Source organism: Pseudomonas sp. zfem005, assembly GCF_032621735.1.
Classification (GTDB): domain Bacteria; phylum Pseudomonadota; class Gammaproteobacteria; order Pseudomonadales; family Pseudomonadaceae; genus Metapseudomonas; species Metapseudomonas solani.
This window is the reverse complement of the sequence record NZ_JAVYJE010000004.1, coordinates 515,898-625,908: the sequence shown is the minus strand read 5'-3', so window position 1 is coordinate 625,908 and position 110,011 is coordinate 515,898. Positions and strand designations below refer to the sequence as shown.

Below are 110,011 nucleotides of genomic sequence, written 5' to 3'. Positions count from 1 at the left end.
GAAGCCGTCGATATCTATAACCGGGAGCGGCCTCACCTGGCTCTAAAATACAAAACGCCCGATGCGGTGCATCGGGCGCTTTGAGGTATGGAGCTTGGCCTGAAAGGTGTAAACCTATTTCAGGACTAGACACAGCGACGGGATCAGCGCAGAGCCGGCCCCTGGAACCCCATCCACAGCGCCAGCTGCTCGGCGACACTGGCCCCCAGCTTCTTGGCGAAACGGTCGAAAGGTGTCTCCTGCTTGGTGTAGTCGACGATCTCCTTCTCGCCAATGACCTCGCGCGCCACGTAGCTGGTGCTGCCGAGCTTATCTACCAGCCCCAGCTCCAGGGCCTGCTCGCCCGACCACACCAGGCCACTGAACAGCTCGGGATGCCCCTCGACCTTCAAACGGTCGCCACGCCCCTTCTTCACGCTGTCGATGAACTGCTTGTGAGTGGTATCCAGCACGCCCTGCCAGAACGCAGTCTCATCAGGCTTCTGCGCCTGGAAGGGGTCGAGGAAGGCCTTGTGCTCGCCCGAGGTGTAGACACGACGCTCCACACCCAGCTTGCCCATCAGCTCGACGAAGCCGAAGCTCGCTGCCGTAACACCGATGGAACCCACCAGGCTGGCCTTGTCGGCATAGATCTCATCGGCCGCACTGGCGATGTAGTACGCGCCCGAAGCACCGAGATCAGTGATCACTGCATAGACCTTGATATCCGCATGCTCGCCACGCAGACGACGGATCTCGTCATAGATGTAGCCGGACTGGACCGGGCTGCCGCCCGGGCTGTTGATACGCAGAACGATGCCCTTGGTCTTCGTATCCTCGAAGGCCGCACGCAGGCTGCCGACGATATTGTCGGCGCTGGCAGCCTCGCCATCGGCGATCATGCCCTTCACCTCGACCAGCGCTGTGTGGCTTTCGCCGCGAGCCGCCGTCTTCTGCAGATCGAAAAGCGGAGAGAAGAGTGCCAGAGCCACGAACAGATAAAGGAAGGTCAGCACCTTGAAGAAAATGCCCCAGCGACGGGACCGACGCTGCTCCTGAACCCCAGCCAACACCGCCTTCTCGAGCAACTTCCAGCTCTTGTCATCGCCACTGCCCGCAGGCGTCGATGCCTTCCATTCATCCGACATGCAGATCCACCTTCATAGAGTGTGTGTTCGCACCACCGGCGAGCCAGTGGCGCAATTCATCGAAACATTCGACCGCCAGCTTCGGCGATTCACGACGCAAGGTATCGAGGGACTGAGCACCGTAGCCGACCGCTACCGAATCCATACCGGCGCGATGAGCCATCTGCAGGTCGAAGGGTGAATCCCCCACCATCAACGCCCGCCCAGCCTCCACGCCGCAATGCGCAAGGATCTCATGCAGCATGCGTGGATCGGGCTTGCTGGCCGTCTCGTCGGCGCAACGGGTGATATCGAAGTAATCCAGCCAACCACGCCCCGCGAGGACGTGATCGAGCCCTCGTCGACTCTTGCCGGTGGCGACCGCCAGCAGGTAGCCCTCATTGCGGAAACCCTCCAGGGCCTCCAGCACACCAGGGAACAGCGCCGACGGCTGCACCTCCAGCCGGTTGTAATGAGCTCCGTAAGCCGCACGGTAGCGTTCGACCGAAGACGGATCGACGAGTTCTGGATAGAGGACACGGATCGCCTCGGGCAGACCGAGGCCGATGATGCCCTTCAGCGCCGACTCATCCAGCTGCGGCAGCCCGCAGATCTCAGCGGCCACCCGCAGGGACTCGACTATGCGCGAGATAGAGTCCGCCAGGGTGCCATCCCAATCGAACACCAATAGACGGTAGTCAGACACCGAGGCGCTCCAGGGTCTTCTCCCACATATCATCCACCGGCGCCTCGACCCGCAGCGGCGTGCCGTCAGGCAACACCAGGGACAGCGCATAGGCATGCAGGAACAGGCGCTTGCCGCCCAGCTCCCGGATTTCGCGGGAGAACTCTTCGTCACCGTACTTGGGATCGCCCGCGATAGCGTGCCCGGCATGGCGGGTATGCACGCGAATCTGGTGGGTGCGCCCGGTAATGGGGCTGGCCTCGACCAGGGTGGCGAACTCGCCGAAACGACGCAGGACGCGGAACTCGGTCAGCGCCTCCTTGCCCTCGTCATTGACCTCGACCATGCGCTCACCGGAACGCAGGTTGTTCTTCAGCAGCGGCGCACTGACCTTCTTCTTCGAGGTCGGCCAATTGCCACGCACCAGCGCCATGTAGCGCTTGTCCACCCCATCGCCGCGAAGGGCTTCGTGGAGGTGGCGCAGCATGCTGCGCTTCTTCGCGATCATCAGCAGGCCCGAGGTGTCGCGATCCAGCCGGTGCACCAATTCCAGCTCCTTGGCGTCCGGCCGCAGCTGACGGAACGCCTCGATCACACCGAAGCTGAGCCCGCTACCCCCATGCACGGCAATGCCGGCCGGCTTATTGAGGACGATCAGGCCCTTGTCCTCGTAGACGATGGCGGCCTCGAGCCGCTCCAGCAGCCCCTGGGCGACGGGCGCAGCCTCATCACGTTCGGCAAGGCGCAGCGGCGGAACGCGCACCACATCCCCAGCCTGGAGCTTGTACTCGGGCTTGATCCGTCCCTTGTTCACCCGCACCTCGCCCTTGCGCAGAATGCGATAGATCAAGGTCTTGGGCACGCCTTTGAGCTGGGTACGGAGGAAGTTGTCGATGCGCTGGCCGGCATATTCCGGCGCAACCTCAAGCAGCTGGACGCCGGAGGTTGGAGAAGAGGGAGTAGTCATGGCGGGCATCATAGCAATTTTTGATGAATTTGAAGCACTTAATAATTGCTGCTATAGTCGCGAACGCCGCCAAAAGCGGCCGTGCTCCGGATGATCGCCAAAACTGCCATCCCAGACACGTGCAACCCATTCAGGACGTCAGGCCGTCCGTCAGGATATTTCGCCGCACAGTGCGCGGATATCCGGAGAAAAACGCCTTGAGCCATGACGCGCGGCCAACCCCTCAGGGGCGGTCACGTAAAATGCAACCCGCTACGGATTCTGCGAGCGGCACCCGATTTTCAAGGGACAAGTGTAGGGTGGAGATGCACAACCGTCGGACTGCGTAGCAAACGCTTCAATCAAGACGCTTTATCTCGTCCGCTACCGATGGCTGATTCCTCCTCCTGACAACGTGCTTCTGTTACGACAACAGCAAGCAGGAGACGTCGTCGCGACCCCGGCCCTACTGGCCTGATGTCGCTGGACACGGGGGTGGCATGCCACCCCTGACGCGCACCTGACACCGACCGCGAGAGTCGTGTGTGCTGATCGCCGTTTCCGGCAGCCCCGGAAACCGACGGTACTACATGAAAAGAATGCTGATTAACGCAACTCAGCCCGAAGAGTTGCGTGTTGCCCTGGTCGACGGCCAACGCCTGTACGACCTGGATATCGAGTCGGGCGCCCGTGAACAGAAAAAGGCCAACATCTACAAAGGCCGCATCACTCGCATCGAGCCCAGCCTCGAAGCCGCATTCGTCGACTTCGGTGCAGATCGCCACGGCTTCCTGCCGCTGAAAGAAATCTCCCGCGAATACTTCAAGAAGTCCCCCGAAGGGCGCGTCAACATCAAGGACGTGCTCAACGAAGGCCAGGAAGTCATCGTCCAGGTCGAGAAAGAAGAACGTGGCAACAAGGGCGCAGCCCTGACCACCTTCATCAGCCTCGCCGGCCGTTATCTGGTACTGATGCCGAACAACCCCCGCGCGGGCGGCATCTCCCGTCGCATCGAAGGCGAAGAGCGCAACGAGCTTCGTGAGGCGCTGAACGGCCTGAACGCACCGGCCGACATGGGCCTGATCGTTCGCACTGCCGGCCTGGGTCGTTCCAGCGAAGAGCTGCAGTGGGACCTCGACTACCTGCTGCAACTCTGGAGCGCCATCAAGGAAGCTTCCGGTGAGCGCGGCGCCCCCTTCCTGATCTATCAGGAAAGCAACGTCATCATTCGCGCCATCCGCGACTACCTGCGTCAGGACATCGGCGAAGTACTGGTCGACAGCGTCGAAGCCCAGGAAGAAGCCCTGAGCTTCATCCGTCAGGTGATGCCGCAGTACCAGAACAAGATCAAGCTCTACCAGGACAGCGTTCCGCTGTTCAATCGCTTCCAGATCGAGAGCCAGATCGAAACCGCCTTCCAGCGCGAAGTGAAACTGCCTTCCGGCGGTTCCATCGTCATCGACCCGACCGAAGCCCTGGTGTCCATCGACATCAACTCGGCGCGTGCGACCAAAGGCGGCGACATCGAAGAAACCGCCCTGCAGACCAACCTGGAAGCGGCCGAAGAGATCGCTCGCCAGCTGCGCCTGCGTGATATCGGCGGTCTGATCGTCATCGACTTCATCGACATGACCCCGGCCAAGAACCAGCGCGCCGTGGAAGAGAAAGTCCGCGAAGCCCTGGAAGCCGACCGCGCCCGCGTACAGGTCGGCCGCATCTCCCGCTTCGGCCTGCTGGAAATGTCCCGTCAGCGCCTGCGTCCGTCCCTGGGCGAGAGCAGCGGCATCGTCTGCCCGCGCTGCAACGGCCAAGGCATCATCCGCGACGTCGAGTCCCTGTCGCTGGCGATCCTGCGCCTGATCGAAGAAGAAGCCCTGAAGGACCGCACCGCCGAAGTCCGTGCCCAGGTACCGATTCCGGTTGCCGCCTTCCTGCTCAACGAGAAGCGCAACAGCATCACCAAGATCGAGCTGCGCACCCGCGCCCGCATCGTGATCCTGCCGAACGATCATCTGGAGACCCCGCACTTCGAAGTGCAGCGTCTGCGCGATGACAGCCCGGAAGTCATGCACGGCCAGTCCAGCTACGAGATGACCCCGACCGAAACCGAGGATCACCAGCCGGCCGCCGCCACTCGCACCCTGGTCCGCCAGGAAGCCGCCGTGAAAACCGTGGCCCCCGAGCGTCCCGCTCCGGCCCCGATGGCTCCGCCGACCGCTGCCGTCGCCGCTGCCGAGCCGAGCCTGTTCAAAGGCCTGGTGAAGTCGCTGGTAGGCCTGTTCGCCGGCAAGGAAGAAGCCCAGCCCGTCACTACCGAGCAGAGCGCCAGCGAGCGTCCGGCCCGCAGCAGCGACGAGCGCCGTAACGGTCGCCAGCAGAACCGCCGCCGTGACGGCAGCCGTGAAGGCCGCCGCGACGAAGAGCGCAAGCCGCGTGAAGAGCGTCAACCTCGCGAAGCCCGTGAGCCGCGCGAACCGCGTGAGCCTCGCGAAGGCCAGGAAAACCGCCGCGAACGTGGCGAGCGTCCGCCGCGCGAAGAGCGTCAGCCTCGTGAAGACCGCGCTCCGCGTGAAGCTCGTGAACCCCGCGAAGAGCGCGCACCGCGCGAGCCTCGTGAGGAGCGCCAGCCCCGCGAAGAGCGTCAACCCCGTGAGGAGCGTGCACCGCGCGAAGCCCGTGAGCCGCGCGAGCCGCGTGAACCTCGCGAAGGCCAGGAAAACCGCCGCGAACGTGGCGAGCGTCCGCCGCGCGAAGAGCGCCAGCCCCGTGAAGAGCGCGCCCCGCGCCCCGAGCAGGTTGCCGCCGAGGCCAGCGAAGAAGAACTGCTGAACAACGAAGAGCTTGATGTCGATGGCCAGGAAGGCGCCGAAGGCGACCGCCCCCGCCGCCGCTCCCGTGGCCAGCGTCGCCGCAGCAACCGCCGTGAGCGCCAGCGTGAAGTCGAAGGCGAAGAAGGCGAGGAAGGCAGCGAAGAGGCCAATGTCGATGGCAGCGTCCCCGCCGCCGTTGTCGTGACCGCCGTCGCCGCGGAAGTGATCGCCGAGCAGGTCGAAGGCCAAGCCAGCAGCGAGCCGACCCAGGTCGAAAGCGCCGCCAGCGAAGCCCCGGTCGCCGAAGCCGTCGCCCAGGAGCAGGAACCGGTCGAAGTGATCGAGACCAGCGCCCCTGCCGTGATCGAAAGCGAAGTGTCCGTCGTGGTCGTCGAGCCGGTTGCCGAAACCGTGGTCGAAGCCCCCGTCGAGACCGCCCAGGTCGCAGAAGTGGAAGCACCGGCTCCGGTCGTGGCCCCTGTTGTCGAAGCCGAACCGGCTCCTGCCCCCGCGGCAGCACCGGTAAGCGCCGGTGGCCGTGCACCGAACGATCCTCGCGAAGTACGTCGCCGTCAGCAGGAAGCCGAGCGTCTTGCACGTGAAGCCGCCGCAGCCCCCGTGGTAGAAGCCCCGGTGGTCGAGGAGGCTGCTCCGGTCGTGGTCGAAGTCGCCGCTGAGCCGGTGGTGGAAGCCCAGCCCGAGCCCGTTGCTGAAGCTGTCGTGGAAGCCCAGGAAGTTGCGGAAGAGCCCAAGGTCGAAGTGACCGAGGCCAGCACCGAAGCTGCCGAAGCAACCGTCGCTGACGAAGCGAAGGAAGAGGAAGAAGCCAAGGACGAGTCCAAACCGACCGTCTAAGGCCCTGCCTCAATGAACAAGGGATGCCTCGGCATCCCTTTTTCTTTGGCACGAGAAAAGTGCCCACCCCGCCCACCGTCCACCGCAACCTGCCTGCGCACCCTCCCCCCCTCACTGCACCGCAAATGAAAAAGGGACGCCTGAGCGTCCCTTTGTCTATTGCGTGCAAGCGATGTCAGAGCAGATTGGGCTCCATCTCCAGCACCACGCCAAAGCGTTCGGCGACATCGGCCTGAATGCGCTGCGCCAGGTCCAGCAGCTGCAGGCCGGTAGCCGCACCGTGGTTCACCAGCACCAGGGCCTGCAGGCGATGGACACCCGCATCGCCATCACGGTAGCCCTTCCAACCAGCACGCTCGATCAACCAGCCTGCGGCCAGCTTCACCTGGCCATCGGCCTGGGGATAGGCCACCAGATCCGCATGTTCGCCACGCAGGCGCTCGGCCAGCCCGGCCGGTACCAGCGGATTCTTGAAGAAGCTGCCAGCGTTGCCCAGTTGAGCCGGGTCCGGAAGCTTCTCGCTGCGGATGGAGCAAATGGCACGACTCACATCCGACGCCGTCGGCGCATCGACGCCCTGCTCCTGCAGCCGCTGGCGCACAGGCCCGTAGTCGAGGTGCAAGCTCAGCGCACGGCTCAACTTGAAACGAACCCTGAGGATCAGCCAGCGGCCGACCTCACGCTTGAACAGGCTGTCGCGATAGCCGAAGGCGCACTCTTCCAGGCTGAAGTCACGCAGCTCGCCACTCAGGCGGTCCATCGCGGTCAACCCGGCGAATACATCCTTGATCTCCACCCCGTAGGCGCCGATGTTCTGCATCGGTGCCGCCCCAACGGTGCCGGGAATCAGGCTGAGGTTCTCCAGCCCCGCCAGCCCCTGCTCCAGGGTCCAGAGCACGAACGGGTGCCAGGGCTCGCCAGCTTCGGCCTCCACCAGCACCAGCTCGCCATCATCGCCCAGCAGGCGCAGCCCACGGCTGGCCATGCGCAGCACCAGCGCGTCGACATCAGCGGTCAGCAGCAGGTTGCTGCCCCCGCCGATCACTTGCAGCGGAATACCGCGCGCGCTCGCCAGAGCAAGCGCCTCACGCACCTCGGCGTCGTCATGCGCCTCGGCAAACAGGCGCGCACGCACCTCCACACCAAAGGTGTTGAAGGGCTTCAGGGAAACGCTTTCGGAAACGACGAGGCTCACAGGCGCCCCCGAATCTCGGCAACCAGACCATCACAAGCCTGCTCGATCAGATCCAGCACCTCTTCGAAGCCTTCCTCGCCGCCGTAGTAAGGATCCGGGACCTCCTCCGGCACCAGGCCATAGCGACGCAGGAACAGGTCCGGCTCGCTGCCATTGCGGCGCAGCCCCTTGAGATCACGCAGGTTGCTGTGATCCATCGCCAACACCAGATCGAAACGCGAGAAGTCCTCCACGCTCACCTGGCGCGCCCGTAGCAGCGACAGGTCATAGCCACGTCGCAGCGCCGCCTGGCGGGTGCGCGTGTCGGGTGCCTTGCCAACGTGCCAGTCACCGGTACCGGCGGAGTCGACCTCGACCTGCTCCGCCAGCCCGGCCTCACGCAGCTTGTGGCGCAGTACACCCTCGGCGGTGGGCGAGCGGCAGATATTGCCCAGGCAGACGAACAGAACCTTCATCAGGCCCCCAGCAAGCGGCGCACCCGCTCCAGGTCTTCAGCGGTGTCCACACCGGCAGCCGGCGCCTCCAGGGCATCGGCTACGTGGATGCGCACGCCATGCCAGAGCGCACGCAGCTGCTCCAGGCATTCGGTGTCTTCCAGCCAGCAGGGGCCCCAGGCGACGAAGTCATGGAGGAACTGGGTACGGTACGCATAGATGCCGATATGGCGGCGGTAAGGCACGCCCTCGGGCAGCGCATCACGCCCACGGGCGAATGCATCGCGAGCCCAGGGCAGCGGTGCACGGCTGAAGGTCAGGGCCAGGCCCTGGGTGTCGGTCGACACCTTGACCACATTGGGGTTGAACAGCGCATCCACGTCATGGATCGGCTCGGCGAGGGTGGCGATGCCCGCCTCCGGGTGAGCCGCCAGGTTGGCTGCCACCTGGTCGATGATCGCCGGAGGGATCAGCGGCTCATCGCCCTGCACATTGACCACGATGGCGTCGCCGGCCAGCCCGAGCTGGGTGGCGACCTCGGCCAGGCGATCGGTGCCGGAATTGTGGTCGACCCGGGTCAGCACCACCTCGGCGCCAAAGCCCTTGCAGGCCTCGACGATACGCGCGTCGTCGGTGGCGACCACCACGCGCTCGGCGGAACTGCGCCGCGCCTGCTCCCAGACGTGCTGGACCATCGGCTTGCCGGCGATGTCCTGCAGCGGCTTGCCGGGCAGGCGCGTGGAGGCGTAGCGCGCCGGGATGACGACGGTGAATGCCTGGGCCATTACTTGTCCAGCCGCTCGTCGACGTTAAGGGTGCGGGCCTCGCTTTCCAGCATCACCGGGATGCCTTCGCGAACCGGGAAGGCCAGCGCATCGGCCTTGCAGACCAGTTCGCTCTTGTCTTCGGCGAGCTTGAGCGTGCCCTTGCACAGAGGACAGGCGAGGATATCGAGCAGTTTCGTGTCCATGGGTATCCTTGAACGCCACCCGAAGGGGCGGCTGGAATGAGTTAGGAGCGTTCGGCCGACAGGCGTGCCAGTCGCGCATCGAGCCATTCGATGAAGCCCAAGGTGGGCACCGCATCGACGGCCAGGTACCACCAGTCGGCAGCCGCGAAGTCACGGCACTTCACCGCATCCTTCTCGGTCATCACCAGGGGCAGTGCCGGGCTGAACTGCAGTTCGGCGGCACCGAAGCTGGCGTGGTCGGCGAAGGCATGGGGAACCGGGCGCCAGTTTAGCGCCTCGAGCGTGGTGAAGAAACGCTGCGGATTACCGATGCCGGCCACAGCATGGAGCGCCTGGCCAGGGGGGAAATGATCGAGTGCGACCCGCTCACCACTGTGCAGGTTGACCAGCGCGGTGGGCTGCAGGCGGAAGCCATGGGCACCGCCAGGGCCGGAGTCGGCACCGTTGTAAAGCACCGCATCGACGCTTTCCAGGCGCTGCGCCGGCTCGCGCAGGGGACCCGCCGGCAGGCAGCGGCCGTTGCCAAGGCCACGGGCGGCGTCGATCAGTACCAGTTCGATGTCCCGCGCCAGGCGGTAATGCTGCAGGCCGTCATCGCTGAGCACGAGATCGAGCGGCCCATCGGCCAGCAGCGCCTCGACCGCACGCCCGCGGTCCGGGTCGATGACCAGCGGCACACCGCTGCGCTGCACGATCAGCAGCGGTTCGTCACCGGCGACGTCGGCGCCCTGCTCCGCCCGTACCCGCCAGGGCAGGCTCGGCGGGTTGGCACCGTAGCCACGGCTGACCACGCCCACACGCAAGCCAAGGCTGCGGCAGTGCTCGATGAGCCAGAGAATCATGGGGGTCTTGCCGGTGCCGCCAACGGTGATGTTGCCCACCACCATCACCGGCACAGGGGCGCGATAGATAGGCCCTTCGCCGGCCAGGAAGGCGTCGCGCTTGCGCGTCACCACCAGACGGTAAAGCGCCTCCAGCGGGCGTAGCAGCACCAGGGCCGGGTGGCCCCGGTACCAGGCGTCCAACAGCCGATCGGAGAAGGCCATCAGGGCTTGTCCGAGGCCTCGACGGTGGTGATGCGCAACTTGCTGAAGCCCAGCTTGCCGGCCGCATCCATGGCGGTGATCACCGTTTGATGGGTGGTCTTGGCGTCGGCGCTGATAATCATCGGTAGGCTGTTGTCGCCACCGGACTCCTTGCTCAAGGCCGTCATCAGCGTCGCCAGGTCGTTCTTAACCAGTACCTGGCCATTGAGTGCGTACTGCCCGTCGGCACTGATAGACAGCTCCAGGGTCTTCACCTCGGTAGCCTGGGCCGGGGTACCGCTGACGGCCTCGGGCAGCTCGATCTTCAGTTCGCTGGGGCGGTTGAAGGTCGTGGTGACCACGAAGAACAACAGCAGCACGAAGATCACGTCGATGAACGAAGTCAGGTTGAGGAAGACCTCCTCACGCGCGACGTTGCCCGCACGGCGACGGAACTTCACGCTTTGCCTTCCTCTGCGAAGTCCACTTCACGATCACCCTGGGTCACTTCCACCAGCTTGATCGCCTCCTGTTCCATGGCCACCACCAGCTCGTCGACGCGACGCAGCAGGAAACGATGGAAGAACACCGCAGGGATAGCGACCACCAGGCCCGCTGCAGTGGTAATCAGAGCCTTGCCAATACCGCCAGCCAGTGCCGGGGCGTTGGCCATGCCATTGTCCATGAAGCCACTGAAGATCTCGATCATGCCGAACACGGTGCCCAACAGGCCCAACAGCGGGCCCATCGCGGCGATGGTGCCCAGGGTGTTGAGGTAGCGCTCCAGTTCGTGGATGACGCGGGAAGCGGCCTCCTCGATGCACTCCTTCATGATCTCGCGACCGTGCTTGGAGTTGGCCAGGCCCGCCGCGAGGATCTCACCCAGCGGGGAAGACGCACGCAGCTCCTTGAGCTTCTGGGCGTTGAGCTGCTTGTCCTTGACCATGCGCCACACCTGGCCGAGCAATTGCGGCGGTGCGATGCGATTGGCGCGAAGCGTCCACAGGCGCTCCACGATGATGGCGGTGGCTGCGATGGAACTCAGAATGATAGGCAGCATCATCCAGCCGCCTGCTTTGACCAGCTCCCACACGGTGGCAAATCCCCTTGAAAAAAGTGGCGCAACTCTAGCACAGGGTCAGGGCCCCGCCGACCGCCGCCGTTCTCATTTTTCCCGCCAGAAACGTGCCTGGGTCCGCAGTCCACGCACCTCGTCACGTTCACCGAGGCGGATCAGCAGCGCACCGGACTCCGCCGTGTCATGGATTGCAGCACCCGCTGCCCGGTAACGGGCGATCACGGTCGGATGCGGATGGCCGAAGGCGTTGTGGCTGCCCCGGGTGATCAGCGCACCACGGGGCGCTACCGCCTCGATAAGCGCCGCCGATGAAGAGCTGGCGCTGCCGTGGTGCGGTGCCAGCAACCAATCGGCGTGCAAGGGTTCGCCACTGGCAATCCAGGCGGCTTCGGCCTGGGCGCCGATATCGCCGGTCAGGTGAATGCGCTCGCCCCGCGCCTCCACGCTGAGCACACAGGAGCGGTCGTTGCCGGTGCGCGCGGCCTCCCAGCGCCAGGTTCGCAGGCGCACGCCGTCCCATTCCCAGGCCCGCTCAAGGCAGGCTTCAGCCCCCAGGCTGGCCGGCAGGCGCTCCGGCTCACCGCTCACCACCCGCGCCACCGGCATGCCACGCATCACGGCACCGGCGCCACCCGCGTGGTCGTTATCGGCATGGCTGAGGAGCATCTGGTCCAGGCGCCGCACACCCAGCCCCAGCAGGCTGGGCAGCACCACGCGCTCGCCCATGTCGAAATCGCCCCGCCGCGCGCCCGTGTCATAGAGCAACGCATGCTCCCGTGTGCGCACCAGCACCGACAGCCCCTGCCCCACATCCAGCAGCCAGATATCCGCCCTCCCCCAGGCGGGGCGTTCCACCGGCGGAAACAATGTTGGCAGCAACAACGCCAACCCCAGAGCACGCACCGGTATCCCGGCGGGCACGATCAGCAGCAGGCAACCGAGCATGCCCAGCAGCCAGGCCCGGACGGGAACGGCGGTCGCCTGCCAGGCGGGAATCCATTCCGCTATCCAGCCCAGCAAGCGGAACAACAGTTCCAGCGACCCACCCGCCAACCACAGCAGCCCCGCCCCAAGACCCGGCACACCCTGAAGGGCCGCGCCTAATAAAGACAGCGGCACCGAGACCAGGCTGACCCATGGCACCGCAATCAGGTTGGCCAGCGGGCCGCTCAGGCTGATGGGCAGGGCCATGGCCAGCAGCAAGGGTGACAGTGCCAAGCCCATGGTCCATTGCGCGCGCCACCAACTGCGCCACCACGACGGCACACCCAGGCGCCCGGCGAAGATCAGCACCAGCAATGCCACGGCCCCGAAGGACAACCAGAACCCCGCCTGCAGGGACGCCAGCGGATCGGCCGCCAGCACCACGCAGAAGGCCACCAGCAGCGGCCGCAGCACGCCCAGGTGACGAAAGCGCATGCGCCATAGCAGCGCGATGGCGGTCATCAGGCAGGAGCGCTGCACCGGTACGTCGAAGCCGGCGAGGAGTCCGTAACCCAGCGAACCGGCGAAGGCCAGCGCGCAGGCACAGGGCAGCCACGGCAGGCGTCGGGGCCAGAGACCGAGCCGCCCCAGCAACGCCACCGCCCCGTAAAGCACCGCCGCGAGCAAGGCGATGTGCTGCCCGGAGATCACCATCAGGTGCACCGTCCCGGTGTTCAGCAGCAACTGCCAATCGGCACTGTCGATCCCCGAGCCATCTCCCAGCACCAGCGCGGCGATACCGCCGTTGCGACCATGGGCGGGCACACTTTCTATGCCCTGGCGCACGCGGTCACGCCAGGCAGCCGGGCCACTGCCCCGTTGCAACGGCTGGCCCGCCTTCACCGAGCCGGTGGCGCCGGTATGGCGGGCCAGCAGCCAGGCCTCGTAGTCGAACGCGTGGGGGTTCACCAGGCCCCGGGGGCGCTTCAGAGTCACCGCCAACCGCCAGTGCTCGCCCCCGCGCACCTCGGGCCCGCCATACCAGGACAGGCGCATGCGCTGCGGCAAACGCAATCCGGGCGCGACGGCATCCTCCAGTTCGAAACGCACAACCCCGCCGCCCCGCTGCGGCAGGCCGACAACCTGCCCTTGCAGCCAGCGAGTCTCGCCATCCAGGGCCATGGCCAGGCGATCATCCAGGGCCTGCTGGGCACAGATGCAGGCCCAGGCGCCGCCCAGGAGGAACAGCCCCGGCAGCCGCAACCGCGTGAATAGAAGAACGCCGCCCAGCGCCGCCGCCGCCAGAAGCCAGCCGCCCGTCGGCAACCCCGGCATGAAACGCAGCGAGGCCAACCCACAGGCCAGCGCGACCAAACTCCCCGTCATGACAAGGCTCCCTCCCTGGGCTCAGCTCAACGGCGCCGGTCGATGACCGTTGATCGGTGCGGTTCCATTCATTTATCGACACAAACTGACCCGGCGGTGTCATAACCATGAATGCATAATGTCGGCGCTTCAGCCTGCCAGAGAGCCCACATGCCGCGTCGCCTCTTCAAACGCTACATGCCGAACCCGGACCTGATCAGGGAGCACAAGTCGCTGCGCTTCCTCGGTGCCCTGATCCACGACCCGAACCTCTGGCATCTCAACCGCCATTCGGTCTCGCGGGCGATGGCCATGGGTCTGTTCGCCGCCTTCATCCCGATGCCCCTGCAGATGCTGCTGGCAGCGGCGCTGGCGATCACCGTGCGCGCCAACCTGCCGATCTCCGTCGGCCTGGTCTGGCTGACGAACCCTATCACCATGCCGCCGGTGTTCTATTGCACCTACAAGATGGGCGCCTGGCTGATGGGCGTGCCGCCGCGCACCCTGCCCGACGAGCTGACCTTCCACTGGATCACCCAGGAACTCTCCACCCTGTGGCAGCCCTTCCTGCTGGGCTCCATCGTCTGCGGCATCCTCGTCGGCGCCCTGGGCTACATGCTGACCATGCTCTACTGGCGTTGGTGGGTCGGTCACAGCTGGCGCAAGCGTCAGAAACGCCGCCAGCAGGCCGGGCTCAAATAGCGCCCTGGCCGCTGCACCCACACTGGGCCTGAAATGAAAAACGCCGCTTTCGAGCGGCGTTTTTCGTGGTGCGGGATCGAGCTTATTCGTAGCGCAGCGCTTCCGCCGGCTGGGTCTGAGCAGCGCGCCAGGCTGGATAGAGCGTGGCGAGGAAGCTCATCAGTAGCGCGGCACCGCAGATCATCACCACATCCGCCGCCTGCAGGTCAGACGGCAGGTAGCTGACGAAGTACACGTCGGAACTGAAGATGTGCTGCCCGCTGGCACGCTCCAGGGCGGCGATCCAGGTGCTGACGTTGAGCGCCGTGACGATGCCCAGCCCGGTGCCAATCAGGGTACCGACCGCGCCGATGACGCTGCCCTGGACCATGAAGATGGCCATGATCTGCCGGGGCGTGGCGCCGAGGGTGCGGAGGATGGCGATATCGGCGCGCTTGTCGGCCACCACCATGATCAGCGTGGCGATGATGTTGAACGCCGCCACCGCGACGATCAGCAGCAGGAGCAGGCCGATCATGGTCTTCTCCATCTTCATCGCACTGAACAGGCTGCCCTGGGTGTGGGTCCAGTCATCCGACCGGTAGCCCGCGCCCAGCGCCTTGACGATCTGCGCGGAAACGCGCGGCGCCTGGTAGAGGTCCTTCAGGGCGATGCGCACGCTTTGCACCTGGCCTTCCTGCAGGCGCTGGATGGTGGCGGCGTCGGCGACGTTGATCAGCGCCAGGGAGCTGTCCAGCTCGGCGCCCACCTTGAATACGCCGACCACGCTGAGGCGCTGCATGCGCGGGGTGATGCCACCCGGTGCGTTGCTGACCTCGGGCACGATCAGGGTCAGCTTGTCGCCGACGTTGAGGTGGAAGCGGCGCGCAGTGATTTCACCGACGACGATGCCAAACTCGCCGGGCACCAGGTCGGCCAGCGCACCCTGAACGATGTGCTTGCCGATGATGGAGACCTTGGGCTCTTCCGCCGGGTCGATGCCGTTGATCTGCACCGGCTGCATCATGCCCTTGTAGGAGAGCATCCCCTCCAGCTCGGCGAAGGGCACGGCACCGGTCACCTCCGGGTGCTTCATCGCCGTGGCGGCGACGCTGCGCCAGTCGTCCAGCGGCTGCTCGGCGGCGAGGGTAGCGTGGGGCACCATGCCGAGGATCCGCGAGCTCATCTCCTTCTGGAACCCGTTCATCACCGAGAGCACGACGATCATCGCCAGCACGCCCAGGGCGAGGCCGATCATCGAGGTCAGCGAGATGAAGGAGATGAAGTGGTTGCGGCGTTTCGCGCGGGTGTAGCGCGCGCCGATGAAGATGGCCAGGGGTCTGAACATGTCAGGCAGCCACCAGCCGGCCTTCTTCCAGGCGCAGCACCCGGTCCATCTGCTGGGCCAGTTGCGGGTCATGGGTCACCACCAGGAAGGCGGTGCGCAGCGAGCCGCTGAGCTCCAGCATCAGCTCCTGGATGCTCTGGGCGGTGTGCTTGTCGAGGTTGCCGGTGGGCTCGTCGAGCAGCACCAGCTCCGGGTTGTTGACCAGGGCACGGGCGATGGCCACGCGCTGGCGCTCGCCACCGGACAGCTCAGCCGGTTTGTGCGACAGGCGATGGCCGAGGCCGACGCGCTCCAGCAGCGCGGTGGCACGCTGGCGCGCCTCGGCGATCGGCGTGCGGCCGATCAGCAGGGGCATGCAGACGTTTTCCAGCGCAGTGAACTCGGGCAGCAGGTGGTGGAACTGGTAGACGAAGCCCAGCGCGCGGTTGCGCAGCAGGCCACGGGCCTTCTCGTTGAGGGCGGACAGCTCCTCCCCCGCCAGCCAGACGCTGCCGGTGCTGGGGGTGTCGAGCCCGCCGAGCATGTTCAGCAGGGTGCTCTTGCCCGAGCCGGAGCTGCCGACGATGGCGATGCGCTCGCCCGGGTGCAGCTCCAGCTCAACGCCGGAAAGCACCTGCACCGATTGCGGGCCTTCCTCGTAGCTCTTGCCCAGGTTGCGGCAGCTCAGCACCGCGCGATCTTTCACGTCACTCATAACGAAGCGCCTCTGCGGGCTGGGTGCGCGCAGCACGCCAGGCCGGGTAAAGGGTGGCGAAGAAACTCAGGACCAGCGCGGCGCCGCAGACCAGCACCACGTCCTCCAGCATCAGCTGCGAGGGCAGGTAGTCGATGAAGTAGACATCGGCGCTGAGGAACTTGTGGCCGAGCACGTCCTCCAGCCAGGAGATGGCGGCGCTGACGTTGAGCGCGGCGAGGATGCCCAGCACGCAGCCGATGGCGGTGCCGACCACACCGATCACCGTGCCCTGGACCATGAAGATGCCCATGATCTGCCCCGGCGTGGCCCCGAGGGTACGGAGAATGGCGATATCGCCCTTCTTGTCGGTGACCACCATGACCAGGGTGGAAATGATGTTGAACGCGGCGACCGCGACGATCAGCAGCAGCAGCAGGCCGATCATGGTCTTCTCCATGCGGATGGCCTGGTAGAGGTTGCCGTGGGTACGGGTCCAGTCGCGGGCGTAGAAGTCCTCGCCCTTCAGCTGCCCGGCGATCTGCCAGGCCACACGCGGTGCCTGGAACAGGTCGTCGAGCTTGAGACGCAGGCCCTGCACCTGGTCGGGCTTCCAGCGGTGCAGGCGGGCGGTGTCCTTGATGTTGGCCACGGCCAGGGCGCCGTCCAGCTCGCCGGCGCCGACATGGAAGATGCCGACCACGGTGAAGCGCTTCATGCGCGGGAACACGCCGGCCGGGGTGACCGCCACTTCCGGCAGCACGAAGGTGACCTTGTCGCCCATGCCGACGCCGAGCTTGGTGGCCGCCTTGTCGCCGATGACGATGCCGAACTCGCCGGCGCGCAGCGAGGCCAGGTCGCCCTGCTTGAAGTAGTCGTCGATGATCGAGACCTGCCCTTCCAGCGCCGGGTCGACGGCGTTGACCAGCACCTTCTGCACCTTGCCGTTGTTGGTCAGCAGGCCCTGCATCTGGGTGAAGGGCGCCACTGCGGCGATGCCCGGCTGCGCACGGACCTTGTCGGCCAGCGCCTGCCAATCGTTGATCGGGGTGGCGGATTCGATGGTGGCGTGGGGCACCATGCCCAGCACGCGCTCGCGCATCTCGCGGTCGAAGCCGTTCATCACCGACAGCACGAGAATCATCACCAGCACGCCGAGGGCGAGGCCGATCATGGAAGTCAGGGAGATGAACGAGACGAAGTAACTGCGACGCTTGGCGCGCGTGTAACGGGCGCCGATATACAGGGGCAGCGGTCTGAACATAGAAAAAGGTTCGCTTGCGAAGAAAGGAACGTCCTTGTGGCGGGGTCAGGCGAGCAGCTTTACACTCAGACCACCCCTGCACCCATGGGTTCGCCATGTCGACACAAGACGCAGATGACCGCCGCGAATACTACCGTATCGAAGATACGATCGCACTGGAATTTACCCCCCTGACCGGCGCCCAGGCCCAGGCCAGCGAGGAGCTCCACGACGCGTCACCGCTGTTCAATCTGCTCAGCGACCTGCACCTGATGGACTTCGAGTCGCAGCACCTGCTGCGGCATATTTCCGAACGCGACCGGACCCTGGCCAACTACCTGAAGGTAATGAACAAGCGCATCGACCTGCTCGGCCAGGCCGTGGCCCAGAGCCTGATGCGCGACATCGGCCCGCCCCGCCGGGTGACCCTGTCCGAAGGCGGCGTCGGCTTCCTCTGCCCGCAGCCTTTTCAGCTCGGCAGCCACCTGGCGATCAAGATGGTGCTGATGCCCCAGGCCCTTGGCCTGCTGCTGCGCGCCGTGGTGATCCACAGCCAGTTGCGCGAGGACGGCGAGTACGAGATCGGCACCGAATTCGAAGCGCTGACTGACGCACAGCGCCAATTGCTCGCCCGGCATATCCTGCAGAAGCAGGCCCAGGCTCGCCGCCAGGCCCGCGCCCGCTCGGTTCCGCCTCCAGGATGATCCCCATGTCGCGCCTTCTGCTTCTGCTCTGCCTGTCCCTCCCCCTCCCGGCCCTGGCCGAAACCATCGAAATCCCCGTCGGCCAGCAAGGCGACAGCGGCCTTTCGCTGCCCGCGCGTGGCGAATCCCAGCGGGCGGTACTCGAACGTTTCGGCCTGCCGGACGAGGAGCATCCCGCCGTCGGCAAGCCGCCGATCGCGCGCTGGGACTACCGCGAGTTCTCCGTCTATTTCGAAAGCGGGCATGTCGTCGACAGCGTCCGCCACCACCAACCCCGACACCCCGAGGTTTCCCAGTGACCCTGATCTACGGCCATCGCGGCGCCAAGGGCGAATGCCCTGAAAACACCCTGGCCAGCTTCCAGCAGTGCCTCTCCCACGGCGTGAAGCGCTGCGAACTCGACCTGCACCTGTCCCGCGACGGCGAACTGATGGTGATCCACGACCCGACGCTCAAGCGCACCACCGGCCGCCGCGGCAAGGTGGTGGAGCACGACGCCGAAGAACTGGTCACCTACGACGCCCGCCAGGGCGGCCCGGGCTGGGTCAAACCCTGCCCCATTCCGCGCTTGGAAGAGCTGTTCGAGCAGTGCAACTTCGAGCACTGGCAACTGGAAGTGAAGAGCGCCTCCCGCGTGCGCGCCGCGCGCACCGTGCTGGCCATCCGTGAGCTCGCCGAGCGCCACGGCCTGCTGGACAAGGTCACCGTCACCTCCAGCTCCCGCGAGGTGCTGCGTGCATTGAACCGCCTGACGCCCGACCTCGCCCGCGGCCTGGTGGCCGAATACGCCTGGCTCGATCCGCTGAAAGTCGCGGCCAATCATGGCTGCAACCTGCTGGCGCTGAACTGGACCCTGTGCACCCCCGAGCGCCTGCAGAAGGCGCAGAAGCAGGGGCTGCACGTGTCGGTATGGACGGTGAACGAGCCAGCCCTGATGCGCCGCCTCGCCGACTTCGGCGTGGATAGCATCATCACCGACTTCCCCGGCGTGGCGGTGAGCACGCTGGCGCGCTGAAGCCTCGTTGTTCCCGGGCTGAAGCCCGGGCTACGCAGGCCCTCTCGGCGCAGTAGGTTGGCGCCGAGCGCAGCGAGGCCCAACGGTGCGAGATTCAGCATTGTTTCCTGAGCAAACGGTGGGCTGAACGCCCATCCGAGCGTCACTCCCCCCAGAACGAAAAAACCGGCCGCAAGGGCCGGTTTTTTTCATGGGCGTCGCCTGATCAGAAGCTCTCCCGATTCGGCCAGCGCCAGGTGCGCGGATCGTCGAGAGGGTCCTCCCCGGCCGGTTCAGGCGCCCGGCCGGTGCCGCTCAAAAAAGCCGGTTGAGGCCGTCGAACGCCGCCACCCGATAGGCTTCCGCCATGGTCGGGTAGTTGAAGGTGGTGTTGATGAAGTACTTGATGCTGTTGGCTTCGCCCTTCTGGTTCATGATCGCCTGGCCGATGTGGACGATCTCCGACGCCTGGTAGCCGAAGCAGTGCACGCCGAGCACTTCCAGGGTCTCGCGGTGGAAGAGGATCTTCAGCATGCCCACCGGTTCGTGGGAGATCTGCGCACGGGCCATGCCCTTGAAGAAGGCCTTGCCCACTTCATAGGGGATCTTGGCCTGGGTCAGCTCGCGCTCGTTCTTGCCGATCGAGCTGATCTCCGGAATGGTGTAGATACCGGTCGGCACGTCATCGACGAAGCGCCAGCTGTCGTTCTCCACCGCACTGCCGGCGGCTGAACGCCCCTGGTCGGCCGCGGCACTGGCCAGGCTCGGCCAGCCGATCACGTCGCCGGCGGCGAAGATGTTGCCCACCTCGGTGCGGTAGTACTGGTCGACGTTGATCTGGCCACGGCTGTTGACCTTGATGCCGACGTTCTCCAGCCCCAGGCGGTCGGTGTTGCCGGTACGGCCGTTGCACCACAGCAGGCAGTCGGCCTTGATCTTCTTGCCGGACTTCAGGTGCAGGATCACCCCGTTCTCCAGCCCCTCGATGCGCTCGTACTCCTCGTTGTGACGGATGAGCACGTTGTTGTTGCGCAGGTGGTAGCTGAGGGCGTCGGAGATTTCGTCGTCGAGGAAGCTGAGAAGCTGGTCGCGGTTGTCGATCAGGTCCACCAGCACACCGAGGCCGCTGAAGATCGAGGCGTACTCGGAGCCGATCACCCCGGCGCCGTAGATGATGATGCGGCGCGGCGTGTGGGTGAGGCTGAGGATGGTGTCGCTGTCATAGATACGCGGGTGGTGGAAGTCGACATCGGCCGGGCGATAGGGGCGCGAGCCGGTGGCGACGATGACCTGCTTGGCCACCAGTTTCTCCACCACGCCGCTGGTGCACACCACCTCGACGGTCTGCTCGTCAGAGAAGCTGGCCGTGCCGAAGAACACATCGACGCGATTGCGGGCGTAGTAGCCGGTGCGCGAGGCCACCTGCTTGGAGATCACCCGCTCGGCGCTCTTGAGCACGTCGGGGAAGGAGAACCAGCGCGGCTCGCCGATCTGGCGGAACAGCGGGTTGGTGTTGTACTGCATGATCTGTCGCACCGAGTGGCGCAGGGCCTTGGACGGGATGGTGCCCAGGTGGGTGCAATTGCCGCCGACCAGCGGGCGGTTGTCCACCACCGCCACCTTGCGTCCGGCCTTGGCGGCGTTCATCGCCGCCCCTTCCCCGGCCGGGCCGGAACCCAGCACCACTACGTCGTAGTTGTAGACAGCCATGCTTACTCCTCATAACGGGCCGGAGGGCTCTCTGTGGCCTCCGGCAGGGCCGCGGAACTCGTCACCGCGGCGTTTCGAACTCGGCGCGCAGCTTAGTCAGGCTGCGTGGCGCTGCACATTAGCGCTTGGTCGCGTCGTAGGCGAGTTTTGCATCCACTACATCGCCGTCGCGATTGGCTTCCTCGCACTTTTCGCGATTGCCGCCACAGATCGAGCATTCCTTCTCGATCCCCAGGTTGGCGATGCCGCCGCAGGAACCGGCGATGGGCTTGCGCCCCATGATCACGCCGATGGCCATGCCCAGCACCACCAGCAGCATGATCAGGAAAACCAGTAGCCAGGTCATGTTCAGTGCGCCTCCGTGGGGAACAGTTGCTCGAAGCGGCGGCTGCCGCGGGTGGCGAAACCCGTGCCTTCACGGGTGACGAAGAACGCCGCGATGTCGTGGCGGTCGGCAAACGCCAGGCCGGCCTCGGGCCCGAGCACCATCAACAGCGTAGACAGTCCATCGGCATTCAGGGCCGACGGGTTGATCACCGTGACCGCTGCCAGGTGATGGGTAATGGGAGCGCCGCTCGTGGGATCGAGGGTGTGAGAATACCGCTGTCCACCCCGTTCGAAGTAGTTGCGATAGTCGCCGGAGGTGGAAATACCCATGTCCTGCAGTGCAACAATCTTCTGCGCTACCTGGCGATCATCGCGCGGTGCTTCGATGGCCACGCGCCAGGGGCTGCCGTCGGGCTTGCGGCCGACGGCCTTCATTTCTCCGGTGATCTCCACCAGGGAACTGGTCACGCCCAGCTCGCCCAGCCGCGCACTGACACGATCCACCGCGTAGCCGGCGGCGATGGCGTTGAAGTCCAGCTGCACGGCGGCGTCCTTGCACAACTCGTCGCCCTGGCGCTTGAGGTGCTGGTGACCGACATCCGCTCGGGCCATGGCGATGGCCTCGGCGCTGGGCACCTGGTCCCCGCGCGATTGCGGGCCGAAGCCCCAGAGGTTGAGCAGCGGCTCCAGGGTCATGTCGAAGGCGCCGTCGCTTTGTGCGGACAGGCTGTCGCCAAAGGCCACCAGCTCCAGCATGGGCGCCGGCAAGGCCATGCAGCTGCCCGCCGGCAGAGCATTGAAACGCTCCACGTCGGAGTCGGCGCGGTAGGTGGACATCTGCCGGTCGATCTCGGCGAGGATGCCCTCCACTTCGCCCCGCGCCTGCTCCACGGAAGGACCGGACGCGCTGCGCACATACTTCACCGAGTAGCTGCTGCCCATGGTCGGGCCGCCGAACTGCTCCAGGGAATCGCCACAACCGGCCAGCAGGACACTGGCCGAAAGCAGCAGGGCAACAGGTCTAACCACCGAAGTCGTCCAGCAGGATGTTCTCGCGCTCGACGCCCAGGTCCAGCAGCATCTTGATCACTGCTGCGTTCATCATCGGCGGGCCGCACATGTAGAACTCGCAGTCCTCGGGGGCCGGGTGGTCCTTGAGGTAGTTCTCGAACAGCACGTTGTGGATGAAGCCGGTATGGCCGTTCCAGTTGTCCTCGGGCTGCGGGTCGGACAGCGCCAGGTGCCACTGGAAATTGGGGTTCTCGGCGGCCAGCTGGTCGTACTCCTCGGTGTAGAAGGCCTCGCGCAGGGAACGCGCGCCGTACCAGAAGCTGATCTTGCGCTGGGAGCCCAGGCGCTTGAGCTGGTCGAAGATGTGCGAACGCATGGGTGCCATGCCGGCGCCACCGCCGATGAAGACCATCTCGGCCTGGGTGTCCTTGGCGAAGAACTCGCCGAAGGGGCCGTACACGGTGACCTTGTCGCCCGGCTTGAGGTTGAACACCCAGGAAGACATCTTGCCCGGCGGGATCTCGTCCTTGCCCGGCGGCGGCGAAGCCACGCGGATGTTGAACTTCACGATGCCCTTTTCGTCGGGGTAGTTGGCCATGGAGTAGGCGCGGATGACGGTCTCGTCGACCCTGGAGACATACTTCCAGAAGTTGAACCTGTCCCAGTCGGCCCGGTACTCGGGCTGGATGTCGAAGTCCTTGTAGTGCACCTCGTGGGGCGGGCATTCGAGCTGGACGTAGCCACCGGCGCGGAAGTCCACGCTCTCCCCTTCCGGCAGGCGCAGGGTCAGCTCCTTGATGAAGGTGGCGACGTTGGGGTTGGACTCCACCGTGCACTCCCACTTCTTAACGCCGAAGACCTCTTCGGGCACTTCGATGTGCATGTCCTGCTTCACCGGAGTCTGGCAGGACAGGCGCCAGCCTTCCTTCGCCTGGCGGCGGGTGAAGTGGGACTCCTCGGTGGGCAGCATCTCGCCGCCGCCGCTCTCCACCACGCACTTGCACTGGGCGCAGGTACCGCCACCGCCGCAGGCCGAGGAGAGGAAGACGTTCTGCGCCGCGAGGGTCTGCAGCAGCTTGCCGCCGGCCGGGACGGTGATGGTGCGCTCGCGGTTGATCACGATGTTCACGTCGCCGCTGGACACCAGCTTGGCGCGGGCGGCGAGGATGACCACCACCAGCGCGAGAACGATGGCGGTGAACATGCCAATGGCGAGGAAGATTTCGAAACTCGGCATGTCGCCTCCTTACAACTGGACGCCCGAGAAGGACATGAAACCCAGCGACATCAGGCCGATGGTGATGAAGGTGATGCCCAGGCCCTGCAGGCCCTCGGGTACATCGCTGTACTTGAGCTTCTCGCGGATGCCGGCGAGCAGCGCGATGGCCAGGGCCCAGGAGAAGCCGGAACCGACGCCGTAGACCACGCTCTCACCCAGGTTGTAGTCGCGCTCCACCATGAACAGCGAGCCGGCCATGATGGCGCAGTTCACCGTGATCAGCGGCAGGAACACGCCGAGGGCGTTGTAGAGCGAGGGCACGTACTTGTCGAGCAGCATCTCGAGGATCTGCACGATGGCGGCGATCACCCCGATGTAGCTGAGCAGGCCGAGAAACGACAGGTCCACGTCCGGCAGGCCGGCCCACGCCAGCGCGCCGTCCTTGAGCAGGAGGGTGTAGAGCAGGTTGTTGGCCGGCACGGTGATGGCCTGCACCACGATCACGGCGATGCCGAGGCCGATGGCGGTCTCCACCTTCTTCGAAATGGCGATGAAGGTGCACATGCCGAGGAAGAAGGCCAGGGCCATGTTCTCGACGAACACCGCCTTCACGAACAGGCTGATGTAGTGCTCCATCAGTAGGCCTCCTTGTTGGATACCTGGGGCGCGATCTTGAAGGACGGGGCTTCCTTCTGCTCGGTCTTCCAGCTGCGCAGGGCCCAGATGATCAGTCCGATGAGGAAGAAGGCCGAGGGCGGCAGCAGCAGCATGCCGTTGGGCTGGTACCAGCCGCCGTCGTTGATCACCGGGAGGATCTCGTAGCCCAGCAGCTTGCCGGAGCCGAACAGCTCGCGGATCACGCCGAGGACGATGAGCATGGCGCTGTAGCCGAGGCCGTTGCCGATGCCGTCGAAGAACGACAGCACAGGCGGGTTGGCCATGGCGAAGGCCTCGGCGCGGCCCATCACGATGCAGTTGGTGATGATCAGGCCGACGAACACCGAGAGCTGCTTGGACAGGCTGAAGGCATAGGCCTTGAGCACCTGGTCGACCACTATCACCAGCGAGGCGATGATCACCATCTGCACGATCATGCGGATCGAGCTGGGGATCTGGCTGCGGATCATCGAGATGAACAGGTTGGAGAAGCCGGTCACCAGCGTCAGGGCGATGGACATCACCAGCGCGGTCTTCAGGTTGGAGGTGACCGCCAGGGCCGAGCAGATGCCGAGGATCTGCAGGCCGATGGGGTTGTTGTGCAGGATCGGGTCCAGCAGGACCGAGCGGATCGTGGGTTGCGCCATGTTCATGCCTCCCCGTCGTTGAGCTTGGCCAGGAAGGGGCCGAAGCCGTTCTTGCCAAGCCAGAAATGCAGCAGGTTGTTGACGCCCTTGCTGGTCAGCGTGGCGCCGGCCAGGCCGTCGACCTGGTGGTTGGCGTTGGGCGAGCCCGAGCCGGGCTCGACGCTGCCCTTGATGATCTGGATGGCCAGCTGGCCTTGCTCGTCGAACAGGCTCTTGCCGTTCCACAGCGCCTTCCATTTCGGGTTGTCCACCTCGCCGCCGAGGCCGGGCGTCTCGCCGTGCTGGTAGAAGCCGAGGCCGACCACGGTGTCGAGGTCGCCCTTGAGGGCGAGGAAGCCGTACAGGGTCGACCACAAGCCGTAGCCGCGCACCGGCAGGATCAGGGTGTCCAGTTGGCCATCCTTCTCCACCAGGTAGACGGTGGTGAAGCGCTCGCGGCGCTTGATGGAGGCGATGTCCTGGTCACCTGGCAGGGCGTCAGAGAGTTTCGGGTCCTTGGCGGCCTTCAGCGGGTCGAAGCCGGCGGCCTGGATGGCGTCGCTGTATTCGCCGCTGGAGAGGTCCACCACCTTGGCGGTGATGCGCTCGGCATAGAGCGCCTTCACTTCGCTGGCGGACATGCCCGGCTGACCGAGGCCGGCGATGGAGAGGATGCTGCGCTGCTTGTCCAGCTCGCGGTTCTCCACCTGCACCGGTTTGAGGGCTACTGCCCCGCCGGCGACGAAGATGGAGCACACCAGGCAGACCACCAGGGCCACCAGCAGGGTGCGGATCGTGGATTCCTTCTGGTTAGCCATGGCGTGCCAGCCTCCGCTTGATGTTGGCCTGGACGACGAAGTGGTCGATCAGCGGTGCACAGAGGTTGGCGAAGAGGATCGCCAGCATCATGCCCTCCGGGAAGGCGGGGTTGACCACGCGGATCAGCACCACCATCAGGCCGATCAGCGCGCCGAACAGCCACTTGCCGGTGTTGGTCATGGAGGCGGACACCGGGTCGGTGGCCATGAACATCATGCCGAAGGCGAAGCCGCCGAGGACCAGATGCCAGTACCAGGGCATGGCGAACATCGGGTTGGTGTCGGAGCCGATGGCGTTGAACAGCGTGCTGGTGGCGATCATGCCCAGCATCACGCCAGCGACGATGCGCCAGGCGGCGATGCGGGTCAGCAGCAGCACGCCGCCGCCGATGAAGATGGCCAGGGTGCTGGTCTCGCCGATGGAGCCGTGGATGGTGCCGAGGAAGGCGTCCATCCAGGTGATGCCGTGACCGATGATGTTCTCCACGCCACCGGCAGCGCCCAGGCTCAGGGAGGTGGCACCGGCGAAGCCGTCCACTGCCGTCCACACCGCGTCACCGGAAATCTGCGCCGGGTAGGCGAAGAACAGGAAGGCACGGCCCACCAGGGCGGGGTTGAGGAAGTTCTTGCCGGTGCCGCCGAACACTTCCTTGCCCAGCACCACGCCGAAGCTGATACCGAGGGCCACCTGCCACAGCGGGATGCTCGGTGGCAGGGTCAGGGCGAAGAGCACGGAGGTGACGAAGAAACCTTCGTTCACTTCATGGCGGCGGATGGCAGCGAACAGCACTTCCCAGAAGCCGCCGACGATGAAGGTCACGGCGTAGATGGGCAGGAACCAGGCCGCGCCCTGGATGACGTTGTCCCACAGGCTGTTGGGGTCGAAGCCCGCCAGGCTGCCGATCAGCGCGAAGCGCCAGCCGTCCTGGGCGGCCAGCAGGTCCGGGCTCTGGGCAAACACCAGGTTGGCCTGGTAGCCGACGTTCCACATGCCGAAGAACATCGCCGGGAAAGTGCAGAGCCAGACGGTGATCATCATGCGCTTGAGGTCGATGCCATCGCGCACGTGGGCCGTGGTCCGGGTGACGTTGGCCGGCCGGTAGAAGAAGGTGTCGATCGCTTCGTACAGGGCGTACCACTTCTCGAAGCGGCCACCCTGTTCGAAGTTGTGCTCGATCCGGTCGAGGAATTTACGCAGGCCCATGTCAGCCCTCCTTCTCGATGCGGTTGAGGTTGTCCCGCAGGATGGGGCCGTATTCGTACTTGCCGGCGCAGACGTAGCTGCACAGCGCCAGGTCTTCCTCGTCCAGCTCCAGGCAGCCCAGCTTCTGGGCCATCTCGGTGTCGCCGACGATGAGGTAGCGCAGCAACTGGGTGGGCAGGATGTCCAGCGGCATCACCGCCTCGTAGTTGCCCACCGGCACCATGGCGCGCGGGCTGCCGTTGGTGCTGGTGCTGAAGGCGAACCGGCGGGCCGCCATCAGCTTGGAGACGAAGATGTTCAGCACCGAGTGCTTGTTCACCCCGGCGCGCAGGTAGTGCAGCAGCTCGCGGTCATGGCCTTCGGCCAGGCAGGACACCTGCAGGTGGTAGCGCCCCAGGTAGGCGCAGGCACCACGGGAGGTGCGCCCGCCCAGCAGGGAACCGGACACCACGCGGTTGACGCCGGGCTTGAGTTCGCCGGCGGTCAGCTCGTCGAGGCTGGCGCCCAGGCGGGTGGCCAGCAGACGCGGCTTCTCCACCACCGGGCCGGCCAGGGCCACGACGCGCTCGACCCACAGGCGGCCGGTGGCGAACAGCTTGCCGACGGCGATCACGTCCTGGTAGCCGATGTGCCAGACGCTCCTGGTGGCGCTGACCGGGTCGAGGAAGTGGATGTGGGTGCCCGGAAGGCCCGCCGGATGCGGGCCGGAGAAGGCCTCGGCGTGCACGCCGGTCAACTGCTCACCCGGCAGGCTGGGCCCCTCGGCCTTGCACAGGAACACCCGGCCAAGACGTGCCAGCACCTTGAGGCCACGCTCGAAGTCGGCGGCATGGGCAGCGATGATCGGCTGCGGATCAGCGGCCAGCGGGTGGGTATCGAGGGCGGTGACGAAGATCGAGCTGGGAACGGCATCGACAGCCGGCACCCGGCTGAACGGGCGCGTGCGCAGCGCAGCCCACAGCCCCGAACGCTGCAGGTTGTCCCGCACGGCCTGGGGCTCGAGGGCATCCAGGGCGTTGTCCGGGCAGGTGTCGAAGAGGACTTCGTCATCGCCGTCCACATCGATCACCACCGACTGCAGCACGCGCTGCTCGCCGCGATGGATGGCCGAGACCACGCCTGCCGCCGGGGCGGTGAATATCACGCCGGGGTTCTTCTTGTCGGCGAACAGGGCCTGGCCCAGCTTCACCCGGTCGCCGACCTGCACCTGCATGGTGGGCTTCATGCCGTGGTAGTCGAAGCCGATCACGGCCACGCTACGCACGGCCCGTGCAGCCTCGATGCGCTGCTCAGGCTGGCCTGCGATGGGCAGGTCCAACCCCCGTCTGATTCTTGTCATGTCTCTCGCCTGAACCTTGAGAAGGGTTTCGTCCCGGTGTGGAACAGTAGCCGCCAAACGCCAGGCAGGCGCCGGATCGAACTCCAGCACGCGGCAGGGCCCCGGGACGATAACCGCGCATTATAAAGAGGCGACTTCCCAAGCGGCCACTGAAAGTCCTGAAATTTCCGACTGTTAGCGCTATTTGGGCAACCGGAAGTCAGCCAGCGGACGAACGATCACAGCCCGCCGCACCATGAAAAACGGGGGCCGCAGCCCCCGTTTCCGTCATTACGAGCGAGGCCCCGCGGAGCGTCGGATGGCGTAGCAGATGGCGATGAAGCCGAGCCAGAAGGGAATGGCGTACACCGACACGTTGATGCCGGGGATCATCAGCATCACGCCGAGGATCAGCACCACGAAGGCCAGGCACAGGTAGTTGCTGAAGGGGTACCAGAGCGACTTGAAGAACGGCTCGATGCCCTGGCGCTGCAGCGACTTGCGGAACATCAGGTGCGACAGGCTGATCATCGCCCAGTTGATCACCAGGGCCGCGACCACCAGCGCCATCAGCAGCTCGAGAGCCTTCTGCGGCGCCACGTAGTTGACCACCACGCAGAGCAGGGTCACCAGCGCGGACACGGCGATGCCCAGCACCGGCACGCCACGGCGGTTGACCTTCATCAGCGCCTTGGGCGCATCGCCCTGCTCGGCCAGGCCGTAGAGCATGCGGCTGTTGCAGTAGACGCCGCTGTTGTAGACCGACAGCGCGGCGGTCAGCACCACGAAGTTGAGGATATGCGCGGCCAGGTCGCTGCCGATCAGCGAGAAGATCTGCACGAAGGGGCTGCCGCTGTAGGGGTCGCCGGCGGCGCCCAGGGTTTCCAGCAGCTTGTCCCAGGGGTAGAGCATCAGCAGCACGCTGAGGGCGCCGATGTAGAAGATCAGGATGCGCCAGATCACCTGGTTGATCGCCTTGGGGATCACCTTCTTCGGCTCGCTGGCCTCGGCAGCGGTGATGCCCACCAGCTCCAGGCCGCCGAAGGAGAACATGATGATCGCCAGGACCATCACCAGCCCTTCCAGGCCATTGGGGAAGAAGCCGCCATGGCTCCACAGGTTGCTCACCGCCGCCTGCTCGCCACCGGCGCCGCTGATCAGCAGGTAGAGACCGAGCACGATCATGCCGATGATCGCCACCACCTTGATCAGCGCGAACCAGAATTCGGTCTCACCGAAGGCACGGACGTTGGACAGGTTGATCAGGTTGATCAGCACGAAGAACGCCGCCGCCGTGGCCCAGGTCGGTACCTCCGGCCACCAGAACTGCACGTACTTGCCCACCGCCGTCAGCTCGGCCATGCCCACCAGCACATAGAGCACCCAGTAGTTCCAGCCGGACAGGAAACCCGCGTAGCCGCCCCAGTACTTGTGGGCGAAGTGGCTGAAGGAACCGGCCACGGGCTCCTCGACGATCATCTCGCCGAGCTGGCGCATGATCAGGAAGGCGATGAAGCCGGCGATGGCGTAGCCGAGGATCATCGACGGGCCAGCGGATTTGAGCACCCCGGCCGAGCCGAGGAAGAGTCCGGTGCCGATGGCGCCGCCAAGGGCGATCAGCTGGATATGGCGATTTTCCAGGCCGCGCTTGAGCGAGCCGGCGTGCAGCTGTTGTCCGTCCATCAAGGGATATCCAAACAGAAGGTGGGTAAAGCGATTACAGACCTAAAAATGAAAAACGGGAGCCCGAAAGCTCCCGTTCTTTTCACCGTGGTATCAGCGGGGGAAGGCAGGCGGGTTGACCCCGGCCATGTCTTCCATCACGCGGACCACCTGGCAGCTGTAGCCGAACTCGTTGTCGTACCACACGTAGAGCACGACGCGGTTGTCGTTGACGATGGTCGCCTCGGCATCCACGACGCCGGCATGGCGCGAACCGACGAAGTCGGTGGAGACCACTTCCTGCGAGCTGACGAAGTCGATCTGCTTCTGCAGGTCGGAGTGCATGGCCATCTGGCGCAGGTACTCGTTGATCTCTTCGCGGGTGGTGGCCTTTTCCAGGTTCAGGTTGAGGATGGCCATCGACACGTTCGGCGTCGGTACGCGAATGGCGTTGCCGGTCAGCTTGCCCTTCAGTACCGGCAGGGCCTTGGCGGCAGCGGTGGCGGCACCGGTCTCGGTGATCACCATGTTCAGCGGCGCGCTGCGGCCACGGCGATCGCCCTTGTGGAAGTTGTCGATCAGGTTCTGGTCGTTGGTGTACGAGTGAACGGTTTCGACGTGGCCGTTGACGATGCCGTACTGATCGTTGACAGCCTTGAGCACCGGCACGATGGCGTTGGTGGTGCAGGAGGCGGCCGAGATGATCTTGTCTTCAGCGGTGATTTCGGTGTGGTTGATGCCGTGCACGATGTTCTTCAGCGCGCCCTTGCCGGGTGCGGTCAGAACCACGCGATCGACACCCGGGCAGCTCAGGTGCTGGCCCAGGCCCTCGGCATCACGCCATACGCCGGTGTTGTCGACCAGCAGGGCGTTCTTGATGCCGTACTGGGTGTAGTCGACTTCGGTCGGCGACTTGGCGTAGATCACCTGGATCAGGTTGCCGTTGGCGGTCAGGGTGTTGTTTTCTTCGTCGATGGTGATGGTGCCATCGAACTTGCCGTGTACCGAGTCGCGACGCAGCAGGCTGGCGCGTTTGACCAGGTCGTTGCTGGCGCCCTTGCGCACGACGATGGCGCGCAGACGCAGGCCGTCGCCACCACCGGTTTTCTCGATCAGGATGCGCGCCAGCAGGCGGCCGATGCGGCCGAAGCCGTACAGGACGACGTCGGTGCCCTCACGGGCAGCGCTGTTCTGCTTGCCGACCACGTCAGCCAGCTCGTCCTTGACGAACTGCTCGACGGCACGGCCATTGCCTTCGGCCTTGAACTTGCTGGCCATCTTGCCCAGGTCCACGGAGGCCGCGCCCAGCTTGAGCTCGCTCATGGCCTTGAGGATCGGGAAGGTGTCATGGACCGACAGTTCGCTGTCGTCAGCCAGGCGGTGACGGGCGAAACGGTGGGCCTTGAGAATGTCGATCACCGAACGGTTGATCAGACCACGGCCATAGATCGAGGTCACCACGCTGTTGTTACGGTAGAGCTGGCCAATCAACGGAATCATCGCTTCCGCGAGGGCTTCACGATCGATCCACTCACCGAGACACTGGTCGGGCTTCTGAGTCACGGGCAGTACCTTCCACTATGTAGGGGCTGAAAAAAGGGGCTACATTATGACGGCGCGCGCAAGCGGCGGCAATCTGCAGCGGACGTAAGACTGACATCCGTCAGTCGGGATAGTTACAATCGCCCGGGTCCATTTTCCGACCGGAGCCTCCTTTGCCCGAGTCCGTCCTGCGTCTCCCGTCCCTGCCCACCGCTGCTGGCAAGCAGCAGTGGAGCAATCTCCCCGGCGCCGCCCTCAGCCTGGCGATAGCCGAAGCTGCCAGCGCGGCCAAACGCTTCACCCTGCTGCTGACCGCCGACAGCCAGAGCGCCGAACGCCTGGAGCAGGAGCTGAGCTTCTTCGCGCCGTCCCTGCCCGTGCTGCACTTCCCCGACTGGGAAACGCTGCCCTACGACCTGTTCTCGCCGCACCAGGACATCATCTCCCAGCGCATCGCCAGCCTCTATCGCCTGCCAGAGCTGACCCACGGCGTGCTGGTGGTGCCCATCACCACCGCCCTGCACCGCCTGGCCCCGACGCGCTTCCTGCTGGGTTCGAGCCTGGTGCTGGACGTTGGCCAGAAGCTCGATGTCGAACAGATGCGCAGCCGCCTGGAGGCCGCCGGCTATCGCTGCGTGGACACCGTCTACGAACACGGCGAATTCGCCGTGCGTGGCGCCTTGATCGACCTGTTCCCGATGGGCAGCGACGCGCCCTTCCGCATCGACCTGTTCGATGACGAGATCGAGACCCTGCGCACCTTCGACCCGGAAACCCAGCGCTCGGTGGACAAGGTGGAGTCGATCCGCCTGCTGCCGGCCCGCGAGTTCCCCCTGGACAAGAAGGCCGTGACCGACTTCCGCGGCCGCTTCCGCGAGCGCTTCGACGTCGACTTCCGTCGCTGCCCCATCTACCAGGACCTGGCCAGCGGTATCACCCCGGCCGGCATCGAGTACTACCTGCCGCTGTTCTTCGAGGAAAGCGCCACCCTCTTCGACTACCTGCCGGCCGACACCCAGGTGTTTTCCCTGCCCGGCATCGAGCAGGCTGCCGAGCAGTTCTGGAACGATGTGCGCAACCGCTACGAAGAGCGCCGCGTCGACCCGGAACGCCCGCTGGTCCCGCCCGTCGAGCTGTTCCTGCCGGTGGAAGACTGCTTCGCCCGCCTCAAGGGCTCGCCACGGGTCGTGGTCAGCCAGGAGGACCAGGGCACAGGCGTCGGCCGCGAACGCTTCCCCGCCCGCCCACTGCCGACACTGGCCATCGAAGCCAAGGCCAGCGAGCCCCTGGCCGCGCTGCGCCGCTTCCTCGAAGAATTCCCGGGCCGCGTGCTGTTCAGTGCCGAATCCGCCGGCCGCCGCGAAGTGCTACTGGAATTGCTCGCCCGCCTCAAGCTGCGCCCGCAGGAAGTCGGCGGCTGGCCGGAATTCGTCACCAGCAAGGAACGCCTGGCCATCACCATCGCCCCCCTCGACGAAGGGCTGCTGCTGGATGACCCGGGCCTGGCGCTGATCGCCGAAAGCCCGCTGTTCGGCCAGCGCGTGATGCAGCGCCGCCGCCGCGACCGTCGCGGCGACGGTGGCGACAACGTCATCAAGAACCTCGCCGAGCTGCGCGAAGGCGCGCCGGTGGTGCATATCGACCACGGCGTCGGCCGCTACCTGGGGTTGATCACCCTGGAGATAGAAGGCCAGGCCGCGGAATTCCTCGCCCTGCAGTACGCCGAGGAAGCCAAGCTCTACGTGCCGGTGGCCAGCCTGCACCTGATCGCCCGCTACACCGGCAGCGACGACGCCCTCGCCCCGCTCCACCGCCTGGGCTCGGAAACCTGGCAGAAGGCCAAGCGCAAGGCCGCCGAACAAGTGCGCGACGTCGCCGCCGAGCTGCTGGACATCTACGCCCGCCGTGCCGCCCGCGAAGGCTATGCCTTCAAGGACCCGATGGCCGACTACGCGACCTTCTCCGCCGGTTTCCCCTTCGAGGAAACGCCGGACCAGCAGACCGCCATCGAGGCCGTGGTGGCCGACATGCTCGCGCCCAAGCCGATGGACCGCCTGGTGTGCGGCGACGTCGGCTTCGGCAAGACCGAAGTCGCCATGCGCGCCGCCTTCGTCGCCGTGCACAGCGGCAAGCAGGTGGCCGTACTGGTGCCCACCACCCTGCTCGCCCAGCAGCACTACAACAGCTTCCGCGACCGCTTCGCCGACTGGCCGGTGACGGTCGAGGTAATGAGCCGCTTCAAATCGGCCAAGGAAGTGGAAGGTGCTGCGCAGGAGCTGGCCGAGGGCAAGGTCGATATCGTCATCGGCACCCACAAGCTGCTGCAGGACGACATCAAGTTCAAGAATCTGGGCCTGGTCATCATCGACGAGGAGCACCGCTTCGGCGTGCGCCAGAAGGAGCAGCTCAAGGCCCTGCGCAGCGAGGTGGACATCCTCACCCTGACCGCCACGCCGATCCCGCGGACCCTGAACATGGCCGTGGCCGGCATGCGCGACCTGTCGATCATCGCCACGCCGCCCGCGCGCCGACTGTCGGTGCGCACCTTCGTCATGGAGCAGCAGAACACCGTGATCAAGGAGGCCCTGCTGCGCGAGCTGCTGCGGGGTGGCCAGGTCTACTACCTGCACAACGAAGTGAAGAGCATCGAGAAATGCGCCGCCGACCTGGCGGAGCTGGTGCCCGAGGCGCGCATCGGCATCGGCCACGGGCAGATGCACGAGCGCGAACTCGAACAGGTGATGAGCGACTTCTACCACAAGCGCTTCAACGTGCTGATCGCCTCGACCATCATCGAGACCGGCATCGACGTGCCCAGCGCCAACACCATCATCATCGAGCGTGCCGACAAGTTCGGCCTGGCCCAGTTGCACCAGCTGCGCGGCCGCGTCGGCCGCAGCCACCACCAGGCCTACGCCTACCTGCTGACGCCCCCGCGCAAGCAGATGACGCCGGACGCCGAGAAGCGTCTGGAGGCCATCGCCAACGCTCAGGACCTGGGCGCCGGCTTCGTCCTCGCCACCCACGACCTGGAGATCCGCGGCGCCGGCGAGCTGCTCGGCGACGGCCAGAGCGGGCAGATCCAGGCGGTGGGCTTCACCCTCTATATGGAAATGCTCGAGCGCGCGGTCAAGGCCATCCGCAAGGGCGAGCAGCCGAACCTGGAACAGCCGCTGGGCGGCGGCCCGGAGATCAACCTGCGCCTGCCCGCGCTGATCCCCGAGGACTACCTGCCCGACGTGCATGCGCGCCTGATCCTCTACAAGCGCATCGCCTCGGCCGCCGACGAGGACGGCCTCAAGGAACTGCAGGTGGAAATGATCGACCGCTTCGGCCTGCTCCCCGAGCCGACCAAGAACCTGGTGCGCCTGACCCTGCTGAAACTGCAGGCGGAAAAGCTCGGCATCAAGAAAGTGGACGCCGGCCCGCAAGGTGGTCGGATAGAATTCGCCGCCGACACCTGCGTCGACCCGCTGGTGCTGATCAAACTGATCCAGAGCCAGCCCAAGCGCTACAAGTTCGAAGGGGCCACGCTGTTCCGCTTCCAGGTACCGATGGAGCGCCCGGAAGAACGCTTCAATACACTCGAGGCGCTGTTCGAGCGCCTGACTCCGTAATCCGCTTAAAGGACTGATCCATGCGTGCGTTCCGTTTCCTCGCCCTGATGCTTGCCCTGCTGGCCCCCAGCGCCTTCGCCGACGGGCTCTACCAGGTCGAGCTGATCCTCTTCCGCCAGTCGGGTGACGCCACCCCGGCCAGCCAGCCGGCCCCGGACGACTGGGCCAACGGCGCCCAGGGCCTGGACAGCGTCGGCGAGCGCGCCACCGCACTCAATGGCGAAGCCGCCAAGCTCAACGCCGGCAATGGCTACCAGGTGCTGCTGCACAGGGCCTGGTCGCAGAGCGTCGGCGCCAACCCCAGCCGCGTGGCCATCAGCACCGGTGACCAGCAACTGGGCCACTTCCCGGTCGAAGGCACCGTGACCCTGTCCCAGGTGCGCTACACCGATGTCGCCGTCGATTTCTGGGTCAACCAGTTCGATGGCAGCGGCCTGCTCAGCGGCAGCGAGCGCATCAAGCAGGGCACCCGCCTGAAGAATGGCGAGCTGACCTACCTCGATCACTCCAGCCTGGGCGTCCTGATCCGTATCAGCCCGCTCTGAGCCACGTGCCGACACTGCTCGAACACCTGCGCCAGCACGACTGGCAGCAGGACTTCGACCCGGGCGCGCTGCAGCGCGGCGCGAGCTATGCCCGCCAGCGCCTGGCGCGCCTGACGGCGATGGACGACACCCTGCTGCAATCCAGCTGCGCCGGCTCGAGCGACAACCGCTACCAGCAGAACATCCGCCTGGCGCCCCACGGGCTCGGGGTGATCGGCCGCTGCAGCTGCCCGGTCGGCATCAACTGCAAACACTGCGTGGCCGCCATCTTCCAGGTCCTGGCGGAAGGGCCACCGAGCGCGCGCCCCGAACGACTGGTGCCGGCCTCAGAGCCGCCGGTGGTCAGGCGCGTGCTCAAGGACATCCAGCCGCGCCCGTTGCTTACCCTGGGCAGCCTGGCGCAGAGCCTCTACGACCTGCGCAGCGGGCGCATGGTCGGCAGCCAGCAGCACCGTGCCGGGCTGGCCTTCGACTACGCCGGCATCACCACCCGCGGCAAGAACAGCCGCCAGCCCGCCGTCAGCAAGCGCCAGGGCGAGCTGCTGGAAGTGCAGCGCCAACCGGCCACCGAAGAAGCCCTGCGCGAGCGCCTGCGCCAGCTCGGTTTCAAGGAATCCCTGCGCCAGAGCCTGGCGCTGCCGAGCGACCTCTACGAACTCTTCGAACTGCCTGGCGACAGTGCCTGGCAGCGCTTCATGAACAAGGGCCTGCCGGAACTGCGTGCCGAGGGCTGGGAAGTGGACATCCGCCCCGGCTTCCATTTCGACCTGTCCAGCGTGGACGGCTGGTACGCCGAGCTCGAAGAAGAGCCCGGGCAGCACTGGTTCGACCTGGAGCTGGGCATCGTCGTCGAAGGGCAACGCATCAGCCTGCTGCCCATCCTGCTGCGGCTGATCCAGCAGAACCCCAAGCTGCTCAGCCCGAAAAGCCTGCAGAAACGCCGCGACGACGAGCACCTGCGCCTGCAACTGGACACCCTGGGGGCCGACACCGGGCGCCCCTTGCAGGTGGTCCTGCCCTTCGGCCGCCTCAAGCCGCTGCTGGCGACCCTGGGCGAGCTCTATCTGCGCGACCGCCCGGAAGGCCGCAGCCTGCGCCTGAGCCTGCCCGATGCCGCGCGGCTGAATCAGCTCGACGAGCTGGAGCTGGACTGGCAGGGCGGCGAGCGCCTACGCAGCTTCGCCGAGCGCCTGCGCGATAGCCGACAAACCCGCCACGAGCCCCCTGCCGGCCTGCAGGCCGAGCTGCGCAGCTACCAGCTGCAGGGCCTCGCTTGGCTGCAGAGCCTGCGCGAGCTGGGTGCCGGCGGCGTGCTGGGCGACGACATGGGCCTGGGCAAGACCCTGCAAACCCTGGCCCACCTGCTGACCGAGAAGAACGCCGGGCGCCTCGACCGCCCCGCTCTGGTGGTGATGCCCACCAGCCTGATTCCCAACTGGCAGGACGAAGCCATGCGCTTCGCCCCGGACCTGCGCGTGCTGGCCCTGCACGGGCCGAACCGCAAGAAGGATTTCGAACGCCTGGGCGACTTCGACCTGCTGCTGACCACCTACGCCCTGCTGCCCCGCGACCTCGCCGCCTGGAAGCTACAGCCGCTGCACCTGCTGGTGCTGGACGAGGCGCAGAACATCAAGACGCCCACCAGCAAGGCCGCCCAGGCGGTGCGCCAGCTGGAAGCCCGGCAACGCCTATGCCTCTCCGGCACACCGCTGGAAAACCACCTGGGCGAACTCTGGTCGCTGTTCCACTTCCTCATGCCCGGCTGGCTAGGCGATGCCAAGCAGTTCGCCCGCGACTACCGCACGCCCATCGAGAAGCGCGGCGACACCGAACGCCTCGCCCACCTCAACGGCCGCATCCGCCCGTTCCTGTTGCGCCGCACCAAGGAATCGGTGGCCACCGAGCTGCCGGCCAAGACCGAGATCGTCCAGCGGGTAGAACTCAGCGAAGGCCAGCGCGACCTGTACGAAACGGTACGCCTGGCGATGGACCAGAAGGTCCGTGCGGAAATCCAGGACAAGGGCATGGCGCGCAGCCAGATGGTGATACTCGAGGCGCTGCTGAAACTGCGCCAGACCTGCTGCGACCTGCGCCTGGTGGAGCACGAGCGCACCCGCCCCTTGCGCGGCAGCACCTCGGGCAAGCTGGACAGCCTGATGGAAATGCTGGTGGAGCTGTTCGCCGAAGGCCGCAAGGTGCTGCTGTTCTCCCAGTTCACCAGCATGCTGGAACTGATCGAGGCGGAACTGCAGCAGCGCGGTATCGATTACCTGATCCTCACCGGCGCCACCCGCGACCGCCGTACACCGGTGAAGCGCTTCCAGGACGGCGAAGTGCCGCTGTTCCTGATCAGCCTCAAGGCGGGCGGCACCGGCCTCAACCTCACCGCTGCCGACACCGTGATCCACTACGACCCCTGGTGGAACCCGGCCGCCGAACGCCAGGCCACCGACCGCGCCTACCGCATCGGCCAGGACAAGCCGGTGTTCGTCTACAAGCTGATTGCCCGCGGCACGGTGGAAGAGAAGATCCAGCAGTTGCAGCAACGCAAGGCGCTGCTGGCCGAGGGCATTCTCGGCCAGAGCGAAGGGGCTGACTGGCAGCTGCGCGAAGAAGACCTCGACGCCCTCTTCGCCCCCCTGCCGAAAGCCTGAAGCCCGATCAGCCCTTGAACAGCAGGGCCAGCGCTTCGCGCACCTTGCCGATACCTTCGGCCAGGGCGGCCTCGATCTCGGCCATGGTGATGATGCCGCTGGACTTGCCGGCAGCCGGATTGACCACCAGGGAAATGCACGCGTAGGGCAGGTCCAGCTCACGGGCGAGCACCGCCTCGGGCATGCCGGTCATCCCCACCAGGTCGCAGCCATCGCGCTCCATGCGAGCGATCTCGGCCACGGTCTCCAGGCGCGGGCCCTGGGTGCAGCCATAAACGCCATGGTCGCTGTAGGCATGGCCAGTCTTGGCGAGCGCCGCCAGCAGCTTCTGCCGCAACGCCTCGTCATAGGGGTGACTGAAGTCGATGTGGGTGACGTGGTCCAGCTCGCCCTCGAAGAAGGTATCGGTGCGGCCGTGGGTGTAGTCGATCACCTGGTGCGGCACGACCAGGTGCCCGGTGCCCATGGCGGCGTTGATGCCACCGACGGCGTTGACGGCGATCACCGCCTGGGCGCCGGACTGCTTGAGGGCCCAGAGGTTGGCGCGGTAGTTGACCTGGTGCGGGGGGATACGGTGCGGGTGGCCGTGGCGGGCGAGGAACAGCAGCTCGCGCCCAGCGTACTCCCCTTGAACGATGCCCGCCGAGGGGGCGCCATAGGGCGTCTCGGGGTTGAGCAGCGCCTTCATGGTCAGGCCTTCGAGCTGGGTGAGGCCGGTACCACCGATAATCGCGTAAACGGTCATGTCGCTTCCTTCAGTCGATCAGCTGGGCTCCGCGCAGGGCGGCGATCGCCGTTTGCCAGCGCGGGTCTTGACGGTATTCGGTGCCGGGGAAGGCACGGCGACGCATGCGTTCGAGCTGCGCGGGCGGGGTCACACGCAACTGCTGCAGGCGCGACAGGGCCAGCTCAGCCGAGGCGCGGTCGTTGCACACCAGCCCCATGTCGCAGCCAGCGCTCAGCGCGGCCTCGATGCGCTCGGCGGCATCACCCACCACGTGGGCACCGGCCATGGACAGGTCATCACTGAAGATCACCCCGGAGTATTTCAATTCGCCCCGCAGGATGTCCTGCAGCCAGCGCTTCGAGAAGCCGGCGGGCTGCGGGTCGACCTGGGGATAGATGACATGGGCGGGCATCATGCCGTCCAGCTCCGGGGCCAGGCGCGCGAAGGGCACGAGGTCCGTGGCGCGGATCTGCTCCAGGCTACGTTCATCGGTGGGAATGGCCACGTGGGAGTCCGCTTCGGCCCAGCCATGGCCGGGGAAGTGCTTGCCGGTGGCGGCCATGCCGGCGGCACGCAATCCACGGATGAAGGCACCCGCCAGCACGGCGGCGCGCTGTGGGTCGCCTTCAAAGGCACGGCTGCCGACCACCGCGCTGCGCTGGTGGTCGAGGTCGAGCACGGGCGCGAAGCTGATGTCCAGGCCAACGGCGAGCACCTCGGTGGCCATCAGCCAACCGCAATGCTCGGCCAGGGCTTCAGCGTTATCGTTGTCCGCCAGGGCACGCATGGCCGGCAGGCGCACGAAGCCGTTGCGCAGGCGCTGTACGCGACCGCCCTCCTGGTCGACGGCGAGGATCAGGTCAGGGCGCACCGCGCGGATGGACGCGCACAGCTCGCGCACCTGGCGCGGGTCCTCGATATTGCGGGCGAAAATGATCAGGCCGGCCACTTCCGGTTGCCGCAGGATCTGCCGATCTTCAGCGGTCAGCCAAGTGCCGCCGATGTCCAGCATCAGGGAGCCTTGCATGGGATTTCCTTAGGAGAGTTCGGCCACGGACCACTCGGGACGAGGTGCTTCGTCTATCAGAACAGCACAGTGGACGGGCACGCGGGGGAAGAGTTCAAGCAGGTCGGCATTGCGCAGGCGCACACAGCCATGGGACAGCGGCACGCCCATGGGTTCGCTGTCCGGCGTGCCGTGCAAGTAGATATAGCGACGCATGCTGTCGACCTTGCCGAGGCGGTTGCGCCCGGGCTCGCGGCCGCTCAGCCAGAGGATGCGGCTGAGTATCCAGTCGCGTCCGGGAAACTGGGCATGCAGATCCGGCGACCAGGTCTCGCCGGTCCAACGCCTGCCACGCAGTACAGCCCCCTGCGGCAACCCCTCACCGATCTTCGCGCGCACCTGGTGAAGGCCGCGCGGGGTGCAATTGGAGCCACTGAGTTCACCGGCGCCATTGAGCGCGGTGGAGACGGGAAGGCGCAGCACCAGACGCTCTCCGGCAAAGCCGTAGAGGCGCTGGTCAGCGATGGAGACATGGAGTAGATCGAGGTTGGACATGGGGCGCTAGCTTAGCCGATCCCCATGGCCTCGCCCACCGGCGATCAAGCCTTGGCGGGCGCGCTCGGGGACTTGCTGCGCGGCTTGAGCACCGCTTTGGAAAGGGTCTCGTCGGACAAGCCCGTATCGGCGCGCATGCCGGCCGCGAGGAACGGCACCATCAGGCGCATCACCTGTTCGATGGACGTATTCACGCCGAAATCGGTTTCGGCCATCGCCCGCAGCGCCTTGATACCGGACATGCTGAACGCCGCAGCGCCGAGCATGAAGTGCACGCGCCAGAACAGCTCCAGCGGCGGCACCTTGGGGGCCGACTCATTGACCAGCAGCATGTAGCGGCGGAAGACCTTGCCGTACACCTCTTCGAGGTACTTGCGCAGGTGCCCCTGGCTCTGGCTGAAGGCCAGGCCCAGCAAACGCATGAAGATGGACAGGTCGTTACCGCTGCGCGGCTTCACCGCCAGCGCCTGCTCGACCAGCATTTCCAGGAGTTCTTCGAGGGTCGCGCGCGCCTCGGTCTTCGCCTGCCGGCGATCGAGCTCGCGCTCCAGGCTCTGGCAGAAAGGCCCCAGGAAGCGCGAGAACACCGCCTGGATAAGCGCCTTCTTCGAGCCGAAGTGATAGTTCACAGCAGCCAGGTTCACACCTGCCTTGCTGGTGATCAAACGCAACGAAGTCTCGGCGAAGCCTTTCTCCGCGAACAGCTGTTCCGCTGCATCAAGAATGCGTTCGACGGTTTCCGACTGGGCCATGGCTCCTCCGCCTGACAAACACTTGTTTGAAACATACGTTTCAGGCCGCTGGCTTGTCAAGCCGCATACACCATCTTCTGACGCTCCGGTCACGGCTCGCAGGCGACATATTCCCGCAAGACAGCGGGCAAGTCACTAGAGCCCAATGGCCGCCCGGCAGAGGATGCAGAGAACACTTGTTGCCAAGCGATGATCACTGTATATAATTCCAGTCACTGTATAAAAAGACAGAGCGCCGACATGCTGAAACTCACGCCCCGCCAAGCCGAGATCCTCGCCTTCATCAAGCGCTGCATAGAAGACAACGGCTATCCGCCCACCCGCGCGGAGATCGCCCAGGAACTGGGCTTCAAATCGCCCAACGCCGCTGAAGAACACCTCAAGGCGCTGGCCCGCAAGGGCGCCATCGAGATGACCCCCGGCGCCTCGCGAGGCATCCGCATCCCCGGCTTCGAGCCCAGCACCGAGGAAGAAGGCCTGCCCATCATCGGCCGCGTGGCCGCTGGCGCTCCCATCCTCGCCCAACAGAACATCGAGGAATCCTGCCGCATCAACCCGGAGTTCTTCCATCCCCGCGCCGACTATCTGTTGCGCGTACGCGGCATGAGCATGAAGGACATCGGCATCCATGACGGCGACCTGCTGGCCGTGCACACCACGCGTGAAGTTCGCAACGGCCAGATAGTCGTCGCGCGCCTGGATGACGAAGTCACCGTGAAGCGCTTCAAGCGCGAAGGCGACAAGGTCTGGCTGATCGCCGAGAACCCGGATTTCGCACCGATCGAGGTGAACCTGCAGGAGCAGGACCTGGTCATCGAAGGCTTGAGCGTCGGCGTCATCCGCCGCTGATAGGAGGCGTCATGCAGTTCCCGCAATCGTTTGGCCGAACCCAACTGCCGCTATTCCACGACGCCATTGTCGCCAACCCGGCGCCCCTGGCACTGGAGCCGCAATGGGAAGAGGAGCCCGAAGCCTTCAGTGAGCTTTCGCTGAGCGGAGCTGCCGGGCACTGCCGCCACTTGCTCGCCCCCATCCTGCGGGAGCTTAGCCAGGAACAGGATGCCCGCTGGCTGACGCTGATCGGTGCACCCGCCAGCCTGACCCAGGCCTGGCTGCGGGATGCCGGACTGAACCGGGAGCGCATCCTGCTTCTCGACCCAAGGGGAGAACGCAGCGCGCTGGAACTGGCTTGCGAAGCCCTGAGGCTGGGCCGCAGCCATACGGTCGTCAGTTGGCTGCCGCTGAACCGCATCGAAAAGCAGGCGCTCGCACACGCCGCACGCCAGGGTGGCGCGCAAAGCCTGAATATCCGACTGGGATAAGAGACCGTTACCCGTAAACAGGCCATGTAGCCGCAACGGGTTGGTAACACGGGTGAGGAATAATCGGTTTCAGCGGGCGGGAGCCGACAGAGCGCCCCGTCAGTGCAGGACGCGCGGGCCTTCTTCGTGGTCCACTTCGCCTTCAGCCAGGCGGCCGGCCATCTGCACGCCCACATTGAGCATGGCCTTGGCGACTTCCAGGTGATGCCCCTGCAGGAATGCCTTGGCGTCGGAAGAGAAGTCCAGCGTCACCAACGCCTCCTCGTCTTCCGCGCGGCGCAGGATGATGCGGCCGTCGGGCAGCTCGACTATTTCCAGAAAGGACGTTGGCATGGGGTCATCTCTCCACTAAAGGCGGGCATTGTACCAGCCGGCTGACGGGCCACCCTAGCCCATCGATCAACTCAGCACTCCGACAGCGCCTCGCGGAAACGCAATGCCAGGTTTTTCAGGTGTTGCCGCCACTCTTCCAGGGTTGCCCGGGACAGGGCCGGCGGCTCGTCATCGACGCTCACCGCTTCTATCAAAGGCAACGTCGGATCGACCTTGGCCTTCTTCGGCGCCTGAGGCGGCAGGAACAGCGCGCCATAGGCGACCAGCAGCTCGGCAAGCCAGGTTTCCTGTTGCTGGGCCAGTTCCACCAGCTCCGATAGTTCAGGGCTCGGCGCAGCAGTCAGCACCTCAGCAGTGAGCAGCATCTCGGGGCGCAGTGCATTGGCCTCGGACAGGCGGTAGTAGCCCGCGATCTCGTGGCAAAGCCCGAGCAAGGCACCATACAGGTGGAAGAGCGCCGCTTCGCGCTCGGCCTGGACCAGCGCCTGGGCGTTCATCGCCCTGCCCTCTTCCGCCTTGCGCCAGGATTCGAGCGCCAGGCCAGCGAAATAGAGCTTCTGGTTGGTACGGGTATAGAGTTCATGCGCCATGGCGGCCACTCCGTCGCAAAATCGGTTGGCTAGTATGCGCGCCAGGCTACCCCGGCGCGCAACAGTCCATCAGCGCTTGTCTTCGACCTTCCACTTGCCGCCGTCGAAGAAGGCGCGCCAACCGGTAGGCTTGCCGTCCACTTCCGACTGCACGTATTGCTCCTTGGTCTTGCGACTGAAGCGGATCACTGCCGGACGGCCATCCGGGTCCTTGGCAGGCGCGCTGAGCAGGAAGTGGTACTTGGGATCGAGTTCTTCCTTGTGCGGAATCAGCTCGAGCACCAGGGGCGCACGGGTTTCGCGATTCTTGGGGAACTGGCTGGCGGCTAGGAACAGGCCCGAAGCGCCATCGCGCAGCACGTAGGTGTCGTCCACCTTCTCGCACTTGAGCTCCGGCATCTTGATCGGGTCGATCTTCGGCGGTGCAGCCTCGCCGCTCTTCAGCAGCTTGCGGGTGTTCTTGCACGTGGGATTGGTGCAACCGAAGAACTTGCCGAAACGACCGGTCTTCAGCTGCATCTCGCTGCCACACTTGTCGCATTCCAGGCTCGGGCCTTCATAGCCCTTGATGCGGTACTGGCCCTGTTCGATCTCGTAGCCAACGCAATCCGGGTTGTTGCCGCAGATGTGCAGCTTGCGGGTCTCGTCCAGCAGGTAGGCATCCATCGCGGTGCTGCAGATGGGGCAACGGTGCTTGCCAAGCAGTACGCGGGACTCCGACTCACCCTCGTCGTCCGCGGCGATTTCGTCGCCCGGAACCAGGTTGATGGTGGCCTTGCAGCGCTCTTTCGGCGGCAGGGTGTAGCCCGAGCAGCCGAGGAATACACCCGTGGATGCAGTGCGGATCATCATCGGCCGGCCGCATTCGCGGCAGGCGATATCGGTCGGCGTCGGCTGGTTGGCGCGCATGCCACTGTCCGCGACCTCGGCCACTTCCAGCTTTTTCTTGAAGTCGCCGTAGAACTCGTCCAGCAGGTTCTTCCAGTCGCGCTCGCCCTGGGCGACATCGTCCAGGTTCTCTTCCATACCGGCGGTGAAGCCGTAGTCCATCAGGTCGGAGAAGCTTTCATTCAGGCGCTCGGTGACGATGTCGCCCATCTTCTCGGAATAGAAGCGGCGGTTGTGCACCGTGACGTAGCCGCGGTCCTGAATGGTGGAGATGATCGCCGCATAGGTGGACGGGCGACCGATGCCACGCTTTTCCAGCTCCTTGACCAGGCTGGCCTCGGAGAAGCGTGCCGGCGGCTTGGTGAAGTGCTGGCTGGGGTCGAGCTTGATCAGCTTCAGGCCCTCGCCTTCCTTCATGTCCGGCAGCACGTCGTCTTCGCCCGGCTTGCTCTGTTGCGGCAGCACGCGGGTGTAACCGTCGAACTTGAGGATGCGGCCCTTGGCACGCAGCTCGAAATCACCGGCAGCCACGGCAACGGTGGTGGACAGGTATTCGGCCGGCGGCATCTGGCAGGCCACGAACTGGCGCCAGATCAGGTCGTACAGGCGCTCGGCGTCACGCTCCATGCCCGACAGCTGGGTCGGCTTGAGGTTGACGTCGGAAGGACGGATCGCCTCGTGCGCCTCCTGGGCGCCCTCCTTGCTCGAATAGAAGTTCGGCTTGGCCGGCAGGTACTTCTCGCCGAACTCACCCTCGATAAAGCCGCGCACCATGGTGACGGCGTCGGCGGAGAGGTTGGTCGAGTCGGTACGCATATAGGTGATGTAGCCCGCCTCGTAGAGACGCTGGGCCATCATCATGGTCTTCTTCACCCCGAAGCCCAGGCGGTTGCTCGCAGCCTGCTGCAGGGTGGAGGTAATGAAGGGGGCGGACGGACGGCTCGAGGTCGGCTTGTCCTCGCGCTTCATGACGCTGTAGCTGGAGGACTTGAGCTTCTCCAGCGCGGCCATGGCCTGGGCTTCGTTCAGCGGCTTGAAGGCAGCCCCCTTCTCCTTGGCCACTTCGAAACGCACGTTGGCGCCCTTGGCAGTACCCAGGTCGGCGTGGACTTCCCAGTACTCTTCCGGAACGAAGGCTCGGATCTCGCGCTCACGCTCCACGACCAGCTTCACCGCCACCGACTGTACGCGGCCAGCGGACAGGCCGCGGGCGATCTTCTGCCACAGCAGCGGCGAAACCATGTAGCCCACGACGCGATCGAGGAAGCGACGGGCCTGCTGGGCGTTGACACGGTTGATGTCCAGTTCGCCCGGGCGGGAGAAGGCTTCCTGGATGGCCTTCTTGGTGATTTCGTTGAACACCACGCGCTTGTAGCGGCTGTCGTCACCACCGATGGATTCCCGCAGGTGCCAGGCAATGGCCTCCCCTTCGCGGTCCAAGTCGGTTGCGAGATAGATGGTGTCGGCATCCTTGGCCAGACGGCGCAGTTCCTCGATCACCTTTTCCTTGCCGGGAAGGATCTCGTACTTGGCCTTCCAGCCATGCTCGGGGTCGACGCCCATGCGGGTGAACAGCTGGCGCTTGGCTTTTTCCTTGGGCGACAGTGCGGGAGCCTCGGACGCGGCCGCCTTGCCGCGCTTCACCGGTTCCTTGCTGGCACTGGCCGAACCGCTGGTAGGCAGGTCACGGATATGGCCGATGCTCGACTTCACCACGTACTGGTTGCCCAGGTACTTGTTGATGGTCTTGGCCTTGGCCGGGGATTCCACGATGACCAGCGATTTGCCCATGGATCGGAAATTTCCTGAATTCGATAAATGAAAGGCGGGAGCCACCTGACGCGGCACCGCTATATATAGTGGCGAACAAGACAAGGTCAAGCTTACCCGCCGCCCCGCGATACCTCAGCGGCGCGGAAAGAGATCTGACTCGGCGGTCACCAGTGCGAAGCGGGCGATCTGCTCGCCATTCACCTCGACCGTCTCGGTGAACATCGCCAATGGGCGTACCCACAGGCCGTATTCGCCATAGAGGGCCTGGTAGACGACCAGCTCCTCCTCGGTCTCGGAGTGCCGTGCCGTGCCGATCACGCGGTACTCCTGGCCTTTGTAGTGACGGTAGAGTCCAGGTTGCAGGCTCATGTTCCCCTCCTATCCATCTATAGCCGGCTCGCGAAGGGTGCGCATGGTGCCCACTCGGGCGCCCGCTGGCCAGCCCCTGCTGACGAAATAAGCCTTATAAAAGCAAAAACCGGGGCGCCAGGCCCCGGTCTTTCCCCTCTTCGTACGCTTAGATGCGTTCGAAGACGGTGGTGATGCCCTGGCCGAGGCCCACGCACATGGTGGACACGCCCAGGGTACCGCCGTTCTGCTTCATCACGTTCAGCAGGGTGCCGGAGATACGTGCACCGGAGCAGCCGAACGGGTGACCCAGCGCGATGGCGCCGCCGTGCAGGTTGACCTTCTGCTCCATCTTGTCGAGGAGTTTCAGATCTTTCAGCACCGGCAGGGCCTGAGCGGCAAAGGCTTCGTTGAGTTCAACGAAATCGATGTCGTCCATGGTCAGGCCGGCACGCTTCAGGGCCTTCTGAGTGGACGGCACCGGGCCGTAGCCCATGATCGCCGGATCGACACCGGCAACCGCCATGGCACGTACCACGGCCATCGGCTGGATGCCGAGGTCCTGGGCGCGCTGGGCACTCATCACGATCATGCAGGACGCGCCGTCGGTGATCTGCGAAGAAGTACCCGCAGTCACGGTGCCGCCTTTCGGGTTGAACGCAGGACGCAGGGCGGCCAGGCTCTCGAGGGTGGTTTCCGGACGGATGGTTTCGTCGAAGTCGAACACCTTCAGGAAGCCGTTCTCGTCGTAGCCTTGCATCGGGATGATTTCATCCTTGAACTTGCCTTCGACGGTGGCTTTGTGCGCCAGGCGGTGAGAACGCTCACCGAAGGCGTCCTGCTGCTCGCGGCTGATGCCGTGCATCTTGCCCAGCATCTCGGCGGTCAGGCCCATCATGCCCGAGGCCTTGGCGGCGTACAGGGACAGGTGCGGGTTCGGATCGACGCCGTGCATCATGCCTACGTGACCCATGTGCTCCACGCCACCGACCACGAACACGTCGCCGTTGCCGGTCTGGATGGCCTGCACGGCAGTGTGCAGGGCGCTCATGGAGGAGCCGCACAGACGGCTGACGGTCTGGCCGGCGCTGGTGTGCGGGATCTGGGTCATCAGCGACGCCATGCGCGCGATGTTCCAGCCTTGTTCCAGGGTCTGGTTTACGCAGCCCCAGATCACGTCTTCCACTTCGGCCGGGTCCAGCTTGGTGTTACGGGCCAGGACGCCGCTGATCAGGTGCGCCGACATGGTCTCGGCACGGGTGTTGCGGTGCATGCCGCCTTTGGAACGACCCATCGGGGTACGGCCGAAGTCGACAATGACTGCATCTCTAGGATTCAGGCTCATATTTCTACTCTCGCTCTGTTCGTTCCGCGATTAACCGAAAAACTTCTGGCCCTTGGCGGCCATTTCACGAAGCTTCGCGGTCGGGTGGTACAGCGCGCCCAGTTCGGCGTACTTGTCGGCCAGGGCAACGAATTCGGCTACACCGACGGAGTCGATGTAACGCAGTGCACCACCACGGAAGGGCGGGAAGCCGATGCCGTAGATCAGGCCCATGTCGGCCTCAGCTGCGGTCTCGACGATGCCGTCTTCCAGGCAACGAACGGTTTCCAGGCACAGCGGGATCATCATGAAGTTGATGATGTCTTCGTCGGTCAGCTCGCGCTGCTCAACGACGATGGACTTCAGCAGCTCGTAGGCTTCCGGATCGGAAACTTTCTTCGGCTTGCCGCGCTTGTCGGTCTCGTAGGCGTAGAAGCCCTTGCCGTTCTTCTGGCCCAGGCGATTGGCTTCGTACATCACGTCGACGGCGGTCTTGCCTTCCACGGCCATGCGGTCCGGGAAGCCTTCGGCCATGACGTCACGGCCGTGGTGGCCGGTGTCGATGCCAACCACGTCGGAGAGGTAGGCCGGGCCCATGGGCCAGCCGAATTTCTCCATGATCTTGTCGATGCGCACGAAGTCGACGCCGAAGCCCAGCAGCTTGGAGAAGCCACCGAAGTACGGGAACAGCACGCGGTTGACCAGGAAGCCGGGGCAGTCGTTGACCACGATCGGGTTCTTGCCCATTTTCTTGGCGTAGGCAACGGTGGTGGCCACGGCCACTTCGCTGGACTTCTCGCCACGGATGACTTCGACCAGGGGCATCATGTGCACCGGGTTGAAGAAGTGCATGCCGACGAAGTTCTCGGGGCGCTTCAGCGCCTTGGCCAGCAGGCTGATGGAGATGGTGGAGGTGTTGGAAGCCAGGATGGCGTCCTCACGAACCACGCCTTCCACTTCGGCCAGCACGATCTGCTTGACCTTGGGGTTCTCGACCACTGCTTCGACGACGATGTCGACAGCGCCGAAATCACCGTAGGACATGGTCGGGCGAATGGCGGTCAGGGCCTCAGCCATCTTGGCCGGGGTCATGCGGCCTTTCTCGACGCGCTTGCCGAGCAGCTTGGAGGCCTCGTTCAGGCCCATCTGGATACCCTCTTCACGGATATCCTTCATCAGGATCGGAGTGCCTTTGGAAGCCGACTGGTAGGCGATACCGCCGCCCATGATGCCAGCGCCGAGTACGGCAGCCAGTTTCACGTCGCGCGCGACTTCGTCGTACTGCTTGGCTTTCTTCTTCAGTTCCTGGTCATTCAGGAACAGGCCGATCAGGCTGGCCGCGACCGGGGTCTTGGCAAGCTTGACGAAGCCGGCGGCCTCGACTTCCAGCGCCTTGTCACGACCGAAGTTGGCGGCTTTCTGGATGGTCTTGATGGCTTCGACCGGAGCCGGGTAGTTCGGGCCGGCCTGGCCAGCCACGAAACCCTTGGCGGTTTCGAAGGCCATCATCTGCTCGATGGCGTTGAGCTTGATCTTTTCCAGCTTGGGCTGACGCTTGGCCTTGAAATCCAGCTCGCCGGAGATGGCGCGCTTGACCAGGTCCAGAGCGGCTTCCTGGAGTTTCGCAGGAGCAACGACGGCATCGACGGCACCCACTTTCAGGGCGTCGGCAGCCTTGTTTTCCTTGCCGGAGGCGATCCACTCGATGGCATTGTCGGTGCCGATCACGCGCGGCAGACGCACGGTGCCACCGAAGCCCGGGTAGATACCCAGCTTGACTTCCGGCAGGCCGATCTTGGCGGTCTCGCTCATGACGCGGTAATCACCGGCCAGGCACATTTCCAGGCCGCCACCGAGGGCGATGCCATTGATGGCGACCACGGTCGGAACCTGCAGGTCTTCGAAATCGCTGAAGATCTTGTTGGCTTCGAGGTTGCCTGCCACCAGCTCTTCATCGGGCAACTTGAAGTTGTCGACGAATTCGGTGATGTCCGCACCGACGATGAACACGTCCTTGCCACTGCTGACGATAACGCCCTTGACCGACGCATCGGCCTTGATGGCATCAACCGACTGACGCAGTTCATTCAGGGTTAGACGGTTGAATTTGTTGACGGACTCACCCTTGAGGTCGAACTTCAGTTCGACGATGCCGCCCTCAAGAGCCTTAACCGTGATGGCTTTACCTTCGTAAATCATCAACTGATCTCCACGGTATGGAAGCTGAACAGTACACATCGGAGCCAACCGGCGAACCGGCTCGAGGCATTGCCGTCGAGCTTAGTCCGATTCGGTCCGGCACACCCACCGACGCGATATCGGGTAGTTATTGGACGTTGTCTGTAAGGCAAACGCTCAATTCATACGCCCGTTTGATTTGGGTGCGCACACATTCACGGAAAAGTCCGCTGTTGTCAATTGTGCTTCGTGACCGTACGGCCACGCTCAATCCGCTCTGCCACCAGCCTTTGCGCAGGCCCGGGGCCCCTCTGGAAAGCAACATGCGGGATGGTTATGACAGACCATCAAGCGGGCGACGGGAGGCTCAATAACGTGACCTGCAGCACGCTAGCCAAACGCCAGCGCAGCAGGTTAGAGTCGCCCGATACGGCCGGGACAGGCCGAATAACAAAAACAACTAGATGAAGCCCCTAGAGGCACACGGAGTAGCGACATGACGAGCCGTACGCTTGCCATTCTGCTGGGCACCCTGCTCACCCTTTCCACCTTCGCAATTCCCGCTCAAGCCGCCGACCCCGCAACAAGCCTGCTCAAACTGCACCAGATGCGTCTCGCCGCGCAGAAGAGCCTGGGCGACTTCTATATGTACAACGGCATGGAAGGTGATCAGCGCTATGCGCGGATGATCGACGAGTCCGTCCAGCAAGCCGATGCGCGCCTCAAGGAACTGACCGAGATGCCCGGCGACGGCTCCAAGGCCCTCAGCGCGCAACTCAACCAGCAATGGAAGGATTACTCTGGCGAGCTGACCAATCTCGTCGTGGCGCTCAAGACCAAGGGCTTCACCGACCTTCAGCCCATCGCCGACATGACCGCGCGCAACCAGAAGCTGCTGGCCCTGGCCAAGGAGCTGTACGGAAAGATCCAGCAGGAAAGCGGCGTCAACGTTCCCCCGCTGACCCAGCAAAGCCGCGAGCAAAGCCTGCTGATGCAGACCATCGCCGTCGACTACGCCTCGCGCAGCGCCTCGGTCGGCGCCTCCTTCTTCGGCGGCGGCGAAGGCAAGCCCATCGACGAACTGGCGCGCGATTTCGCCGGCCAGCTCAACGCCCTGGAGCAGCAGCCGAAGAACACCCCGGAGATCAAGCAAGCCCTGACCAGCATCGGCACCAAGTGGCGCTACATCGAGAAATCGCTGCAGAACTACAACGAGAACAGCGTGCCCTTCCTGATCAACAAGTACTCCGACAGCATCATCGACGGGCTCGAAGGCGTCTCCGCCCAATACGCCGCCACGCAGCTCTGAAGCGCCCCGCCGTCACCCGGGCCCATTGCGCGGCCCGGGTCACCTCAAGCTCACACCACCGCGCGCAGCACGTCGGCGATGCGCTGCAGGTCCTCGGGCGTGCCCCGCTCGCCCCAGCACAGTGCGATCATCTGCGCATTCGCCTCGATCTTGTAGACATCAGCCGGCAACCCCTGGAATCGCGCCAGCATGGCCGGGTCTTCCAAAGGCTCGCGCCACTGGTTCTGCCACTGCCCAGGCGCCACCTGCCAATAGCACCAGGCACCAGGCGCCCCGCGGGGACGCGGGCGATGGTACTGGGCACAGGAATGAGGCGGCTCCACCGGCAGCCAGTGCGGCCACTCCTGGCGCGACAGCTGCATGGCCAACCCCATGCGTCGCGCCTCCATGCGCAGCTCCATGCGGCCACGCTGCCCTTTGGACGGCAGCAACCAGACCAGGGGGCTGAGCACGGCGAGCAGGAGAAATACCACCAACCAGAGGGTCATAACGTCATCCCATGATGAAAATCATGCCGCCAGGCACCCATGGCGGCCATACTGAGTTCAAGCGCAAACCTTAAGGAGGAGTCACCCATGCCCTATAAGCACATTCTGGTCGCCGTCGATCTCACCGATGAATGCCACCCGGTGGTGCGCCGCGCCCAGGCCCTCGCCCAGGCGACTCAGGCCAGGCTGTCGCTGGTCCACATCGTCGAACCCATGGCCATGGCCTTCGGCGGCGATGTGCCCATGGACCTCTCGATGCTCCAGCAACAACAGTTCGAACAGGCCCGCGAACGCCTGGACGGCTTCGCCGGCCTCTACCCTGAACTGCTCGCCGAACAGCGCCACCTGGCCTACGGCCAGCCCCGCCAGGAAATCCACCGCCTCGCCGAAGAACAGGGCTGCGACCTGATCGTCGTCGGCAGCCACGGCCGCCACGGCCTCGCCCTGCTCCTGGGCTCCACCGCCAACGATGTGCTCCACGGCGCGCCCTGCGACGTGATCGCCGTACGCTTGAAGAAAACCGACTGACCCAGCAGCCGGCGGAGGCTTCAGAAGAAGCCTTCGTCGGCGCTCATCACCAGCGGGCGGATCTTCTGCAACTGGGTTTCCAGCGAGTAGGTCATGCTCGAGGCCATGGAGAAGAAGGTCAGGAAGGCCTTCAGGTTCGAATCGCCATCGCACACATCGTGAATACGCTGCCAGAACGCCTGGTTGACCAGCTGCAACTGCTGGAACAGGCGCACCAACCCCTTCAGCTCCCAATCCGCATGCCGGCCTTCACGGAAGTTGAAGTACTGCCGCGATAGATACAGGGACACGGCGCGCAGGATGAACTCCTGGTTGCTGGCGAACGGCAGATGCTGATGGGCCATCGGCTTGAGCCGGCCCAGCACCGGGCAGGCGCTGGTCGCCATGATCACGCCCAGCAGGGCACGCAGCCCTTCTTCCAGCCCCACCTGCTTGGTGTATTCACGCTCCGGTGTGCGCACCAGGAACACCGCCTTCTTGAAGGCCGGCAGCCCATGGAAGTCCTCGATCACCCGGTGCAGGTCGACCGCCGCCGGGCAATGGCTGAACTTGTCCTTGGACAGCGGGCAGTTGCTGCACTGCTGGAACTCCAGGCGCGTCCACTTCGGCGCGGCGAGCGCGCGCTCCTCGTCGTACTGCCGATCCAGCTCGATGCGATAGCTGAACTCGTGTTCGTCATCCAGGGTGATGCGGTACTCGACAGCCATGGGCTCTCCAGCTCGGTGATTCTTCAGTCGTCCAGTTCGGCCCAGCGCTCCAGCAGGCGATCCAGCTCCTGCTGCTGCTTCTCGAAGCGCTCCAGTACCGTGCGGGTCTGCTCCGCAGGCCGCTGGTAGAACGCCGGGTCGGAAATTTCCTGCTGTACCGCTGCCATCTCCGCTTCCAGGGTCTCGATCTGGCCGGGAAGCGCTTCCAGCTCACGCTGCAATTTGTAGCTGAGTTTCTTCTTCGGCGCCTCGGCCTCGCTCACTGAAGGGGCGGCGGCCACCGGAGCCGGTGCGACGGTGGCGGTGGGCTCGGCCTTGCCGGACTTGGTCTCGCCCACTCCCAGCAGGCGCGGCGAACCGCCCTGGCGCAGCCAGTCCTGGTAGCCACCCACGTACTCACGCACACGGCCTTCGCCTTCGAACACCAGGGTGCTGGTCACCACATTATCCAGGAAGGCCCGGTCGTGGCTGACCATCAGTACGGTGCCCGGGAAGTTCAGCAGCACCTCTTCCAGCAGTTCAAGGGTTTCCACATCCAGGTCGTTGGTCGGTTCGTCCAGCACCAGCAGGTTGGCCGGCTTGCTGAACAGCTTGGCCAGCAGCAGGCGCGCACGTTCGCCGCCCGACAGAGCCTTGACCGGTGTACGCGCACGCTGCGGGCTGAACAGGAAGTCGCCCAGGTAGCTCAGCACATGGCGGTTCTGGCCATCGATGGAGATGAAATCGCGGCCTTCGGAAATGTTGTCGATCACCGTCTTCTCGGGCTCAAGCTGGTGACGCAACTGATCGAAATAGGCCACTTCCAGCTTGGTGCCCACCTCGATCGTGCCGCTGGTCGGCTCCAGGTCGCCCAGCAGCAGCTTGAGCAGGGTGGTCTTGCCGGTGCCGTTGGCGCCCAGCAGGCCGATACGGTCGGAACGCTGCAGCACCAGGGAGAAATCGCGGATCAGCGGCGCGCCGCCCGGATGGGCGAAGCCCACGTTCTCGGCGACCATCACCTGCTTGCCGGACTTGTCGGCGGTCTCCAGCTGGATATTGGCCTTGCCCTGACGCTCGCGGCGCTCGGCACGCTCGCTGCGCATCGCCTTCAGCGCACGCACACGCCCTTCGTTACGGGTACGACGGGCCTTGATGCCCTGGCGGATCCACACTTCCTCCTGGGCCAGGCGCTTGTCGAACAGCGCGTTGGCGGTCTCTTCCGCCGCCAGTTGCTGCTCCTTGTGCACCAGGAAGCTGGCGTAGTCGCCGTTCCAGTCGATCAGGTGGCCGCGATCCAGTTCGAGGATGCGCGTTGCAAGGTTCTGCAGGAAGGAACGGTCGTGGGTGATGAACAGCACGGCGCCGCCAAAGCCCATCAGCGCCTCTTCCAGCCAGGCGATGGCGCCGATATCCAGGTGGTTGGTCGGCTCGTCCAGCAGCAGCAGGTCGGGCTCGGAAACCAGCGCCTGGGCCAGCAGCACGCGGCGACGCCAGCCACCGGACAGCTCGGCCAGGGTCTTGTCGGCCGGCAGTTGCAGGCGGCTCAGGGTGCTGTCCACCAGTTGCTGCAGGCGCCAGCCATCCTTCGCCTCAAGCTCCTGCTGCACGTGCATCAGCTTGTTCAGGTCTTCGTCGCTATGGATGTTCTGGCTGAGGTGGTGGTACTCGGCCAGCAGCGCGCCGACGCCAGCCAGCCCCTCGGCGACCACGTCGAACACGGTGCGATCGTCGGCACGCGGCAGCTCCTGCGGCAGCTCGCCGATCTTCAGGCCAGGGGCGCGCCAGATCTCGCCGTCATCGCCATGCTGGTCGCCCTTCACCAGGCGCAGCATGCTCGACTTGCCGGTGCCGTTGCGGCCGATGATGCACACCCGCTCGCCACGGGCTATCTGCCATGACACCTTGTCCAGCAACGGCATGGCGCCATAGGCAAGGGATACATCGCTGAACTTGAGCAGGGTCATGGGCGCCTCCGAAAACAGGGGGCGCATTCTACCCGGTTTGCGCCTTGGCATATCCGCCATTTTTTCATCATGTTTCCTCCACCGCATCCGATTTCACCCGGGCAGGGCAACAGGCTAAGCTACGCAGATCCGGTGGCGGCCAGGCCGTTGCCCCATACGATTTATCTACCCGGAAGTGTCATGCGCGGTCGTCTGCTCAGCCTGTTCTCCTGCCTGCTTCTCACCACCGTCACCCTCGATGCAGCCCAAGCGGTCCCCCTTGCCCAGCAACGTCAGATGTACGACGAGGCCAAGCGAGCCCTGGCCAAGGGTGACAGCGGCCCCTACAAGCGTTACGCCAATGCCCTGGCCAACTACCCGCTGGAGCCCTACCTGGCCTACGACGAGCTGACGGCGCGCCTGAAGTGGGCCAGCAACGACGAGATCGAGAAATTCCTCGCCGAGCACGGCGACCTGCCCCAAGCCAACTGGATGAAGCTGCGCTGGTTGCGCTGGCTGGCCGAGCGCGGCGAATGGAAGACCTTCGTCAATTACTACGACCCGAAGATGAACTTCACCGAGCTGGACTGCCTCTACGGCCAGTACCAGATCAAGAACGGCCTCAAGGCCGAAGGCTACAAGAGCGCCGAGAAACTCTGGCTGGTGGGCAAGTCCCAGCCCGAGGCCTGTGACGTGCTCTTCGACCTGTGGCGTGCCGAAGGCCAGATGACCGAGCAGATGCGCTGGCGCCGCGCCAAGCTCGCCGCCGAGGCGCGCAACTATGGCCTCGCCAGCTTCTTGGTGAAGGGCCTGCCAACGCTTCAGACCCAGGGCAAGCTGCTGCTGGATGTCGCGCAGAACCCGCAGATGCTCAGCCAGACCGCCCGCTTCGCCCCGGCCGACAAGGCCATGGGCGATGTGGTCGGCCTCGGCCTGCGCCGCCTGGCCCGCCAGGATCCGGAAAAGGCCATGGCCCTGCTGGATGGCTACGCCGCGCGGATGAAGTTCTCCAGCAGCGAGAAGGTCGCCATCGCCCGCGAGATCGGCCTCACCCTGGCCAAGCGCTACGACCCTCGCGCCCTCAAGCTCATGACCCAGTACGACCCCAAGCTGCGCGACAACACCGTCAGCGAATGGCGCGCGCGCCTGCTGCTGCGCCTGGGCCAGTGGGACGACGCCTACAAGCTGACCAAGCAGATGCCCGCCGAGCTGGCCAATACCAACCGCTGGCGCTACTGGCAGGCCCGCTCCCTGCAACTGGCCCAGCCGCAGAGCGCCGAAGCCGCCCGCCTCTATCAGCCCCTGGCAAAGGAGCGTGACTTCTACGGCTTCCTCGCCGCCGACCGCATCCAGACGCCCTACCAGCTCAACAACAAGCCGCTGGCCCTGGACCCGCGCCTGGTGCAGAAGGTGCGCAACACCGCCGGTATCCGCCGTGCCCTGGAGTTCCACGATCGCGGCCAGATCGTCGACGGTCGCCGCGAGTGGTACTACGTCAGCCGCCTGTTCAGCCGTGACGAAATGGTCGCCCAGGCCAAACTCGCCTACGACATGCAGTGGTACTTCCCGGCCATCCGCACCATCAGCCAGGCCCAGTATTGGGACGACCTGGACATCCGCTTCCCCATGGCCCACCGCGGTGCCCTGACCCAGCAGGCACGCCTGCGTGGCCTGCACTCCAGCTGGGTGTTCGCCATCACCCGCCAGGAAAGCGCCTTCATGGCCGACGCCCGCTCCGGCGTCGGTGCCATGGGCCTGATGCAACTGATGCCCGGCACCGCCAAGGAGACCGCGCGCAAGTTCGGCATTCCCCTCGCCTCACCGCAACAGGCGCTCAACCCGGACGTCAACATCCAGCTCGGCGCCGCCTACCTCAGCCAGGTGCACGGCCAGTTCAACGGCAACCGCGTGCTCGCCTCCGCCGCCTACAACGCCGGCCCCGGCCGCGTGCGCCAATGGCTCAAAGGCGCCAACCACCTGGCCTTCGACGTCTGGGTGGAAAGCATCCCCTTCGACGAAACCCGCCAGTACGTACAGAACGTGCTGTCCTACTCCGTCATCTACGGGCAGAAGCTCAACGCCCCGCAGCCCCTGGTGGATTGGCACGAGCGCTTCTTCGACGACCAGTGATCGAAGCCGAAACGCAAAACGGGCGCCCATGGGGCGCCCGTTTCGTTTGTGCAGCCGTTGCAGCGCGGAGTCTTACTCCAGGACTTCCACTTCCATGCCCTCTTCCAGCGTGCCGGTGCTGCGGTTGATCAGGTTCTGCCCGAAGTACAGCTCGCCTTCGCGCTCGCGGTAGGTCTTGAGGGTGGTGAGGGGCTCGCGGTCAGGGCTGCGCTCGCCGGTGGCAGGGTCGATGGTGGTGAGGATGCAACGGGTGCAGCCTTTGGCCACGCTGAACTCGACGCCGCCGATGCGGATGCGCTTCCACTCGTCCTCGGCGAAGGGCGCGCTGCCCTCCACCACCAGGTTGGGGCGGAAGCGCAGCATCTCCAGTGGGCGGCCAACACGGCTGGACAGGTCATCCATCGAGGCCTGGCCGATCAGCAGCAGCGGGAAGCCATCGGCGAAACCGACCTTCTCCTCGGGCAGCAGGCTGCCGGGGATGTCCCGTGCCCGCTCGTTGGGCACATGCACCAGGCGGCACGGCTTGCCGATGAACTCGCTGAGCCAGGCAGCGGCCTCGTCACCGGCGTCAGGCACCAGCATCGAGTCCTTCCAGATGAAGGTGCCGCGCAGGTCGCTGTTCGGGTCTGGCAGGGCCACATCCAGGCTGGGCCGGCCGGCGGTGCTCAGGGTCAGGCCACCGGTGGCGTTCCACAGCGCGCTCAGTTGCGACATCTGCGGCAGCGCGCGCTGGGTGAGGAAACGGCCATTGCTCGCGTCCACCAGCATCCAGCGTCGATCACCGGCCAGGCCGATGCCATCGAGTTCGGCACGCTGCAGGCGTTCGCCGATCGCGGATTTCATGGGGAAACGATAGAGAGCGGAGAGACGCAACATGGGCCGGCTTCCTTGGACGGTCAGCGAAAGCCCACTTATACGGAATCGTGGGCCGGGGCCTCAACCCCGGCACCACGAAAAGATCATTCGTCCTTCTTCAGGCGGTCCGCCACCACGTCCACCAGCTTGTCGGGCTGGAACTTGGAGAGGAAGTTGTCGCAACCGACCTTCTTCACCATGGCGTCGTTGAAGCTGCCGGACAGCGAGGTGTGCATCACCACGTAGAGCTCACGCAGGCGTGGGTCGTTGCGAATCTCGGTGGTCAGGCGGTAGCCGTCCATCTCCGGCATTTCGGCGTCGGTGAAGATCATCAGCAGCTTGTCGGTCATCACCTCGCCGGTGTCGGCCCACTTTTTCAGCAGGTTCAGCGCCTTGAGGCCGTCGCTGACCGAATGGGTGCGGATACCCAGCTGCGAGAGGGTTTCGCGCAGCTGGGTCAGCGCGACATTGGAGTCGTCCACCAGCAGCACTTCGCGGCCTCGGGCCTTCTCCAGCAGCGGGTTGCTCAAGCGCTCCTCGGACACCCGGGTGCTCATGGGCACGATTTCGGCAAGCACCTTCTCGACGTCGATGATCTCGACGATCTGGTCCTCCACCTTGGTGATCGCCGTCAGGTAATGCTGGCGACCGGCACCACCGGGCGGCGGCTGGATGGATTCCCAGTTGAGGTTGAGGATGCGGTCCACGCCCCCCACCAGGAACGCCTGCACCGAGCGGTTGTACTCGGTGACGATGATGGTGCTGCGCTCATCCGGCACCAGCGCGCGCATGCCGATGGCGCGGGACAGGTCGATCACCGGCAGGGTCTGGCCGCGCAGGTTGACCACGCCGCAGACGAAGGGGTGGCGCTGGGGGATCAGGGTCAGCTTCGGCAGCTGCAGGACTTCCTGCACCTTGAACACGTTGATGGCGAACAGCTGGCGGCCGGCCAGGCGGAACATGAGGATTTCCAGGCGGTTCTCGCCCACCAGTTGGGTACGTTGATCGACTGTGTCGAGAATACCGGCCATTGCATGCTCCTGTTGGATGTTCGAGCCAGACTGCGGCTGCAGTTGCTTATCGGCAGAAGGCCTTGGAACTGTAGCCATCATGGCTTGGCGCCATCATGCACCACGGGGCGCGACGGCACCAGAAGCCACTCATCCCTCACTGCCTTGCAGCAACGGGGAACCGTCCGGCAGATGTAAGCGTAGTGCGTTGCGGCGCGCATTGAAGCGAACCTTGCTGCATTCCATGGGTTCTCCGTCGAGATTCATGTCCAACCCCTCGGGTGCCTCCACCTCCACCCACGGCAAACGCGCACTCACCGACACCGCCTCCACCCCGCCGATGCCCCCCGAAAGCAGCGTACCCAGGGTGCCGACCACATCCTGCGGGGCCGGCACGATGCAGAGCTCCAGCAGTCCGTCATCGACCTTGGCGCGCGGGCACAGTACATGCCCGCCCCCTGCCTGGCAGCCGTTGCCGATGCCCACGGCGAGGAATTCGCCCTCCCACTCGAAATCCGGCCCCTTGAAGCGACCGAAGGCCGAATGCACCTCGGAGAAGCGCGTCAGTCCGGTGAGGAAATAGGCCGCGCCGCCCAGCACCTTCTTCAGGTCTTCGGAGGTGTTGGCAGTGATCTTCGAGCCAAAGCCACCGGTGGCCATGTTGAGGAACAGCCGCCCGTCGGCCTCCCCCAGGTCGATGGGCCGCGGCGGCACATCCAGCAGCGCCAGGGCCTCGCCGGGCAGCAGCGGCACCCCGGCGGCCCGGGCGAAGTCATTGGCGGTGCCCAGGGGCAACAGCGCCAGGCTGGCGTCCTGGTCCGCCAGTGCCATGGCTTCGGCGACATCACGCAAGGTGCCATCGCCGCCCCCGGCGATGAGCGTGCGATACCCGGCGGCCAGGGCCTCTTCGACGATGCGCCCGGCATCACCGCCCTCCCAGGTCACCCGCACCGCCAGTTCCCAACCCGCCTCCCGGCGCGCCTCGACGGCCGCTCGCACGTCCTCGTTCAATGCCTGCTTGCCGTGCAGGATCAGCAATGCCTTGCGCTCGCTCATGGGCCACTCCATCCAGGGTGAGTCGGCCGAGTATAGGCCTCGACCGTAAGAACAAGATGAGACAAGCGTCGGAGGCGGATTACACACATATCTAATATGTCGATTTGTTTGTTGAATAATTTACGCTTTTTGTCGATAAGAACTTGATGAAAAATGGCCTCCAACACGCCGCAGAGCCCAACCCACTGCGAGCACTGAGGAGATTCCCATGATCGAAGTACGCCCTTTCAACCAGCTCGGCGGCGCCCACCACGGCTGGCTCAACGCCCGTCACCACTTCTCCTTCGCCGAGTACCACGATCCGGCGCGGATGAACTGGGGCCAACTGCGGGTCTGGAACGATGACGAGATCGCTGCCGACAGCGGTTTCCCGCCGCACCCCCACCGCGACATGGAGATCATCACCTACGTCCGTGAAGGCGCGATCACCCACCAGGACAACCTGGGCAACAAGGGCCGCACCGAAGCCGGCGATGTGCAGGTGATGAGCGCGGGCACCGGCATCACCCACAGCGAGTACAACCTCGAGGGCGAGACCACCCGGATCTTCCAGATCTGGATCATGCCCACCGAGTTCGGCGCCGCGCCTTCCTGGGGGGCCAAGCCCTTCCCGAAAGGTGAGCGCGCCGGCAGCTTCGTGACCCTGGCCAGCGGCATAGACGAAGGCAGCGACGCCCTGCACATCCGCGCCAACGCCCGGCTGGTGGCCGCCACGCTGACCGCTGGGCAGACCGCGGAATACCGCCTGGAACACGGCCGCAAGGCCTACCTGGTGGCCGCCAAGGGTCGCTACGAAGTCAACGGCGTGGCCGCCGAAGCCCGCGACGGCGTAGCCGTACGTGATGTCGAGGTGCTGAGCTTCACCGCCAGCGAAGATACCGAGATCGTGCTGGTGGACGTCGCCTGATCCAGGCCGTAACGAAAACGCCCCCGGAGTTCTGCTCCGGGGGCGTTTTTCATTGCCTGCGTGGCAGGCGCCCGCTCCTCGTGGGAGCGAATTCATTCGCGATCAACCCATCACCGCAACGCCGTGCCGAACCCGACCCAATGCGTCAACCGCATCAGGCCGGGTACCCGGTGATCTCGCGGATCTTCTGGTACAGCGGCTTCAACTGCCGGTACATGCGCTGGTACACCCCCTGGTAGAGCCGCTCGTAGATGCGTTGCGCTTGCGGGTCCGGGTGGAACACCTGGCCGACGCGGGTCATGGCGCTTATCGCCGTGGGGAAGTCCGGGTGCAACCCCAGGCCGACCGCACAGTCGATGGCGGCACCCAGCCCCGAGGTTTCGTAGACGTGTGGCCGCTCCGCCGGCAGGCCGAAGATATCGGCCGTCAGCTGCATGGCCGCATCGCTTTGCGAACCGCCACCGGAAACGCGCAAGCGCTTGATCGGCGTGCCCGAGCGCTTCTCGATGCGTTCCTTGCCCTGGCGCAGCGCGTAGGCCAGGCCTTCGAGAATGGCGCGGTAGATGTGCGCGCGGGTGTGCACATCGCCGAAGCCGATGATCGAGCCCTTGGCTTCAAGGCCCGGCTCGCGGATGCCCGGCGTCCAGTAGGGCTGCAACATCAGGCCCATGGAGCCCGGCGGCACGCTGTTGACCAGTTCGTCGAACAGCGCCTCGGGCTCGACGCCCAGCTCCTTGGCCCGCTGCATCTCGCGCAGGCCGAACTCCTGCTTGAACCAACTGACCATCCAGAAGCCGCGGTAGATCATCACCTCGGTATTGAAGTGATCGGGGATCGCCGCCGGATAGGGCGGGATCAGCGGGATGGTTTCCAGGTAGCTGCGACGGGTGGTGTTGATGGTCGCCGTGGTGCCGTAGGAGAGGCAGGCCGTGTCCGGCTCCACCCCGCCCGAGCCCATCACCTCGCAGGCCTTGTCGGCGCCGGCGGCGATCAGCGGCAGGCCCTCAGGGATGCCGGTCAGGCGGCTGGCCTCGGCGCTGATGCTGCCCAGGCGCTCGCCCGGCTTGAACAGGTCCGGCAGCTGCTCGCGGCGCACCGGCATCGCCTGCCACTTCCAGTCCTTGGGCGAGGCCCAGTCCAGGCGCTTGTAGTCGAACGGCAGGTAGGCCACCTGGCAGGCCACCGAATCGACGAAGCGCCCGCACAGGCGGTGGGTGAGGAAGCCCGACAGCAGCAGCACCTTGTGGGTGCGCTGCCAGATGTCCGGCTGGTGCTGCGAAACCCAGTTCACCTCAGCCTGGGCGCGGAAGTAATCCACCGTGCCCTCAATGCGCAGCAGGCGGAACAGCCAGCCCCAGGGGCCCTTGATACGCCCCTCGACCTCGGCGCGGCGCTGGTCCAGCCAGATGATCGCCGGGCGCAGCGGCGTGCCCTGTTCGTCGACGTTGATCACCGTGCCGCGCTGGGTGGTGACGGAGACGCCACGGATCAGGCTGCGATCGATATCCACCGATTCCCACAGCAAGCGGCAGGCTTCGGCGAGGCTCGACCAGTAGTACTCCGCATCCTGCTCGGCCCAGCCGGGCTGCTTGGAGTAGTAGGCCTCCAGCGGCACCTTGCCCTTGCCCACCAGGTTGCCTTCCAGGTCGAACAGCAGCGCACGGACACTCTGGGTGCCGTTGTCTATCGCCAGCAGGTAGCTCTTCTCGCTCACGGTGGATTCCTTGTTCTTATTCTGCGGGCAGGCTGTAGCTGCGCTGCCAGAGCGCAGCATAGGCCCGTTCCTCGTCTTCCCAGCGCCCATCGCTCCAGCCCAGGCGGGCCTGGCACAGCGTGCGGATGCGCGGCATCAGCGCCGCACCACCACCGGGCAACAACAGGCCCAGGCGGGTGCGTCGCAGCAGCAGGTCGTCCAGGTGCAGCACCAGCTCGGCTTCCGCCGCCCAGGCCAATTCGGCCCAGAGGGTATCGGTGGCGCCAACGCGCTCGCTGCCCAGTTCATCGATCAAACGGGCGACAGCGGCGAGCTCCGGGCCATGCCGCCCCGCCAGGCGCCGCTGCGCCAAGGGGCCCAGGCCAGGCAGGCTCGCCAACGGCGCCGGCTTGAACACCGCTGCGCCGAGATCATCCACCGTGCGGCCGTTGAAGCCCGCGCAAGCGCGCAGCACCTCCAGCGCCAGCAGGCGGAAGGTGGTCAGCTTGCCGCCGGCCAGGGTCACGCAGCCGGGCTCGGTCCACAGCGCATGCTCGCGCTTCTCGTCGGAGGGCTTCAGCGACGCCTCGCCGTCGCTCACCACCGGGCGCACGCCGGCCCAGGTGGAGAGCACGTCCGCACGCCCGATGGCGGCAGCGGGGAACTGCTCGCGGCAGGCGGCCAGCAGGTAGTCCACCTCCTCGGCGCTGATGCGCGCGTCCAGGTCCAGCTCGTCGCGGTGATCGAGGTCGGTGGTGCCGACCACGGTCGCGCCTTCCCAGGGGAAGACGAACACCGGGCGGCCATCGGCCGGGTGCATGAAACTGATGGCGTGGGCCAGCGGCAGGCGCCAGCCCGGCAGTAAAAGGTGGCTGCCACGCAGGGGGCGGATGTGCTCGCTGCCCTCGCGGCGGCGCAGGCGATCGGCCCAGGCACCGGTGGCCTGGGCCACGGCGCGGGTGCGCAGGGCGTAGCGCTGGCCGCTCTCGATGTCTTCCGCCACCAGGCCGACCACCTGGCCCTGCTCGCGGGTCAGCTCCACCACGCGCAGGCCATTGAGCGCCTCGCCGCCATCGCGCCGGGCCTCGGCCAACACGCGCATCACCAGGCGCGCATCGTCGGTGACCGCATCGAAGAACTGGGTGCCGCCCTGCAGCTTCGCCTCGTCCAGCCCCGGGGTGAGGAAGCGCAGCTGCTGCAGTGAGTGATAGAGGTGGTTGCGCTTGCCTGCCAGGGCGTCGTAGACCGCCAGCAGGCTGCCGAACACGCGGGGGCCGGGGAAGCCGCCACGGTGGGGCATGACGAAGCTCAGCGGGTCCACCAGCCCCGGCGCCTCGGCCAGCAGGCGTTGGCGTTCGCGTACCGAGTCACGGGTCAGGCCGAACTGGCCCTTGGCGATATAGCGCAGGCCGCCGTGGACCATCTTCGAGGAGCGGCTGGAAGTGCCCCAGGCGAAGTCGCGCTGCTCCAGCAGCAGGCACTTCCAGCCACGCCGGGCCGCCTCGCGGAGGATGCCGGCGCCGGTGATGCCGCCGCCGACGACGATCAGGTCCCAATCCCGCGCCGCCAGCTCCGGCAGCGCGCGCTCGCGCCAGGCCGCGTTCCAGGGCTGCATGGTCAATCCTGGATCAGCACGCCGGGAGCCAGGCGGCCCTCGGGGTCGAAGTGCCCGGCCAGCGCCTTGAGCACCGCCATGCCGCGCTCGCCCTTCTCCACCGGCAGCCAGGGCGCATGGTCGCGACCCACGCCGTGCTGGTGGCTGATGGTGCCGCGGTTGTGCGCGATCACCTCGCTGGCCGCGCGCTTCAGGCGGCTCCAGCGCTGCAGGGCCTGCTCGTAGCTGGCGCCCGGACGGAACACGTAGGTGGTGTAGATGCTGGAGCCCTCGCCGTAGACGTGGGACAGGTGGGTGAAGACGTGGACGCGCTCGCCCTCCTCCGCCAGGCCGTCACGCAGGCTGGCTTCCACCTTGTTCAGCAGGTTGTCGACGTTGATCCAGTCGGTGGCGGTTTCCAGGGTGTCGACCACGTAGCCGGCATCCCACAGGCCATGGCGCAGGTAGGGGAAGCGGAAGCGGTTCTCCGCCCACTTCTTGCCCAGCAGGGTGCCGGTGAACACGCCACCGAAGCCCTTCAGCAGCTTCTTCGCCTGGCGCAGCGACACGGCGTTCTGCTGGCGGTTGCCGGTGACGCCGAAGGTCAGCATGCACTTGCCAACTCGCGCACCGCGGAAGGCCAGGTACTTCTCCAGCAGGGCGATCTGCTCGGGGTGGCCGGCCAGGGCCAGCTGGGTTTCGGTCTCGATGGCGTTGGACAGGCGCAGCATCGACAGCGGCACCCGCGCCTGGGCCAACGCGCGGATGCCCGCCAGGGCCTGCTCCCAACTGGGCAGGAACACGGCGTAGAAACTCTCCTGGTCGGCCAGGCGGGTGACCCGCACACGCACTTCGGAAATCACCCCGAAGCGACCTTCGGAACCCAGCACCACTTCGCGCAGGTCCGGCCCCGCGGCCGAGGCCGGGAAGGTCGGCAGCTCCAGCGGGCCGTCGAAGGTCTCCAGGGTGCCGCCGGCGAACAGCTGCTCGATGCGGCCATAGCGCAGGGATTGCTGGCCGCTGGAACGGCTGGCGACCCAGCCGCCGATGGTCGACAGCTCCCAGGATTGCGGGAAGTGACCGAGGGTGTAGCCCTTGGCACGCAGCTGGCTTTCCACCTGCGGCCCATTGGCACCGGGGCCGAAGGTGGCGATCAGGCTTTGCTCGTCCAGGTCCAGCAGGCGGCTCATGCGTTCGAGAGACAGGGTCAGCACCGGCCGCTCGCCGGCCTGCGGGTTGATGTGGCCGGCCACCGAAGTGCCGCCGCCGTAGGGGATGAGCACGATGTCGTGGGTCCGGGCCCAGGCCATCAGCTGGCGGATGTCCTCGGCGGTTTCGGGGTAGGCGACGCCATCGGGGAACACCTCGAAACGGCCTTCACGCATGGCCAGCCAATCCGGCAGGCTCTGGCCACGGGCGTGGCGCACGCGCTCCTCGGCGTCCTGGCTGACCAGCACATGGGGCGGCAGGCGCGAGGCCGGCACCTGCGCCAGCACTTGCGCCAGGGTGGCGTCGTCCAGGCGCTGCCCGGCGCCGACGCGCTGGGCCAGAAAATCCGTGCCATTGGCCGGCAGTTCCACCACGGTCGACTCTTCACCCCAGCCGTTCCAGCGTCGCATGCCCATCTCCTTGTTCGAGTTGTTTCGGAGGCTTTCAATGGGTGCCTATACTAGCCAGCCGCGCAAGGGCGTCACTGTCGGATCGGGACAGTGGCTATCGCCAATCAAGACATTCAGAACAAGAAGAAACCATGGATTCCCTCGGCTATACCTCCGTCCCCGCCCTGCTCAAGTACCTGCGCCATGCCGAGCACCTCGGCCTGGACGTGGCCGCTGCGCTCGACGCTGCCGGCATCCGCGCCGAGGAACTGGCCGACAACGGCAAGCGCATGCCCAGCGAAGCCCATGAACGCCTGCTGCAGCACCTGATGGCGGTCTCCGACGACCCTTTGTTCGGCCTGCATTCCGCGCGCTTCGTGCAGCCGGGCTCGTGGAGCGTGCTCGGCTACATCACCATGAACTGCGCCACCCTGGGCGAGGCCATGAGCCGCATCGTCCCCTACGAAAAACTGGTGGGCGACATGGGCACCAGCCGCATGGAAGCCGTCGGCGACCATATCCGCCTGATCTGGAACTGCCGCCATGAAGCTCCGGAGATCCGCCGCCACATGGTGGAGAACGTGCTCGCCTCCTGGCTGCTCTACGCCCGCTGGATCGCCGACATGGAGCGCTCGCCCCGCGAGGTCTGGTTCGAACACGCCCAGCCCGCCGGCACCCGCCTGGAGGACTATGAAGAAGTCTTCGGCTGCCCGATCCGCTTCGACCAGGCCTGCAACGCCCTGCTGGTGCCCATGGAGTACCTCGGCGTGCCCCTGCGCCAGGCCGACGCCAACCTGCTGCGCACCCTCGAGGAACATGCCCTGGCGCTGATGGCCGGGCTGGACCAGGACGAACCCCTGCCGCAACGGGTGAAGAACGCCCTGCGCCTGCTGCTCAAGGACGGCCTGCCACGCAAGGAACGGGTCGCGGAGAAATTCCACATGACGGTGCGCACCCTGCAGCGCCACCTGCAGCAGGCCGGCACCAGCTACCAGCAGATCCTCGACGAACTGCGCCAGGAACTGGCCGAGCACTACCTACTGCGCAGCGACCTGGCCATCCAGGACATCGCCAGCTACCTCGGCTTCACCGAGTCACGCTCCTTCCACCGCAGCTTCAAGACCTGGACAGGGCAGACACCGGGGGAATACCGCGAGGCTAAGCGGCAGGGCTAAGTCGCATCCGACATGTTCACCGGTCAGTGTGTAGGGCGGGTGAAACCCGCGAGGGTGTCGAGCTGAGCTGTCGGGTTGCACCCGACCTACCCCTGGAACAACGCAAGACAACACAGCTGCTGATGTAGCCCAGGCTTCAGCCCGGGACCCCGCTTGCAGCCCGGACCGAAGTCCGGGTTGCGGGGTTCAGGCATGCAGTTCGCTCAGCGGGATGAAGCGCAGGCTGTCGCCTTCGGCGAGGGTGGTGCCTTCCAGCACTTCCACCAGGCCCTCGGCCCAGGCGGCGCTGCGCAGCACACCGGAACTCTGGTTGCGGTAGATCACCGCGCGGCCGTTTTCGAGTCGGGCGCGCAGGTACTCGCGGCGATTGCCCGGTTTGCTCCAGGTGAAGCCGGCCGGCACCGGGAAGCCCAGGGGCGCGACCTTGTCCACGCCGAGTCGGCGCAGCAGGTAGGGCCGGGTGAGCAGGCCGAAGGTCACCAGGGTGGAGGCCGGGTTGCCCGGTAGGCCGATCACCGGCACACCCTGGAAGTGGCCGAAGGTGAGCGGCTTGCCCGGCTTGATCGCCAGTTTCCACAACGCCAGCTCGCCGGCCTCGCGCAGGGCCAGGCCGAGGAAGTCCGCCTCGCCGACGGAGACGCCGCCGGTGGAGAGGATCAGATCGACGCCGGTCAGCTCGCCCAGGGCCTTGCGGGTCAGTTCCAGGTCGTCAGCGAGGATGCCGCCATCCACCACCTCGCAACCCAGGCGGCGCAGCCAGGCGATGAGCAGGGTGCGGTTGCTGTTGTAGATCTGCCCCGGGCCGAGCGGCTGGCCCGGCGCAACCAGTTCATCACCGGTGGAGAGCACCGCCACGCGAGGCCGGCGGCGCACCTGCAGGCGTGCGGCGCCGAGGGTGGCGGCCAGGCCCATTTCGATGGGGCCCAGCAGGGTGCCGGCATCCAGCACGGTTTCGCCGCTGCGGGTTTCCTGGCCCTTGGGACGCACGTTCTGCTTGGCACTCATGGGCTCGATGAAGCGCACGCGGCCGTCGTCCAGCACCTCGGCGTTTTCCTGCATCTCCACCGTGTCCGCGCCTTCGGGCAGCGGCGCGCCGGTGAAGATGCGCGCACAGGTGCCCGGCTGCAGCGGGCAGGGGGCGCTGCCCGCCTGAATGCGCTGGCTGACCACCAGCGGCTCGCCACTCCAATCGGCCAGGCGCAGGGCGTAGCCATCCATCGCACTGTTGTCCCAAGGCGGCAGGTCGAGGCCGGCCACCAGGGGTTCGGCCAGCACACGGCCATCGGCATCGGCCAGGGCGACCTCTTCCTGCTCGCGGATGGCAGCCTCCCCGGCCAGCTTCAGCAGCCGGGCCAGGGCGTCTTCCACCGGCATCAGGCCGGGGTTGTCGCAGCAGCTCACCCGCGGCTCTCGCAGGCGTCGGCGCGGGTCAGGTGCGGCACGAAGTTGCAGGGGCGGTGGCGGTTGTCCAGCTGCTCGGCGAGGATGCCGTCCCAGGCGGTGCGGCAGGCGTTGGTGGAGCCCGGCAGGCTGCACACCAGGGTGCCGTTGGAAAGGCCGGCCAGGGCGCGGGACTGCATGGTGGAGGTGCCGATATCGGCCACGGAAATCTGCCGGAAGTACTCGCCGAAGCCGTCCACCTGCTTGTCCAGCAGGCAGGCGATGGCCTCGGGGGTGCTGTCGCGGCCGGTGAAGCCGGTGCCGCCGGTGATCAGCACCACCTGCACCGCGTCCTCGGCGATCCAGGTCGCCACCTGGGCGCGGATCTTGTAGAGGTCGTCCTTCAGCAGCACGCGGGCGGCGAGCTTGTGCCCGGCAGCGGTGAGGCGGTCGACGAAGAGCTGGCCGGAGGTGTCGGTCTCCAGGCTGCGGGTGTCGCTGACGGTGAGAACGGCGATGTTCAGGGGCACGAATACCGCCTCGGCCTTGTGGTTCATGGCAGGCTTCCAGTTGTAGGACAGAATGGCCGGTGTTATATCACAGCGCCGCCCCTCCCGAGAGCCCGCCCATGCCCGGCAACGCCCCCCTTCCCTGCTCCGTTCTGCTGCTCGCCGGCGGCCGCGGCCAGCGCCTGGGCGGCCGCGACAAGGGCCTGGTGGAATGGCGCGGCCAGCCGCTGATCGCCTGGCTGCATGCCGCCACCCGTGCGCGCACCGATGACCTGATCATTTCCTGCAACCGCAACGCCGAGCGCTACGCGCAATGGGCGGACCAACTGGTGACGGACGACAGCCCCGACTACCCGGGCCCCCTGGCCGGCATCCGAGCCGGGCTGGCCGCCGCGCGCCACGACCACCTGCTGGTGCTGCCCTGCGACGCGCCGCTGGTGGACGCCGCGCTGCTCGACTCGCTGCTGCGCGAAGCCGGCGAACGGCCGGTCATGCTGCACCAGGGCGGCTACTGGGAGCCGCTGTTCAGCGTGCTGCCGCGCGCCCTTTTGCCGCAGATCGAACAGGCCTGGCAGGCCGGTGAGCGCAGCCCGCAACGCATTCTCCGCACCCTCGACCCGATCGCCGTGGAATGCCCGGCGGGCGACCCGCGCCTGGCCAACCTGAATACGCCGGATTTGCTGGGTAGCACCCAGGGATCAGCCGGAATCTAGAACGGCTCCGGAACTTTGCCGGCTGGTTTTCCGTCAGAGCCCGAGAACCTCCCGTTCATTCATCAAGGAGATGGAAGATGAACCAGCGGATCATTCCCGCATTCGTGCTCGCGCTCGGCCTGGTCACCCTGGCCGGCTGCTCGTCCCCCACCGTGATCACCCTGAACGACGGCCGCGAGATCCAGGCCGTGGACAAGCCCGATTACGACGATGACTCCGGCTTCTACGAGTTCGAGCAACTCGATGGCAAGCGCGCCAAGGTCAACAAGGACCAGGTCCGCACCATCAAGGAACTCTGAGCCTTATCCGGCGACCTCCCCGGTCGCCTGAACAAGCCCGTCGCGGGGTCACCCGAGGCGGGCTTCGTTTTGTCCGGCCCCTGCAACAGGGCAATACCCCCGGACGCCGCGGCAGCCCTGCCCCGGTAAAAAAATTTCAGCTAACCCCTTGTCGACCAAAAAGTTTTCTGTAGAATGCGCGCTCATTCCACGGAGCGTAGCGCAGCTTGGTAGCGCGTCTCGTTCGGGACGAGAAGGTCGCTGGTTCGAATCCAGTCGCTCCGACCATATCCCGAAAAAACCCGCCTTATAGGCGGGTTTTTTATTGCCTGCGAAAAAGTCAGCGCCCTTCCCTTCCTTCCACCGCCCTCTTCCTTCCGCCCAAAAAGAAGCCCGATGCGAGGGCATCGGGCTTCGTTGTGTTGGGCCTCGCTACGCTCGGCACCAACCTACCTGTGCGCATTGCCTCAGTGGGCGTTGGCCGCCGCACCGGGCTTGGCGCCGAAGGGTGGCTTGGCCAGCCAGATGAGCAGGATCAACCCCATGCAGACCCAGCCGATCATCGTGAAGTAGTCGATGGTCGACATCATGTACGCCTGCCCGGTGACGATGTGGTCCAGGGACGCTGCGTTCTGCTGGCTCATGCCGCCCATCTGCTCCAGGGCCTGGCGGGTGCCGGGCTCGTAGGCGCTGATGTGCTCGGTGAGGTAGGCGTGGTGCTGGTCGGCGCGGCGTATCCAGATCCAGGTGGTGAGCGAGGCCGCGAAGCTGCCGCCCAGGGTCCGCAGGAAGGTGGCCAGGCCGGAGCCGTCGGCGATTTCGTTCTGCGGCAGGTCCGAGAGCAGGATGCTGAGGATCGGCATGAAGAACAGCGCCACGCCGAAGCCCATGAACAGCTGCACCAGGGCAATGTGCAGGTAGTCCACCTCGGTGGTGAAGGAGGCCCGCATGAAGCAACTGGCGCCGATGGCGAAGAACGCCAGGCTGGCCAGTACGCGCAGGTCGAAATTCTGCGCGTAACGCCCCACGAAGGGCGACATGATCACCGGCAGCAGGCCGATGGGCGCCGCCGCCAGGCCGGCCCAGGTCGCGGTGTAGCCGAGCTGGGTCTGCAGCCACTGCGGCAACAGCAGGTTGATGCCGAAGAAGGCCGCGTAGCCGCCCACCAGCGCCACGGTGCCGGCGGTGAAGTTGCGGTGGCGGAACAGCCGCAGGTTGACGATGGGGTGGCGGTCGGTGAACTCCCAGATGATGAACACCGCCAGGGCGATGACCGCGATCACCGTGCCACCGATGATGAAGTTCGATTCGAACCAGTCCAGGTCGTTGCCCTTGTCGAGCACGATCTGCAATGCGCCGACGCCGATCACCAGGGTCGCCAGGCCCATCCAGTCCATGGGCTCGCGTTTGAGCGTCACCGGCCGCTTGCGCAGCTGCTGGTAGACCACGAAGGCGGCGAACAGGCCGATGGGCAGGTTGATGAAGAAGATCCACGGCCAGCTGAAATCGTCGGTGATCCAGCCACCGAGAATGGGCCCGGCAATGGGCGCCACCACCGTGACCATCGCCAGCAACGCCAGGGCCATGCCCCGCTTCGCCGGTGGGTAGATCGACAGCAGCAGGGTCTGGGTGATGGGGTACAGCGGCCCGGCGACGAAACCCTGGAGGGCGCGGAAACCCACCAGGCTGTTCATCGACTGGGCCACGCCGCAGAGGAAGGACGCCAGCATGAAGAGCAGCGTGGCGCCGATGAACAGGCGCACCTCGCCCACCCGCCGGCTCATCCAGCCGGTCAGCGGCAGGGCGATGGCGTTGCTCACCGCGAAGGAGGTGATCACCCAGGTGCCCTGCTCCGAACTCACTCCCAGGTTGCCGGCGATGGTCGGCAGGGCGACGTTGGCGATGGTGGTGTCGAGCACCTGCATGAAGGTCGCCAGCGACAGGCCGATGGTGGCCAGCACCAGGTTCGGCGGGGTGAAGCTGGCTGCTGCGTTCTCGCTCATGGTCGCCGTCTCAGCGCTGCGCGGTCTTGTGGGTGGCGTCCGGGCCGTTGGCGTGGATCAGCTGCTCGATCAACTGGTCGGCTTCCGCCAGCTGGCGCTGGTAGACGTCGGTGGCGAACAGCGGCTTCTTCGGTGCCTGCTGGGCCAGGGACGGGCCACTCTGGTCGTGCAGGTCGACCTTGACGCTCATCGACAGGCCGATGCGCAGCGGGTGCTCCTTGAGCTGCTCCGGGTTGATGCGGACGCGCACCGGCACGCGCTGGACGATCTTGATCCAGTTGCCGGTGGCGTTCTGCGCCGGCAGCAGGGAGAAGGCGCTGCCGGTACCGACGCCGAGGCTGTCCACGGTGCCGCTGTACTTCACGTCGCCGCCGTAGAGATCGGACTCGATCTCCACCGGCTGGCCGATGCGCATGTTCTTCAGCTGGGTTTCCTTGAAGTTGGCGTCGATCCACACCTGGTCCAGGGGGATGACCGCCATCAGCGCGGTGCCGGGCTGCACGCGCTGGCCCAGCTGCACGGTGCGCTTGGCGACATAACCGGTGACCGGTGCCACCAGGGTGGCGCGGGCGTCTTCCAGGTAGGCCTGGCGCAGGGTCGCGGCGGCAGCCTTCACATCCGGGTGGGAGGCGATCACGGTGTCGTCCACCAGGGCACGGCTGCTGTTGAGCTGCTGCTCGGCGCTGGTCAGGGAGCTTTGCGCGGAGTCCAGGGCGTCACGGGCGTGGGCCAGCTCCTCCTGGGAGATCGCACCATCCTTGGCCAGGTTGCGACGGCGGGCGAAGTCGGCACGGGCCTTCTCCAGGGCGACCTTCTTCGCCGCCACCTCGGCCTTGTAGCCGTCCACGCTGTTGTACAGGCCGCGCACCTGGCGCACGGTGCGCGCCAGGTTGGCTTCGGCCTGCTGCAGGCCGATCTCGGCATCGCTGGGGTCGAAGCGCACCAGCACCTGGCCTTCGTGCACCAGGTCGCCGTCATCGGCGCCGATGCTGGTCACGGTACCCACGGTCTGCGGGGTGATCTGCACCACGTTGCCGCCGATGTAGGCGTCGTCGGTGTGCTCGCTCCAGCGACCGAAGAGCTGCTCCCAGGCGAAGCTGAGGGCGGCGAGGATGAGGATCACGGCAAGCAGGATGAGCAGCATCCGCTTGCGCTTGGGGTTGCCTTGAACGGCGGTTTCCGAAGTCTGGGTGGTCATGGTCTGTGCCTCGTTCATTCAGTGGCGGCCGGGCGGGCGCCCTGGGCGAGCGGAGTCTGTTCGGGTTGGAAGCCACCGCCGAGGGCCTGCACCAGGCGCACGGAGGTGTCGATCTGCTGGACGTCCAGGCTGGCCAGCTGGCGTTCGGTGACCAGCAGTTGCTGCTCGACGCTGAGGGCGTCCAGGTAGTTGCCGATGCCTTCGCCGTAGCGACGCATGGCGAGGTCGTAGTTGGATTTGGCGATGTCACGGGCCTGGCGCTGCACCTCGATCTGCTGCGCCAGGGAGCGCAGCTGGCTGAGGTCGTCGCTGACCTCGCCGAGGGCGCCCACCAGGGTCTTGTTGTACTGGGCCACGGCCAGGTCGTAGTCGGCGTCCACGCCGGCCAGGTTGGCGCGCAGACGGCCGCCATCGAACACCGGCAGGGAGATGGCCGGCGCCACCTGGTAGAAGCGGCTGTCGCCCTGGAACAGGTCGCCGCTGCTGAGGGCGGCGAGGCCGACCATGGCACTGAGGTTGAGATTGGGATAGAAGCCGGTCTTGGCCGACTCGATGCCCTTGCTCGCCGCTTCGACGCGCCAGCGCGCGGCGATCACGTCCGGGCGGCGGCCGAGCAGTTCGGCCGGCAGGTTCGACGGCAGCGCCAGGGCGGTGGGCTGCAGCACTACGGGGCGCTGGATGCGCTGGCCACGGTCGGGGCCCTGCCCCAGCAACACGGCGAGGGTGATGCGATCGCTGTCGATCTGCTGCTCGGCGGCCAGCAGTTGCTGGCGCGCGGCGGCCTGCTGGGCCTCGCTCTGTTGCAGCTGCACCTTGCTGTCCAGGCCGGCGGCCAGGCGCTGCTTGCTGAGGCTGTAGAGGTGTTCGGAGCGCTTCAACTCTTCTTCCGCCAAGTCACGGGCGACGAAGGCATAGGCGAGCTGGCTGTAGGCGCGGGCGACACTGGCGGACAGGTTCAGGCGCGCGGCCTGCTGGTCCACCTCGGCGGCGCGGGCCTGGCCGAGCGCGGCTTCCCAGGCGGCACGCTTGCCGCCCCAGAGGTCGAGGTCGTAACTGAAACCGAGGGACAGGTACTTCACCGCGGCATAGCTGCCGCCGATGGGCGCGGGCACCACGCTCTCCGGCGCTCGGGCACCGGAATAGCTGGCGCTGGCATTGACGCTGGGCATGCGCGCGGCGTCCTGCGCCTGGGCTTCGGCCAGGGCCTTGCGGGTGCGGGCGCTGGCCACCTGCAGGTCCGGCGAGCCAGCCAGGGCTTCCTCCACCATGGCATCGAGCTGGGCATCGCCCAGTTGCTTCCACCAGTCCTGGCGCGGCCAGGCGGCGGCGCTGAGAGGCGTGCCAGCCAGGCTGCGTCCGGCCTCCAGGGAGGCGGCATCGAGAGTCCTGCCCTCGGGCTCCAGGCCGCTGGAGCTGGCGCAGGCGGCCAGGGCCAGGGCGGCACCGAGCACCAGGGCGCTACGCCCCAGGCGGGCCGTGCGGCTGTATTCATTCATGGTCGGTCGCTCCGAGCGGCGCGCACGGGTCGCGCCCTTGCAGGATCTTGCCCAGCAGCCCCACCAGGGTGCGGAGCTCGTCGCTGGTCAACGGGCTGGTGAGTTCGTTCATCGCGTCGGCGACGATCTCCGGCATCTGCCGGCTGATGCGCAGGCCGTCCTCGCTGAGGGCCAGGCGCACGCTGCGACGGTCCTCCGGGCAGGGCTTGCGCAGCAGCAGGCCCTTCTTTTCCAGGCGATCGAGCATGCGGGTCATGGAGCCGCTGTCCACCGAGAGCTCGCGGCACAGGTCGGCCGGAGTGTTGGCGCGGTCCATGTAGATGAACATCAGCACCTTGAACTGCGCGGACGTGATGTCCAGGGGCGCCAGGTAGCGATCGAGCAGGCGGTCCTTGAGCATGGCGGAGCGCCCGATGTACTGGCCGACGGAGCCGGTGAAGGGGTAGTCGGCGGGGCTGTAGTGCTTCATTGGCTAATATCTGCCTAGGCAGTAACTGACTGGGCAATCATACGAGCGACGAAACATTTGGCAAGGTATTCACTGTTGCATTAAATCGACAATCCGTTCCGCGAAAGGGGGATTGATCGGCGCAAAGGCAGTCGCCACGGGCTGCCGTGACGTGCAGAGAGAAGGTACGGAGAGGGGAAGCGGCCGACCGGCGGTCAGCGTTCGAGGAAGGCGGCGACCTTGGCCGCGTCGAAAGGCCAGTCCAGTTCGGCACCGGTGTCGCAGCGACGCAACACGGGAATGCGCAGGGCGTAGTCGTCCATCCATTCCTCGCGGTCGGCGATGTCCATCAGTTCGACCATCAGGCCATGCTCGACGAAGGGCATCAGCACGCCCTCCGCCACTTCACAGAGATGGCAACCCAGGGTGCCGAACAGGCTGCATTCGGGGAGCATCGCCACGCGCCTCGCCAATCAGGAAAGGCGCGGATTCTAGCACGCCTCAGGCCTTGGCCGAGTCGTCCTTGGCGGTGGCCGGCAGCAGGTTCTGCAGCCCTTCCAGCAGCTTGCTGTTGAACGCCTGGGCCTTGTCCAACTGGTTGTCGCTGAGGCGGTCGTTGAGCGAGAAGCCGCCGTTGAGCAGGTCCTGCAACGTGCCTTTCGGGTCGTCGGAGAGCTTGGCGGCGTTCTTCAGCGCTTCCAGCATGCCCTTCGCGTAGTCCTGCAGCGAGGTGTTCACCGCGCTGGCCGGTTGGCCGCCTTCCTGGGCGACGGAGCCGTAGGTGCTGGTGGCCTTGACCCTGGTCTGGGTGAGATTGAGCGACATGGAAGCCAGCTGATCGCCGTTCATGTTCAGGGCCAGCGCGCGGTCGAAGGCACCGTTGAGGTCACCGGAGTAGAACTTGCTGGAGACATCCTGCACCTGGTCGAGCAGGTCGCTGAGCGCGGCCCTCTCCTCGTCGTTGAGGTCGCCATCCACCTGCACCTTCCAGCCGCCGATCTGCATGCTGCCGGACTCGGAACGGGTGCCCGAGGTGCTCTTGCCGTCCTTGTCGGCGCTCGTCGAAGAGGTCTTCGACCAGTCGGCCGAGGCCTGGGCGATGGAGATCTTCACCTTGTCGCCTTCCTTGGTGGTCACCTCCATGTCGAAGGTCGAGGAACGCGCGGAGAAGCTCTGGGTGGAGCTGCTGACACTGGTGCTGCCGGAAGTACCGGTGCTCGGCGTGTTGCCATCCAGGCCCAGGGAGCTGGCCAGGTTGTTCAAGCCATCCTGAATCTTGCCGAAGGTGTCTTCGATGTCACTGGCGATCTTGCCGCCGAGCACACCCAGGCCCTGGAGGATCTTCTTCGCCTCGGCGAAGCCCTTCTCCACGCCTTCGCGGGCCTGGTCGAGCATCTTCTGCAGCTTCTCGGTGTCGGCACCATTGGCCGCTTCGGCCTTGATGCGCCCGCCGACGAAGTCGAGGATGCGCCCGGCCACCTTGTCGGGCGTGTAGTCATCCTGGGTCTTGCCGGCCAGGCTGCCGGGCTCGATGCCCAGGCGCTGGGCAACACGGTTGGCCAACACGTTCTGCGCATTGGTGGCGTTACGGGTCGCGCTGTCAATCTTGTTCAGATAACTCGGGCGCGTGGTTGCGGAAGCCAGGGAATCGAGGGTCTTCATAGTGGCGGTCCCGGAGAATCGGATGTACACCGATTTGACGGCAGCCCCGGGAAAACCTTGAGAACGAATCCGTTCGCAGCCGATGGACGGCAGTGACCGATATTGACGTCAGACGTTCGTCGCGTCCGACGTGGCGACACCCGCCGCGCCCAACAGCACCGCTGCGGCGTCCTTGGCTTCCCGCGCCTGCTCGGCCGGCCCCTGCACATGGGCCATGGTGATCGCCCCTTCCATCAGGTACTGCAACTGCCGCGCCAGGCGCTCGGGTTCGGCGACCCCCAGGCGTTCGAGGGCGGTGCGGAAATGCAGCTGGGCGTTGGCCTTGTGGAGGGCGGCGACGCGGTGGATCGGGTGCTCGCGGTCATGGAACTCGGCGGCAGCGTTGACGAAGGCGCAACCGAAGAACTCCTTGCCATGCAGCAACTGGTGCAGGCCATCGAAGACGGCAAGGATCGCCGCCTTCGGCGCCAGGTTCTCCAGCGCCCAGGCCATCATCTGGCGGCTGGGCTCCAGGCGCTGGCGCAATGCCGCCTCGATCAGCTCGTCCTTGGACTTGAAGTGCTTGTACAGCGTCATCTTCGCCACGCCGGACTCGGCGAGGATGCGGTCGATGCCGGTGGCGTGGAAACCATCGCGGTAGAACAGCGCGATGGCGGTGTCGATCAACTGATCGCGTTTGCTCGAAGCCATGTGGAACCTCCTGACCGGCGCATTATGCGCATCCGCCCGCACCGGCTCAAACCCGCACCACCGCTGCCTTCTGGCAACGGGGTGGAGTTGGCGCTTGAAATATACAGACCTGTCTGTCTAATATCCAGCCGCACAACGACCACAGGGATCACCACCATGCAGCTCCACGACTTCCCCCTCTCCGGCAACTGCTACAAGGTGCGCCTATTCCTCGGCCTGATCGGCCAGCGCGCCGAGCTCATCACGGTCAACCTGGCCACCGGCGAACAGAAGCAACCGGCATTCCTTGCTATCAACCCACGGGGTCAGGTTCCGCTGCTGGTGGACCAAGGCAACGGCCTGGCCGACTCCCAGGCCATCCTCGTCTACCTGGCACGCCATTATGCGCCGCAATGGCTGCCCGACGATGCCCTGCAGCAGGGCCGCATCGCCAGCTGGCTGAGCTACGCCGCCAACGAGTTGCACCACGGCCCGGCCGCCGCGCGGGTGATGAAACTGTTCGGCCGGCCCGGCGACCTCGAAGCCACCCAGGCCAAGGCGCGCCAGGTGCTGGCGATGGTGGAGCTGCAACTGGGCCGGCACGCCTGGCTGGCCGAAGGCGAGGCGCCCAGCGTCGCCGATGTCGCCAACTACCCCTATCTGGCGATGGCCGAGGAAGGCGGACTCGACCTCACCCCCTACCCGCACATCCGCCAATGGTGCGATCGCATCCGCGCCCTGCCCGGCTATGTCGAGCTGCCGCACCTCTGAACCTCTCCGCCATCGCAAGGAAGCCGTACATGCGCCTGCTCCCCCCCCTCCTCGCCAGCCTGCTGCTGATCGCCAGCCCCTTCGCCAGCGCCCAGGGCCTGCGCTTCGCCCTGGTGAAAACCTCCCACGCCGAAACCCTCGACGCCTTCACCATGGAGGGCGGCCAGTGGACGCAGACCGTCGCGGTCAACCACGTCGCCGTGCTCATCCAGCACCACGCCGCGACCCTGCTGCTGGATACCGGGCTCGGCCGCCAGGTGGACGCCCAGTTCCAGGGCGACATGCCCTGGTGGGACAAACCGCTGTTCAAGTACGAAACCGTCACCCCCGCACGGGACCAACTGGACCGTGACGGCATCCGCGTCGACCGCATCCTCCTCACCCACGCCCACTGGGACCACGCCTCGGGCCTGGCCGACTTCCCCGAGGTGCCGGTCTGGGCGCCCTGGGCGGAAATCGAGTTCAGCCACATCGCCACGCCGCCGGCGGTGCTGCCCAGCCAGTTCGCCCACAAGGTCCTCTGGCAGCCCTTCGAGTTCCTGCCCGAGCCCTACATGGGCTTCGACCAGAGCCTCGACCTGTTCGGCGACGGCAGCCTGGTGCTGGTACCGCTCACCGGGCACACACCAGGCTCGGTGGGCCTGTTCCTCACCCTCGACGACGGCCGGCGCTTCTTCTTCACCGGCGATACCAGCTGGCGCCTGGAAGGCTTCACCGGGCCCCACGAGAAGTTCTGGGTCAGCCGGCGGATGGTGGACAACGACCGCGACGGCACCCGTGCCCAGCTGCAACGGGTGCACGACCTGCTGCTGGCCCAACCGAACCTCACCGTGGTGCCGGCCCACGACGCCGCCGTGCAGGACCGCCTCGGCTACTACCCGCAGTGGGTGCAGTGAGGCCGACCAATGTCTAAATGACGATTCTGTTACCAGATGCTTAATTCCACTCGTTGCAACGGGGCGGCCCAACCGCCCCGAAACCCCAACGAGGAGACAATAACAATGAGCAAGACCTCGCTCGCGCACGCCATTGCCCTGGCAGCGCTCAGCACCGGCCTCACCCTGCCCGGCCTCGCCCAGGCCGAATTCCTGAAAGACAGCAAGGCCAGCGTCGAGCTGCGCAACTTCTACTTCAACCGTGACTTCCGCCAGGACGGCGCCGCCCAATCCAAGGCCGAGGAGTGGGCCCAGGGCTTCCTGCTGCGCTACGAATCCGGCTTCACCGAAGGCACCATCGGCGTTGGCGTCGACGCCATCGGCGCGCTGGGCATCAAGCTCGACTCCAGCCCCGACCGCACCGGCACCGGCCTGCTCAAGCGCGACCGCGAAGCGCCCAACCGCGCCCAGGACGAATACGGCGAAGTGGGCCTGACCGCCAAGTTGCGCGCCTCCAAGAGCGTGCTCAAGGTCGGCACCCTGCTGCCCAAGCTGCCCACCGTGCAGTACAACGACTCGCGCCTGCTGCCGCAGACCTTCCAGGGCGGCCACATCAACTCGATGGAAATCGACGGCCTGACCCTCGATGCCGGCCAGCTCAAGCAGGTCAACCAGCGCGACTCCTCGGACTACGAGGACATGACCATCACCAACAGCCGCGTCGCCTCCACCGGTGCCGGCGGTGCCCGTGGCATCACCTTCCGCGGCGGCCAGACCAGCGACGAATTCAACTTCGCCGGCGCCACCTACAAGTGGAACGACAGCCTCTCCACCGGCTACAACTACGGCAACCTGGACGAGTTCTACAAACAGCACATCTTCACCGTGCTGCACACCCTGCCGCTGGGTGACAAGCAATCGCTGAAGAGCGACATCCGCTACGCCCGCTCCACCGACGAAGGCAACAGCAACGTCGACAACAAGGCCTTCGGCGCCATGTTCACCTATGCCCTGGGCGGCCACGCCTTCGGCCTCGGCTACCAGAGCATGAGTGGCGACACCGGCTACGCCTACATCAACGGCACCGACCCTTACCTGGTCAACTACGTGCAGATCGGCGACTTCGCCGCCAAGGACGAAAAATCCTGGCAGGCGCGCTACGACTACAACTTCGCCTCCATCGGCATCCCCGGCCTGACCTTCATGACCCGCTACCTGTCCGGCGACAACGTCGACCTGGGCGCCGGTCGCCCCGAAGGCAAGGAATGGGAACGCAACACCGACATCGCCTACGTCTTCCAGGACGGCCCGCTGAAGAACCTTGGCGTGAAATGGCGCAACGCGACGGTGCGCTCCACCAACTTCGGCAGCGACATCGACGAGAACCGCCTGATCGTCAGCTACGTGGTACCGCTCTGGTAGTCGCCACCGCGCAACGAGAAAGCCCGCCAATCGGCGGGCTTCTTCATTTAATGGGAGTGTGCCGGGCTTGGCCCGATCAATCCTGGCTGGTGGCGCCGATCTTGTGGATCGACAGGTCCGCGCCGTAGTACTCCTGCTCCTGGGACAGGCGGATGCCGAGGGTCTTCTTCAGCAGGCCGTAGACCAGGAAGCCACCCACCAGCGCCACCAGCACGCCGAGGCCGGTGCCGATCAACTGGCTCACCAGGCTGACGCCGCCCAGGCCGCCGAGGGCCTCCTGGCCGAAGATGCCGCAGGCGATACCGCCCCAGACGCCACACAAGCCGTGCAGCGGCCACACGCCCAGCACGTCGTCCACTTTCCACTTCACCTGGGTTGCGGTGAAGGCCCAGACGAACAGGCCGCCCGCGATGGCGCCAGTCACCAGCGCACCCACTGGGTGCATCAGGTCGGAGCCAGCGCAGATCGCCACCAGCCCGGCCAGCGGGCCGTTGTGCAGGAAGCCCGGGTCGTTGCGGCCCACCAGCAGCGCGGCAACCGTGCCGCCGACCATCGCCATCAGCGAGTTGACCGCCACCAGGCCGCTGACGCCTTGCAGGGTCTGCGCACTCATCACGTTGAAGCCGAACCAGCCGACGATGAGGATCCACGAGCCGAGCGCCAGGAAGGGGATGTTCGACGGGGCGAAGGCCACCAGGCGGCCGTCGCGGTAGCGGCCGTCACGGCGCCCCAGCAAGACCACCGCGCCAAAGGCCAGCCAGCCGCCCACGGCGTGCACCACCACCGAGCCGGCGAAGTCATGGAAGCTGGCACCGAAGCTCGCCTTCAGCCAGTCCTGCAGGCCGAAGTTGCCGTTCCAGATCAGCCCCTCGAAGAAGGGATAGACGAAGGCCACGATCAGCGCGGTGGCGCACAGCTGCGGGCCGAACTTGGCGCGCTCGGCGATGCCGCCGGAAATGATCGCCGGGATGGCGGCGGCGAAGGTCAGCAGGAAGAAGAACTTCACCAGCGCGTAGCCATGGTCGGCCGCCAGCTCGCCGGCCGGCTGCAGGAAGGTCACGCCGTAGGCCACCCAGTAGCCGATGAAGAAATAGGCCAGGGTAGAGATGGCGAAGTCCGAAAGGATCTTCGACAGCGCATTGACCTGGTTCTTCTGGCGCACGGTGCCCACTTCGAGGAAGGCGAAGCCGGCATGCATGGCGAGCACCATCACGGCGCCCATCAGGATGAACAGGGTGTTGGAGCCGTGGATCAGGGTTTGCACGGCACTGTTGAGGTTTTCCATTGGCAGGAAGGCTCCGGCAGGGAAAAAGCACCAATACGGGTCAAATCGCGCCGGACGCGCACCACCCTGAAGCCACCACGCCCCCGAACGGGTCGGAGCGGGTGGCCAAAACGGGGCGAAGCGATGCAGACGGCAGTTTGAATTTTCAGGCTTTCTCTTTGTTTTTCATGTGCTTGCCAGCATTCGACAGCCCTGTCGAAGCCTTTGGGAATGCCCGATAACGGAGCACTCCGGCGCGCTGGCGCACCAGGGCGCTGCAAGCGCCATACCAGCGCCCGTGGGCAAATATCGGCGGAACCTAACCCAAGCGCGGCGACTCACAACAACCAAGCCCTCCAAGGAGATTCACGCCATGCCCCGCAAGACCGCTAGCCGCGCTCAGGACGACCTGCTGACCGAATTCCAGGCCCTCGTCGGCGACACCGAGAAACTGCTGCAACACACCGCCAGCCTGGCCGGCGACCAGGCAGAGGAACTGCGCCTGCAGATCCACGAATCCCTCAAGCGTGCCCGCGAAACCCTGCAACTGACCGAAGAGAAGATCGTCGACAAGGGCAAGGCCGCCGTCGCCGCCACCGAGGACTACGTGCAGGAACACCCCTGGCAGACCATCGGCCTGTCCGCCGGCATCGGCTTCCTCCTCGGTCTGCTCGCGTCGCGCCGCTGACCATGGAGCCGGGAATGGAATCCGGCCCGCAGAGCGCGGGCCAAGGCCCCTCCCCGCGGCGCCTCGGCGCCGCCTTCCTCGGCCTGTTGCACAGCCACGTCGAGCTGTTCGGCATCGAGCTGCAGGAGCAGAAGGCCAACACCCTGCGCCTGCTGCTGTTCGCCGGCCTGTCGCTGATCTTCGCCCTGCTCCTGCTGGTGGCACTATCCGCGTTGCTGCTGGTGCTGTTCTGGGACACTGCACGGATCGAAACCATCAGCGGCCTGTGCCTCTTCTACTTCCTGCTCACCGGCTACTGCGCCTGGCGCCTGAAACAGGCCGTGGACGATGAGTCCTCCCCCTTCTCCGCCACGCTCGAAGAGCTGGCCCAGGACCGCGAGCGCCTGATGCCATGAGCCTGCCCGAAACGCACCGCACCACCTCCCGCCGCGAACTGCGCAAGGCGCTGGTGCGCCTGCGCCTGGAGATGCACCGCCAGGAGATCCGCCACGAGACTTTGGTCCTTACCCAGCCCCTGCGCCGCGCCAAGGGCATCGCCAACAGTTGGCAGCAGCAACTGGGCGGCATGCCCCATGCTCCACTTTGGGGCATTGCCGGGGTCGCCGCCCTGGGCTTCTTCGCCGCCCGTAGTGGCAATCTGACTCGACTGATCCGCCTGGGCAGCAGCCTGATGCCCTTGCTGGGCGCCGCCTTGCGCCGCCCCTCCGCGAAGCCGCCATCCCCTCCAAAGGTCTGATCGTCGGACAAGCTGGCCACATTCTTGCTATGCAAGGGAGCCGGTAGAGACCGGTTCCCTTCGCGTCGTTTCGACGAGCGCGTGCATTTCGGGCCAGCCCTAAGGAGTCACCGTGATAGAGGGGCAACCGCTTGCCTGCTTCCAGCCGTTCATCGACACCGCGACAGGACGCATCGCCGGGGTCGAAGCCCTGGGGCGCCTACGCCAGGATGATGGCCGGCTGCTCTCGGTCGGCCCGCTGTTCGCCGATTCCAAGGTGCCGCCTGCAGCCCTGCGCCGCCTCGACCGGGAAATCCGCGAGGACGCCCTCAAGCGCCTGCACGAGGCACCGGCGGACTGGTTCCTCAGTATCAATATCTCGCCCCGCTGGATCAGCCGCCTGCGCCCGGGCCAGGCCCTGCCCAGCCTCAAGCAACTGGAGCGCAACGGCGTGGCGCCCGAGCGCATCGTCTTCGAGATCACCGAACTGGGCGGCGCCAGCCAGCGCCTGCCGGACGTGGTCGCCCGCTACCGCCAGGCCGGCGCACGCATCGCCATCGACGACTTCGGTGCCGGCTACTCCCAGCTCGACCGGGTGCTGGCCCTGCAACCGGACATCCTCAAGCTCGACATGCAGCTGTTCCAGGCCGCGGCCCGGGGCGGCCCCAGCGGCGAGGTGGTCAAGGCCCTGGCGCAGATGGCCGAGAAGACCGGCTGCTGGATCATCGCCGAGGGCGTGGAAACCGAGGCCGAGCTGGACTTCGCCCTGGAGTGCGGCGCCCGCTACGTGCAGGGCTACCTGTTCGCCAAGCCGGAGCTGGAATTCTTCGCCGCCGACGCCTTCGTCGAACGCTTCGCCCAGCTGCGCGACCAGTACGTGCAGCGCAAGCTGGCCGAACGCGCACGGCTGATGACCATGCGCCAGCAACTGACCCAGCTGATGAACCAGCTGCGCAGCTGGGCCGAAGGCCACGCACGGCTCGAGGCCCTGCCCTCCCCCGAGCTTTACCCCTGGCTGCTGCGCATCTACCAATGCGACCGCAATGGCACCCAGCTCACCCCGAACCTGGAATGGCACGGCCAGCAATGGCGTGAAGACGCCCGCTACCAGGGCCACAACTGGTCCTGGCGGCCGTACTTCTATCACCTGCTCGCCGAGGGCTGGGAAGAACGCCGGCTAACCCTCTCCAGCACCTACCGCGATGCCACCACCAACCAGTACTGCCTGACCGCCGGCCAGTTCATCGACAACGGCGACCGCCTGCTGCTGGTGGACATCGACGCTGCCGGGCTCTGACGGACGGCGCCTGCGGGAACTCGCGCATTCGCCCTTGGTCCCCTTGCGGTGCCCCGCGTTAATCCGGAAGCTAGCCCCCTTCAGCCACTGAAGGCGAGGACTGGCGTTGGACTGGCAGACACTGCTCACCCGTGAACGGCTCGGCAAACCGGTGCACAGCACCGAGGAACTGGGCCGCAGTTCGTTTCACAAGGACCATGACCGCATCATCTTTTCCGGCGCATTCCGCCGCCTGGGGCGCAAGACCCAGGTCCACCCGGTCTCCAGCAACGACCACATCCACACCCGCCTGACCCATTCCCTGGAGGTCGGCTGCGTCGGTCGCTCCCTGGGCATGCGCGTGGGTGAAGTGCTGCGTGACGAGATGCCGGATTGGTGCGACCCGGCCGACCTCGGCGTGATCGTGCAGTCGGCCTGCCTGGCCCACGACATCGGCAACCCGCCGTTCGGCCATTCCGGCGAGGACGCCATCCGCCACTGGTTCCAGCAGGCCTGCGCACGCGGCTGGCTGGACGCCATGAGCGACACCCAGCGCGCCGACTTCCTCAGCTTCGAGGGCAACGCCCAGGGCTTCCGTGTGCTCACCCAGCTGGAATACCACCAGTTCGATGGCGGTACGCGGCTGACCTACGCCACCCTCGGCACCTACCTCAAGTACCCCTGGACGGCCCGCCACGCCGAAGCCCTTGGCTACAAGAAACACAAGTTCGGCTGCTACCAGAGCGAGCTGCCGCTGCTGGAGCAGATCGCCCACAAGCTCGGTCTGCCGCAACTGGAGGAGCAGCGCTGGGCGCGCCATCCGCTGGTGTACCTGATGGAGGCGGCCGACGACATCTGCTACGCCTTGATCGACCTGGAAGACGGCCTCGAAATGGAGCTGCTCGACTACGAGGAGGTGGAGGCCGTGCTGCTCGGCCTGGTGGGCGACGACCTGCCGGAAACCTACCGCCAGCTGGGCCCGCGTGATTCGCGGCGGCGCAAGCTGGCGATCCTCCGCGGCAAGGCCATCGAACACCTGACCAATGCCGCCGCCCATGCCTTCGTCGACCAGCAGGGCGCGTTGCTCAGCGGCACCCTGCAGGGCGACCTGGTGGAGCACATGCACGGCCCGGCCAAACACTGCGTGCTGCGCGCCAAGGCCATCGCCCGCGAGCGCATCTTCCAGGACAAGCGCAAGACGCTCCATGAAATTGGCGCCTACACCACCCTGGAGATCCTGCTCAACGCGTTCTGCGGTGCGGCGCTGGAGCAGCATGGCGGGCGCACGCCCTCGTTCAAGAACCGGCGCATCCTCGACCTGCTCGGCAACAACGCCCCGGACCCGAGCTGGCCGCTGTACCGCTCATTCCTGCGGGTGATCGATTTCATCGCCGGGATGACCGACAGCTACGCCACGGAAATGGCCCGCGAAATGACCGGGCGCTCCAGTCCCGTCTAGGGTTACAAGGCCACCCGTGGGAGGTGGCCGCAGCAAGGAGTCACGACAGATGCGCAAGGCGCTCAGACAAAGCCTGCACTGGCACACCGGCCCTCCCGCCTGGGGCCCGGCCGCCATCGCGGGCCTGGGGTGCGGCCTGCCGCTGATGCTCGGTCTGTTCACCGCCCACACCGGCTTTCTCTGGGCCGCAACCGGCGCCTTCCAGGCCGCCCTGGCCAACCCCATGCACCGTTTCGGCATGCTGCGCATGCTGCTGCTCACCTTGCTCGGCGCCCTCAGCGCAGGCGTCGGCTTCTGGGCCGCCAGCCACCCGTTGCTCAGCCTCGCCAGCTTCGCCCTCTGGGGTTTCCTCCTGGCGCTGCTGCAACGCTACGGCACCGAGCTGGGCAAGCTGGGCGTGGGCCTGGCGGTGTGCCTCTGCCTCGGCCAGGGCCAGGCCGGCAGCGGTAGCCTCAACAACGGCCTGGCGGTAGGCGCGCTGTTCGCCATCGGCGGCCTCTGGGTGATGCTGCTGGCGTTCTTCCTGCGCGGCATGCACGGCCTGCGTCTGTGGCCCCTGCTGCCGCGCATGCTCGGTTTCATCCGCGTGCTGCGCCGCCATGCCGCTCGCCTGCCGAGGCGGCTCTGGTGGATCCACGCCCTGGCCTGCACCCTGGCCATCGCCCTCGCCGGCCTCGCCGCCAACCTCACCGGCATGCCGCGCGGCTACTGGTTGACGTTGACGGTGGTCACCACCCTGCAGATGGAACTCGACAGCAGCCTGGTGCGCGGTATCCAGCGCGGCCTCGGCACCCTCATCGGCGCGCTGCTGCTGATTCTCTTCGGCCACTGGCTGCAGAGCCCGACGCTGCTGGTGGCCTGCATGCTGCCGCTGATCGTGCTCAGCCGCGCCTTCATCGCCCAGCACTACGGCCTGTTCGTGGTGCAGACCACCGTCTGCTTCGTACTGCTTTCCGAAAGCCTCGCCCGTGACTGGCACCTGCCCGAGGTGCGCCTCTACAACAGCTTGCTGGGCTGCGCCCTGGCGCTGCTCATGGCCTACGCGGCCCACCGGGCACGCCTGCGCTGGGGCGAGCGCAAGGTCGCAGAGCCGACTCCCTCCGACACCGATCACCACGCGCCGCAGCCCACTGTGGAATAGGCCCGACGGCTGCATCGGGAAAAAGCCAGCGTGAGCACCGGAAGCGGGCACTGGCAGGAAGGGGCAGGAGAAGGGACAGGAAAGGAAGGATCGATGGCAGCGCACCGCTGCGGATGCGCTGCCATCGAGCGACTCACACCAAGTCGTTGCGGTTGGCGAACTCCACCAGTTCGATCAGCGAGCGTGCGTTGAGCTTGAGCAGCAACCGCGACTTGTAGGTGCTCACCGTCTTGTTGCTGATGAACATCTCGTCGGCGATCTGCTTGTTGGTCAATCCATTGGCCAGGTACTTCATCACCACCAGCTCGCGGTCCGAGAGGCGCTCGATCAGTTCGGTGTCACTGGGCACCCCGACCTGGCGCTTGCCACTGCGGATCACCTCGCTGGGGAAGTAGCTGTAGCCCGACAGCACGGCACGCACCGAGGCGGTCAGCTCGCCCAGGTCCCCGCCCTTGCAGACGAAGCCCGCAGCCCCGGTCTGCATGCAACGGGATGCGTAATGGCTGGGGTTCTGCCCGGTCAGCACCAGCACCCGCAAGGGCAGGTCGAGGGAGCTGATGCGGGCGATCACATCGAGCCCGCCGAGCTTGGGAATGCCGATGTCGAGAATCACCAGATCGGGGAGGTGCTCACGGGACAGGGCTATGGCATCGACGCCGTTGTCGGTCTCGCCGATCACCTGGTAGCCCTCACGTGTCAGCAGCAAGCGAACGGCCAGGCGAATGACGGGATGGTCATCCACGATCAGGACCTTGCCCGGGGACTCGGCACCCGTGCGAAGGAATGAGTCCATGTCTACGAGTTTGCTCACCTTTGCGTCTCCATCAGCGGCGATACGAAGCTGCCAAGATAGAGGCGCCATCAAGCCTGTCGAGCACCCTCGGGGGCACTGCTGAAGCTTCAGGACAAGACTTTCAACATCTTGCGACTGCGCCTACACCATCCTCACGAAAGCGGTACGGAACTCGCCTGAAAAGTACCGGGTAGCGTGCATCGCAGCCTGCCGTCGGCCCCCTCTTCGGAGCGTTCACACAGCGCCCGACGCCCGCCGTGGGATCAAGGCGATCGCCCGCCCCACTTCAGCCCCCATCCGGCAGAGCTGGCCAAGGTGTCGTTATTTCTGGCACCGGGCACGCATCCGCACAGGGGCTCATCTATGCTCCATCCGGGTCTTCTCCAGGACAGGGATTCAAGGAGTTCGGGCAATGCCGTACAAGCCGGTCGAACGTCGTTTTCCTCTGCACGTGCATATCAGCCTGCTGTTCACGCTCCTGCTGCTGCTGACCGGCGTCGTGCTCGGCGTCTTCAATTACCGGCAGACGAGCCAGATCATCCTGTCCAGCAGCGACACGCTGTTCGAACGCATCAGCCAGGACGTGGCGATTGACCTGGAGCACACCTACCAGCCCATCTACCACCTGCTCAATCTGCTCACCCTCGACCCCGGCACCCAGCTCGACGACGGCTACCACCGCCAGGAAAAACTCCTGCGCAGCTTCGCCCAGGCGCTGCGCGACAACCCCAAGCTCGCCTCCCTCTACCTGGGCTTCGACGACGGCGACTTCTTCATGGTCCGGCCGCTGCGCACTCCCGAGCTCAAGCAGCGCTTCGATGCCCCGACGGGTGCCGCCTACCAGGTCTGGAGCATCGAGCGCGACAACCTCGCCCGCGCCCGCTCCGAGTCGCTGTATTTCGATGAAGAACTCAAGCTGATCAGCCGGCGCCAGGAACTCAACGAGCGCTACGACCCGCGCAACCGCCCCTGGTATTCACGCGCCCTGGAACAGGGCCGGCACATCACCACCCAGCCCTACGTGTTCTTCTCCACCGGCGCGGTGGGCACCACCCTGGCCCTGCCGGCCGGCAGCGACGCGGTGATCGCCGCCGACCTGACCCTGAACGATCTTTCCGCCACCCTTGCGCAGCACCGGGTCACCCCCTCCACCCAGGTGCTGCTGTTCGCGCCGGATGGCAGCGCCGTGGCCTATCCGGACAGTTCCCGGCTCATCGTGCGGGTCGACGACAAGCCCCAACTGGCCCGCGCACGTGACCTCGACCCGGCCATCGCCGCGCTGCTCGACCTCGGCCTCTCCGGTGACCAGCGCTCGACCTTGGAACTGGCCAAGCGGCGCTGGGTGGTGTCGCAGAACCATCTGCAATCCGGGGGGCCGGACGGGCTTTACCTGGCCCTGCTGGCCCCCGAGGACGAACTGCTGGCGGACGCCTACCGCATCCGCTGGCAAGGTGCCGTGCTCACCCTGTGCATCCTGCTGTTGTGCATCCCCCTCGGCTGGCTGCTGTCGCGGGTCCTGGTCAAGCCGCTGAAGGCCCTGGTGGCCGAAGCCGAGGCGATCCGCAGCTTCAATTTCGAAGCGCCGGCCATGGGCCGCTCGCCGGTGCTGGAAGTGGACCAGTTGGCCGTGGCCATGGCGCGGATGAAAGACACCCTGGCCAGCTTCCTGGAGATCACCGCCAGCCTCTCCGCCGAGAACCGCTTCGACGCCCTGCTGCGCCGCGTGCTGGAAGAAACGGTGACCATCAGCGAAGCCTCGGGCGGCTTCATCTACCTGCTGGATACCACCAGCGGACGCCTCGAGCCCAACGGCCTGTTCCTCGGCAAGAAAGGCGAGCACGACCTCGAAAGCCACGACCTGCGCAGCCATGCCCTCAACGACGACGACCTGCCCGACTGGCTGCGCCTGCCGGCCAGCGGCGGGCCGAGCCAGTTGCGCACCTTCGGCTACGACCAGGCCGACGGCTTCCGCCAGGTGCTGCAAAGCCTGGAAAGCCCGCGCGTGCACCTAGTCAGCACCGGCCTGCACAACCGCCAGGGCGACACGGTCGGGGTGCTGGTGCTGCTGCACCGCGACACCGGCGACGGCACTGAACTGGCCATGCTCAAGCCCGAGCGCATCGCCTTCGTCGAAGCGATTTCCGGCGTCGCCGCGCTGTGCATCGAAAGCCAGCGCCTGCTGGAGAAGCAAAAACAACTGCTCGACGCCTTCATCCAGCTCATCGCTGGCGCCATCGACGCCAAGAGCCCCTACACCGGCGGCCACTGCCAGCGCGTACCGGAAATCACCCTGGCCCTGGCCCGCGCCGCTGCCGCCAGCGACGAGCCGCCGTTCCATACCTACAACCCCAGCGACGAAGACTGGGAAGCCCTGCACATCGCCGCCTGGCTGCACGATTGCGGCAAGGTCACCACCCCCGAATACGTGGTGGACAAGGCCACCAAGCTGGAAACCCTCTACGACCGTATCCACGAAGTGCGCATGCGCTTCGAGGTACTCAAGCGCGATGCCTGGGTCCGCTACTGGCAAGCCGTCGCCCAGGGCGCCGACGAACCCGGGCAGGCACAGCTGCGCGACGAGCTGCTGGCCGCCCTGGACGAGGAGTTCGCCTTCATCGCCCGCAGCAACCTGGGCGGCGAGTTCATGGCCGAGGAAGACCAGCAGCGCCTGCAGCGCATCGCCTCGCGCACCTGGAGCCGTACCCTGGACGACCGCCTCGGCGTGTCCTGGGAGGAGGCACAACGCATGGCCCGCACCCCGCCCCGCCCGCTACCGGCAGAAGAGCCGCTGCTGGCCGACCGCCCCGAGCACCTGCTGGAGCGCCCGGAAGGCGAGCGCATGACGGCCGACAACCCCTGGGGCTTCAAGCTCGAGGTGCCGACCCACAAGTTCAACCGTGGCGAGCTGCACAACCTCTCCATCGCTCGCGGCACGCTGACGGCGGAGGAGCGCTACATCATCAACCACCACATCGTGCAGACCATCCTCATGCTCGATCGCCTGCCCTTCCCGCCACACCTCAGGGGCGTGGCCGAGATCGCCGGCGGCCATCACGAGAAGATGGACGGCAGCGGCTACCCGAAACGCCTGAGTCGCGAGCAGATGAGCCTGCCGGCGAGGATGATGGCCATCGCCGATATCTTCGAGGCGCTGACGGCCGTGGATCGCCCCTACAAGAAGGGCAAGACGCTGTCCGAGGCGCTGGGGATCATGGTCGGCATGTGCAAGGGCGCGCACATCGACCCGGAGCTGTTCGGCCTGTTCATCCGCTCCGGCGTGTACCGCGACTACGCCGAGCGCTTCCTGCGGCCGGAGCAGATCGATTCGGTGGACGAAGGATCGATCCTCGAGCGGGCGGGCCTGGCTGGGTAACCCGCGGTATCTCGCATCGGCGGGAGACAAATCGCAGGCATGAAAAAGGGGCGCATGGTGCGCCCCTTTTCATGACCGCCGGGATCACTGGTTGATCGGGTTTTCCGGGTACCAGACATCCACCAGCGGGCTCAGGGTGAAGCTGGCCAGCTCGCTGCGGCCCTTGAGCCAGGCTTCCAGCTTGCTGCGCTGCTCTTCGTTGACCGAGCCGCGCTTGGACAGGCAGACGAAACCGTAGTCATCGCCACCGACGTAGCCCAGGCCATTGCCCTGGATGGCATCGTCGATGAACTGATCGAGGAAGCTTTCCAGCTCCGCTTCGGCCAGCCCGTCCTTGTAGGTCAGGCTCAGCTCGCAACCCAGCTCCTGGAATTCATCGACGCAAAGCTTTTTTCGCAGGCGGCGGGAACGGTTAGTAGCCATCAGGCAATCCTCTTCATGTGTTCAAGCGCGGCACTCTAGCAGTTTCCCCGCCGGCTTGCCCGCCCGCGTGGCGGAACGGCACAACGAAGCCCGCCGCAGAGCGTGCGAGCGGTCAGCGGCACGAGCGCCCAGGAAACGCTTGCGGCATAATGCGCACCATTTCCCGAACACGTCGTGGGAACCTGCCATGCCAATTTGCGTTACTCGCCCTCGTGCGGAGGGCATTCGTTGATGTTCAAGTCCATTCGTATCCTCGCCCTCACCGGCCTCATTCTCCCCTTCGCCCAACCGGCCTTCGCCGTTCAGGTCAACGCCAACGTACCGGCCAAGGTCCAGCAGGCGCTGAAGAAGAACAAGATCCCGCAGAACTCCCTCTCGCTGGTGACCCTGCCCCTGACCGGCCCCGGCGCGCAGACCATCTTCAACGCCGATGTGTCGGTGAACCCGGCTTCCACCATGAAGCTGATCACCACCTACGCCGCCCTCGAGCTGCTCGGCCCCACCTATCAGTGGAAGACCGAGTTCTTCACCGATGGCACCGTCAAGGACGGCGTGCTCCACGGCAACCTCTACCTCAAGGGTGGCGGTGACCCGAAGCTGAACATGGAGAAGCTCTGGCTGCTGATGCGTGACCTGCGCGCCAATGGCGTGCTGAAGATCACCGGCGACCTGGTGCTCGACCGCAGCCGCTTCGTGCACCCGCAACTACCGGCTTTCAATGACGACGGCGGCGACGAGAACAAGCCCTTCCTGGTCGGCCCGGACTCCCTGCTGGTCAACCTCAAGGCCTTGCGCTTCATCGCCCGCGCCGACGGCGGCCGCGCCAGCATCGCCGCCGAGCCGCCCATCGAGAGCATCCGCATCGACAACCAGGTGAAGGTGACCAAGGCCGCGCCCTGCCCTGCCTGGCCCGACGTGCGCTACAACCCGGTGACCCAGTTCGACGGCACCACGGTGATCGCCAGCGGCAGCCTGCCCGAAGGCTGCAGCGCGCAGACCTACCTGTCGCTGCTCGACCACCCGGGCTATGCCGCCGGCGCGGTGCGGGCGATCTGGAAGGAACTGGGCGGCAGCATCCTCGGCAAGGACCGCCTCGCCGGCGTGCCCAAGGATGCCAAGCTGCTGGCGCGGGCCTTCTCCCCGGACCTGGTGGAGATCATTCGCGACATCAACAAGTACAGCAACAACACCATGGCGCAGCAGCTGTTCCTCAGCATCGGCGCGCAGTTCCGCAACGAGGCCGACGGCGACGATGCCAAGGCCGCGCAACGGGTGATCCGCGCCTGGCTGGCGAAGAAGGGCATCACCGCGCCGCACCTGGTGATGGAGAACGGTTCCGGCCTGTCGCGCCAGGAGCGGGTCAGCGCGCGGGAGATGGCGACCATCCTGCATGCCGCCTGGCAGAGCCCCTACGCCGCGGAGTACATCGCGTCCCTGCCGCTGGTGGCGATGGACGGCACCATGCGCAAGCGCCTGCGCCGCACGCCCATGGCAGGCGAAGCGCATATCAAGACCGGCACCCTGAACACGGTGCGTGCAATCGCCGGTTTCAGCCGCGACGACAACGGCAACACCTGGGCGGTGGTGGCGATCCTCAACGACCAGCGTCCGTGGGGCGCCTCCTCGATCCTCGATCAGGTGCTGCTGGACCTCTACAACCAGCCGCGCCGCTGATCCCGCACCCTTGACGGGGGCGCCGACGCCCCCGTCTCTCACTCGGCGCAGCACACCTGGTCGCGGCCGCCCTGCTTGGCGGAATAGGCCGCCGTATCCACCCGCCGCAGCAGTGCATCGGCGGTCTCGCCATCACGCCAGCAGGCACAGCCGAAGCTGGCGGTGACGTGGCCGACGCCCGCCACCTCATCCCGGCGCATGCCCTGCAACAGCGCTTCGGCCAATGATCGCGCCTGCTCCAGGTTGGTCTCCGGGCAGAGCACGATGAATTCCTCGCCGCCCAGCCGGCACAGCACGTCGATGCGCCGCAGCCGCTGGCCAATGCGCTGGCACAGTTGCTTGAGCACCCGGTCGCCCGCCTCGTGGCCATGCTGGTCGTTCACCAGCTTGAAGTGATCGATATCCAGCATCACCAGCGAGAACGGGCCCTCGCTGCGCAATGCCCTGGCGATCTCCGCATCCAGGCGCTCCTGGAAATGGCGACGGTTGAACACGCCGGTCAAGGCGTCGGTGATGGACAGTGCCCGCAGCTCCTGCTCCACCAGCTTGTGTCCGGTGACATCGGAGATATAGCCGTGCCACAGCACGCTGCCATCGGCCATGCGCTCGGGCTCCGACTCGCCGCGCAGCCAGCGCAGGCCCTGGCGCGGCAGCAGCACGCGGAAGTCCTCGCGCCAGGTCTGCATGACGGCGGCGGAATGCAGGATGCTGGCGTAGATCCGCTCCAGGTCCTCCGGGTGCAAGCGGGTGAAGGCCTGGGAAGCATCTCCGTTCACCTGCTCGGGCTCGACCTCGAGGATGTCGCTCACCCCGGCACTGACATAAGGGAAGCGATGCCGGCCATCGGGGTACAGCTGGTACTGGTAGATGGCGCCCGGCACCCGCGCGCTGAGTTTCTGCAGCAAGCGGTCGCGGTCCTCCAGGGCCTCCTGCACGCGCTTGCGGTCGGTCACGTCGATGGCCACGCCGAGGTAGCCCACCAGTTGGTCGTGCTGGTCGCGCACGCCGGTGAGGATGAGGTTGCCGGTAAGGTGGCCACCGTCCTTGCGCACGTAGGTCCACTCGTGTTCGTCGTAGCAATCACCGGCGGTGACCTCGACCACATAGTGGTGGAAGTCGCGGATGGGCCGCGACAGCCGCTTCGACAGGGCCTCGCAGCGGGCCTGGATCTCCGCCTCCAGGTGCAGCATGCGCGGGCGCTTGCCGACCATCTCCGCGGCGCTGTAGCCGAGCATGCGTTCGGCGCCGACGTTGAACTGAAGGACGAAACCATCGAGGTCGGTGGCGATGATCGACACCTGAGTGGCCGCGTCCAGCACCCCACGCAACTGCCCGTGGGCCAGCGCCAGCTGCAGCTCGGCGGCCTTGCTGGCGCTGATATCGGTCTGGGTGCCGATCATCCGTAGGGGCGAGCCATCGGGGTTCCACTCCACCACCTTGCCGCGGTCGAGCACCCACACCCAGGCACCGCCCTTGCGCTGCATGCGGTGCTCGCTCTGGTAGATCGGCGTCTCGCCGCGCAGGTGACGCTGCAGGGCGGCATCCACCGCTGGCGCATCGTCGGGGTGTTGCAGGCGCAGGCACAGCTCCGGCTCGTCGGGCACCTCGTCCACGTCATAGCCGAGCATGCCCTTCCAGGCACGGGAGTAGTACACCGTGTCGGAGGCGATCTCCCAATCCCATACACCGTGGCCGGCGCTGTCCAGGGCGAAGGCCCAGCGCTCCTCGCTGAGCTTGAGGTCGAGCTCGCGCTCGCGCAGCTCGCGGGTGCGCTCGGCCACCAGGCGCAGGGCGCGTTGACGCTGGCTGATCAACAGCATCAGGTAGGCCGCCATGAGCAGGGTGATCAGGCCGCCGGTGGCGATCACCAGGTGCCAGGCGGATGAACGGTTGGCCATGGCGAAGCCTTCACTGGGGCGCAGCTCCAGGCGGTAGGTGCGGTCGGCGAAGGCAAAGGAACGGGTGATCAGCAGGCCCGAATCATCGTCCTCGGCCTTGCTCAGGTAGAGCGCTTGCGGGTCGTCTTCCTCGGTGACATCGATCAGGCGCATGGCCAGGCTGCCGAGCACCTCGTCGGGGATGCCCTGCTCCATTTCCCGGCGCAGGCTGATCACACCAAGGACGAAGCCGCGCAACGCGTGCCCCTCGGTGGCGGCCGGGTTGAACACCGGTACCGCCATGAGAATGCCCCGGGCGTCGGCCCCAGGCACACCAATCAGCGTCAGGGCATCGGAGGCGACGGCCTGGTGCCCGGCGCGGGCCTTGTCCAGCAAGGCTGCACGCTCGGGCTGCGAACTCAGGTCCAGCCCCAGGGGCAAGCGCCCGGCGAGCCCGGACACGCTGTAGAACACCGGCAGGTAGTGGTCGCGCTCGGGGCTGGCCTGGGCGGTGCCGTCCTTGTCCAGGTCATGGAAGCGGAAGCGCCTGAGCCCATCCACGCGGGCCTCCTCCTCGAACACGGGGCGCTCGCTGCGCGCCACCCAGGGCACCCAGGAATAGGCCAGGGTGTCGTCCAGCAGCGGCTCGACGAAGCCCTGGAATTCGTCACGGCTTACTGTCTGGGAATTGAGGAAGAAGCGCTGCAGGGCGTCCAGCTCCTTCAACTGGTCGCCGAAGCGTTCCTGGATGCGGCTGAGGCGTTCGGTGGCGATCTGCGAGAAGCGCTCACGCAGCTGGTTACGCTCGGAGTCGTGCACCAGGCTGGCCAGCAGCATGGTCAGGCTGAGGCCGCCGGAGATCACCAGCAAGCAGGCCAGCCAGAGCAGGCTGCGGCCGGTCAGGCGGGAGTGCAGGGACGACTTTCCCAGGGCAAGCGACAGCATGCTTACATCTCGGAGCTAAGTGATGAGGACGGCCCCTGTGATCACAAATTTAGCCAACATACTGGCACTTTGCCTAGACAAAACCCTGCCGCCCCTGCCCTGGCTGACGGACGGCAGCGCAGCTCAGCGCGCGGTGAATTTCCAGGCGCGGTGGATCTTCTGGTTGCGGGCGAAATCCGGGTCGATGGTTTCGGCGCTGATCTCGCTCACCTGGTAGCGCTGGTCGAGGCTTTCATCCAGCTGGAACTTGCGGAAGTTGTTGGAGAAGTACAGCACCCCGCCCGGCGCCAGGCGGGCCATGGCCAGGTCCAGCAACTGCACATGGTCGCGCTGTACGTCGAACACCCCTTCCATGCGCTTGGAGTTGGAGAAGGTCGGCGGGTCGATGAAGATCAGCTCGTACTCGCCACGGTCCTCCGCCAGCCAGGCCATCACGTCGCCCTGCTCCAGCTTCTGCTTGTCGGAGAAGCCGTTGAGGGAGAGGTTGCGCCGCGCCCAGTCGAGGTAGGTGCGCGACAGGTCGACGCTGGTGGTGCTGCGGGCACCGCCCTTGGCCGCATGCACGCTGGCGGTTGCGGTGTAGCAGAACAGGTTGAGGAAGCGCTTGCCGGCGGCCTCGCGCTGGATGCGCAAGCGCATGGCGCGGTGGTCGAGGAACAGGCCGGTGTCGAGGTAGTCGGTGAGGTTGACCAGCAGCTTCACGCCACCCTCGCTGACCTCCATGAACTGGCCCTGGGTCGCCTGGCGTTCGTACTGGCGGGTGCCGCTCTGGCGCTCACGGCGCTTGACCACCACGCGCGACTGGTCGATGCCCAGTGCCTGGGGAATCGCGGCAAGGGCATCGAGCAGACGGCCCTGGGCCTTCTCCGGGTCAATGGAGCGCGGCGCGGCGTATTCCTGCACGTGCACCCAGTCGCCATAGAGGTCGATGGCCAGGGCGTACTCGGGCATGTCGGCGTCATACAGGCGGTAGCACTGCACGCCTTCGCGCTTGGCCCACTTGCCCAGCTGCTTGAGGTTCTTCTGCAGGCGGTTGGCGAACATCTGCCCGCCTTCGGAGAGGCGCGCCTGCTCCACCACGGGCGCAGCACCGGCCTGGGGCTCGGCAGCGGCGTCCTGGCGGCGCGAACCGGTGACGAACTGGTCGGGCAGCACCTTGATCAGCAGCAGCTTGCACGGCAGCGCGCCGTTCCAGAAGGCGTACTGCTTATGGCTGCGCAGGCCCATGCGCTTGCCCAGCTCGGGTGCGCCGGTGAACACCGCCGCTTCCCAGTTCAGGCAGGACTGGCGCAGGCGCTCGCCAAGGTTCTGGTAGAGGTAAAGCAGGCTGGCCTCGTCGCCCAGGCGCTCGCCATACGGGGGGTTGCTGATGACCAGGCCCTTCTGGTTCTGGTCGGGGCGCGGCTCGAAGGTGGCCAGCTCGCCCTGGTAGATCTTCACCCAGTCGGACAGCCCCGCACGCTCGATGTTGTTGCGCCCGGGCTGGATCAGCCGCGGGTCGGCCTCGTAGCCACGGATCCACAGCGGCGGGCGGGCCAGGCCGGCATCGGCGCGGGCCTGGGCCTCCTCGTGGAGCTTCTTCCAGATCGCCGGCACATGGCCCTGCCAGTTGGAGAAGCCCCAGCGCTCGCGCTTGAGGTTGGGGGCGATATCGGCGGCCATCATCGCCGCCTCCACCAGGAAGGTGCCGACACCGCACATGGGGTCGGCCAGCGCGCCGCCTTCGGCGGCGATACGCGGCCAGCCGGCACGCAGCAGGATGGCGGCGGCCAGGTTTTCCTTCAGCGGCGCGGCGCCCTGCTGCAGACGGTAGCCGCGCTGGTGCAGGCTGTGGCCGGCGAGGTCGAGGGAAAGGATCGCCTCGCCCTTGTCCAGGCGCAGGTGGATGCGCAGGTCCGGGTTGACCTTGTCGATGGACGGGCGCTCGCCGCTGGCGGTGCGCAGCTTGTCGACGATGGCGTCCTTGACCTTGAGGGCACCGAAGTGGGTGTTGTCGATGCCCGAACCGTGGCCGCTGAATTCCACCGCCAGGCTGCCGGTGGGCGACAGGTGGTCGTGCCAGTCAACGTCGAGCACGCCCTGGTAGAGGTCTTCGGCGTTCTGCACCGGGAAGCGCTTGAGCACCAGCAGCACGCGGTTGGCCAGGCGCGACCAGAGGCACAGGCGGTAGGCGGTTTCCAGATCGCCCTGGCCACGGATAGCGGCCACCTGCTCGCGCGCCTCGACGAGGCCCAGCGAGGTGGCCTCTTCCAGCAACAGGCCCTCCAGGCTTTTCGGGCAGGTGAGGAAGAGTTCGAAAACATCCGACATGGTAGTTCCAGTGCCTTGCGGCTGATCAGCGGCACGGATTCATCTCCGTGCGGTCATAAAATATGTGACTAAAGGTCGCAGAACGGCCCTTCGTCGGATAGGAAAATTCCCATTCTCATCCGCGCGGGCCCATAGCACCGCGACATCATGGGTTTCTCAAGGCCCCATTCCATCGGGGCTGAGCCTGTTCGCACGCGTGACAGGCTCTTACAGCTTATGGTCCGGAACCCATTCTCGTTACGTCCTTATGACAAAACGATCATTCCAATGCCCCGGAGCAACGGTTAGAACTCAGTTATCCGCTGCCGCAACGGTAGCGGAAGGAGAACGGTAACGCCGGCAGCCGTTCTTCAGTGGCAGAGCATTCTCTGCCGGGTTCCCGACTTGGGGCCAATGGACATAACAGTCAACAAATGAGGGCTACACCCTATGAGAAGACTTAAGCGTGATCCGATGGAACGAGCATTTCTGCGCGGTTATCAGCACGGCATTCATGGCAAATCCCGCGATCTCTGTCCTTTTACCCATCCCACCACTCGCCAAGCCTGGATAAACGGCTGGCGTGAAGGTCGCGGCGACCACTGGGATGGCTTTACCGGCACTGCCGGCATTCATCGACTCAACGAACTCCACGCCGTCGGCTGACACTGGATCACACCGACTTCACCAAGCACGCCCCATCCGGGCGGCGGGCGCAAGCCCAGGGGCTCCCTAAGGGAGCCCTTTTTATTGCCCGCGATTCAGGCCTTGGGCAGCGCGGCGATGGCATCCACCGCTTCGCGGATCAGCGCCGGGCCCTTGTAGATGAAGCCCGAATAGATCTGCACCAGGCTCGCCCCAGCGGCTATCTTCTCGGCCGCGTGACGGCCTTCGGTGATGCCGCCCACGGCGATGATCGGCAGGCGCCCGGCCAGCTCGCCGGCCAGGACGCGAACGGTATGGGTGCTCTTATCGCGCACCGGCGCACCGGACAGGCCGCCAGCCTCGTCACCGTACTCCAGCCCCTCGACGCCTTCGCGACCCAGGGTGGTGTTGGTGGCGATCACCGCATCCATGCCCGACTCGACCAGTGCAGCGGCCACCAGCACGGTTTCCTCGTCGCTCATGTCCGGGGCGATCTTGATCGCCAGGGGCACGCGGCGGCCGTGCCGCACGGCGAGGTCTTCCTGGCGCTGGCGCAGGGCTTCGAGCAACTGCTTGAGCGAATCACCGAACTGCAGGCTGCGCAGGCCGGGGGTGTTGGGCGAGCTGACGTTGACCGTCACGTAGCTGGCATCGGCGTAGACCTTGTCCAGGCAGATCAGGTAGTCGTCCACCGCGCGCTCGACCGGGGTGTCGAAGTTCTTGCCGATATTGATGCCCAGCACGCCCTTGAACTTCGCCGCGCGAACCCGTGCCAGCAGGTGATCGACGCCATGGTTGTTGAAGCCCATGCGATTGATGATCGCCTCGGCCTCGGGCAGGCGGAAGAGACGCGGCTTGGGGTTGCCCGGCTGCGGGCGCGGCGTCACGGTACCGATCTCGACGAAACCGAAGCCCAACTGGGCGAAGCCGTCGATGGCATCGCCGTTCTTGTCCAGGCCAGCGGCCAGGCCGACGGGATTGGGGAACTCCAGCCCCATGACCTTCACCGGCAGGCTGGCCGGCGCCTTGGTCAGCAAGCCGTTGAGGCCCAGGCGCCCCCCGGCGCCGATCAGGTCGATGGACAGCTCGTGGGAGGTTTCCGGGGACAGTTTGAACAGCAGCTCGCGGGCCAGGGTGTACATGGGCGGGTATCGATCGGCGGGATGGGCCGGCGATTATAGCCGCCAGCCCCGGCTCAGGCGAGGCGGCGTAGCGCCAACAGCGAGCCGCCGGGGTCGAACTCCAGCTCGAATGAACCATGAATGCCATCATGGGTCAGAAAAGGCCGCAAATGATGCGCAGGCAAGCTAACCTTGCGCCCGTCGCGGCTGCGCAACATCACTCGGTTGGCGTGGCCCTGGTAGACCGCAAGAAAGCGCTCGGCACTCAGGGAAATATCCAGCACCAGGCTGGGCATGGAGGCATCCTCTTGGTTGATATCAACACCAGTATCGTTCCGCAGCCCCTGGCGACGCCAGGTTTCAGCGCATCGGCGGGCAAAGCCGTGCAGCCTCGCCCGACCTCTGCCACACTGGCACTCGTGACCCGGGAGTCCTAGTCTGGCCATGAGTTCGCAGTCGTCCCCATCCTCTCTTTCCTCACGCCTGGCTGCCCTCGCGCAGCGCCTTGGCCTGGGAGGACGTGCGCCGCGCCTGCTGGAAAGCGCCAGCCAGCTGCGATTGCCCTTCCAGCAATTGCCACCCCCGCAGGCCGATATCTGGTGGCAGAACGCGCCGCCCCTGCAACGCCTGGTCGACCTCCCCCGCAACGCCCTCTCCGGGCCGGTGCAGGAGGACAAGGCCCAGGCCCATGCGGTGTTGGTCCGGGTGGTGGAAGTGGAGCCGCGCGAGCTCGCCAATTTCGACCTGCGCCTGATCGATGGGTTCTGCGGCAGCGACTGTGTGGCAGCACCCAGCCCCAGCTTCGAAGCCTTCGCCGCCACGCCGGCCTGCCGCAGCGTGCGCATCATCAGCTACAAGGACTTCGTCAAGGCCATCAGCCTGCCGCTGCCGCGCTTCCTCGCCGGTGAGCGCATAGCCCTGTGCCAGTCCAGCTGGCATGGCAAACGGGTGTTCTGGAGCGGCACCCATCACCTGGAGGCCTTCGCCAGCGCCATCGCCTATGCGCGCCGGCGGGAGCTGGAAGTGGCCCTACCGGCCGAACTCACCACCTACCGCCTCAACCCGGCCGGCCTCGCCGATCTGGACACCCACTACCACGTCCTGGCCATGCCGGTGCAGGCCTGGAGCGATCCGGCCTTCATGGGCCTGCTGCTGGACGGCGGCATCCCCTACTCGCGCCTGTCGCTGCTGAAGAACAGCGGCGCCCCCGAATTCCTTTTGCTGCCCAAGGACCACCCCGAGGCCACCGCCCTGGGCGAAGGCCTGCGCCTGGCCGGCGCCGCCGATGTGGTGCGCTACCTCGCGTCCCTGAGCTGATTCTGCCTCACAAGCAACCGATCTCACCGAGGCAGCAAACCGATCAGCCCACAGTTCGTCACGAACCGTCCTTTGTCGATGAAGTTCCCACTGGCAGACCTATCGCTGACTCGGTAGTCCCCGCAGTCGGTGGAGAGGCGCTGATGGCTTATCCATGGCAGCAGGCGTCTTGTCTCGTTCGGCCGGCATACTCAGCTCGCAGTCGCCTGGGGCAGCGAGGTCAGAAGCACGCAACCGCAGGCACAACGATGGCCATGGAAGGCAACCGGTACACCGTGGTCGCTGAATACTGGATGCCCCTCGGCGATAACCGTCGGGCCATGTCCGGGAATTGCACAACTGACGGTATCACCCATACGCGCCACACCAATTCCATGAAACTTCATGACAGCAGAGCCGGAAGCAACTACGCCGCCGCCAGTGGTCTTGTCACCCACTCGGATGACTCCTTTCATTGGGCATACCTCGCGACCAAACTCATTGAAATTGGCCCCCCCTACATTAGCCATCAAAAAATGACTTGCGCGGATCTGGGGAATTGGGTCCACGGCGGTGTCCTTTTTCAGTTTGAGTCCATGGCCACCGCAGGCCGCCAGCAGCAGGCACAGGACAACCCGCCCCCAAGCTCTAGGCTTCACCGAGCATCTTCCACCTGACCGGCTCCGGCCCTAAGGTGACCTTCTCCGGCAGCGGCCATAGGCGGGGTGTGCGTTGCTCCAGGGTCAGCGTGGGCAAGATCTCCCCCTCCTTGAAATGACGGCGGACCTTGCCTTTCACGGTGATCCAGAAGAAATCCACACTCATCGCCGCCCAGTAGCCGGCACGCGGGCAAGGCTCCCCGCTGACGCAGATGAGTGACGAGTCCAGGTAGACGAAGTGAGGCGACTCGGGTGTTGGCCGGCCGGTGGCGGGGTCGAGGTGCTTGTCCCTGGCCAGTTGGCTGATCAGCGCCTCGCTGGGCTTGGGCGGCGGGATATTGGCCTTGCGCTCCTCCAGCCACTGAAGCTTGCCGTCCCAGGGCGGCAGCTTGGCAGGAGGCAGCGGGAGGATTTCGTTGATCTCGGGGACTTTGGGGGAGGCGTAGGAGTAGTCCGCAAGGATGCTCCAGATGGCTTTGTAGCGTTCGGCACGTTCGAGGTCTTTCTCTTGGCCCAGATAATTCATATCGTCTGTCGAATCAGCCCCAAGGAAGCCACGACTCAAGTAGCTTGCAGAGGTTTCATCACCAGCAGCGATTCCCAACTGAAAGGCCGATATGGCTTCTTGATAATTGCCCGCCATTGATAGATGAACACCAAGCGCTCTAGCCGCTCTTCCATGCCCCTGCTCCGCCGCACAGCGCCGCATCTGCCGGGCGATATCCGGTGCGATATCGATGGGGGCCAGTTTGTCGGCCACATAGGCCTGGGCCGTGGCGCTGCCCATATCGGCCGCCTTGCGGTAATACCGCAGCGCCATCTCCTTGTCCTCTACCAATCCCAGGGCACCCTGTTGCAGCGAGAGGGCGATGATGGTGTAGCCCGTCGCCACCTTGGCCTCGATCAGCGCTTCGGTCAGCCGCACATGCTCGGCGCTGCGCAACCTGAAGGTGCCCTGCATGGAACCGTTCTGCAGGTTGATATTGGCCTTGGCGTGGCCATGCTCTGCGGCAATGCGGTAGAGCCGCTCCACTTGCCCATCCACGCTGGGGTTTTCCTCGAGCTGGTTGTTCTTCTGCAGCCAGCGGGCGTACTTGAACAACAGGTCGCTGTCCGCGGTAGGGGCGGGGTATGCCTCATGCGTGCAAGTAAAGGCCAGGTTGGCACGGATCTGCGTGAGTGGATCCACGGTGAGTTCCTTTTCCGGAGAAGTGGCGGCGCCGTCAGGGTCGCAGGCGCTGATCAGCAGGCAGGCCAGCACACTCAGGACTCCTGGTAGCCAGACGCTAGGCTTCACCGAGCATCCTCCATCTCACCCGCTCCGGGCCTTCGGTGACTTTTTCCGGCAGTGGCCATATCCGGGACGTGCGTCGCTCCAATATCAGTGTGGGCAGTACCTCCCCTTCCTTGAAGTGCCGGCGGGCCTTGCCTTTCACGGTGATCCAGAAGAAGTCCACCTCCATCGCCGCCCAGTAGCCCGCACGCGGGCAAGGCTCGCCGCTGACGCAGATGGGCGGCGAATCCAGATAGACGAAGTGGGGCGATTCAGGTGTTGGCCGCCCGGTGGCGGGGTCGAGGTGCTTGTCCCTGGCCAGTTGCCTGATCAGCGCCTCGCTGGGCTTGGGCGGCGGGATATTGGCCTTGCGCGCCTCCAGCCACTGGAGCTTGCCGTCCCAGGGCGGCAGCTTGGCAGGAGGCAGCGGGAGGATTTCATTGATCTCGGGGACTTTGGGGGCCGCGTAGGAGTATCGGGCGAGAATGCGCCAGATGGTCTKGTARCGTTCGGCRCGTTCGAGGTCYWTWTCYTGGCCCAGGTARTRGRSRGTRTYYGYKGGSGRRGGSCCACKAAAGSCTTCYYMMAGAMRSCCTGCYGARSYYTCATCNCCCGSSSSMWSMCCCWRWNTGAAARGCYTCMAGYGCTTYTYGRWAKYGMYYRTCMYMWKYSARRTCWACSCCSAGGTCYGTMGCYGCATCGCCATGCCCTTGCTCCGCTGCACAGTGCCGCATCTGCCGGGCGATATCCGGTGCGATATCGATGGGGGCCAGCTTGTCGGCCACATAGGCCTGGGCCGTGGCRCTGCCCATATCGGCCGCCTTGCGGTAATACCGCAGCGCCATYTCCTTGTYCTCTGCCAGYCCCAGGGCACCCTGTTGCAGCGAGAGGGCGATGATGGTGTATCCCGTCGCCACCTTGGCCTCGATCAGCGCTTCAGTCAGCCGCACATGCTCGGCGCTGCGCAACCTGAAGGTGCCCTGCATGGAACCGTTCTGCAGGTTGATATTGGCCTTGGCGTGGCCATGCTCGGCGGCAATGCGGTAGAGCCGCTCCACTTGCCCATCCACGTTGGGGTTTTCCTCGAGCTGGTTGTTCTTCTGCAGCCAGCGGGCGTACTTGAACAGCAGGTCGCTGTCCGCSGTAGRGGYGGGGTATGCCTCRTGCGTRCAGGTAAAGGCCAGGTCGGCACGGATCTGCGTGAGTGGATCCACGGTGAGTTCCTTTTCCGGAGAAGTGGCGGCGCCGTCWGGGTCGCAGGCGCTGATCAAGAAGCAGGTAAGCAGCAGTAGGAGGCGCATCAGTCGAGGTTGCTCAGCCTGGGTTTGTCATAGAGGAATTCCACSAGWGGRGTWTCKGGYGGMAGMYTTYYTGATTGGCGCYYCTTGTTYTYCTTGATRMGKTCYTCCCAAGCCTTAAAGGCATCCTCCGGATCATCCTGCCCTCCCCTACCTGCGGTATGCAGATTCCAGAGCCGCCGACGCATGGCCTGGGTCACATGGGCCATCTCGTGGGCGATGTTCATTTCGCTGTCCACCTGCATGCTGCGGGTATTGATATTGGCCGAACCATGGGTGGTGAAGACGTCATCGACGATCATCAACTTGGAGTGGATGTACACCGGCACCCAGTCRTCGGCYGGCGAGTCACCGGAAACCAGTGAGCAGACGTGCACCTTGAGACCGGGGCGCTCCGGTGGACGGTTGACGGGGTTTCTTTTGATCTGATCGATCTCCGCCTCGAGATCGGCGGCGCGTTGCCGTGCCGCTTCGGCGGCCTGCTGCTCGGCCTCTCTGGCCTTGTCGCCCAATTGGGTGCCGCCCAGGGTATCGGACAGCGAGGCCATCGCCCCCAGAACCTTGCGCTCGGCTCGCTCATGCCAGGCGGGCTCCAGTTCTGCGGCACGCTGCTTGGCCTGGTCGATGCGGCGCAGCTTGGTGACTTCCGGAATCGTCTCTTCGCGCCCCAGTCGCTCCAGCATGCGCTGTGTATTGACGGTTCCAGCACCGATCCCGTCATCGGTAACGTTGGTGATCACGAACAGATGCAARGCGCCGTGAAGACCAGGGTCGCGGCCGTTGTTGGTCTGCACTTTGGCGGCCCGGAGAATGGCATCGGCCAAGGGTGGCCAACGGAAGTACTGGTTCTCGATGTAGATGAACTGGGTGGCATTGTTGATGGCTTGCAGATAGGCACGCTCGATATCGCGTTTGCCCTCCTGGGCCTGGGTGCGTAGCAACTGACCCATGATCAGCGGGTCCTTCTCCCACAGTGCCAATTTCTCGGCGACCGAAGCGGCTTGCCTCGTGACAAACAGGTTCTCTCCGGTTTCCCGTCGCCAGGCCGTGGCGAAGTTGTGATGCAGATGCGCCAGAATGGGGCCTGTCACTCTGCTGGAAATGTCCTGGCGCGGCAGATGCCCCCGCGCGCCCCGGTCGGGTGCTGGCCTGTCGGTGTACGTACGTCCCCACGCGGAGTGCTGGTCGGTGTCCCAGTACTCGTCGAGCATGTTGTGGCCCATGACGAAACCCACGGCCAGCTCGGGGATTTCATAGTCGACCAGCACCGTCTTCTGGTGATGGGTGACAGCCCCCGCCAGCGTGCCAATGGTGCTCAGGCTCAGTTCAGGATCCAGGCTGTGCAGCGCGGCCTGGTAAGCAATCTCAGTCCGCTGCATGAAGTCGAAACCACGGCTGACAAATACCGGACGCAGCCTATTCCAAACGGCAGCCTGGTCATCCCACGCGGCGCACTTGCTGAACCACTCCCGATCGTAGGCGTGTTGCTCGTCCGTTGAACTTTGTCCTGCACGGGCCCGCAAATGTGGACGCTTGCCCGGCAGGTTGGCTTCGCCTGCGACGCCGGCCGTGTTACCGATCATCTCCCAGCCCAGGATGCGTACACGTACAGGGTTTCTCCGGTCTTTCGCCTTGGCGATCAGGAGTTCGCCAATACAGGGAGCACTGCCGTCTCGAATGAAGTACATCGAGGGCTGGAAGCCCCAGCAAATGATGTCCACTGATCGGGTGGCGCGGGCGATAGCCTCGTGAACGGCGCGGAAGGCTTCCTCACCATTTATCAGCGGTCTGTATGTTGCAGGTCTGGGGCGATACTCGGTGTCACTGACAAACCAGGGGGAGGTGCACATCAGGTCCTGGGTATGCCGCAACGAAAGCGGAACAACGATTTCACGAACGGTCATGACTGCTCTTCTTCTCGCTGGGTAATACCCTCCAGTAGAGCGGCATAGTCGTTGCGGTGATCRGTATGCCGTACAGGGGGACCAATCTCCGAGTCGGTGCTCAGGGAGGGAAGGTTATGGAAGCCGCGATTGGCCAGATGCCCTTGCTCTGGATTGCGATAATCCTCGGGCACTGGAATCTCGTAACGCACGCCGTTTGCCAGCTCCAGCTGGTAGTGCCGGGTGATGACCTGGTGGTCGAAGGCCAAGTAACCGGTCCTGTCCAGCACGCCCTCTTCCAGCATCTCGCCGTCGGCAAATAGGCTGTATGGCATGCCGGCCCATGTGGTGTGCGGGTCATTGGGAGTGCGCGATATCCGTAACCTGACTCGCTGTGCCGACTCGAGCTTCGGGTACTGCGGGTGGGTGGCTTTCATGCTGGCCGGCCCCTGGTAGTCGAAATGCGCCGCCTTGATCAGGTGGTCCCCCTGGGTGCCGGATTCGATGGAACAGGCGTCGAGGCTGATGTAGCTGCCCCCGGCGTTGAGGACGATCTTCTTCTTGGCGGTGATGTGGATTTCGTCCTCGGTGCTGACGATGTCCAGCCCCTGGCGAGCCAGCAGTTCCAGGCGGTCGTTCTGCGCCTGGATCTGCACCGCGCCCTGGTTGGCGATGAGCTTCAGGCCAAGCTTGCGCACGAACAGGCTGACGCCCTCCCCCACACCGATGAACAGCCGCCTCACCACGCTCAAGGCCGCGTCCTTACCGGCGTTGGCGATCAGGCTCCGTTCCGCGGCAAGTTGCAGGTGGTGACCACTGCTGAGGGCGATGCCCTTGGGGGCACTGAGCAGCAGGACGGCGGACTTGATCTGCTCCAGGTCCTGCCGGAGCAGGTCGAGTTGCGCCTGTACGTCAGCCGGATCGGCCTTGGCGAGCTGTGCGTCGCCCGAGAGCGCCCCCATCTGTTCGCCCGCCTCGTGCAGCCGGGCCATGGCCTCCCCCATGGCCAGCACCTGCCCCTGGGCACGCGGCTGTTCATCGGCACTGATGAACATGCCCTTGCCGGAACGCAGCGCGCCCCTGCCATCGGTGCGCAGCTCGAAGCCTTCGCCGCGTTTCTGCCGCTGCCCGTCCACCAGGTGGCCGAGGTTGAGCTGGCTCTTGCCGCTGTGCTCGGTGCTGAGCTTGATGTGTTCCCGGCCACGGGTGTCGTCCAGGCGCAGCTTGTTGTTGGCAGGGGTGCGCAGAACGTTGCGCTTGTAGTTCTTCAGGGTGACCAGGTCGGGGTGCCGGCTGTCGTGCAGGGCGAAGGCGATGAAGCCACGGTCCGGGTCACCGTGCTCGAAGGCGATGCCGACCTCGGTGCCCTGGACCAGCGGCAGGTGCAGGCCGTAGGTGTCCCCGGCGTAGGGCCGCGCCAGGCGCAACCACATGCTCTCCTGGCCGGCGGGCCAGGTGTCCTGGTCGAAGAGGAAGTTGACCTTGTAGCGGCCCTCCAGGTCGATGTGACTGTAGAGGTCGTCGGCCTGCGCGCTGGTGACGCGGGCCGGGAGGGTGCCGGCGATCACGGGCCTGGGCAGCAGCGGCGAACGGAAGCAGACGCTGTCGCTGTAGGGGATGGCGTCGAAGCGCGCCCCGAAGCTGCGGTCACGGGCGGCGGTGGTGACCAGGCGGGTGATCACGGCGCCGGGAGCGAAAGCGGCGGGCGCACCGCCCTCGACCTTGAGCACCTGGCCTGGCGCCAGGGCGGCGCTGCTGGTGGTACCGGCGAGACGGGTCTGGCCGTTGAGGTAGCGCTCGTGGGCGAGGCGCGYATAGAAGTAGCCGCTTTCGCTCTGCAGGTCTTCGTCCTGGGCGTGAGGGTCGTCCAGCGCAATGTAGGGCTCGCCGTAGTGGTAGGCCTCGCCATAGGTGGTCGGGTCGCCGCGGGTCGGGTCGAGCTCGCCATCGAGGTAGGCAGCCGCATCACGCGGGGTGTAGGCACGGATGCGCAGGCTGCTTTCCACCACGCCATGGCTCGATTGCAGGTCCCAGGCGGAATCCTGCCCGCTGCTGCTGGTGCCGGATTGCGGGCGATAGGGCAGCTGCGCGCCGAACCGGTAGTTGCGCTGGTCGTCGTGGAATTCGACGACATCGATATTCAGGCGCTCGTCGGCGGTGAAGCGGTACCAGATGCCCACTTCGGCCAGCAGGCGACCGATGAAGGCCAGGTCGCTTTCGCCGTATTGCATGACCTGTTCGCGCTTGGGGTAGTCGCGCTTGAGGTCGAAGAAGAAGTCCTGCCCAGCCCAGCGGTGGCGGTCGCTGCGCAGGATCTGCTCGACGATCTCGGGCACCGAGAGGTGCTGGTAGATGCGGTACTGCCGGCCGCGACCGAGCAGTGCCAGGCGCGGTTGCAGGGTGAGTTCGTAGCGGGCTTCGTCATTGGAGCCGGAAAGCCTGCGGAACCCCGTGACCACGCCGTGCAGGGTGCGCAGCGGCTGGGCCGGCGGGATGCTCATGCCCGCGAAGGGCACCGCCACGGGCGGCGGCAGGAGGCTGAAGCTGGCGCCCTGCCCCAGGAGTCGCTCGGCGGGCAGGTCAGGTTGGGTGGAGGTGAATTCCACCCGGTAGGCGAAGGGCTGGCTGAGCGCTTCCTCGCCCCGGAAGGCGAGGACGTCGAGCACGGCGTCGAGGTCGCGAACCCACAGCCGGTGGCGGCTGTGATCGAAGAAGGTGCGGATTTCAGCGAGCATGTCGAGGCCTCATCGATGGGATGGCCCGTATGCATCGCTGGTTCGTGACCGTATCTCGGAGAGACCGCCAAGCCCTGCATCCGGGGCGAGACAGTAGGCTGAAAACCCTGATGAGCAGGGAATAGGGTAAAGCCCCCAAGAGCTCGGGAAGCTTCCGAAGAAATGACGGGACCTGCCGTAGGAACCCAATCACTCCAATAGCTTGCAAGCTGCCCGGCGTCCCGGACGTCAGCGCCACCCGGTCGGCTACGGGAACACCAGGCAAAAAAAGCCCCGCCGAAGCGGGGCTGAGAGCACAAGTTACTTGAGCATAGCGGCTATCAGGGGATGTTCACCCCGGATTGGCCGCTTTGCGCCAGGTCCATCAGCTCGCGGTTGGCCACGGCGTACATGGCGTAGTCGGTGCCGGTGGCGGCGCGCAGGTCGGTGAGCATAACCTTCCAGCGTTCCACCAGCGGGCGGTGCTGCTCCAGCCACAGGGCCACGCGCTCGTCCATGTCCGCCGGGGCGTCGTTCATCTGCAGCACCGAGACGGTGATCGCCCGTTGCTGGCCGTCGAGGTCGTCGCGGAAGGCTTCGCGGGCCAGGGCCTGCCAGTTGTTCTCCACCGGCAGGCTGGTGATCTGCTGCAGGTACCAGGACAGGTCCAGCGCGCCACCAACGGCGAAGTAGGCGGCCGCCACTTCGGCGGTGTCCTTGCCGGTGACGTCCGAGGCTTCGATGATCGGCAGCAGCGTGTACAGGTGGCTGGTGCCGGCGACCACACGGGCCAGCTCTTCCGGTGCGCCGGCTTCGACATAGGCCTGGTAGCGGGCCAGCCACTGCTCGCGGGCCGGGCCTTCCAGCAGCTCGTCCAGGCGACCGGCCAGCTCGGCCACGCGCGGGCCGAAGTGGCCGACGTCACGGGCGGCGTTCTGGTCTTCGCGACGGCTGCGCAGGAACCAGCGCGTAGCACGGCGGCCGAGGCGCATCAGTTCGTCCATCAGGGTCAGCTGCAGTTCGGCGGGGACCTTGTAGTCCAGCGCTTCGACCTGCTTCCACCAGTG

General features: G+C 65.7%; 95 protein-coding genes, 1 tRNA gene and 1 pseudogene (1 of these 97 running past the window's edge). 31 read left to right on the top strand and 66 right to left on the bottom strand.

Annotated elements, in window-relative coordinates; translation table 11 throughout:
• Positions 1 to 143 precede the first annotated feature (143 nt).
• The 3 genes from sppA to rluC are packed head-to-tail and all read right to left on the bottom strand — an operon-like array spanning position 144 to position 2,758.
• The gene (gene sppA / locus RTW82_RS32145; protein ID WP_021217614.1) at positions 144 to 1,127 is read right to left on the bottom strand and encodes a signal peptide peptidase SppA; all 984 of its coding nucleotides are present in this window, start codon (positions 1,125 to 1,127) and stop codon (positions 144 to 146) included.
• Positions 1,117 to 1,812, bottom strand: coding sequence for an HAD-IA family hydrolase (locus RTW82_RS32140; protein ID WP_316925235.1), 696 nt, complete (start codon positions 1,810 to 1,812; stop codon positions 1,117 to 1,119). Before RTW82_RS32140 ends, sppA begins: the two co-directional genes overlap by 11 nt.
• Positions 1,805 to 2,758 carry a 23S rRNA pseudouridine(955/2504/2580) synthase RluC gene (rluC, locus tag RTW82_RS32135; protein ID WP_316925234.1) on the bottom strand — a complete coding sequence of 318 codons (954 nt, stop codon included), beginning with the start codon at positions 2,756 to 2,758 and terminating at the stop codon, positions 1,805 to 1,807. Before rluC ends, RTW82_RS32140 begins: the two co-directional genes overlap by 8 nt.
• Positions 2,759 to 3,327: 569 nt before the next feature.
• Between rluC and rne the strand changes: the two genes are divergently transcribed.
• Positions 3,328 to 6,402 carry a ribonuclease E gene (rne, locus tag RTW82_RS32130; protein WP_316925233.1) on the top strand — a complete coding sequence of 1,025 codons (3,075 nt, stop codon included), beginning with the start codon at positions 3,328 to 3,330 and terminating at the stop codon, positions 6,400 to 6,402.
• 175 nt (positions 6,403 to 6,577) lie between these two features.
• On the opposite strand, the gene murB is transcribed toward rne, so the two are convergent.
• The 8 genes from murB to RTW82_RS32090 all read right to left on the bottom strand — a co-directional run bounded on the left by murB (position 6,578) and on the right by RTW82_RS32090 (position 13,414).
• The gene (gene murB / locus RTW82_RS32125) at positions 6,578 to 7,597 is read right to left on the bottom strand and encodes a UDP-N-acetylmuramate dehydrogenase (RefSeq protein ID WP_316925232.1); all 1,020 of its coding nucleotides are present in this window, start codon (positions 7,595 to 7,597) and stop codon (positions 6,578 to 6,580) included.
• Complete coding sequence (locus RTW82_RS32120) at positions 7,594 to 8,052, bottom strand: low molecular weight protein-tyrosine-phosphatase (protein WP_184489244.1); 459 nt, start codon at positions 8,050 to 8,052, stop codon at positions 7,594 to 7,596. The genes murB and RTW82_RS32120 overlap by 4 nt, the downstream gene beginning before the upstream one ends.
• Positions 8,052 to 8,816: a 3-deoxy-manno-octulosonate cytidylyltransferase gene (gene kdsB, locus RTW82_RS32115; RefSeq protein WP_316925231.1), complete on the bottom strand. Its 765-nt coding sequence runs from the start codon at positions 8,814 to 8,816 to the stop codon at positions 8,052 to 8,054. Before kdsB ends, RTW82_RS32120 begins: the two co-directional genes overlap by 1 nt.
• The gene (locus tag RTW82_RS32110) at positions 8,816 to 9,001 is read right to left on the bottom strand and encodes a Trm112 family protein (RefSeq protein WP_021219506.1); all 186 of its coding nucleotides are present in this window, start codon (positions 8,999 to 9,001) and stop codon (positions 8,816 to 8,818) included. Before RTW82_RS32110 ends, kdsB begins: the two co-directional genes overlap by 1 nt.
• A 41-nt stretch (positions 9,002 to 9,042) precedes the next feature.
• Positions 9,043 to 10,047: a tetraacyldisaccharide 4'-kinase gene (gene lpxK, locus RTW82_RS32105; protein WP_316925230.1), complete on the bottom strand. Its 1,005-nt coding sequence runs from the start codon at positions 10,045 to 10,047 to the stop codon at positions 9,043 to 9,045.
• Positions 10,047 to 10,487, bottom strand: a complete 441-nt coding sequence (locus RTW82_RS32100) for a biopolymer transporter ExbD (RefSeq protein WP_316925229.1) — start codon at positions 10,485 to 10,487, stop codon at positions 10,047 to 10,049. Before RTW82_RS32100 ends, lpxK begins: the two co-directional genes overlap by 1 nt.
• Positions 10,484 to 11,119, bottom strand: a complete 636-nt coding sequence (locus RTW82_RS32095; RefSeq protein WP_031287691.1) for a MotA/TolQ/ExbB proton channel family protein — start codon at positions 11,117 to 11,119, stop codon at positions 10,484 to 10,486. The genes RTW82_RS32100 and RTW82_RS32095 overlap by 4 nt, the downstream gene beginning before the upstream one ends.
• Positions 11,120 to 11,191: 72 nt before the next feature.
• Positions 11,192 to 13,414 carry a DNA internalization-related competence protein ComEC/Rec2 gene (locus RTW82_RS32090; protein ID WP_316925228.1) on the bottom strand — a complete coding sequence of 741 codons (2,223 nt, stop codon included), beginning with the start codon at positions 13,412 to 13,414 and terminating at the stop codon, positions 11,192 to 11,194.
• Between the two features lie 150 nt (positions 13,415 to 13,564).
• On the opposite strand from RTW82_RS32090, the gene RTW82_RS32085 reads away from it, so the two are divergent.
• Positions 13,565 to 14,095, top strand: a complete 531-nt coding sequence (locus RTW82_RS32085) for a DUF2062 domain-containing protein (protein WP_021219511.1) — start codon at positions 13,565 to 13,567, stop codon at positions 14,093 to 14,095.
• Positions 14,096 to 14,177: 82 nt separating this feature from the next.
• On the opposite strand, the gene RTW82_RS32080 is transcribed toward RTW82_RS32085, so the two are convergent.
• From RTW82_RS32080 to RTW82_RS32070, 3 genes are read right to left on the bottom strand one after another with little or no spacing between them, the layout of a single operon-like run.
• Positions 14,178 to 15,422 (bottom strand): lipoprotein-releasing ABC transporter permease subunit, encoded by a 1,245-nt coding sequence (locus RTW82_RS32080; RefSeq protein WP_316925227.1) that lies wholly within the window; start codon positions 15,420 to 15,422, stop codon positions 14,178 to 14,180.
• Between the two features lies 1 nt (position 15,423).
• A complete protein-coding gene (gene lolD, locus RTW82_RS32075; RefSeq protein ID WP_162164733.1) occupies positions 15,424 to 16,107 on the bottom strand; it encodes a lipoprotein-releasing ABC transporter ATP-binding protein LolD in 684 nt (227 codons plus the stop codon).
• Between the two features lies 1 nt (position 16,108).
• Positions 16,109 to 17,359 carry a lipoprotein-releasing ABC transporter permease subunit gene (locus RTW82_RS32070; protein ID WP_043244256.1) on the bottom strand — a complete coding sequence of 417 codons (1,251 nt, stop codon included), beginning with the start codon at positions 17,357 to 17,359 and terminating at the stop codon, positions 16,109 to 16,111.
• A 95-nt stretch (positions 17,360 to 17,454) separates the two neighbouring features.
• On the opposite strand from RTW82_RS32070, the gene RTW82_RS32065 reads away from it, so the two are divergent.
• From RTW82_RS32065 to RTW82_RS32055, 3 genes are read left to right on the top strand one after another with little or no spacing between them, the layout of a single operon-like run.
• Positions 17,455 to 18,042 carry a PilZ domain-containing protein gene (locus tag RTW82_RS32065; RefSeq protein WP_021219515.1) on the top strand — a complete coding sequence of 196 codons (588 nt, stop codon included), beginning with the start codon at positions 17,455 to 17,457 and terminating at the stop codon, positions 18,040 to 18,042.
• Between the two features lie 5 nt (positions 18,043 to 18,047).
• Positions 18,048 to 18,341, top strand: a complete 294-nt coding sequence (locus RTW82_RS32060; RefSeq protein ID WP_021219516.1) for a hypothetical protein — start codon at positions 18,048 to 18,050, stop codon at positions 18,339 to 18,341.
• Positions 18,338 to 19,057, top strand: coding sequence for a glycerophosphodiester phosphodiesterase (locus RTW82_RS32055; RefSeq protein WP_021219517.1), 720 nt, complete (start codon positions 18,338 to 18,340; stop codon positions 19,055 to 19,057). The genes RTW82_RS32060 and RTW82_RS32055 overlap by 4 nt, the downstream gene beginning before the upstream one ends.
• A gap of 294 nt (positions 19,058 to 19,351) precedes the next feature.
• Here the strand turns inward: RTW82_RS32055 and sthA are convergent, their stop codons facing one another.
• The 11 genes from sthA to RTW82_RS32000 form a co-directional block, all read right to left on the bottom strand.
• Positions 19,352 to 20,746 carry a Si-specific NAD(P)(+) transhydrogenase gene (sthA, locus tag RTW82_RS32050; protein ID WP_021219518.1) on the bottom strand — a complete coding sequence of 465 codons (1,395 nt, stop codon included), beginning with the start codon at positions 20,744 to 20,746 and terminating at the stop codon, positions 19,352 to 19,354.
• Positions 20,747 to 20,864: 118 nt separating this feature from the next.
• Entirely contained in the window at positions 20,865 to 21,092 is a 228-nt protein-coding gene (gene nqrM, locus RTW82_RS32045) for a (Na+)-NQR maturation NqrM (protein WP_021219519.1), read from the bottom strand.
• Between the two features lie 2 nt (positions 21,093 to 21,094).
• Positions 21,095 to 22,015, bottom strand: coding sequence for an FAD:protein FMN transferase (locus RTW82_RS32040; protein WP_021219520.1), 921 nt, complete (start codon positions 22,013 to 22,015; stop codon positions 21,095 to 21,097).
• A 79-nt stretch (positions 22,016 to 22,094) separates the two neighbouring features.
• Positions 22,095 to 23,321, bottom strand: coding sequence for an NADH:ubiquinone reductase (Na(+)-transporting) subunit F (gene nqrF, locus RTW82_RS32035; protein WP_021219521.1), 1,227 nt, complete (start codon positions 23,319 to 23,321; stop codon positions 22,095 to 22,097).
• A 9-nt stretch (positions 23,322 to 23,330) separates the two neighbouring features.
• Positions 23,331 to 23,939, bottom strand: a complete 609-nt coding sequence (gene nqrE, locus RTW82_RS32030; RefSeq protein WP_021219522.1) for an NADH:ubiquinone reductase (Na(+)-transporting) subunit E — start codon at positions 23,937 to 23,939, stop codon at positions 23,331 to 23,333.
• The gene (locus tag RTW82_RS32025; protein WP_184489235.1) at positions 23,939 to 24,613 is read right to left on the bottom strand and encodes an NADH:ubiquinone reductase (Na(+)-transporting) subunit D; all 675 of its coding nucleotides are present in this window, start codon (positions 24,611 to 24,613) and stop codon (positions 23,939 to 23,941) included. The genes nqrE and RTW82_RS32025 overlap by 1 nt, the downstream gene beginning before the upstream one ends.
• Positions 24,610 to 25,404 carry a Na(+)-translocating NADH-quinone reductase subunit C gene (locus RTW82_RS32020; protein WP_316925226.1) on the bottom strand — a complete coding sequence of 265 codons (795 nt, stop codon included), beginning with the start codon at positions 25,402 to 25,404 and terminating at the stop codon, positions 24,610 to 24,612. The genes RTW82_RS32025 and RTW82_RS32020 overlap by 4 nt, the downstream gene beginning before the upstream one ends.
• Positions 25,397 to 26,608, bottom strand: coding sequence for an NADH:ubiquinone reductase (Na(+)-transporting) subunit B (locus RTW82_RS32015; RefSeq protein ID WP_111262758.1), 1,212 nt, complete (start codon positions 26,606 to 26,608; stop codon positions 25,397 to 25,399). Before RTW82_RS32015 ends, RTW82_RS32020 begins: the two co-directional genes overlap by 8 nt.
• A gap of 1 nt (position 26,609) precedes the next feature.
• Complete coding sequence (locus tag RTW82_RS32010; protein ID WP_316925225.1) at positions 26,610 to 27,947, bottom strand: Na(+)-translocating NADH-quinone reductase subunit A; 1,338 nt, start codon at positions 27,945 to 27,947, stop codon at positions 26,610 to 26,612.
• A gap of 270 nt (positions 27,948 to 28,217) precedes the next feature.
• Complete coding sequence (locus RTW82_RS32005; RefSeq protein WP_316925224.1) at positions 28,218 to 29,609, bottom strand: amino acid permease; 1,392 nt, start codon at positions 29,607 to 29,609, stop codon at positions 28,218 to 28,220.
• A gap of 93 nt (positions 29,610 to 29,702) precedes the next feature.
• Positions 29,703 to 31,151 carry a glyceraldehyde-3-phosphate dehydrogenase gene (locus RTW82_RS32000; protein ID WP_316925223.1) on the bottom strand — a complete coding sequence of 483 codons (1,449 nt, stop codon included), beginning with the start codon at positions 31,149 to 31,151 and terminating at the stop codon, positions 29,703 to 29,705.
• A 152-nt stretch (positions 31,152 to 31,303) separates the two neighbouring features.
• Here RTW82_RS32000 and mfd point away from each other — a divergent pair, with 152 nt between their 5' ends.
• From mfd to RTW82_RS31985, 3 genes are all read left to right on the top strand, one after another.
• Entirely contained in the window at positions 31,304 to 34,747 is a 3,444-nt protein-coding gene (mfd, locus tag RTW82_RS31995; RefSeq protein WP_316925222.1) for a transcription-repair coupling factor, read from the top strand.
• Positions 34,748 to 34,767: 20 nt separating this feature from the next.
• Positions 34,768 to 35,292, top strand: a complete 525-nt coding sequence (locus RTW82_RS31990; RefSeq protein ID WP_316925221.1) for a CsiV family protein — start codon at positions 34,768 to 34,770, stop codon at positions 35,290 to 35,292.
• Positions 35,293 to 35,411: 119 nt separating this feature from the next.
• On the top strand, positions 35,412 to 37,946 hold the full coding sequence (locus RTW82_RS31985) for a DEAD/DEAH box helicase (RefSeq protein WP_316925247.1): 2,535 nt from the start codon (positions 35,412 to 35,414) through the stop codon (positions 37,944 to 37,946).
• 7 nt (positions 37,947 to 37,953) lie between these two features.
• Here RTW82_RS31985 and RTW82_RS31980 read toward each other — a convergent pair whose 3' ends face one another.
• The 4 genes from RTW82_RS31980 to RTW82_RS31965 are packed head-to-tail and all read right to left on the bottom strand — an operon-like array spanning position 37,954 to position 40,986.
• Positions 37,954 to 38,691 carry an S-methyl-5'-thioinosine phosphorylase gene (locus RTW82_RS31980; protein ID WP_316925220.1) on the bottom strand — a complete coding sequence of 246 codons (738 nt, stop codon included), beginning with the start codon at positions 38,689 to 38,691 and terminating at the stop codon, positions 37,954 to 37,956.
• 10 nt (positions 38,692 to 38,701) lie between these two features.
• Positions 38,702 to 39,700: a beta-N-acetylhexosaminidase gene (nagZ, locus tag RTW82_RS31975; protein WP_316925219.1), complete on the bottom strand. Its 999-nt coding sequence runs from the start codon at positions 39,698 to 39,700 to the stop codon at positions 38,702 to 38,704.
• Between the two features lie 9 nt (positions 39,701 to 39,709).
• On the bottom strand, positions 39,710 to 40,234 hold the full coding sequence (locus RTW82_RS31970; protein ID WP_316925218.1) for a L,D-transpeptidase: 525 nt from the start codon (positions 40,232 to 40,234) through the stop codon (positions 39,710 to 39,712).
• Positions 40,235 to 40,278: 44 nt separating this feature from the next.
• Complete coding sequence (locus RTW82_RS31965) at positions 40,279 to 40,986, bottom strand: TetR/AcrR family transcriptional regulator (protein ID WP_043243920.1); 708 nt, start codon at positions 40,984 to 40,986, stop codon at positions 40,279 to 40,281.
• Between the two features lie 240 nt (positions 40,987 to 41,226).
• Between RTW82_RS31965 and lexA the strand changes: the two genes are divergently transcribed.
• Positions 41,227 to 41,835, top strand: coding sequence for a transcriptional repressor LexA (gene lexA, locus RTW82_RS31960; RefSeq protein ID WP_031287703.1), 609 nt, complete (start codon positions 41,227 to 41,229; stop codon positions 41,833 to 41,835).
• 11 nt (positions 41,836 to 41,846) lie between these two features.
• Positions 41,847 to 42,308 (top strand): SOS-induced cell division inhibitor SulA, encoded by a 462-nt coding sequence (sulA, locus tag RTW82_RS31955; protein WP_271660494.1) that lies wholly within the window; start codon positions 41,847 to 41,849, stop codon positions 42,306 to 42,308.
• Positions 42,309 to 42,407: 99 nt separating this feature from the next.
• On the opposite strand, the gene RTW82_RS31950 is transcribed toward sulA, so the two are convergent.
• The 6 genes from RTW82_RS31950 to fadB form a co-directional block, all read right to left on the bottom strand.
• A complete protein-coding gene (locus tag RTW82_RS31950; RefSeq protein ID WP_021219537.1) occupies positions 42,408 to 42,641 on the bottom strand; it encodes a hypothetical protein in 234 nt (77 codons plus the stop codon).
• A gap of 71 nt (positions 42,642 to 42,712) precedes the next feature.
• On the bottom strand, positions 42,713 to 43,231 hold the full coding sequence (locus tag RTW82_RS31945) for a DUF6586 family protein (protein ID WP_316925217.1): 519 nt from the start codon (positions 43,229 to 43,231) through the stop codon (positions 42,713 to 42,715).
• A gap of 69 nt (positions 43,232 to 43,300) precedes the next feature.
• Positions 43,301 to 45,910 (bottom strand): type I DNA topoisomerase, encoded by a 2,610-nt coding sequence (gene topA, locus RTW82_RS31940; protein ID WP_316925216.1) that lies wholly within the window; start codon positions 45,908 to 45,910, stop codon positions 43,301 to 43,303.
• A gap of 114 nt (positions 45,911 to 46,024) precedes the next feature.
• On the bottom strand, positions 46,025 to 46,261 hold the full coding sequence (locus RTW82_RS31935; RefSeq protein WP_263403308.1) for a DUF1653 domain-containing protein: 237 nt from the start codon (positions 46,259 to 46,261) through the stop codon (positions 46,025 to 46,027).
• Positions 46,262 to 46,409: 148 nt separating this feature from the next.
• Positions 46,410 to 47,585 (bottom strand): acetyl-CoA C-acyltransferase FadA, encoded by a 1,176-nt coding sequence (gene fadA / locus RTW82_RS31930; RefSeq protein ID WP_184489225.1) that lies wholly within the window; start codon positions 47,583 to 47,585, stop codon positions 46,410 to 46,412.
• Between the two features lie 30 nt (positions 47,586 to 47,615).
• Positions 47,616 to 49,763, bottom strand: coding sequence for a fatty acid oxidation complex subunit alpha FadB (gene fadB, locus RTW82_RS31925; protein WP_021219542.1), 2,148 nt, complete (start codon positions 49,761 to 49,763; stop codon positions 47,616 to 47,618).
• Positions 49,764 to 50,238: 475 nt separating this feature from the next.
• Here fadB and RTW82_RS31920 point away from each other — a divergent pair, with 475 nt between their 5' ends.
• On the top strand, positions 50,239 to 51,051 hold the full coding sequence (locus RTW82_RS31920) for a hypothetical protein (RefSeq protein ID WP_021219543.1): 813 nt from the start codon (positions 50,239 to 50,241) through the stop codon (positions 51,049 to 51,051).
• 50 nt (positions 51,052 to 51,101) lie between these two features.
• Here RTW82_RS31920 and RTW82_RS31915 read toward each other — a convergent pair whose 3' ends face one another.
• Positions 51,102 to 51,539 carry a hypothetical protein gene (locus RTW82_RS31915; protein ID WP_316925215.1) on the bottom strand — a complete coding sequence of 146 codons (438 nt, stop codon included), beginning with the start codon at positions 51,537 to 51,539 and terminating at the stop codon, positions 51,102 to 51,104.
• Between the two features lie 87 nt (positions 51,540 to 51,626).
• Between RTW82_RS31915 and RTW82_RS31910 the strand changes: the two genes are divergently transcribed.
• A complete protein-coding gene (locus tag RTW82_RS31910) occupies positions 51,627 to 52,067 on the top strand; it encodes a universal stress protein (protein WP_021219545.1) in 441 nt (146 codons plus the stop codon).
• Positions 52,068 to 52,087: 20 nt separating this feature from the next.
• Here RTW82_RS31910 and RTW82_RS31905 read toward each other — a convergent pair whose 3' ends face one another.
• The gene (locus tag RTW82_RS31905; RefSeq protein ID WP_021219546.1) at positions 52,088 to 52,774 is read right to left on the bottom strand and encodes a DUF6901 family protein; all 687 of its coding nucleotides are present in this window, start codon (positions 52,772 to 52,774) and stop codon (positions 52,088 to 52,090) included.
• A gap of 23 nt (positions 52,775 to 52,797) precedes the next feature.
• Positions 52,798 to 54,717 carry an ATP-binding cassette domain-containing protein gene (locus RTW82_RS31900; RefSeq protein ID WP_316925214.1) on the bottom strand — a complete coding sequence of 640 codons (1,920 nt, stop codon included), beginning with the start codon at positions 54,715 to 54,717 and terminating at the stop codon, positions 52,798 to 52,800.
• A gap of 180 nt (positions 54,718 to 54,897) precedes the next feature.
• On the opposite strand from RTW82_RS31900, the gene RTW82_RS31895 reads away from it, so the two are divergent.
• The gene (locus RTW82_RS31895) at positions 54,898 to 56,826 is read left to right on the top strand and encodes a transglycosylase SLT domain-containing protein (RefSeq protein WP_316925213.1); all 1,929 of its coding nucleotides are present in this window, start codon (positions 54,898 to 54,900) and stop codon (positions 56,824 to 56,826) included.
• 72 nt (positions 56,827 to 56,898) lie between these two features.
• On the opposite strand, the gene RTW82_RS31890 is transcribed toward RTW82_RS31895, so the two are convergent.
• From RTW82_RS31890 to yegS, 3 genes are all read right to left on the bottom strand, one after another.
• Positions 56,899 to 57,702, bottom strand: a complete 804-nt coding sequence (locus tag RTW82_RS31890; protein WP_316925212.1) for an MOSC domain-containing protein — start codon at positions 57,700 to 57,702, stop codon at positions 56,899 to 56,901.
• An 83-nt stretch (positions 57,703 to 57,785) separates the two neighbouring features.
• Entirely contained in the window at positions 57,786 to 58,712 is a 927-nt protein-coding gene (locus RTW82_RS31885; protein ID WP_021219550.1) for a chemotaxis protein CheV, read from the bottom strand.
• Between the two features lie 129 nt (positions 58,713 to 58,841).
• Positions 58,842 to 59,747 carry a lipid kinase YegS gene (yegS, locus tag RTW82_RS31880; RefSeq protein ID WP_021219551.1) on the bottom strand — a complete coding sequence of 302 codons (906 nt, stop codon included), beginning with the start codon at positions 59,745 to 59,747 and terminating at the stop codon, positions 58,842 to 58,844.
• Between the two features lie 208 nt (positions 59,748 to 59,955).
• Between yegS and RTW82_RS31875 the strand changes: the two genes are divergently transcribed.
• Positions 59,956 to 60,654 carry a pirin family protein gene (locus tag RTW82_RS31875; protein ID WP_184489219.1) on the top strand — a complete coding sequence of 233 codons (699 nt, stop codon included), beginning with the start codon at positions 59,956 to 59,958 and terminating at the stop codon, positions 60,652 to 60,654.
• 154 nt (positions 60,655 to 60,808) lie between these two features.
• Here the strand turns inward: RTW82_RS31875 and RTW82_RS31870 are convergent, their stop codons facing one another.
• From RTW82_RS31870 to RTW82_RS31860, 3 genes are read right to left on the bottom strand one after another with little or no spacing between them, the layout of a single operon-like run.
• Positions 60,809 to 62,368 carry an FGGY-family carbohydrate kinase gene (locus RTW82_RS31870; RefSeq protein ID WP_043243906.1) on the bottom strand — a complete coding sequence of 520 codons (1,560 nt, stop codon included), beginning with the start codon at positions 62,366 to 62,368 and terminating at the stop codon, positions 60,809 to 60,811.
• A gap of 16 nt (positions 62,369 to 62,384) precedes the next feature.
• Positions 62,385 to 63,962: a glycerol-3-phosphate dehydrogenase/oxidase gene (locus RTW82_RS31865; RefSeq protein ID WP_316925211.1), complete on the bottom strand. Its 1,578-nt coding sequence runs from the start codon at positions 63,960 to 63,962 to the stop codon at positions 62,385 to 62,387.
• Between the two features lie 2 nt (positions 63,963 to 63,964).
• The gene (locus RTW82_RS31860; protein ID WP_316925210.1) at positions 63,965 to 65,560 is read right to left on the bottom strand and encodes an FAD-binding oxidoreductase; all 1,596 of its coding nucleotides are present in this window, start codon (positions 65,558 to 65,560) and stop codon (positions 63,965 to 63,967) included.
• A gap of 131 nt (positions 65,561 to 65,691) precedes the next feature.
• Here RTW82_RS31860 and RTW82_RS31855 point away from each other — a divergent pair, with 131 nt between their 5' ends.
• Positions 65,692 to 66,714, top strand: coding sequence for an AraC family transcriptional regulator (locus tag RTW82_RS31855; RefSeq protein WP_316925209.1), 1,023 nt, complete (start codon positions 65,692 to 65,694; stop codon positions 66,712 to 66,714).
• A 186-nt stretch (positions 66,715 to 66,900) separates the two neighbouring features.
• Here the strand turns inward: RTW82_RS31855 and glp are convergent, their stop codons facing one another.
• Both glp and moaB read right to left on the bottom strand, forming a co-directional pair.
• Positions 66,901 to 68,088 (bottom strand): gephyrin-like molybdotransferase Glp, encoded by a 1,188-nt coding sequence (glp, locus tag RTW82_RS31850; RefSeq protein ID WP_316925246.1) that lies wholly within the window; start codon positions 68,086 to 68,088, stop codon positions 66,901 to 66,903.
• Positions 68,089 to 68,111: 23 nt separating this feature from the next.
• Positions 68,112 to 68,651: a molybdenum cofactor biosynthesis protein B gene (moaB, locus tag RTW82_RS31845; protein ID WP_316925208.1), complete on the bottom strand. Its 540-nt coding sequence runs from the start codon at positions 68,649 to 68,651 to the stop codon at positions 68,112 to 68,114.
• 71 nt (positions 68,652 to 68,722) lie between these two features.
• On the opposite strand from moaB, the gene mobA reads away from it, so the two are divergent.
• The 3 genes from mobA (at position 68,723) to RTW82_RS31830 (ending at position 69,882) form a co-directional block, all read left to right on the top strand.
• Entirely contained in the window at positions 68,723 to 69,316 is a 594-nt protein-coding gene (gene mobA, locus RTW82_RS31840; RefSeq protein ID WP_316925207.1) for a molybdenum cofactor guanylyltransferase MobA, read from the top strand.
• A 77-nt stretch (positions 69,317 to 69,393) separates the two neighbouring features.
• Positions 69,394 to 69,615, top strand: coding sequence for a YgdI/YgdR family lipoprotein (locus RTW82_RS31835; protein WP_021219560.1), 222 nt, complete (start codon positions 69,394 to 69,396; stop codon positions 69,613 to 69,615).
• A gap of 190 nt (positions 69,616 to 69,805) precedes the next feature.
• A tRNA-Pro gene (locus RTW82_RS31830) sits at positions 69,806 to 69,882 on the top strand.
• 179 nt (positions 69,883 to 70,061) lie between these two features.
• Here RTW82_RS31830 and RTW82_RS31825 read toward each other — a convergent pair.
• From RTW82_RS31825 to RTW82_RS31795, 7 genes are all read right to left on the bottom strand, one after another.
• Positions 70,062 to 71,597: a DHA2 family efflux MFS transporter permease subunit gene (locus tag RTW82_RS31825; RefSeq protein ID WP_021219561.1), complete on the bottom strand. Its 1,536-nt coding sequence runs from the start codon at positions 71,595 to 71,597 to the stop codon at positions 70,062 to 70,064.
• A gap of 10 nt (positions 71,598 to 71,607) precedes the next feature.
• Positions 71,608 to 72,795 (bottom strand): efflux RND transporter periplasmic adaptor subunit, encoded by a 1,188-nt coding sequence (locus RTW82_RS31820; RefSeq protein WP_021219562.1) that lies wholly within the window; start codon positions 72,793 to 72,795, stop codon positions 71,608 to 71,610.
• A 14-nt stretch (positions 72,796 to 72,809) separates the two neighbouring features.
• Positions 72,810 to 74,291: an efflux transporter outer membrane subunit gene (locus tag RTW82_RS31815; RefSeq protein ID WP_316925206.1), complete on the bottom strand. Its 1,482-nt coding sequence runs from the start codon at positions 74,289 to 74,291 to the stop codon at positions 72,810 to 72,812.
• Positions 74,284 to 74,760 carry a MarR family winged helix-turn-helix transcriptional regulator gene (locus RTW82_RS31810; RefSeq protein WP_316925205.1) on the bottom strand — a complete coding sequence of 159 codons (477 nt, stop codon included), beginning with the start codon at positions 74,758 to 74,760 and terminating at the stop codon, positions 74,284 to 74,286. Before RTW82_RS31810 ends, RTW82_RS31815 begins: the two co-directional genes overlap by 8 nt.
• Before the next feature lie 194 nt (positions 74,761 to 74,954).
• Positions 74,955 to 75,194, bottom strand: coding sequence for a glutaredoxin family protein (locus RTW82_RS31805; RefSeq protein ID WP_021219565.1), 240 nt, complete (start codon positions 75,192 to 75,194; stop codon positions 74,955 to 74,957).
• Positions 75,195 to 75,240: 46 nt separating this feature from the next.
• Positions 75,241 to 76,401, bottom strand: coding sequence for a DUF5610 domain-containing protein (locus RTW82_RS31800; protein WP_316925204.1), 1,161 nt, complete (start codon positions 76,399 to 76,401; stop codon positions 75,241 to 75,243).
• A gap of 108 nt (positions 76,402 to 76,509) precedes the next feature.
• Positions 76,510 to 77,091, bottom strand: a complete 582-nt coding sequence (locus RTW82_RS31795; protein ID WP_316925203.1) for a TetR/AcrR family transcriptional regulator — start codon at positions 77,089 to 77,091, stop codon at positions 76,510 to 76,512.
• Positions 77,092 to 77,247: 156 nt separating this feature from the next.
• On the opposite strand from RTW82_RS31795, the gene RTW82_RS31790 reads away from it, so the two are divergent.
• From RTW82_RS31790 to RTW82_RS31780, 3 genes are all read left to right on the top strand, one after another.
• The gene (locus RTW82_RS31790) at positions 77,248 to 77,841 is read left to right on the top strand and encodes a glutathione S-transferase family protein (protein ID WP_316925202.1); all 594 of its coding nucleotides are present in this window, start codon (positions 77,248 to 77,250) and stop codon (positions 77,839 to 77,841) included.
• Between the two features lie 29 nt (positions 77,842 to 77,870).
• A complete protein-coding gene (locus RTW82_RS31785) occupies positions 77,871 to 78,737 on the top strand; it encodes an MBL fold metallo-hydrolase (protein WP_316925201.1) in 867 nt (288 codons plus the stop codon).
• 105 nt (positions 78,738 to 78,842) lie between these two features.
• On the top strand, positions 78,843 to 80,138 hold the full coding sequence (locus RTW82_RS31780) for an OprD family porin (RefSeq protein ID WP_184489208.1): 1,296 nt from the start codon (positions 78,843 to 78,845) through the stop codon (positions 80,136 to 80,138).
• A 76-nt stretch (positions 80,139 to 80,214) separates the two neighbouring features.
• Here RTW82_RS31780 and RTW82_RS31775 read toward each other — a convergent pair whose 3' ends face one another.
• Positions 80,215 to 81,423 (bottom strand): ammonium transporter, encoded by a 1,209-nt coding sequence (locus RTW82_RS31775; protein WP_316925200.1) that lies wholly within the window; start codon positions 81,421 to 81,423, stop codon positions 80,215 to 80,217.
• 352 nt (positions 81,424 to 81,775) lie between these two features.
• On the opposite strand from RTW82_RS31775, the gene RTW82_RS31770 reads away from it, so the two are divergent.
• From RTW82_RS31770 to RTW82_RS31745, 6 genes are all read left to right on the top strand, one after another.
• The gene (locus RTW82_RS31770) at positions 81,776 to 82,090 is read left to right on the top strand and encodes a YqjD family protein (RefSeq protein ID WP_316925199.1); all 315 of its coding nucleotides are present in this window, start codon (positions 81,776 to 81,778) and stop codon (positions 82,088 to 82,090) included.
• A 2-nt stretch (positions 82,091 to 82,092) separates the two neighbouring features.
• The gene (locus RTW82_RS31765) at positions 82,093 to 82,485 is read left to right on the top strand and encodes a phage holin family protein (RefSeq protein ID WP_410478791.1); all 393 of its coding nucleotides are present in this window, start codon (positions 82,093 to 82,095) and stop codon (positions 82,483 to 82,485) included.
• Positions 82,482 to 82,826 (top strand): hypothetical protein, encoded by a 345-nt coding sequence (locus RTW82_RS31760; protein WP_043243884.1) that lies wholly within the window; start codon positions 82,482 to 82,484, stop codon positions 82,824 to 82,826. Before RTW82_RS31765 ends, RTW82_RS31760 begins: the two co-directional genes overlap by 4 nt.
• Positions 82,827 to 82,938: 112 nt before the next feature.
• Positions 82,939 to 84,102, top strand: coding sequence for an EAL domain-containing protein (locus tag RTW82_RS31755; protein WP_316925197.1), 1,164 nt, complete (start codon positions 82,939 to 82,941; stop codon positions 84,100 to 84,102).
• Between the two features lie 106 nt (positions 84,103 to 84,208).
• Positions 84,209 to 85,540, top strand: coding sequence for a deoxyguanosinetriphosphate triphosphohydrolase (locus RTW82_RS31750; RefSeq protein WP_271660478.1), 1,332 nt, complete (start codon positions 84,209 to 84,211; stop codon positions 85,538 to 85,540).
• Between the two features lie 49 nt (positions 85,541 to 85,589).
• Positions 85,590 to 86,681, top strand: coding sequence for an FUSC family protein (locus RTW82_RS31745; RefSeq protein ID WP_316925196.1), 1,092 nt, complete (start codon positions 85,590 to 85,592; stop codon positions 86,679 to 86,681).
• Between the two features lie 133 nt (positions 86,682 to 86,814).
• Here the strand turns inward: RTW82_RS31745 and RTW82_RS31740 are convergent, their stop codons facing one another.
• Positions 86,815 to 87,474, bottom strand: a complete 660-nt coding sequence (locus tag RTW82_RS31740) for a response regulator transcription factor (RefSeq protein ID WP_316925245.1) — start codon at positions 87,472 to 87,474, stop codon at positions 86,815 to 86,817.
• Positions 87,475 to 87,886: 412 nt separating this feature from the next.
• Between RTW82_RS31740 and RTW82_RS31735 the strand changes: the two genes are divergently transcribed.
• Entirely contained in the window at positions 87,887 to 90,847 is a 2,961-nt protein-coding gene (locus RTW82_RS31735; protein ID WP_316925195.1) for an HD domain-containing phosphohydrolase, read from the top strand.
• A gap of 84 nt (positions 90,848 to 90,931) precedes the next feature.
• Here the strand turns inward: RTW82_RS31735 and RTW82_RS31730 are convergent, their stop codons facing one another.
• Positions 90,932 to 91,270, bottom strand: a complete 339-nt coding sequence (locus tag RTW82_RS31730) for a 50S ribosome-binding protein YggL (protein WP_021219580.1) — start codon at positions 91,268 to 91,270, stop codon at positions 90,932 to 90,934.
• 231 nt (positions 91,271 to 91,501) lie between these two features.
• Between RTW82_RS31730 and dacB the strand changes: the two genes are divergently transcribed.
• The gene (dacB, locus tag RTW82_RS31725; protein WP_316925194.1) at positions 91,502 to 92,944 is read left to right on the top strand and encodes a D-alanyl-D-alanine carboxypeptidase/D-alanyl-D-alanine-endopeptidase; all 1,443 of its coding nucleotides are present in this window, start codon (positions 91,502 to 91,504) and stop codon (positions 92,942 to 92,944) included.
• Positions 92,945 to 92,982: 38 nt separating this feature from the next.
• Here dacB and RTW82_RS31720 read toward each other — a convergent pair whose 3' ends face one another.
• Positions 92,983 to 95,766, bottom strand: coding sequence for a diguanylate cyclase (locus RTW82_RS31720; protein WP_316925193.1), 2,784 nt, complete (start codon positions 95,764 to 95,766; stop codon positions 92,983 to 92,985).
• A 123-nt stretch (positions 95,767 to 95,889) separates the two neighbouring features.
• On the bottom strand, positions 95,890 to 98,076 hold the full coding sequence (gene rlmKL, locus RTW82_RS31715) for a bifunctional 23S rRNA (guanine(2069)-N(7))-methyltransferase RlmK/23S rRNA (guanine(2445)-N(2))-methyltransferase RlmL (protein WP_316925192.1): 2,187 nt from the start codon (positions 98,074 to 98,076) through the stop codon (positions 95,890 to 95,892).
• A gap of 429 nt (positions 98,077 to 98,505) precedes the next feature.
• On the opposite strand from rlmKL, the gene rmf reads away from it, so the two are divergent.
• Positions 98,506 to 98,721, top strand: a complete 216-nt coding sequence (gene rmf / locus RTW82_RS31710) for a ribosome modulation factor (protein WP_081672218.1) — start codon at positions 98,506 to 98,508, stop codon at positions 98,719 to 98,721.
• A 95-nt stretch (positions 98,722 to 98,816) separates the two neighbouring features.
• On the opposite strand, the gene RTW82_RS31705 is transcribed toward rmf, so the two are convergent.
• Together RTW82_RS31705 and RTW82_RS31700 are read right to left on the bottom strand one after the other, a co-directional pair.
• Positions 98,817 to 99,842 carry a quinone-dependent dihydroorotate dehydrogenase gene (locus RTW82_RS31705; RefSeq protein ID WP_316925191.1) on the bottom strand — a complete coding sequence of 342 codons (1,026 nt, stop codon included), beginning with the start codon at positions 99,840 to 99,842 and terminating at the stop codon, positions 98,817 to 98,819.
• A 53-nt stretch (positions 99,843 to 99,895) separates the two neighbouring features.
• Positions 99,896 to 100,117, bottom strand: coding sequence for a DUF2835 domain-containing protein (locus RTW82_RS31700; RefSeq protein ID WP_184489197.1), 222 nt, complete (start codon positions 100,115 to 100,117; stop codon positions 99,896 to 99,898).
• Positions 100,118 to 100,265: 148 nt separating this feature from the next.
• On the opposite strand from RTW82_RS31700, the gene RTW82_RS31695 reads away from it, so the two are divergent.
• Positions 100,266 to 101,138: a DUF6685 family protein gene (locus RTW82_RS31695; protein WP_316925190.1), complete on the top strand. Its 873-nt coding sequence runs from the start codon at positions 100,266 to 100,268 to the stop codon at positions 101,136 to 101,138.
• 191 nt (positions 101,139 to 101,329) lie between these two features.
• On the opposite strand, the gene RTW82_RS31690 is transcribed toward RTW82_RS31695, so the two are convergent.
• The 6 genes and pseudogenes from RTW82_RS31690 to RTW82_RS11895 all read right to left on the bottom strand — a co-directional run.
• Complete coding sequence (locus RTW82_RS31690; RefSeq protein ID WP_316925189.1) at positions 101,330 to 101,686, bottom strand: PAAR domain-containing protein; 357 nt, start codon at positions 101,684 to 101,686, stop codon at positions 101,330 to 101,332.
• Positions 101,687 to 101,765: 79 nt separating this feature from the next.
• Positions 101,766 to 103,037 (bottom strand): DUF6396 domain-containing protein, encoded by a 1,272-nt coding sequence (locus RTW82_RS31685; RefSeq protein ID WP_316925188.1) that lies wholly within the window; start codon positions 103,035 to 103,037, stop codon positions 101,766 to 101,768.
• Between the two features lie 25 nt (positions 103,038 to 103,062).
• A pseudogene (locus RTW82_RS11910) lies at positions 103,063 to 103,749 on the bottom strand (DUF6396 domain-containing protein).
• A gap of 600 nt (positions 103,750 to 104,349) precedes the next feature.
• The gene (locus tag RTW82_RS11905; RefSeq protein WP_316925187.1) at positions 104,350 to 106,251 is read right to left on the bottom strand and encodes a phospholipase D-like domain-containing protein; all 1,902 of its coding nucleotides are present in this window, start codon (positions 106,249 to 106,251) and stop codon (positions 104,350 to 104,352) included.
• Entirely contained in the window at positions 106,248 to 108,965 is a 2,718-nt protein-coding gene (locus RTW82_RS11900; RefSeq protein WP_316925186.1) for a type VI secretion system tip protein VgrG, read from the bottom strand. Before RTW82_RS11900 ends, RTW82_RS11905 begins: the two co-directional genes overlap by 4 nt.
• A gap of 320 nt (positions 108,966 to 109,285) precedes the next feature.
• Positions 109,286 to 110,011 carry the 3' portion of an NAD-glutamate dehydrogenase gene (locus tag RTW82_RS11895; RefSeq protein ID WP_316925185.1) on the bottom strand. 4,140 nt of this gene lie beyond the right edge of the window, so only the last 726 of its 4,866 coding nucleotides appear in the window; its start codon lies off the right edge, out of view — the gene reads right to left on this strand; the stop codon is at positions 109,286 to 109,288.

Excerpts from the sequence above, each read along its gene's own strand:
- sppA (WP_021217614.1), bottom strand. The coding sequence starts at position 1,127 with ATGTCGGATGAATGGAAGGCATCGACGCCTGCGGGCAGTGGCGATGAC.
- rluC (WP_316925234.1), bottom strand. The coding sequence starts at position 2,758 with ATGACTACTCCCTCTTCTCCAACCTCCGGCGTCCAGCTGCTTGAGGTT.
- rne (WP_316925233.1), top strand. The coding sequence starts at position 3,328 with ATGAAAAGAATGCTGATTAACGCAACTCAGCCCGAAGAGTTGCGTGTT.
- RTW82_RS32120 (WP_184489244.1), bottom strand. The coding sequence starts at position 8,052 with ATGAAGGTTCTGTTCGTCTGCCTGGGCAATATCTGCCGCTCGCCCACC.
- kdsB (WP_316925231.1), bottom strand. The coding sequence starts at position 8,816 with ATGGCCCAGGCATTCACCGTCGTCATCCCGGCGCGCTACGCCTCCACG.
- RTW82_RS32110 (WP_021219506.1), bottom strand. The coding sequence starts at position 9,001 with ATGGACACGAAACTGCTCGATATCCTCGCCTGTCCTCTGTGCAAGGGC.
- lpxK (WP_316925230.1), bottom strand. The coding sequence starts at position 10,047 with ATGGCCTTCTCCGATCGGCTGTTGGACGCCTGGTACCGGGGCCACCCG.
- RTW82_RS32090 (WP_316925228.1), bottom strand. The coding sequence starts at position 13,414 with ATGACGGGGAGTTTGGTCGCGCTGGCCTGTGGGTTGGCCTCGCTGCGT.
- RTW82_RS32085 (WP_021219511.1), top strand. The coding sequence starts at position 13,565 with ATGCCGCGTCGCCTCTTCAAACGCTACATGCCGAACCCGGACCTGATC.
- RTW82_RS32080 (WP_316925227.1), bottom strand. The coding sequence starts at position 15,422 with ATGTTCAGACCCCTGGCCATCTTCATCGGCGCGCGCTACACCCGCGCG.
- RTW82_RS32070 (WP_043244256.1), bottom strand. The coding sequence starts at position 17,359 with ATGTTCAGACCGCTGCCCCTGTATATCGGCGCCCGTTACACGCGCGCC.
- RTW82_RS32065 (WP_021219515.1), top strand. The coding sequence starts at position 17,455 with ATGTCGACACAAGACGCAGATGACCGCCGCGAATACTACCGTATCGAA.
- RTW82_RS32060 (WP_021219516.1), top strand. The coding sequence starts at position 18,048 with ATGTCGCGCCTTCTGCTTCTGCTCTGCCTGTCCCTCCCCCTCCCGGCC.
- sthA (WP_021219518.1), bottom strand. The coding sequence starts at position 20,746 with ATGGCTGTCTACAACTACGACGTAGTGGTGCTGGGTTCCGGCCCGGCC.
- nqrM (WP_021219519.1), bottom strand. The coding sequence starts at position 21,092 with ATGACCTGGCTACTGGTTTTCCTGATCATGCTGCTGGTGGTGCTGGGC.
- RTW82_RS32040 (WP_021219520.1), bottom strand. The coding sequence starts at position 22,015 with ATGGGCAGCAGCTACTCGGTGAAGTATGTGCGCAGCGCGTCCGGTCCT.
- nqrF (WP_021219521.1), bottom strand. The coding sequence starts at position 23,321 with ATGCCGAGTTTCGAAATCTTCCTCGCCATTGGCATGTTCACCGCCATC.
- nqrE (WP_021219522.1), bottom strand. The coding sequence starts at position 23,939 with ATGGAGCACTACATCAGCCTGTTCGTGAAGGCGGTGTTCGTCGAGAAC.
- RTW82_RS32025 (WP_184489235.1), bottom strand. The coding sequence starts at position 24,613 with ATGAACATGGCGCAACCCACGATCCGCTCGGTCCTGCTGGACCCGATC.
- RTW82_RS32020 (WP_316925226.1), bottom strand. The coding sequence starts at position 25,404 with ATGGCTAACCAGAAGGAATCCACGATCCGCACCCTGCTGGTGGCCCTG.
- RTW82_RS32015 (WP_111262758.1), bottom strand. The coding sequence starts at position 26,608 with ATGGGCCTGCGTAAATTCCTCGACCGGATCGAGCACAACTTCGAACAG.
- RTW82_RS32010 (WP_316925225.1), bottom strand. The coding sequence starts at position 27,947 with ATGACAAGAATCAGACGGGGGTTGGACCTGCCCATCGCAGGCCAGCCT.
- RTW82_RS32005 (WP_316925224.1), bottom strand. The coding sequence starts at position 29,609 with ATGGACGGACAACAGCTGCACGCCGGCTCGCTCAAGCGCGGCCTGGAA.
- RTW82_RS31990 (WP_316925221.1), top strand. The coding sequence starts at position 34,768 with ATGCGTGCGTTCCGTTTCCTCGCCCTGATGCTTGCCCTGCTGGCCCCC.
- RTW82_RS31985 (WP_316925247.1), top strand. The coding sequence starts at position 35,412 with ATGGACGACACCCTGCTGCAATCCAGCTGCGCCGGCTCGAGCGACAAC.
- RTW82_RS31980 (WP_316925220.1), bottom strand. The coding sequence starts at position 38,691 with ATGACCGTTTACGCGATTATCGGTGGTACCGGCCTCACCCAGCTCGAA.
- nagZ (WP_316925219.1), bottom strand. The coding sequence starts at position 39,700 with ATGCAAGGCTCCCTGATGCTGGACATCGGCGGCACTTGGCTGACCGCT.
- RTW82_RS31970 (WP_316925218.1), bottom strand. The coding sequence starts at position 40,234 with ATGTCCAACCTCGATCTACTCCATGTCTCCATCGCTGACCAGCGCCTC.
- RTW82_RS31965 (WP_043243920.1), bottom strand. The coding sequence starts at position 40,986 with ATGGCCCAGTCGGAAACCGTCGAACGCATTCTTGATGCAGCGGAACAG.
- lexA (WP_031287703.1), top strand. The coding sequence starts at position 41,227 with ATGCTGAAACTCACGCCCCGCCAAGCCGAGATCCTCGCCTTCATCAAG.
- sulA (WP_271660494.1), top strand. The coding sequence starts at position 41,847 with ATGCAGTTCCCGCAATCGTTTGGCCGAACCCAACTGCCGCTATTCCAC.
- RTW82_RS31950 (WP_021219537.1), bottom strand. The coding sequence starts at position 42,641 with ATGCCAACGTCCTTTCTGGAAATAGTCGAGCTGCCCGACGGCCGCATC.
- RTW82_RS31945 (WP_316925217.1), bottom strand. The coding sequence starts at position 43,231 with ATGGCGCATGAACTCTATACCCGTACCAACCAGAAGCTCTATTTCGCT.
- topA (WP_316925216.1), bottom strand. The coding sequence starts at position 45,910 with ATGGGCAAATCGCTGGTCATCGTGGAATCCCCGGCCAAGGCCAAGACC.
- RTW82_RS31935 (WP_263403308.1), bottom strand. The coding sequence starts at position 46,261 with ATGAGCCTGCAACCTGGACTCTACCGTCACTACAAAGGCCAGGAGTAC.
- fadA (WP_184489225.1), bottom strand. The coding sequence starts at position 47,585 with ATGAGCCTGAATCCTAGAGATGCAGTCATTGTCGACTTCGGCCGTACC.
- fadB (WP_021219542.1), bottom strand. The coding sequence starts at position 49,763 with ATGATTTACGAAGGTAAAGCCATCACGGTTAAGGCTCTTGAGGGCGGC.
- RTW82_RS31920 (WP_021219543.1), top strand. The coding sequence starts at position 50,239 with ATGACGAGCCGTACGCTTGCCATTCTGCTGGGCACCCTGCTCACCCTT.
- RTW82_RS31915 (WP_316925215.1), bottom strand. The coding sequence starts at position 51,539 with ATGACCCTCTGGTTGGTGGTATTTCTCCTGCTCGCCGTGCTCAGCCCC.
- RTW82_RS31910 (WP_021219545.1), top strand. The coding sequence starts at position 51,627 with ATGCCCTATAAGCACATTCTGGTCGCCGTCGATCTCACCGATGAATGC.
- RTW82_RS31905 (WP_021219546.1), bottom strand. The coding sequence starts at position 52,774 with ATGGCTGTCGAGTACCGCATCACCCTGGATGACGAACACGAGTTCAGC.
- RTW82_RS31900 (WP_316925214.1), bottom strand. The coding sequence starts at position 54,717 with ATGACCCTGCTCAAGTTCAGCGATGTATCCCTTGCCTATGGCGCCATG.
- RTW82_RS31895 (WP_316925213.1), top strand. The coding sequence starts at position 54,898 with ATGCGCGGTCGTCTGCTCAGCCTGTTCTCCTGCCTGCTTCTCACCACC.
- RTW82_RS31890 (WP_316925212.1), bottom strand. The coding sequence starts at position 57,702 with ATGTTGCGTCTCTCCGCTCTCTATCGTTTCCCCATGAAATCCGCGATC.
- RTW82_RS31885 (WP_021219550.1), bottom strand. The coding sequence starts at position 58,712 with ATGGCCGGTATTCTCGACACAGTCGATCAACGTACCCAACTGGTGGGC.
- yegS (WP_021219551.1), bottom strand. The coding sequence starts at position 59,747 with ATGAGCGAGCGCAAGGCATTGCTGATCCTGCACGGCAAGCAGGCATTG.
- RTW82_RS31875 (WP_184489219.1), top strand. The coding sequence starts at position 59,956 with ATGATCGAAGTACGCCCTTTCAACCAGCTCGGCGGCGCCCACCACGGC.
- RTW82_RS31865 (WP_316925211.1), bottom strand. The coding sequence starts at position 63,962 with ATGCAGCCCTGGAACGCGGCCTGGCGCGAGCGCGCGCTGCCGGAGCTG.
- RTW82_RS31860 (WP_316925210.1), bottom strand. The coding sequence starts at position 65,560 with ATGCGACGCTGGAACGGCTGGGGTGAAGAGTCGACCGTGGTGGAACTG.
- RTW82_RS31855 (WP_316925209.1), top strand. The coding sequence starts at position 65,692 with ATGGATTCCCTCGGCTATACCTCCGTCCCCGCCCTGCTCAAGTACCTG.
- glp (WP_316925246.1), bottom strand. The coding sequence starts at position 68,088 with ATGCCGGTGGAAGACGCCCTGGCCCGGCTGCTGAAGCTGGCCGGGGAG.
- moaB (WP_316925208.1), bottom strand. The coding sequence starts at position 68,651 with ATGAACCACAAGGCCGAGGCGGTATTCGTGCCCCTGAACATCGCCGTT.
- mobA (WP_316925207.1), top strand. The coding sequence starts at position 68,723 with ATGCCCGGCAACGCCCCCCTTCCCTGCTCCGTTCTGCTGCTCGCCGGC.
- RTW82_RS31835 (WP_021219560.1), top strand. The coding sequence starts at position 69,394 with ATGAACCAGCGGATCATTCCCGCATTCGTGCTCGCGCTCGGCCTGGTC.
- RTW82_RS31825 (WP_021219561.1), bottom strand. The coding sequence starts at position 71,597 with ATGAGCGAGAACGCAGCAGCCAGCTTCACCCCGCCGAACCTGGTGCTG.
- RTW82_RS31820 (WP_021219562.1), bottom strand. The coding sequence starts at position 72,795 with ATGACCACCCAGACTTCGGAAACCGCCGTTCAAGGCAACCCCAAGCGC.
- RTW82_RS31815 (WP_316925206.1), bottom strand. The coding sequence starts at position 74,291 with ATGAATGAATACAGCCGCACGGCCCGCCTGGGGCGTAGCGCCCTGGTG.
- RTW82_RS31810 (WP_316925205.1), bottom strand. The coding sequence starts at position 74,760 with ATGAAGCACTACAGCCCCGCCGACTACCCCTTCACCGGCTCCGTCGGC.
- RTW82_RS31805 (WP_021219565.1), bottom strand. The coding sequence starts at position 75,194 with ATGCTCCCCGAATGCAGCCTGTTCGGCACCCTGGGTTGCCATCTCTGT.
- RTW82_RS31800 (WP_316925204.1), bottom strand. The coding sequence starts at position 76,401 with ATGAAGACCCTCGATTCCCTGGCTTCCGCAACCACGCGCCCGAGTTAT.
- RTW82_RS31795 (WP_316925203.1), bottom strand. The coding sequence starts at position 77,091 with ATGGCTTCGAGCAAACGCGATCAGTTGATCGACACCGCCATCGCGCTG.
- RTW82_RS31790 (WP_316925202.1), top strand. The coding sequence starts at position 77,248 with ATGCAGCTCCACGACTTCCCCCTCTCCGGCAACTGCTACAAGGTGCGC.
- RTW82_RS31785 (WP_316925201.1), top strand. The coding sequence starts at position 77,871 with ATGCGCCTGCTCCCCCCCCTCCTCGCCAGCCTGCTGCTGATCGCCAGC.
- RTW82_RS31780 (WP_184489208.1), top strand. The coding sequence starts at position 78,843 with ATGAGCAAGACCTCGCTCGCGCACGCCATTGCCCTGGCAGCGCTCAGC.
- RTW82_RS31775 (WP_316925200.1), bottom strand. The coding sequence starts at position 81,423 with ATGGAAAACCTCAACAGTGCCGTGCAAACCCTGATCCACGGCTCCAAC.
- RTW82_RS31770 (WP_316925199.1), top strand. The coding sequence starts at position 81,776 with ATGCCCCGCAAGACCGCTAGCCGCGCTCAGGACGACCTGCTGACCGAA.
- RTW82_RS31765 (WP_410478791.1), top strand. The coding sequence starts at position 82,093 with ATGGAGCCGGGAATGGAATCCGGCCCGCAGAGCGCGGGCCAAGGCCCC.
- RTW82_RS31760 (WP_043243884.1), top strand. The coding sequence starts at position 82,482 with ATGAGCCTGCCCGAAACGCACCGCACCACCTCCCGCCGCGAACTGCGC.
- RTW82_RS31745 (WP_316925196.1), top strand. The coding sequence starts at position 85,590 with ATGCGCAAGGCGCTCAGACAAAGCCTGCACTGGCACACCGGCCCTCCC.
- RTW82_RS31740 (WP_316925245.1), bottom strand. The coding sequence starts at position 87,474 with ATGGACTCATTCCTTCGCACGGGTGCCGAGTCCCCGGGCAAGGTCCTG.
- RTW82_RS31735 (WP_316925195.1), top strand. The coding sequence starts at position 87,887 with ATGCCGTACAAGCCGGTCGAACGTCGTTTTCCTCTGCACGTGCATATC.
- RTW82_RS31730 (WP_021219580.1), bottom strand. The coding sequence starts at position 91,270 with ATGGCTACTAACCGTTCCCGCCGCCTGCGAAAAAAGCTTTGCGTCGAT.
- dacB (WP_316925194.1), top strand. The coding sequence starts at position 91,502 with ATGTTCAAGTCCATTCGTATCCTCGCCCTCACCGGCCTCATTCTCCCC.
- RTW82_RS31720 (WP_316925193.1), bottom strand. The coding sequence starts at position 95,766 with ATGCTGTCGCTTGCCCTGGGAAAGTCGTCCCTGCACTCCCGCCTGACC.
- rlmKL (WP_316925192.1), bottom strand. The coding sequence starts at position 98,076 with ATGTCGGATGTTTTCGAACTCTTCCTCACCTGCCCGAAAAGCCTGGAG.
- rmf (WP_081672218.1), top strand. The coding sequence starts at position 98,506 with ATGAGAAGACTTAAGCGTGATCCGATGGAACGAGCATTTCTGCGCGGT.
- RTW82_RS31705 (WP_316925191.1), bottom strand. The coding sequence starts at position 99,842 with ATGTACACCCTGGCCCGCGAGCTGCTGTTCAAACTGTCCCCGGAAACC.
- RTW82_RS31700 (WP_184489197.1), bottom strand. The coding sequence starts at position 100,117 with ATGCCCAGCCTGGTGCTGGATATTTCCCTGAGTGCCGAGCGCTTTCTT.
- RTW82_RS31695 (WP_316925190.1), top strand. The coding sequence starts at position 100,266 with ATGAGTTCGCAGTCGTCCCCATCCTCTCTTTCCTCACGCCTGGCTGCC.